This is a genomic window from Coprococcus sp. AF102-57, assembly GCF_027686195.1.
Classification (GTDB): Bacteria; Bacillota; Clostridia; order Lachnospirales; family Lachnospiraceae; genus Allocoprococcus; species Allocoprococcus comes.
Genome location: NZ_JAQCSY010000007.1, coordinates 1 through 115,343, shown reverse-complemented (window position 1 = coordinate 115,343; position 115,343 = coordinate 1). Strand labels below are relative to the sequence as shown.

The 115,343-nt window shown below is 40.7% G+C and carries 109 protein-coding genes and 5 pseudogenes (1 of these 114 running past the window's edge); 7 read left to right on the top strand and 107 right to left on the bottom strand.

Annotation, left to right across the window (positions count from 1 at the left end; all coding sequences use genetic code 11):
* The 13 genes from PGZ10_RS06525 to PGZ10_RS06465 form a co-directional block, all read right to left on the bottom strand.
* Positions 1–337, bottom strand: the 5' end (the start) of a protein-coding gene (locus PGZ10_RS06525; protein WP_227617220.1) for a hypothetical protein. The gene continues 437 nt to the left of window position 1, outside the view; 337 of the gene's 774 nt are visible here — the first part of the coding sequence; its start codon is at positions 335–337; its stop codon lies beyond the left edge, outside the window.
* Complete coding sequence (locus PGZ10_RS06520; protein WP_117638841.1) at positions 327–1,313, bottom strand: DUF3991 domain-containing protein; 987 nt, start codon at positions 1,311–1,313, stop codon at positions 327–329. Before PGZ10_RS06520 ends, PGZ10_RS06525 begins: the two co-directional genes overlap by 11 nt.
* Complete coding sequence (gene metK / locus PGZ10_RS06515; RefSeq protein ID WP_117638875.1) at positions 1,313–2,473, bottom strand: methionine adenosyltransferase; 1,161 nt, start codon at positions 2,471–2,473, stop codon at positions 1,313–1,315. The genes PGZ10_RS06520 and metK (PGZ10_RS06515) overlap by 1 nt, the downstream gene beginning before the upstream one ends.
* A gap of 234 nt (positions 2,474–2,707) precedes the next feature.
* Complete coding sequence (locus PGZ10_RS06510; RefSeq protein WP_015533349.1) at positions 2,708–3,523, bottom strand: class B sortase; 816 nt, start codon at positions 3,521–3,523, stop codon at positions 2,708–2,710.
* Entirely contained in the window at positions 3,520–4,017 is a 498-nt protein-coding gene (locus PGZ10_RS06505; protein WP_025577045.1) for a gamma-glutamylcyclotransferase family protein, read from the bottom strand. The genes PGZ10_RS06510 and PGZ10_RS06505 overlap by 4 nt, the downstream gene beginning before the upstream one ends.
* A gap of 1 nt (position 4,018) precedes the next feature.
* Positions 4,019–10,348, bottom strand: coding sequence for an LPXTG cell wall anchor domain-containing protein (locus PGZ10_RS06500; protein WP_270540966.1), 6,330 nt, complete (start codon positions 10,346–10,348; stop codon positions 4,019–4,021).
* Between the two features lie 85 nt (positions 10,349–10,433).
* Positions 10,434–11,384 carry an amidoligase family protein gene (locus PGZ10_RS06495; protein ID WP_081019500.1) on the bottom strand — a complete coding sequence of 317 codons (951 nt, stop codon included), beginning with the start codon at positions 11,382–11,384 and terminating at the stop codon, positions 10,434–10,436.
* Between the two features lie 5 nt (positions 11,385–11,389).
* The gene (dcm, locus tag PGZ10_RS06490) at positions 11,390–12,691 is read right to left on the bottom strand and encodes a DNA (cytosine-5-)-methyltransferase (RefSeq protein ID WP_179963262.1); all 1,302 of its coding nucleotides are present in this window, start codon (positions 12,689–12,691) and stop codon (positions 11,390–11,392) included.
* A 75-nt stretch (positions 12,692–12,766) separates the two neighbouring features.
* Complete coding sequence (locus tag PGZ10_RS06485; protein WP_055155765.1) at positions 12,767–13,339, bottom strand: hypothetical protein; 573 nt, start codon at positions 13,337–13,339, stop codon at positions 12,767–12,769.
* A gap of 218 nt (positions 13,340–13,557) precedes the next feature.
* Complete coding sequence (locus PGZ10_RS06480; protein WP_006428275.1) at positions 13,558–13,851, bottom strand: hypothetical protein; 294 nt, start codon at positions 13,849–13,851, stop codon at positions 13,558–13,560.
* Complete coding sequence (locus PGZ10_RS06475; RefSeq protein WP_161208660.1) at positions 13,839–14,747, bottom strand: ParM/StbA family protein; 909 nt, start codon at positions 14,745–14,747, stop codon at positions 13,839–13,841. Before PGZ10_RS06475 ends, PGZ10_RS06480 begins: the two co-directional genes overlap by 13 nt.
* 164 nt (positions 14,748–14,911) lie before the next feature.
* Positions 14,912–16,033 (bottom strand): DUF4062 domain-containing protein, encoded by a 1,122-nt coding sequence (locus tag PGZ10_RS06470; protein ID WP_055149049.1) that lies wholly within the window; start codon positions 16,031–16,033, stop codon positions 14,912–14,914.
* 122 nt (positions 16,034–16,155) lie between these two features.
* Positions 16,156–16,500 (bottom strand): hypothetical protein, encoded by a 345-nt coding sequence (locus tag PGZ10_RS06465; protein ID WP_015533346.1) that lies wholly within the window; start codon positions 16,498–16,500, stop codon positions 16,156–16,158.
* Between the two features lie 129 nt (positions 16,501–16,629).
* Here PGZ10_RS06465 and PGZ10_RS06460 point away from each other — a divergent pair, with 129 nt between their 5' ends.
* Positions 16,630–16,881: a helix-turn-helix domain-containing protein gene (locus PGZ10_RS06460; RefSeq protein WP_015513363.1), complete on the top strand. Its 252-nt coding sequence runs from the start codon at positions 16,630–16,632 to the stop codon at positions 16,879–16,881.
* A gap of 54 nt (positions 16,882–16,935) precedes the next feature.
* On the opposite strand, the gene PGZ10_RS06455 is transcribed toward PGZ10_RS06460, so the two are convergent.
* The 47 genes and pseudogenes from PGZ10_RS06455 to PGZ10_RS06225 form a co-directional block, all read right to left on the bottom strand.
* A complete protein-coding gene (locus PGZ10_RS06455) occupies positions 16,936–17,544 on the bottom strand; it encodes a DUF6664 family protein (RefSeq protein WP_055147690.1) in 609 nt (202 codons plus the stop codon).
* A gap of 296 nt (positions 17,545–17,840) precedes the next feature.
* Positions 17,841–18,338 (bottom strand): annotated as a pseudogene (locus PGZ10_RS06450) (carboxymuconolactone decarboxylase family protein); the annotation flags it as partial.
* Positions 18,339–18,366: 28 nt separating this feature from the next.
* A pseudogene (locus tag PGZ10_RS06445) lies at positions 18,367–18,591 on the bottom strand (flavodoxin); the annotation flags it as partial.
* Between the two features lie 81 nt (positions 18,592–18,672).
* Entirely contained in the window at positions 18,673–19,416 is a 744-nt protein-coding gene (locus PGZ10_RS06440; RefSeq protein ID WP_006426953.1) for a hypothetical protein, read from the bottom strand.
* Positions 19,417–19,556: 140 nt separating this feature from the next.
* Positions 19,557–19,940 (bottom strand): DUF6262 family protein, encoded by a 384-nt coding sequence (locus tag PGZ10_RS06435; RefSeq protein ID WP_015513361.1) that lies wholly within the window; start codon positions 19,938–19,940, stop codon positions 19,557–19,559.
* Positions 19,915–21,414 (bottom strand): tyrosine-type recombinase/integrase, encoded by a 1,500-nt coding sequence (locus PGZ10_RS06430; RefSeq protein ID WP_270540965.1) that lies wholly within the window; start codon positions 21,412–21,414, stop codon positions 19,915–19,917. Before PGZ10_RS06430 ends, PGZ10_RS06435 begins: the two co-directional genes overlap by 26 nt.
* A complete protein-coding gene (locus PGZ10_RS06425; protein WP_007886448.1) occupies positions 21,404–23,134 on the bottom strand; it encodes a tyrosine-type recombinase/integrase in 1,731 nt (576 codons plus the stop codon). The genes PGZ10_RS06430 and PGZ10_RS06425 overlap by 11 nt, the downstream gene beginning before the upstream one ends.
* Positions 23,135–23,162: 28 nt before the next feature.
* On the bottom strand, positions 23,163–24,287 hold the full coding sequence (locus PGZ10_RS06420; protein ID WP_006426957.1) for a tyrosine-type recombinase/integrase: 1,125 nt from the start codon (positions 24,285–24,287) through the stop codon (positions 23,163–23,165).
* Positions 24,288–24,442: 155 nt separating this feature from the next.
* Positions 24,443–26,410 (bottom strand): ATP-dependent DNA helicase, encoded by a 1,968-nt coding sequence (locus PGZ10_RS06415; protein WP_173791120.1) that lies wholly within the window; start codon positions 26,408–26,410, stop codon positions 24,443–24,445.
* A 534-nt stretch (positions 26,411–26,944) separates the two neighbouring features.
* Positions 26,945–27,379 (bottom strand): helix-turn-helix transcriptional regulator, encoded by a 435-nt coding sequence (locus tag PGZ10_RS06410; RefSeq protein WP_007886453.1) that lies wholly within the window; start codon positions 27,377–27,379, stop codon positions 26,945–26,947.
* A gap of 327 nt (positions 27,380–27,706) precedes the next feature.
* Positions 27,707–28,333, bottom strand: coding sequence for a hypothetical protein (locus PGZ10_RS06405; protein ID WP_007884654.1), 627 nt, complete (start codon positions 28,331–28,333; stop codon positions 27,707–27,709).
* Positions 28,334–28,350: 17 nt separating this feature from the next.
* Entirely contained in the window at positions 28,351–29,211 is an 861-nt protein-coding gene (locus PGZ10_RS06400) for a contact-dependent growth inhibition system immunity protein (protein WP_007884653.1), read from the bottom strand.
* A 66-nt stretch (positions 29,212–29,277) separates the two neighbouring features.
* Positions 29,278–36,243, bottom strand: a complete 6,966-nt coding sequence (locus PGZ10_RS06395; RefSeq protein ID WP_270540969.1) for an RHS repeat-associated core domain-containing protein — start codon at positions 36,241–36,243, stop codon at positions 29,278–29,280.
* A gap of 9 nt (positions 36,244–36,252) precedes the next feature.
* On the bottom strand, positions 36,253–38,634 hold the full coding sequence (locus PGZ10_RS06390) for a DNRLRE domain-containing protein (RefSeq protein ID WP_270540963.1): 2,382 nt from the start codon (positions 38,632–38,634) through the stop codon (positions 36,253–36,255).
* Positions 38,635–38,825: 191 nt separating this feature from the next.
* The gene (locus tag PGZ10_RS06385) at positions 38,826–40,100 is read right to left on the bottom strand and encodes a sensor histidine kinase (protein WP_055215245.1); all 1,275 of its coding nucleotides are present in this window, start codon (positions 40,098–40,100) and stop codon (positions 38,826–38,828) included.
* On the bottom strand, positions 40,097–40,810 hold the full coding sequence (locus tag PGZ10_RS06380) for a LytR/AlgR family response regulator transcription factor (RefSeq protein ID WP_015513340.1): 714 nt from the start codon (positions 40,808–40,810) through the stop codon (positions 40,097–40,099). The genes PGZ10_RS06385 and PGZ10_RS06380 overlap by 4 nt, the downstream gene beginning before the upstream one ends.
* Positions 40,811–41,213: 403 nt before the next feature.
* A complete protein-coding gene (locus PGZ10_RS06375; RefSeq protein WP_006426967.1) occupies positions 41,214–41,774 on the bottom strand; it encodes a hypothetical protein in 561 nt (186 codons plus the stop codon).
* Positions 41,775–41,854: 80 nt separating this feature from the next.
* Positions 41,855–44,116, bottom strand: coding sequence for a glycoside hydrolase domain-containing protein (locus PGZ10_RS06370; RefSeq protein WP_007884642.1), 2,262 nt, complete (start codon positions 44,114–44,116; stop codon positions 41,855–41,857).
* A gap of 170 nt (positions 44,117–44,286) precedes the next feature.
* Positions 44,287–45,978, bottom strand: coding sequence for a lysozyme family protein (locus PGZ10_RS06365; protein WP_006426969.1), 1,692 nt, complete (start codon positions 45,976–45,978; stop codon positions 44,287–44,289).
* 29 nt (positions 45,979–46,007) lie between these two features.
* Positions 46,008–46,358 (bottom strand): hypothetical protein, encoded by a 351-nt coding sequence (locus PGZ10_RS06360; protein ID WP_006426970.1) that lies wholly within the window; start codon positions 46,356–46,358, stop codon positions 46,008–46,010.
* Positions 46,358–48,688 carry a VirB4-like conjugal transfer ATPase, CD1110 family gene (locus PGZ10_RS06355; protein ID WP_199596345.1) on the bottom strand — a complete coding sequence of 777 codons (2,331 nt, stop codon included), beginning with the start codon at positions 48,686–48,688 and terminating at the stop codon, positions 46,358–46,360. Before PGZ10_RS06355 ends, PGZ10_RS06360 begins: the two co-directional genes overlap by 1 nt.
* Positions 48,681–49,121 carry a PrgI family protein gene (locus tag PGZ10_RS06350; RefSeq protein ID WP_007884640.1) on the bottom strand — a complete coding sequence of 147 codons (441 nt, stop codon included), beginning with the start codon at positions 49,119–49,121 and terminating at the stop codon, positions 48,681–48,683. The genes PGZ10_RS06355 and PGZ10_RS06350 overlap by 8 nt, the downstream gene beginning before the upstream one ends.
* 3 nt (positions 49,122–49,124) lie before the next feature.
* The gene (locus PGZ10_RS06345) at positions 49,125–49,556 is read right to left on the bottom strand and encodes a DUF4313 domain-containing protein (protein WP_007884639.1); all 432 of its coding nucleotides are present in this window, start codon (positions 49,554–49,556) and stop codon (positions 49,125–49,127) included.
* Positions 49,557–49,560: 4 nt separating this feature from the next.
* Positions 49,561–50,403, bottom strand: coding sequence for a hypothetical protein (locus PGZ10_RS06340; RefSeq protein ID WP_172590441.1), 843 nt, complete (start codon positions 50,401–50,403; stop codon positions 49,561–49,563).
* Positions 50,404–50,490: 87 nt separating this feature from the next.
* Positions 50,491–50,808: a glutamyl-tRNA amidotransferase gene (locus PGZ10_RS06335; protein WP_044927371.1), complete on the bottom strand. Its 318-nt coding sequence runs from the start codon at positions 50,806–50,808 to the stop codon at positions 50,491–50,493.
* 87 nt (positions 50,809–50,895) lie between these two features.
* On the bottom strand, positions 50,896–52,620 hold the full coding sequence (locus PGZ10_RS06330) for a VirD4-like conjugal transfer protein, CD1115 family (RefSeq protein WP_154301185.1): 1,725 nt from the start codon (positions 52,618–52,620) through the stop codon (positions 50,896–50,898).
* 23 nt (positions 52,621–52,643) lie between these two features.
* A complete protein-coding gene (locus tag PGZ10_RS06325; RefSeq protein ID WP_080543130.1) occupies positions 52,644–52,898 on the bottom strand; it encodes a DUF4314 domain-containing protein in 255 nt (84 codons plus the stop codon).
* 40 nt (positions 52,899–52,938) lie between these two features.
* Complete coding sequence (locus PGZ10_RS06320; RefSeq protein WP_044927369.1) at positions 52,939–53,250, bottom strand: hypothetical protein; 312 nt, start codon at positions 53,248–53,250, stop codon at positions 52,939–52,941.
* 82 nt (positions 53,251–53,332) lie between these two features.
* Positions 53,333–54,307, bottom strand: coding sequence for an ArdC family protein (locus tag PGZ10_RS06315; RefSeq protein ID WP_044927355.1), 975 nt, complete (start codon positions 54,305–54,307; stop codon positions 53,333–53,335).
* A 5-nt stretch (positions 54,308–54,312) separates the two neighbouring features.
* Complete coding sequence (locus tag PGZ10_RS06310; RefSeq protein WP_007884625.1) at positions 54,313–55,119, bottom strand: PcfB family protein; 807 nt, start codon at positions 55,117–55,119, stop codon at positions 54,313–54,315.
* A 2-nt stretch (positions 55,120–55,121) separates the two neighbouring features.
* The gene (locus PGZ10_RS06305) at positions 55,122–56,411 is read right to left on the bottom strand and encodes a relaxase/mobilization nuclease domain-containing protein (RefSeq protein ID WP_007884624.1); all 1,290 of its coding nucleotides are present in this window, start codon (positions 56,409–56,411) and stop codon (positions 55,122–55,124) included.
* Positions 56,412–56,417: 6 nt separating this feature from the next.
* Complete coding sequence (locus tag PGZ10_RS06300) at positions 56,418–56,726, bottom strand: plasmid mobilization protein (RefSeq protein ID WP_024852688.1); 309 nt, start codon at positions 56,724–56,726, stop codon at positions 56,418–56,420.
* Positions 56,705–56,875, bottom strand: coding sequence for a DUF3789 domain-containing protein (locus PGZ10_RS06295; RefSeq protein ID WP_117482321.1), 171 nt, complete (start codon positions 56,873–56,875; stop codon positions 56,705–56,707). Before PGZ10_RS06295 ends, PGZ10_RS06300 begins: the two co-directional genes overlap by 22 nt.
* A gap of 138 nt (positions 56,876–57,013) precedes the next feature.
* Positions 57,014–57,337, bottom strand: coding sequence for a DUF7768 domain-containing protein (locus PGZ10_RS06290; protein ID WP_015513330.1), 324 nt, complete (start codon positions 57,335–57,337; stop codon positions 57,014–57,016).
* 81 nt (positions 57,338–57,418) lie between these two features.
* Positions 57,419–58,222, bottom strand: coding sequence for a site-specific DNA-methyltransferase (locus PGZ10_RS06285; protein WP_330674238.1), 804 nt, complete (start codon positions 58,220–58,222; stop codon positions 57,419–57,421).
* Positions 58,223–58,242: 20 nt separating this feature from the next.
* Entirely contained in the window at positions 58,243–58,989 is a 747-nt protein-coding gene (locus PGZ10_RS06280; RefSeq protein ID WP_007884619.1) for a hypothetical protein, read from the bottom strand.
* A 6-nt stretch (positions 58,990–58,995) separates the two neighbouring features.
* The gene (locus PGZ10_RS06275) at positions 58,996–59,973 is read right to left on the bottom strand and encodes a DUF3991 and TOPRIM domain-containing protein (protein ID WP_006426986.1); all 978 of its coding nucleotides are present in this window, start codon (positions 59,971–59,973) and stop codon (positions 58,996–58,998) included.
* Positions 59,973–61,133, bottom strand: a complete 1,161-nt coding sequence (gene metK / locus PGZ10_RS06270; protein WP_167528845.1) for a methionine adenosyltransferase — start codon at positions 61,131–61,133, stop codon at positions 59,973–59,975. Before metK (PGZ10_RS06270) ends, PGZ10_RS06275 begins: the two co-directional genes overlap by 1 nt.
* A gap of 88 nt (positions 61,134–61,221) precedes the next feature.
* Positions 61,222–65,598, bottom strand: a complete 4,377-nt coding sequence (locus PGZ10_RS06265) for a SpaA isopeptide-forming pilin-related protein (protein WP_270540961.1) — start codon at positions 65,596–65,598, stop codon at positions 61,222–61,224.
* Between the two features lie 73 nt (positions 65,599–65,671).
* Positions 65,672–66,154, bottom strand: a complete 483-nt coding sequence (locus PGZ10_RS06260) for a gamma-glutamylcyclotransferase family protein (RefSeq protein WP_006426989.1) — start codon at positions 66,152–66,154, stop codon at positions 65,672–65,674.
* A gap of 12 nt (positions 66,155–66,166) precedes the next feature.
* Complete coding sequence (locus tag PGZ10_RS06255) at positions 66,167–67,123, bottom strand: amidoligase family protein (protein WP_006426990.1); 957 nt, start codon at positions 67,121–67,123, stop codon at positions 66,167–66,169.
* 2 nt (positions 67,124–67,125) lie between these two features.
* Positions 67,126–68,421 carry a DNA (cytosine-5-)-methyltransferase gene (dcm, locus tag PGZ10_RS06250; protein WP_055247004.1) on the bottom strand — a complete coding sequence of 432 codons (1,296 nt, stop codon included), beginning with the start codon at positions 68,419–68,421 and terminating at the stop codon, positions 67,126–67,128.
* A 70-nt stretch (positions 68,422–68,491) separates the two neighbouring features.
* Positions 68,492–69,043 (bottom strand): hypothetical protein, encoded by a 552-nt coding sequence (locus tag PGZ10_RS06245; RefSeq protein WP_007884604.1) that lies wholly within the window; start codon positions 69,041–69,043, stop codon positions 68,492–68,494.
* Between the two features lie 154 nt (positions 69,044–69,197).
* Entirely contained in the window at positions 69,198–69,488 is a 291-nt protein-coding gene (locus tag PGZ10_RS06240) for a hypothetical protein (RefSeq protein WP_006426993.1), read from the bottom strand.
* On the bottom strand, positions 69,485–70,393 hold the full coding sequence (locus PGZ10_RS06235; RefSeq protein WP_044912250.1) for a ParM/StbA family protein: 909 nt from the start codon (positions 70,391–70,393) through the stop codon (positions 69,485–69,487). The genes PGZ10_RS06240 and PGZ10_RS06235 overlap by 4 nt, the downstream gene beginning before the upstream one ends.
* A 187-nt stretch (positions 70,394–70,580) precedes the next feature.
* Positions 70,581–70,913, bottom strand: a complete 333-nt coding sequence (locus PGZ10_RS06230) for a DUF5720 family protein (RefSeq protein WP_005341391.1) — start codon at positions 70,911–70,913, stop codon at positions 70,581–70,583.
* Between the two features lie 40 nt (positions 70,914–70,953).
* The gene (locus tag PGZ10_RS06225) at positions 70,954–71,250 is read right to left on the bottom strand and encodes a hypothetical protein (protein ID WP_227084812.1); all 297 of its coding nucleotides are present in this window, start codon (positions 71,248–71,250) and stop codon (positions 70,954–70,956) included.
* Positions 71,251–71,475: 225 nt separating this feature from the next.
* Between PGZ10_RS06225 and PGZ10_RS06220 the strand changes: the two genes are divergently transcribed.
* On the top strand, positions 71,476–71,712 hold the full coding sequence (locus PGZ10_RS06220; RefSeq protein ID WP_173791116.1) for a helix-turn-helix domain-containing protein: 237 nt from the start codon (positions 71,476–71,478) through the stop codon (positions 71,710–71,712).
* Between the two features lie 328 nt (positions 71,713–72,040).
* Here the strand turns inward: PGZ10_RS06220 and PGZ10_RS06215 are convergent.
* The 5 genes and pseudogenes from PGZ10_RS06215 to PGZ10_RS06195 form a co-directional block, all read right to left on the bottom strand.
* Positions 72,041–72,292: pseudogene (locus PGZ10_RS06215) on the bottom strand (flavodoxin); the annotation flags it as partial.
* Between the two features lie 126 nt (positions 72,293–72,418).
* Entirely contained in the window at positions 72,419–73,297 is an 879-nt protein-coding gene (locus PGZ10_RS06210; RefSeq protein ID WP_270540960.1) for a LysR family transcriptional regulator, read from the bottom strand.
* Between the two features lie 76 nt (positions 73,298–73,373).
* Positions 73,374–73,544, bottom strand: coding sequence for a hypothetical protein (locus PGZ10_RS06205; RefSeq protein ID WP_270540959.1), 171 nt, complete (start codon positions 73,542–73,544; stop codon positions 73,374–73,376).
* 74 nt (positions 73,545–73,618) lie between these two features.
* Complete coding sequence (locus tag PGZ10_RS06200) at positions 73,619–74,653, bottom strand: alcohol dehydrogenase (RefSeq protein ID WP_044998576.1); 1,035 nt, start codon at positions 74,651–74,653, stop codon at positions 73,619–73,621.
* Positions 74,654–74,708: 55 nt separating this feature from the next.
* Positions 74,709–75,452 carry a TraX family protein gene (locus tag PGZ10_RS06195; protein ID WP_270540958.1) on the bottom strand — a complete coding sequence of 248 codons (744 nt, stop codon included), beginning with the start codon at positions 75,450–75,452 and terminating at the stop codon, positions 74,709–74,711.
* Positions 75,453–75,666: 214 nt separating this feature from the next.
* Here PGZ10_RS06195 and PGZ10_RS06190 point away from each other — a divergent pair, with 214 nt between their 5' ends.
* The gene (locus tag PGZ10_RS06190) at positions 75,667–76,362 is read left to right on the top strand and encodes a helix-turn-helix domain-containing protein (RefSeq protein ID WP_117558445.1); all 696 of its coding nucleotides are present in this window, start codon (positions 75,667–75,669) and stop codon (positions 76,360–76,362) included.
* An 8-nt stretch (positions 76,363–76,370) separates the two neighbouring features.
* Here the strand turns inward: PGZ10_RS06190 and PGZ10_RS06185 are convergent, their stop codons facing one another.
* From PGZ10_RS06185 to PGZ10_RS06155, 7 genes are all read right to left on the bottom strand, one after another.
* Positions 76,371–77,072 carry a transglutaminase-like domain-containing protein gene (locus PGZ10_RS06185; RefSeq protein ID WP_117834805.1) on the bottom strand — a complete coding sequence of 234 codons (702 nt, stop codon included), beginning with the start codon at positions 77,070–77,072 and terminating at the stop codon, positions 76,371–76,373.
* Entirely contained in the window at positions 77,062–77,730 is a 669-nt protein-coding gene (locus PGZ10_RS06180; RefSeq protein ID WP_270540957.1) for a class I SAM-dependent methyltransferase, read from the bottom strand. Before PGZ10_RS06180 ends, PGZ10_RS06185 begins: the two co-directional genes overlap by 11 nt.
* 13 nt (positions 77,731–77,743) lie before the next feature.
* A complete protein-coding gene (locus PGZ10_RS06175) occupies positions 77,744–78,655 on the bottom strand; it encodes a ketopantoate reductase family protein (RefSeq protein ID WP_270540956.1) in 912 nt (303 codons plus the stop codon).
* 19 nt (positions 78,656–78,674) lie between these two features.
* Positions 78,675–79,457, bottom strand: coding sequence for a ZIP family metal transporter (locus PGZ10_RS06170; protein ID WP_270540955.1), 783 nt, complete (start codon positions 79,455–79,457; stop codon positions 78,675–78,677).
* Between the two features lie 482 nt (positions 79,458–79,939).
* The gene (locus PGZ10_RS06165) at positions 79,940–80,806 is read right to left on the bottom strand and encodes a TrmH family RNA methyltransferase (RefSeq protein WP_055248913.1); all 867 of its coding nucleotides are present in this window, start codon (positions 80,804–80,806) and stop codon (positions 79,940–79,942) included.
* 44 nt (positions 80,807–80,850) lie between these two features.
* Entirely contained in the window at positions 80,851–81,123 is a 273-nt protein-coding gene (locus tag PGZ10_RS06160; protein ID WP_270540954.1) for a hypothetical protein, read from the bottom strand.
* A gap of 28 nt (positions 81,124–81,151) precedes the next feature.
* Complete coding sequence (locus PGZ10_RS06155; protein ID WP_270540953.1) at positions 81,152–81,664, bottom strand: HD domain-containing protein; 513 nt, start codon at positions 81,662–81,664, stop codon at positions 81,152–81,154.
* 170 nt (positions 81,665–81,834) lie between these two features.
* Here PGZ10_RS06155 and PGZ10_RS16935 point away from each other — a divergent pair.
* Positions 81,835–82,056, top strand: a pseudogene (locus PGZ10_RS16935) (LytTR family transcriptional regulator DNA-binding domain-containing protein); the annotation flags it as partial.
* 60 nt (positions 82,057–82,116) lie between these two features.
* Positions 82,117–82,542: a hypothetical protein gene (locus tag PGZ10_RS06150; protein WP_270540952.1), complete on the top strand. Its 426-nt coding sequence runs from the start codon at positions 82,117–82,119 to the stop codon at positions 82,540–82,542.
* Between the two features lie 128 nt (positions 82,543–82,670).
* On the opposite strand, the gene PGZ10_RS06145 is transcribed toward PGZ10_RS06150, so the two are convergent.
* The gene (locus PGZ10_RS06145; protein WP_008369085.1) at positions 82,671–82,808 is read right to left on the bottom strand and encodes a hypothetical protein; all 138 of its coding nucleotides are present in this window, start codon (positions 82,806–82,808) and stop codon (positions 82,671–82,673) included.
* Between the two features lie 225 nt (positions 82,809–83,033).
* Between PGZ10_RS06145 and PGZ10_RS06140 the strand changes: the two genes are divergently transcribed.
* Positions 83,034–83,549: a helix-turn-helix domain-containing protein gene (locus PGZ10_RS06140; RefSeq protein ID WP_044998574.1), complete on the top strand. Its 516-nt coding sequence runs from the start codon at positions 83,034–83,036 to the stop codon at positions 83,547–83,549.
* A 50-nt stretch (positions 83,550–83,599) separates the two neighbouring features.
* Here the strand turns inward: PGZ10_RS06140 and PGZ10_RS06135 are convergent, their stop codons facing one another.
* From PGZ10_RS06135 to PGZ10_RS05980, 32 genes and pseudogenes are all read right to left on the bottom strand, one after another.
* Positions 83,600–84,016, bottom strand: coding sequence for a hypothetical protein (locus PGZ10_RS06135; RefSeq protein WP_008369083.1), 417 nt, complete (start codon positions 84,014–84,016; stop codon positions 83,600–83,602).
* Between the two features lie 22 nt (positions 84,017–84,038).
* Positions 84,039–84,254: a hypothetical protein gene (locus PGZ10_RS06130; RefSeq protein ID WP_055248899.1), complete on the bottom strand. Its 216-nt coding sequence runs from the start codon at positions 84,252–84,254 to the stop codon at positions 84,039–84,041.
* Positions 84,255–84,739: 485 nt separating this feature from the next.
* Complete coding sequence (locus PGZ10_RS06125; RefSeq protein ID WP_270540951.1) at positions 84,740–86,257, bottom strand: hypothetical protein; 1,518 nt, start codon at positions 86,255–86,257, stop codon at positions 84,740–84,742.
* Positions 86,258–86,663: 406 nt separating this feature from the next.
* Entirely contained in the window at positions 86,664–87,236 is a 573-nt protein-coding gene (locus tag PGZ10_RS06120; protein ID WP_270540950.1) for a CDP-alcohol phosphatidyltransferase family protein, read from the bottom strand.
* Positions 87,237–87,242: 6 nt separating this feature from the next.
* Positions 87,243–88,289 (bottom strand): FUSC family protein, encoded by a 1,047-nt coding sequence (locus tag PGZ10_RS06115; protein WP_270540948.1) that lies wholly within the window; start codon positions 88,287–88,289, stop codon positions 87,243–87,245.
* Positions 88,290–88,322: 33 nt separating this feature from the next.
* A complete protein-coding gene (locus tag PGZ10_RS06110) occupies positions 88,323–89,366 on the bottom strand; it encodes a sensor histidine kinase (RefSeq protein WP_270540946.1) in 1,044 nt (347 codons plus the stop codon).
* Positions 89,366–90,076 (bottom strand): response regulator transcription factor, encoded by a 711-nt coding sequence (locus PGZ10_RS06105; protein ID WP_044024695.1) that lies wholly within the window; start codon positions 90,074–90,076, stop codon positions 89,366–89,368. Before PGZ10_RS06105 ends, PGZ10_RS06110 begins: the two co-directional genes overlap by 1 nt.
* Positions 90,055–91,488, bottom strand: a complete 1,434-nt coding sequence (locus PGZ10_RS06100; RefSeq protein ID WP_270540944.1) for a phospholipase D family protein — start codon at positions 91,486–91,488, stop codon at positions 90,055–90,057. The genes PGZ10_RS06105 and PGZ10_RS06100 overlap by 22 nt, the downstream gene beginning before the upstream one ends.
* 198 nt (positions 91,489–91,686) lie before the next feature.
* Positions 91,687–93,246, bottom strand: coding sequence for a cardiolipin synthase (gene cls, locus PGZ10_RS06095; protein WP_118097721.1), 1,560 nt, complete (start codon positions 93,244–93,246; stop codon positions 91,687–91,689).
* A 277-nt stretch (positions 93,247–93,523) separates the two neighbouring features.
* The gene (locus PGZ10_RS16795; protein ID WP_243014418.1) at positions 93,524–93,733 is read right to left on the bottom strand and encodes an integrase DNA-binding domain-containing protein; all 210 of its coding nucleotides are present in this window, start codon (positions 93,731–93,733) and stop codon (positions 93,524–93,526) included.
* A gap of 1 nt (position 93,734) precedes the next feature.
* Positions 93,735–93,911: a hypothetical protein gene (locus tag PGZ10_RS06085; RefSeq protein ID WP_004843915.1), complete on the bottom strand. Its 177-nt coding sequence runs from the start codon at positions 93,909–93,911 to the stop codon at positions 93,735–93,737.
* Positions 93,912–94,000: 89 nt separating this feature from the next.
* The gene (locus tag PGZ10_RS06080; protein WP_330674237.1) at positions 94,001–94,126 is read right to left on the bottom strand and encodes a DUF6462 family protein; all 126 of its coding nucleotides are present in this window, start codon (positions 94,124–94,126) and stop codon (positions 94,001–94,003) included.
* Between the two features lie 121 nt (positions 94,127–94,247).
* A pseudogene (locus PGZ10_RS06075) lies at positions 94,248–94,427 on the bottom strand (zinc-ribbon domain-containing protein); the annotation flags it as partial.
* 154 nt (positions 94,428–94,581) lie between these two features.
* Positions 94,582–95,106: a flavodoxin family protein gene (locus PGZ10_RS06070; protein WP_008119059.1), complete on the bottom strand. Its 525-nt coding sequence runs from the start codon at positions 95,104–95,106 to the stop codon at positions 94,582–94,584.
* 123 nt (positions 95,107–95,229) lie between these two features.
* Positions 95,230–95,373, bottom strand: coding sequence for a hypothetical protein (locus tag PGZ10_RS06065; RefSeq protein ID WP_173690791.1), 144 nt, complete (start codon positions 95,371–95,373; stop codon positions 95,230–95,232).
* Between the two features lie 218 nt (positions 95,374–95,591).
* Positions 95,592–96,968, bottom strand: a complete 1,377-nt coding sequence (locus PGZ10_RS06060; RefSeq protein ID WP_270540942.1) for a sensor histidine kinase — start codon at positions 96,966–96,968, stop codon at positions 95,592–95,594.
* Complete coding sequence (locus tag PGZ10_RS06055) at positions 96,956–97,618, bottom strand: response regulator transcription factor (protein WP_270540941.1); 663 nt, start codon at positions 97,616–97,618, stop codon at positions 96,956–96,958. The genes PGZ10_RS06060 and PGZ10_RS06055 overlap by 13 nt, the downstream gene beginning before the upstream one ends.
* 14 nt (positions 97,619–97,632) lie before the next feature.
* Positions 97,633–98,373 carry a lantibiotic immunity ABC transporter MutG family permease subunit gene (locus PGZ10_RS06050; protein WP_144125840.1) on the bottom strand — a complete coding sequence of 247 codons (741 nt, stop codon included), beginning with the start codon at positions 98,371–98,373 and terminating at the stop codon, positions 97,633–97,635.
* 1 nt (position 98,374) lies between these two features.
* Positions 98,375–99,106 carry a lantibiotic immunity ABC transporter MutE/EpiE family permease subunit gene (locus PGZ10_RS06045; RefSeq protein ID WP_195250042.1) on the bottom strand — a complete coding sequence of 244 codons (732 nt, stop codon included), beginning with the start codon at positions 99,104–99,106 and terminating at the stop codon, positions 98,375–98,377.
* A complete protein-coding gene (locus PGZ10_RS06040; RefSeq protein ID WP_195250043.1) occupies positions 99,099–99,812 on the bottom strand; it encodes a lantibiotic protection ABC transporter ATP-binding protein in 714 nt (237 codons plus the stop codon). The genes PGZ10_RS06045 and PGZ10_RS06040 overlap by 8 nt, the downstream gene beginning before the upstream one ends.
* Positions 99,813–99,890: 78 nt before the next feature.
* Positions 99,891–100,304, bottom strand: coding sequence for a hypothetical protein (locus PGZ10_RS06035; protein WP_243000014.1), 414 nt, complete (start codon positions 100,302–100,304; stop codon positions 99,891–99,893).
* A gap of 379 nt (positions 100,305–100,683) precedes the next feature.
* A complete protein-coding gene (locus tag PGZ10_RS06030; RefSeq protein WP_117835030.1) occupies positions 100,684–101,406 on the bottom strand; it encodes an amino acid ABC transporter ATP-binding protein in 723 nt (240 codons plus the stop codon).
* Complete coding sequence (locus PGZ10_RS06025) at positions 101,399–102,889, bottom strand: ABC transporter permease subunit (protein ID WP_117835032.1); 1,491 nt, start codon at positions 102,887–102,889, stop codon at positions 101,399–101,401. Before PGZ10_RS06025 ends, PGZ10_RS06030 begins: the two co-directional genes overlap by 8 nt.
* A 165-nt stretch (positions 102,890–103,054) precedes the next feature.
* A complete protein-coding gene (locus PGZ10_RS06020; protein ID WP_117835033.1) occupies positions 103,055–103,699 on the bottom strand; it encodes a GDSL-type esterase/lipase family protein in 645 nt (214 codons plus the stop codon).
* Between the two features lie 263 nt (positions 103,700–103,962).
* Complete coding sequence (locus tag PGZ10_RS06015; RefSeq protein WP_117835035.1) at positions 103,963–104,391, bottom strand: secondary thiamine-phosphate synthase enzyme YjbQ; 429 nt, start codon at positions 104,389–104,391, stop codon at positions 103,963–103,965.
* On the bottom strand, positions 104,385–105,245 hold the full coding sequence (locus PGZ10_RS06010) for an amidohydrolase family protein (protein ID WP_117835037.1): 861 nt from the start codon (positions 105,243–105,245) through the stop codon (positions 104,385–104,387). The genes PGZ10_RS06015 and PGZ10_RS06010 overlap by 7 nt, the downstream gene beginning before the upstream one ends.
* A gap of 23 nt (positions 105,246–105,268) precedes the next feature.
* Positions 105,269–106,075, bottom strand: a complete 807-nt coding sequence (gene frlD, locus PGZ10_RS06005; protein WP_117835038.1) for a fructoselysine 6-kinase — start codon at positions 106,073–106,075, stop codon at positions 105,269–105,271.
* A 266-nt stretch (positions 106,076–106,341) separates the two neighbouring features.
* Positions 106,342–107,193, bottom strand: a complete 852-nt coding sequence (locus tag PGZ10_RS06000) for a PfkB family carbohydrate kinase (protein WP_117835040.1) — start codon at positions 107,191–107,193, stop codon at positions 106,342–106,344.
* Between the two features lie 107 nt (positions 107,194–107,300).
* Positions 107,301–108,263, bottom strand: coding sequence for an SIS domain-containing protein (locus PGZ10_RS05995; RefSeq protein ID WP_117835042.1), 963 nt, complete (start codon positions 108,261–108,263; stop codon positions 107,301–107,303).
* 35 nt (positions 108,264–108,298) lie between these two features.
* Positions 108,299–109,714: a YfcC family protein gene (locus tag PGZ10_RS05990; protein WP_117835044.1), complete on the bottom strand. Its 1,416-nt coding sequence runs from the start codon at positions 109,712–109,714 to the stop codon at positions 108,299–108,301.
* A 17-nt stretch (positions 109,715–109,731) separates the two neighbouring features.
* Positions 109,732–110,568: a sugar phosphate isomerase/epimerase family protein gene (locus tag PGZ10_RS05985; RefSeq protein ID WP_117835045.1), complete on the bottom strand. Its 837-nt coding sequence runs from the start codon at positions 110,566–110,568 to the stop codon at positions 109,732–109,734.
* Positions 110,569–110,601: 33 nt separating this feature from the next.
* Entirely contained in the window at positions 110,602–112,155 is a 1,554-nt protein-coding gene (locus PGZ10_RS05980) for an amidohydrolase (RefSeq protein WP_117835047.1), read from the bottom strand.
* Positions 112,156–112,447: 292 nt separating this feature from the next.
* Between PGZ10_RS05980 and PGZ10_RS05975 the strand changes: the two genes are divergently transcribed.
* Positions 112,448–113,182 carry a GntR family transcriptional regulator gene (locus PGZ10_RS05975; protein WP_117835049.1) on the top strand — a complete coding sequence of 245 codons (735 nt, stop codon included), beginning with the start codon at positions 112,448–112,450 and terminating at the stop codon, positions 113,180–113,182.
* Between the two features lie 413 nt (positions 113,183–113,595).
* Here PGZ10_RS05975 and PGZ10_RS05970 read toward each other — a convergent pair whose 3' ends face one another.
* Entirely contained in the window at positions 113,596–113,835 is a 240-nt protein-coding gene (locus tag PGZ10_RS05970; protein WP_330414231.1) for a hypothetical protein, read from the bottom strand.
* Positions 113,819–115,180 carry a zinc-ribbon domain-containing protein gene (locus PGZ10_RS05965; RefSeq protein ID WP_117835053.1) on the bottom strand — a complete coding sequence of 454 codons (1,362 nt, stop codon included), beginning with the start codon at positions 115,178–115,180 and terminating at the stop codon, positions 113,819–113,821. Before PGZ10_RS05965 ends, PGZ10_RS05970 begins: the two co-directional genes overlap by 17 nt.
* Between the last annotated feature and the right edge of the window lie 163 nt (positions 115,181–115,343).

Genomic DNA, 115,343 nt, shown 5'->3' with positions numbered 1-115,343 from the left:
CCACACGGTATTCCTCTGGGGTCAGATTCTCCCGGAGTGTCAGGTTTGCACAGCCATATAAAACACCCTCCTGTTCTTTTACCGCCATTGTAATGCGTTCCACTTTTTCCTTAATGTCCTTGTTTCGGTCAAAATAATCAATCAGGTTGCATGGCTGGTTGTCAGGCATACCGAGCCGGTTGATTTCATCAACCTTTTCTGCTATGGATGTCTGATACTGCACCAGGTCAGGTCCTTCCAATGGCTCCGCATCATCCAGATCCACAATGTCTGAATAGTCCGGAATAAACTCTGCCATCAGAGGTGACAGCATTTCCACTTCTATTTTATCTTTCAAGGCACCACCTCGCTTCTCTGTTCTGCCGTTTCTCTGGTGTACGGGCAGCCATCTTTGCCACGTCTGCCCAGTCTGCCCCTTCGATCTCCGGCAGGTTCTCGATGATCTGATAGTTTCCCTCGTAGGCTTTTCGGATATGTTCACACGCCCACCGTCCGGCAAAGTCATTGTCGGTACACACTTCGATCTCGGTGATCTCCGGGTGCTGGGACAGAAAATGTTCCAATGCCTGCGGCTTTTTCATGCTCCGCTGGCTCTGCCCTTCTTTTGGTGCGCTGATCCCGCCAAGTTCCAGACGGTACTTATCCCGGCTTCCCTGTCTCTGTTCCAATGTCATGTGGGCAAGCACATCCACACAGGCTTCATAAACAGCAACCCGTCTGCATCCTGTTTGTGCCGGAACACAAAAAGCGTATGCCTTTTCGCTTCCGGCCTGTTCCATCTTAAAAGACTTTCCGCTGGCATCGTAAATCCCACGCAGGAAAGCATACCTTGCCACCTGATTTTCGTCCTTGCCTACGAACACAGCATTGTGATAGGGCAGGCTTTCATACAGGATTCCCAGATGAACACACTGCTGTAAGACCTCGCTGCTGATGCCCCGCTCTTTCAGATATCGGAACACCCTGCGGCAGTCCGGGCTGGCTGGCGGCAAGACAAACGGCTTTTGGGGCTTTGTCTCCACAGGCGGAGGGATGTAGGTGGGATACTCACCTTTCAGCATTTGCACTGCCTCCAGAAAGGAACACCCATCTACATGGATCAGGAAATTTAATGCACTGGTTCCCCCGATATCTCTGGATTTCCAGTGCCACTGGCTGGTGAGCTCGTTGATTTTAAAGCTATCGTGGTCTGTCAGCTCCCATTCATTTCTGGCTGAAGATTTTTTCAGGCGGTTCGGCTGGTATTTCTTCAGGTACTCAATGGCGGTGATCTCCCTTGCCCGTTTGATCTCTTCTTCCGGAATCCACGGCATTACATCACGGTATCCCGGAGCTGCTCTGCCTTATCCGTTTTCTCCCACGGGAATTCCTTTCTTCCAAAATGCCCGAACACGGCACTCTGTCGGTAGATCGGCCGCTTCAGGTGCAGGGTGTCACTAATCTGGCTTGGGGTAAGCCCAAACACCAGAGGAATCGCAGCGGCGAGGCAGTCATCCGCACAGATCTTTCCGGTTCCAAAGGTATCCACCTGCACCATGACTGGCTGGGCAACCCCGATGGCATAGGCAAGGGACACCTGGCATCGGCTGGCAAGTCCGGCAGCTACCATGTTTTTGGCGATGTAACGGGCCATGTATGCCCCGGAACGGTCAACTTTGGAACAATCCTTCCCGGAGAATGCACCGCCGCCATGCGGTACCAGGCTGCCGTAGGTATCCACCATTAGTTTCCTTCCGGTCAGTCCGGTGTCTGCATCCAGACCTCCGCACACAAATCTGCCCGATGGGTTAATCAGGATCTTGGTATCCTCATCCGGTGGCAGCATACGGAGTGCCGGGCGTAACACTTTCTCCCGGATCTCATGCTCCAGCTTCCGAAGGGATTTTTCCTTTTCATGCTGGCAGGACACAATGACGGTATCCAGCCGGGCAGGTCTGTCATCTTCATACTCCACGGTCACCTGCGCCTTTCCATCTGGCAAGATTCCCGTGATATATCCGCTTCTACGGCTTGCAGACAGTTCCCTTACAATGCGGTTCGCCAGAACCACTGGCATCGGCATAAGCTGCGGTGTCTCATCGCAGGCGTAGCCAATCATGATGCCCTGATCCCCGGCACCGCTGGCAAGTCCGCTCTGAACAGAAACAGTCCCTGCCCTTCGTTCTCTGGATCTCTCCACTGCCCCGGCGATATCCGGACTCTGTTTGTGGATGAGGGCATCCATGTGGATTTCCTCTGCTTCATAGCCTGCACTCTCCAGCACCTTTTTGATGATTTCAAACACCTGTGGCTCAAATCGGCTGGTGATCTCTCCTGCTACAATGATGTTCCTTTTGGTCGCCAGCACCTCGCAGGCCACTCTGGAATTTTCGTCCTCTTTCAGACACGCGTCCAGAATGCTGTCTGCGATCAGGTCGCAGAGCTTATCCGGATGTCCTTCTGTTACGGATTCTGCTGTATAAAATCGTTTCATAATCGTTACCATCCTTTCCAAGTAAATAATAACGGCAGGAAACGCTCCTTTCTGGAACACTTTCTGCCGGATCTGGGTTATAAGTTGTCTCACATTCTGCACTTTTCTGGTACTTTCAGACACTTTTTTCAACCTAAATACTACCAATGCACACCCTTACATAATCCCCCTGTTTTGAACACATCCCTGCCCGTGCGGTCATTATTTGTCTCATTTTCTGCACTTTTCTGGTACTTACGAACACTTCTGACTCCACACTGCCCCGGAAACCGGCACCGCCAGGACGATGTTCCTGGCACCGCTCCATTCATATGAACACGTGACGAGCGTCAAAACCTTATCGTATATACACTTCAGGTAATCATCCCCGGTTTCGAACACTTCCCTCTGCTTAGCTGCTTTTAAATATTCCTGCACTGCCTCCGCATCTGCGAGTTTCTGCTGGAATGGGAACAAATTCCTGTCTGCTTTCAGCACCGTGACAATTCGGTATTCCTGAATGCTATCCTCTGTCTGAAGATAAGCAAAGGGATGCTCCTGATAGTACGTTTCATCTGCATATAAGTCCAGATTTCCGAACATTGCCCCACTGTTCATGTTGTGACCGTAAATGATAAGGTTCCGACTTTCAGACACTTTACAGTCTGCCTGTAAAAACAGGCTTCCGTTGATGTCATATTCCTTTTTGTAATTCCGTTTCAGGTAAAACTCCCCATTCTCCTGTTCGGACTGAAGCACCGGGTAATCAATCCCGGTATCCGGTATTGTCAGCCATCCCTGCACATCCGGGTATTGTTCCCGAAGAGAAACAAGGTCTACCGCAGCCACCGGGCATTTTCTTCCAGCTGGTTGGTCTTTCTTTTCAGAGCCTGAGGCTCCCGGAGCTTCCGGCTCCGGGAAATTCCCTTTCAGCTCTGCCACCAGCTTTTTGTTCTCCATTGGAAGATATACCATGTGGTAAATCAGAAACCCGGCACTTGTCAGCGTCACTGCAAGGCAGATGATCTTGAAAAACCTCTGTAAGATTCCTGTCTTTGGTTTTTTCTTCATCGTTCCTGTCCGGCTTTTCTCTGCTTCTTTGGCTGACTCTTCTGCGTCTTTCCCGGCACAGGCGGTTTCCTTGCTGCTTTCAGGATCGGCTCTGTCGGGATTTGGTTCTGTCTGCAGCCCTTTAAGATCCCAGTCAGGTACGACCGTCCGGGCGGATTAAAGTTCTGCATGTAATCTTTTGTCATGATATAGACAATGGCTTTGATCTCTCTTCCATCTTTGTTCTTGACAGTGATCTCCTGCTTGTCGTAAAAATCAGGATAGCCTTCATAAAGATCCAGGCTCTTTTCACAGTCCCCGGTCAGTGACCAGAGGACGCCGTCCACATGGCTTCCCTCTTCCGGGAAGATGGTGGCAAGGCCGCTTCCTGCGGCTGCAAAGGTCAGCCGATACCCCTCCAGGCGGACGATTTCTACCACCTCCGCCTTTGGGCACCGATATGCCATCTGGTCCAGATCCATGTTGCTTCCATACGCAAAATATAATTGTTTCAGCCTATCTGCCCCCTTTTTTCTTCTTTCTTCTGGATGCCACACCCATGCCGATCAGACCGCCTGCGGAAAGAATCAGGCACAGGGCCGGAATCCAGAGGTTGGTGTCATCGCCTGTTTTCGGGTTGCTTACAAACGGGGTATCCTCCGGCAGCTTCTCGTTCGTCACTTTCTGGATGACTTCGATCACTGGAGTTTTGTCATCTACATAGGTAAATGTCACCTCATGTTTGGTCTCATCCAGCTGATAGCCCTCCGGTGCTTTGGTCTCAACCAGATAATAGGTGGCTGCCTTATCAAATTTGCCGTCCTTATAAGTTCCGATTGCAAGCAGTCCGCTGGTTGCATGGCCGTTTTCATCAGTGGTCAGGGTTTCTACCACTTTGCCATCCGCATCCCTCAGTTCAAATTCTGCATCTTTCAGTGCTGCTCCGGTATCCTTATCTGTTTTCTCAATGATCAGACGTCCCTTTGCGGTGTCATCTTTCATGGCTACCTTCTGGATCTCTGCGGTATCTGCCACCTCGAAGGTGATCTCCTCTGCAACGACATAACCGTTTGGAGCCTGCTCTTCTTTCAGGGTGTATTTACCAATCGGAAGTTTTTCGATATAATGCGGCTCTTTACCGGAAGTCCAGGTTTCTACGATGTTGCCATTTTCATCTGTGATGGTCAGTTTGGCTCCTTCGATCTCATTATCTCCGGTAATATCCGTTTTGCTGATCTTCACTTTGGTCACGTCATCTTCCATTACCTGTTTCTGGATCTCCGCAGTATTCTCTACGGTGAATGTGATGCTTTCCGCAGTGGCATATCCATCGGCCGGCTTGTTTTCTGTCAGGGTGTAAGATTTTCCTACAACCAGTTCTTTGATGATGTGCGGCTCCTTGGTGGATGTCCATTCCTCAACAACAGCCCCGTTTTCATCCGTCAGCTGTAATCTGGCTCCCGGCAGTTCCTCGCCCGTGGTCAGATCGGTTTTGGAAAGCTCCACGGTTGTCGGCTCATCTTCAAATACAAATTCATAGGATGCTTCTACTTCTTTATCCCCCTGGTACTCAAAAACAAATTCCTGCTCTTCTCCGGTGGTGACAAATCCATCCGGTGCATACAGCTCCTTCACATAATAGGTTCCGTCGATCGGCAGGTCTGCAATAAAGGAAATCTTTCCATCTGCATCTGTTGTTTTTAACTCGATCAGGGTATCTGCTTCCATCAGCACCTTTCCAGATGCGGACAGGATGTCGTTTCTGGTGTACAGTCCAAAGATGCCGCCTTTTAATACACGGTCGGTATCCTTTTCTTTCTTCAGGACGTTCACTTTTACTTTCTGACGGTTGTTCTGCCAGTCCTCATCGTATACGACAACCGGGGTATCCTGGTCACGGTAGGAAAGATCTACATATCGTGGTTCTTCATCCAGCACATAACCATATGCTGTGCCCACCTCTTTGACATAGTATTTTCCAACCGGAAGGTCAGATACTTCTGCAACACCGTTTGCATCAGTAGTCACGGTTGCCACCAGCTCGTCCTTAGCATAATAATCCGGGCTTACACCATCGGCTGCTTTGATATCCTCTGCAGCGTAAATCTCAAAGGTAACGTCTGACAGGCTTCCTGTGATGTACTCAAACAGATGCTCTACAACGCCTTTGACATTGTCCAGCAGGGTGATCTTATCAAGGAATTCACCCTTCTTGTTTACGATCAGCAGGGCTTTCGGCACATCGTCTTTCATTTCCACTTTCTGTACTTTTGCGGTATCCTGAACGGTGAATTCCACATCCGTGGTCTTTAAATAACCAAGCGGTGCAAGAGATTCACGGAGGGTATAAGTTTTTCCAACGGTCAGGTATTTGATCACATGAGGCTCATCCTTTACGGAAGTCCAGCTGTCGATCACATTTCCATCCTTGTCCAGAACAGAAAGGGATGCCCCGTTCAGCTCTACGCCTGTGGTCAGGTCGGATTTTGTCACCTCGATGGTGGTCGGCTGGTTCTTCTTCACAGATTTCAGCTTGATGGTCGGAATGTCCTGCCCCTGATAGGTGGCATCAAATTCCAGTATCTCGTCAGAAGATACAAAACCATCCGGTGCAGAAATTTCTTTCACATAATAAGTTCCAAGCGGCAGGTCCAGGGTGAAGTGTGCCTGTCCTTTTTCATCGCTTGTGATCTCCTGTAATAAGGTATCTGCTTTCACAATAATCTTGTCACCGGATTTGATCTCGTTCTTATTGTAAAGACCGAATGTAGCTCCAGCTACCGTGCTTCCTGTTTCTGCATCCTGTTTTTCCACGGTGATGCTTACTTTCTGGCGTTCATTGGTAAAAGTCACTTCTTCGTCTACGACTGGGGTATCCTGTCCGGCATAGGTAAAAGTTACTTCTTCGCCTTTGGCATTCCAGGTGTAGCCCTCCGGCGTTTTTTTCTCTTCTACACGGTATTTGCCGAGCGGAAGGTTCTCTACTACGGCACTTCCGGTTTCATCGGTTGTCACCGTTGCCACCAGTGTGTCTTTGGCATATTCCAGATAACGGTTGCCGTTCTCATCTTTCTGATGGTCTGCGGTATAGATATCTTCTGCGGCATAAACCTCAAACACGGCTCCTGCAAGGCTGGCTTCCTCATAGGTGAAATCCTTGTCAAAACCTTTGACTACTTCTCCTTCCTTGTGGATGGTCAGTCTGCCTTTTGCCGGGTGGTTCTCGAATTCCACCTCGATGATCAGGTCACCGCTGACCGGATCTTCCTGGTATGCAGTATCGCTGTCTACCTTGATTTCCACGGTATTGGCACTGTGGGTGTATCCATCCGGTGCAGTCACTTCTTCGATGCGGTAATTTCCACAAGCCAGATTCTGTGGCAGGATCAGGTATCCATTCTCATCCGTAAAATAAGATTTATGTACCATAGTAGATGGGTAGGTGGTCACCTGTTCCACATATTTCTTGTTATCCAGATCGTATACTTTAAACTCAGTATTCGGAACCAGGACAGATTTCTTTGTCTCGTCATCTTTTTTGACGATCTTTAATTTTGCTTCAAACTCTTCGTCCAGAAGCACACGCCATACCTGCGGCTGATCCGGATTGTTTTCCGAGATCACAACCTTAAAGTCATCGACTGGTTTGAAGTTGTGCGGTGTGGTGGTCTCCCTTACAATGTAGGTTCCGTATGCAAGCGGAATGGAGCATGCATATCCACGCTCATCCGTGAACATTTCTGTCTGTCCGTCTGCGGTCAGTACAACCGGAGTTGCAGATGCAAAGTCATAGGAACCGTCCTTATTTTTCTTCAGGCTGCTCTCCAGATATGCACTGAATCCCACACCTTTTAACAGATCGGCATCGGTCTTACCATTGTTGGCTGCTTTAATGACCTGGAACGGCTGTTTGATCACATCTTCCAGAGAAGTTGCGGTACGTTCTACCGTCTGAACCAGATCTCCCTCGTCATTACACTCCAGATCATGTTCTTCCGGGTCTGCCAGATATCCAACAGGCGGCGTCAATTCTTTCACGTAATACTTTCCGAGATAGAGGTCTGCGATTTCTGCATTTCCCTCTGTATCCGTAGTCAGGGTTGCAATCTGCGTTCCTGCCGGGTAAAGGACACCTGTCTGTCCATCCGGATGAACGATATCCTCACGGGCATACAGTCCGTAAACCGCACCCTCAAGGGTTGCATCTCCCTGTGCGGTCTTTCCGGTTTCGGAATCCTCTTTTACCAGTTTGATCTTCGCATTGACACGCTCGTTCTGGAACGTGTGGCTGAAAGAAACGGTTGCCTCTTTGTCTGTGGTGTACTGGAACGTAAAAGAGTACACATCCTCACTGTTTCTGGTATATCCGGCCGGTGCAGAAACCTCTTTCATGTAGTAGCTGTTAGCGATCGGCAGGTCTGCCTGATATACGGCTTTTCCGTCTGTTCCGGTCACTACCTTCTCAATGAGGGTATCTTTTTTGACCACAACGGTTCCGTCCGCTGCTTTGATGTCGTTTCCGGCATACAGGCCATAAGTGCCGCCCGGAAGGTATTTCCTGGTTTCCTTATCCTGTTTGTATACGCTTACGCTTGCTTTTTGGCGGTCATTTTTGAATGTCACGCTTCCCATGACCTTCTCCACATTGCTTCCGGCATAGGAAAGGGTGATTTCCTGGCTTTCGCCTGTGCATATCAGATTTTGTGGTGCCTGCATTTCTTTTACCACATATTTTCCCAGATATAGATTATCCAGTGTGACACTTCCGTCATCCCCGGTAGTAAGTCCGGCTTTGACCAGTGCGTCTTTTTTATAAATGACGGTTCCGTCTGCGGATACAATATCCGCTGCGGCATAAACATTGTAAACCGCACTCTTCTGTTTCTGCTCGGTATAAACAAAGGAAACACCATCATCAGTTACCTTTGCTCCGGTCAGGACTTCTCCTAATTTATAAACAGTCAGGCTTGCCATCTGCTCTGCATCGGTAACGGTTTGTTTTACAGTATCTCCGATGACCAGTTTCACATCGTAGGCTTTGGTATCCAGCAGATATCCGTTTGGTACGGAGATCTCTTTCAGGTATACGGTATCCTGTGTTTTGGTGATCGTAACGCTGGAAGCTCCGTTGGCATCTGTGGCCGGCATCTTTGTGATCAAGTTCTTTCCATCCTTGTCACTGTAAACGCCATAAACTGCACCTGCGATGGCTTTGTTGCTCTTGCGGTCCTTCTTTACGATCTCCAGAGTTGCCTGTTTTACCCATGACACTTTAAAATCTACATACTTCTCATCGGTCACGCCCTCGCCAAATACCAGGGCAAGGTCCTGTGTCTCGCTTCCGGTTGTGATCTTGTAAGCGGAATAGTCTTTGATGATGCTTCCCTTCATGGTAACAGACCATTCCCCTTTGACATCCACTGCCTGTGTCAGCGGTGCAGATAAGTAGAATTTGGTACCGCCGCAGATCTCCACGGATGCACCTGCACTGCTTGTTTTTCCCGTTGTCACATTATGCAGTTTGACACCGGAAGGCAGTTTCATGGTGATGGTCTGCAGTTCGGATGCCTTAAAGGTGATCTCTTCTGTTCTCTGGCTGTTGCCGCTGATATATGCGGTAACATCTGCATTGGAGAAACTCATGTCCACTTCCGGTATCTCCGGCTGGCTCATGCAATAATTGTAGAGTTCCATTGCCAGAGCCTGTCCGGTTGCATTCGTACCGGAAAAAGCGTCACTACTGTTATTGGCATAAGACGCAGCCAGATGGACAATGATAAACTGTTTTCCAGCGGAAAAATCAGGATGTTTCTCTGAGAAAAATCCATTTTCGCCGGATGCTTTTGTGCCGTAGTAGCATACTTTTGCCAGTGCTTTGCTGTCACCCAGTTTGGTGATCTTATAAACACCATCCCCAGGTCCTGCTTTTGACGGCTGCACACAGTAGGCAGTTGCAGACACGTTTCCAAATTTTACGGTATATTTATAGGTTACATAAGAACCCAGACCGTAGTCTGCATAATAGTATGCAGTCCCTCTTGTCACATCTACATCCTGTGTTGCTCTTGTACTGGTATTGACTGCGGTGAAAGAAACGGTTTCCCCATCTTCCATTGCCATAAGGTCAATATCCTGTTCCCCTGCCTGCTCCAGAACATCGCTGAGTGTCAGCCCGGATTCTTTATCGGTTGTATTTTCTGTTTCGGCTTCCTCTAATGCGGCATCAAACTCAGATTCAGAAAGTCCACCCTGAAATTCGGGTTCTGTTTCTTCCGGTTCTTCTGTTTCAGATTCAGCTGTCTCCGGCTCAACAATTTCTGTCTCTACAGGCACTGTCTCAGTTTCTTCCTGCGAGGCAGCTTCCTCATCATCAGAACCTGTATCCTCTTCGGTAACTGCCTGTTCTGTCTGCGGTTCACTCTGAGCTGCTGTCACAGGCTCTTTTACGATCAGATTTCTCCCAATCTGATAAACCGGGTGGTTCTGGTTGACTGGCTCCACATAATAAACGGCATGGTAAGTGTCTGCATGGCTGGTGCTGAAGTTCTCCCCGGCGTCATTCTCTGCTTTCTGGAATATCACTTTGACTTTGCTTTCGTCCTTAATTTCCAGATTCGTGCGGTCACTGGAAACATCAAACTCCTGTCCGACTTCCAGCTCCAGATCGTTGGCTTTTACCACTTCCTCTTCATCCAGCAGATCCTTTACGGATTCATAAGCTGGCGGTTCTGCCGTTTTCGGCTCTTCCGAAGCATAAACGGTCAACGGTGAAATGACCGTGGATAAGATGGTGACTGCCGCCATCACCCCTGAAAGGATCCGCCTGAATCGATATTTGCTCTTCATGTTTTCTACCTCTTTCTTATTTTTCTTCATTTCTCATAAGAACAGCCGGATGTTCCCACCCGGCCTGTCTGTTCTCATTATTCTGTTATCTTGCGTCCTCTGTCCGTCCTGGCTTCTGCAGACAGGCATATGTGCTTTTGTCATACCGCCATGCTTTATCGCCGTCGAGGTTAGCAAGCAGATGCTTCCGCACATTTTTGTATTCGTCCCCGATTAGTCCGAGACGGAGCAAAAAGGTACGGAATGTAAATGCCGGGTTATCCCCGATCTCCGTCTTTTTGGCATGGGTACAGGACTGGTTGACCGCCTGTGCGGATATGGCAAGTGCCAGCGTAATGTTTGACCGGACTTTTCCTGCATGGAGGGTGCTTTCAAAACAACGCCATTCCAGTGTTCCCTTGGAAAAAACAGCATGTAGGTTTAAGGCATAATACCTTGTCCAGTTGTAATGCTCGGAGCTTCCGTCATTTCCCTCATACCATGCCCTTTTGAATTTTTCCATCGTGATGGTGCTGTTTGGCATCCGGCGGATCTTCTCCACTACCATAGGACGGACTTTCTGACAATACTCATCTTCCCTTCTCGTCTGTACATTTAAGGCTTTGAACAGAATATCCTCTTTGCAGTACATGATCGTCAGTGCATTTTTCAGACTCCTTGGTGTATGATTGGATGCGTCCACATGGACATGCATGCCACAGGATGAATTGACAAAAGCACCTGCGTTTTTGACACACCGCACCACTTCCTGGAGTTTCCCCATTTCCGAATATTCCAATTTCGGGGATACCATTTCTGTCGAATAATCTCCATCGGCATCTATTACAGTACCATTTGCCAGCCTTTCACAGTCGATACTGCTGTCCCTTGAAAATTTCCACGTTTTTCCATCTGAATCTTTTACACACCAGGAATCGTAAGAACGGATATGATATGGCTCTGTTCCGAACATTCTTCCAATCGCAACAGCCGCATCATAGCGGCTGATACCTGTCATCTCAATCTCTGTACCAAAATACTGGTCTTTTAGGTCGATCTGCTTCACCCACCCTTCGCTTCTGGAACAGGTGAGCCGCTTTGGATCTCTTCATCTACTGCTTTCAAATTTCTGCCTATTGCTTCAATGACATTGACAGTGACACCATTACCGGCCTGCTTGTAAAGCTGGTTATCCGATGTTTCTTTTTCCATCTTGGAAATCTGACCATCCCGGTATCCCTGCAGCCGCAGACACTCCCTTGGCGTCAGCCTGCGGATTCTGCCGTGGTAAATCACTCCATGACGGTCAGTTGCCGTAATGGTGAACATTGGCTCTTCCGGTTCTTTCATCCTTCTTCCATTCTGGCGGACTTTTTCCCTGGCCGGTGTCAGCACTGCCCTTGGCGGTTCTTCCACCAGCACCCCGGAACTTTCGCCCCTGTGGTTATGGATGCTGGAATCCTGTCTGGTATTCAGACATCTTGCAACGTCTGTCACCAGCGGCGGAGGGGAGATATCTACAAAATGCAGTGTTCCCTGCTGGTTTCCGGTCGTCAGGGTATGGGCGATCTCATGCCCGACTCTTCCCCTGCGGCTGTTGATTCCCGGATATCCGAGATCGATGCTGTCCCCCTCGTAGGCCATCTTGTATCCTTTTCGGGTGTTTTCCTTGATTGGGATACCGACTTCGTATAATCCGGTCTTGCCGCCCATACCACCAGCCCCGCTGGTCAGCGTGCAGCTCAGTCCTTCTTCTGCGTAGACTCTTTCTCCCTGTTTGCCAGCATGGACTTGTATAAGAGCTGTTCCATTTGCTTTTGGGAAAGGTAATATTTTTCCGGCACATCTTCCATCAAGATATCCGACAATATACACCCGCTTCCTTGACTGGGGGACTCCGAAATCCTTGCTGTTAAGCACTTTCCATTCGACATGATACCCCAGTTCAGATAGCGTACTGAGGATGGTGTGAAACGTCCGCCCTTTGTCATGCGAAAGCAGACCGGGTACGTTTTCAAGGAGAAAATACGCAGGTCGTTTGTCTGCAACCAGTCTGGCAACTTCAAAGAAAAGGGTTCCTCTTGCATCGGCAAATCCTTCCCTTCGTCCAGCGATTGAGAATGCCTGGCAAGGAAATCCCGCACATAAAAGATCAAAGTCCGGCATTCGTTCTGTTTCAATATTTCTTGCGTCATTGCAGAACCACTCTCCTTCCGTATCAAACAGCACCCGGTAGTTGTGGTCTGCATATGCATCTGCTTCACAGTGTCCGACACAGGTGAAGCCCCCTGCCCTGTGCAGCCCTTCTCGGAATCCTCCGATTCCACTGAACAGGTCAAAAAATCGAATTGTTCCGGCTATCAGCCTCCCTTCGCTGTGAAAAAAACAGTGCAGATTTCTCTGCACCGTTTCCGTCTCTTGGTTTCTGTTTTGTGATGTCTATTCTTCTGATTCCGCTTCCTCTGGCTCAGATTCTTCTGCTTCTTCGGTTTCCAGTTCTGTTGGCTCTGCTTCCGCTGGCTCTTCGTTTTCTGGCTCTGTCGGCTCTTCATCTGCTTCAGCTTCGTCCGGTTCTGTCATTTCTCCGTCTGTTTCAGCTTCCAGTGCTTCTGTCTCAGGCTCTTCTGCTTCAGGTTCTGCTGACTCTTCATCCGGTTCTGATTTCGCAGTCTCAGGATCTTCCATTTCTGTTTCTTCGGCTTCCTCTGACTCTGCTTTCCATTTGGCTTCTTCTTTTTCGATTGCATCTTCGATAAGCCCGATTAAGAAGTCTTTCTGTTTCATGCCATTCCTGGCGAGGACTGCTTTCAGTCTGGAAAATAAATCCTCGGTTACCTGTACTGCTACTGTTCTTAAATCTGCCATGTTCGTCTTTTCTCCTTTTCTTGTCATGTGTTCTTCGATTACCATTTCAAGGTATTTTGGTATGCTGATTCCTAACTCTTCGACTTCCAGTTTTAGCTTTTCATGCAGCTCTACCGGAATTTTTCCGCATATGTTTTTCATCTCCATTGTGTTCGTTCTCCTTTCTTTTTTCTACATACAACATACCCTAAAACATGACAGAAAGCTATTCACAATACCCAACGAATATGAGGCTCTCAAAAGCTCCCAAAGGATGCAGATCCAATAACATTCAATAGGCATCACCCCTTTCAAAAATCCGTGATTTATACTAATTTGACTGCTTGAAATTTGGCTATTTTATCACCAGGAAAGACTTGACTTTTTCAGAATGCATCCTCAAGCCCGGAGAGAAAATCCAGCATCTGGGACGGGATTTCTTCCTTTTTTGAAACACTCTCCCCGGAGCCAGAAATGGAAACACCTGCCAGTTCTTCCCGGATTGCCTGCCGGATGCTTTTCTCCAGCTGGTTGTTTTCCTGATCTTTTAAGATCACCTGAACCAGATAGCTGCTCTTCTGTCCATCTGGAACACTTTGCAGGATCTCCCATGCCTTTTTGTGATCTGGGTTATCAAGGTTCAGGCGGAACGAGAAAACGGGTCTCTTTACTTCGCGCACATCTGCCCCACAATCCGCTCATAGCCGGAAGCATTGGCGTGTACGTCTGTCAGGTAAATCTGCCGACACAGCCCGTCCTGCGGTGTCACGTGCCGTTTCAGAATGCTGGCTCCGCCGCCCATGATCACGGACGGAATTGCCTTCAGATCGAACCCGGCTTCCATAATTGCAGACAGTATTTTCTCCGTGTAGAGCCTTCCCTGCCGGACAATGATTTCTTTTGCGGCCGGGTCCATGCTGCAGCTCTGGCCGTTCAGAACACGTTCGATCTGAATATCCGTTACAGACAGTCCGGTATTTCTGCGTACCTGCTCGGTGATCTCATCCACACACCGGATCACACCAAGTTCCAGGCTGCGGCAGGTAGCGGCATTTGGAACACTGTTGTCCAGCCGCATCAGGTCTACGGTCCAGCCACCGATATCTGCGAGAAGAACAGAAGGCTCGTCCCGAACACATTCCGGGTGGAGAGCCAGGGCTGAGTATCCCTGTGGGAACAGTTTTACATCCTGAATCCGGATCTCATAGCTCTCATCCTCGTACCGGAAACGCAGAGGCTGCTCTTTCCGAAACAGATATTCCCGGAAACCTTTTTTCTCCCTGCCAAAACTTGCCAGTGGGAGGCCGGCTGCCAGAACCACATCTGTTTTCCTCTCTCCCCGGCGGTAGCGGATCTCCTGTGCAATGGCTGCCATTGTCAAAAGATAATAATTGTCATTGGAAGTCTTGCTTCTCACCAGCGTCTGCCGCCCAGTTCCACACACATAAAATTTCCCATTGTACTGCAGGACATTTTGCATGGTATACGGCTCATAATCGTACCCGGTCAGTCCAGTCGGGAAACACACATGGGGAGTTTTGATGGCATAATATCCATGATCGATTCCTATAATAATAAGTCACCACATCCTTTCAGGTTTTTCTTGTTCTTTTCCAGCAGGTGGTCTTTTGGTCTGGAAAAAGAAAAAGGGCAGAACCCCGAAGAGCCCTGCCCGTAATAAAAAATACAGCCATGTATATTTGCAAATAAATACGCATAACTGTATTAGTTTAATTCTTATTAATCTTCAAACTCTTTTAACTCGTCAAGCGGTTCTTTTGAAGTATCTATTGCCATATTGTTCTTTAACCAATCAGCTTTGCTATAACCTGTTCCGGTCAATTCAAATATTTCACCTTTATACCCTACAGCTTTAACCCAGCCCCATTCTATAAGTCTGTCTAAAGCCTCTTCCCATCTCGCAGATTCTCTTTTTGAATTATCAGCCATAAACTGCTTACCTGATGTAAAAATCTGAGTAGGTGAACCAAGTGTCCGTATCTTTAGTATTTGCCCATCACCATCAGCCGCATATACTAATAAAAAGGCAGAGTCCACTGGAATGTTCCCAACATCATCTAGCCCTACAACTGATTTATTTTCTTCTGGATTTCCAATAATTAACGTATTATCTTCAACCTGGAACAATTTTTTGATATCTTCACTTGTTGCTGTAGGAATTTCTTTCAAGGTTAACTGGTTATTTTCTAGGTCAGTGAGTCTACTATAGAATTGAGAAAACATCTCTTTCATGTCATCTAGCATCTTCTGCTGATGTTCTCCAAGTTCAGTATTTGCTTTATTTCGTCCTTCTGCCTCTTCATTAATTATATCCACTATATCTCGATATCGAACCCATCCAGCGTTATCATCAACATAGTTAACGGCGTTCCTAAATGTCGGTGATGCCACATACTTTAAACTGTTTAAATCTGTGAAAAAATCAACTGTATTTTTATCATTTTTGACTTTTTCTCTAAACTCATCCAGTTTCTTCATTTTATCATACTTATCATTTCCGGTATCCTTTTCACTTTCAGAAATAGCCGAAGGTTGTTTAATCAATACAAGTACTGGTAATCCTTTAGTTTTTGCATAATTGTATTCTTTCTCTGTGTAACTTATACCAGTTTCTTCATCAATTGACCCATACCTAGCACCAATAACAAGAAGATAAAAATCACACTCATCAATCATTTTTGTTATAACATTCCATTGACTTGTAGGTGCAGCATGAAATTGCTCCATTCCTACCGGAATAAAATTATTCTCTAGTGCCACACCTACCAATGCCTGTCTTTCCTTTTTAAGATCTTCATAGGTAGAACTTATAAAAATAGAAAACTTTCGTCTATTCTTCATATCAATATGCTCCTTTTATACTTATCTCTTATCACTCCAGGTTTCCGCAAAATCAAATTTCACAAACTCTACTAATAATGATACCACAAAAATGAGTTAGGGTATATTTTTATTTACATTTCTTAAGCTAATTCTCGAAGCCATTCTCTGATTTCCATTGGTGTATTTTTGCAAAAATCCCTAATCCACATTTCATGCAATCTGGACTCTGATTCTGTATTTTCTATGCTCACAGCACATCCACCTGTTTCCTGAAGTGCTTCCAAACAATCCCATTCTTTTTTAAAGTCTCCTGCAAATTCCATCCAAACTTTTATGTGATATTCCTTAAAACCAAGATGATAAATCAGATAAGTCAACCTGTCGAAATCAGCTAACTGCATTTTTTCTTTCTTAAATAATAGCCTTTTATCATGCTCGCTGCATAAATATAAAAATGCAAACTGTTCTATTTTTACCTGCTCCATATATTTCTCCCTCTTCTGTTCTTGTCTCACTTTTACAACCGATTCTACCTTGTCCAATCGTTAAAATCAATACAGATGGTGCAAAAAGTGAGACAAGCCATCCTTTTACCAGAGAGGAAGAGATTTAAGATGCCAAAGCCAAGGACACAGTCTGGTGAGAAGAATCTGATTAGCCAGCGATTGATTGAACTTCGCAAGACCCACAATATGTCTCAGCGTGATCTTGCCTATAAACTCCAGTTAGCTGGTTACGATATGGATAAAAATGTAATCACCAGAATCGAAACAAACAAGCGTTATGTCACTGATCTTGAATTAAAAGCCATTGCTGAAATCTTTCAGGTTTCATACATATTTCTCATTGATGGCAAAGATGAATAGAAGTGACAAATGGGGAAGTTCCTTTCGTGCTTCCCCATTTTATCCGTCCCTTTTTTACAAATTTAATAGTTCCAGAATTTTCTGCATGCCAGCCTGATATAAAGATTCCGCATATAATATCCATCTCTCACTAACTTCAGTAACGTATTTGTCTATTGTTTTTCGCTTTTCTTTTGATAATCCCATTGTCTGAACCTGTTCTTCATATTTCGATATTTTTTCAAGCATTCCCTGGTACACTGTATTTTCTTTCAGCTGATCTTCAACCTCATCAATCCAGGTATCCAGCAGCAACTCCAGCAGTTTCTTTGTGTCACCGTCATCATTTCCCAATATTGCTTTTTTAATTTTTCCAAGCATTGCTCCATAGGAGATCATTTGAGCCTGTCCCATATAAAAATGGTACTGTTCTTCTATCATTTCCTTTTCGCTTTCCAGTCGGAAATATTGATGCACTGCCTTATGCTCTTCTGTCGTTAGACTGATTGCCTGATTCGACTCCATAAATGTTTCTATTACTGGATACCTCTCTGTAAGTTCCAGTATTTTATTTTGCAGTCTCTGGTATTCCGCATCATGCTTTTTCAGATAGGTGCAAACCTGTTCTCCTATCCGTATCCCCAAGCATTGCTCATTCCAGATGATATCTGGCTGTGCTGTCATATCGGTGTCTCCCTTCTGTGTAGTTTTCCTGTTCCAAGCACAAGACTATACCACACTTCTGGGAGAAAGCTATTCACCAAACCTACTGAAATCTCCTGGCAGATCCTGTGCAACCTATCCCTTTTTCCACAAAAAAACTGGTATGAAAGACTCCTTGTTCTCTCATACCAGCTATCTATTTCTTATTTAACTGAATACACATTCTTTTCTATTCTCTGTGTATCCTGTACTTATTTATGGCAAAAATCAGACTACAGACACGCTATACACTCTTATGCTACATAATCCAGTTTACTGCATCCTGGTTCGAATGTCACATTGAAAATTCCAACCTGAGAAGTAGAAATCGGTGCAAGAAAACTTCTGCCCGAAAAATACTGTGCAAAGCCATCGTTTGGTGTACCAATTGGAAATACCATCTTTTTTGCATGCGCCCGCATCGCTTCCTCTTCGTATGACAAATCTCCTTCGCCTGTTTCCCACACTTCCTTTGCAAGATTGAAAACAGCCCATGCTTTTGGCCAACCTGCATAGAATGCGGCATGCGTGATCACTGCAGCAATCTCTTTTTGTGTCACACCATGATTTTTTGCATTTTGAAGATGATATTTTAAAGAAGAATCCGTAATTCCGGAAGCCATCAGAGCAACCACTGTAATAATGCTTCTTGTTTTTACGTCGATGTCCTGGTTATTCCAGTTTTCGCCGAAAAGTACATCATCGTTAAAATGTGCAAATTCCGGTGCGAATTCACCAAGTGTATTTCTCCCTGCTGTCTGTACTATTTTTCCCATATTCTGTATACCTCCATAACGCTGTTATTTATAAAGAGTTTACCCATTCAGCGATTTCCTGTTTCGTTCCACAATTTAACAGTCTGCCTTCTGTAATAACTGCGTCTGATGCAGATGACTGCAATTCTTTCACAGTGTTCCCAAATCCACTTCCTCCGGATGTTGCAAAAAGCACAATCTTTTTACCACTGAAATCGTAAGCTTCTAAAAATGTATTGATGATTGTCGGAGCCACATACCACCAGATTGGGAATTAAAATGTAGCCAGTTCCCCTCATGCGTTGATTTTACTGGGTTTAACTGTATACAAAACTGTGTTTACTGTTACTATCTTTCATTCTTTTCCAAAATAGCTTTGAAGCATAGGCCACATTATTTTCATATATGACACAAAGCTCAGCTCTACTTGTGCTTCATTAAACCATCCAACCATAAAGCTATTTATCTCTTCAAATAATACTTTTGAAAGTTTCTGAATAATAATTGTGTTATCCACTTCTTCAGTATAATCTTTCGCATACATTTTACATATAGAACGCACTCCAAAATAATTATATAGCACACCTACCGTTGTTTTTAATGCTTCAATATCTCTTGGAAAATCTGTTCTATTCATCATATTCACTACTAATTGATGTCTTGAGTTTAGGTAATTCCTAACTGTACTATTACCTATTTCAACATCAACTGTAAATGAAAAATCTTGAGTTTGTATACTATCTGCTCCTAACATTATCATCAATTCAACTTGTGCTGCATGATATTCTGTATAACCAGACAAAGCCATATATTTCCAAGAATCTTGCTTTGCATACATTTCCGTATCTAAAATATGCGTAAATTCATGAAACACAATATACCTTGGTATTTCCGAACTTTTGCATATCCTTAATATATGTTCATCTGTTTTCGTATTATAGTAAGCTTGGGCGGCTGAAGCGAATCCTGCTGCATCGCTTTCCTCAACATTAATTTCAAAAAAATCTATCTTATACTGTGGTAATTTCTCAATTTCCATAAACTCAATATATTCTTTTTCATATTCTTTAATTAAATTTTTAATTTGTATTTCTGTCATATTGTTTTATACCTCATATCAAAGTTAGCATTTCACTTTTAGTATACCATAAAACAATCCCATTCTCATTCTATATATTTTATCCTCAACGATGAAAAGATGTGTCTGCACACATCTCTTCCATCTTATTATTTTCAATGTTATAAGTTCTTAATAAAATTCAAATCCTGTTTCCGTAATGCCTTCTGTAACTTTTCGTTCTTTCTCTTCAGTTCCTTATTTTCTCTGCTCAGAGCTGCCACCTTCTGGTTCAACAGTTCAATCTGTTTTTCCATCGCCATGTTCAGAATTTCTCTTCTTGGATCTATCATTCCGGCCTGTTGCTCTACTGCTTGGTTCAATGTATCCCGGACGGTTGGATTTTTATAAAAGAATCCTCTCGACAATCCAGTTTTCTTCATCAGCTTTGGAACGCTGATACGTTCTTTATTTGCCAGCATATCTTGTATTGCTTGCAATGCCAGTTCAATTTTCTCTTTACTTTTTCTCTGATTTTCCTCAATCATCTTGTCGTATTTGCTCATATTCTTCACCCCATCTTGCCAGACTCATATATATGATGTCACTCATCCTCTGTCTTACTTCTCTGGTTTCGTCTGCCATTCTTTGATTGCTCATTTTCCGGTAATGCTGTACATTATTCAGTCTTTTATGCCCCAATAGTCTCGCTATCGTCCAGTCATCCAGATGCATTTCTGTAAGTTTGACGCCATAGTAGTGCCGGAACATGTGCGTTCCAAACCCGAATAATTCGCCATGATCATCTTTCAACTGCTTTTCCTGTATCATGGACATGACTTTTGTTTTTATAGCCATATACTGCATCGGGCGGTCAGGTTCTTTTTCATTAACAAATATGTATTCTGTATCACCGAACTTTTCCTGTGTATATTCAATAGAACTCTGTAACAGTTTTGCAAGTTCTTTACTGATCGGTTTTTTATATCTTTTAGTTTTAACTTGATATATTTCAATCATATCTTGGCCATTTTCTCTCGTCAGACAATCTGGTCTCAGTGTAAGGGTATCTGATATCCTAGTTCCAAGCATCTGATGTATCAGAAGACATCTTGCAATCTGTACATCCATCTGTGTAATTTCCGCATTCAGTCGTTTCATTTCATCATCAGAATACACTCTAAATTCTGCATTTACTTCCGGTGGAATATCCGTATTAATAAATAAATGCTCCAATCTTTCATAGCTGTAAATTTTTCCGATTGTCTCTAACTGTCGTCTTAATGAAATTACATAAGAACTATTCGCACTATGGGAAGTATCTTTTGTTGACAGATGTATCAAAAATTCTTCCAACACTTCTCTGTCTATTTCACTGCAGCTTTTTATTTTGGAATACTCTTTTTGGAGATATTCTGAGAATATCCTCATTATTGTCAATTCTCCCTGTACAGTTCCTATTGCTTCATACTGCAGATTCATATAAACAGCTTTCTTACATTCTTCCCTGATATCTGGCTGATATATTTTTCTGAAATCCAGTGTTTTTACATTATAAATTGGATTGGATCTGATTTTAATATCCAGATTTTTTAGTTCCCAAACATCTTTTTCTATCTCATCCCGTAAATCTTCTGGCCCTAAAAATTTCAGTACGTTTCTGAAATATAATATCGTCACTGCTTCGCCATAGCTTACTGTACCATACACACTCTTCTTTTCTTTTACAATAGTTATTCCCTGTTCTAACATCCAGCCTTTTAAAAGTGATATCCATTTTTCTGGATTTCTATCTCCAAGGCTTTTGATTCTCCGATTTATTCTGATGTTCAAAAACTTTGCAATATGATTATAAGCTGTTCGATCCTGAATCAATGCTCTAAACGTTCCGTTTTTGCAGCGATACATAATATAACCTCGAAACTCTTCCTTTAATTCTTGCGTTGGAAGCAACGTTAAATCAAATTTTCCATTATCCTTACGTGTCCCTGTTTCTTGTAAATTGGGGAAATCGCTGAAGTATATAATATCATTTTCCATCTTTTTCCTCTTTCTTTAGCCATGATGCTAAACTACTTCCTTGCATTTCAAAGAACTCATCATTTGCTTTTGCAATCCTTTGCGGCATATAATCAATATACTGTCTTGTCATCTCTTCATAAGTATGTCCAAGATAATCCCTGATACTTTGCAGTGATACATGACTGTCATAAAACATAGTTGCTACTGTATGTCGATAATCGTGTGATTGAAATAAATATTCTCCATTTGCAATCTTATTTTCCCGGCACGCTTCTATCATCTGAGTTCGGAATGTACCATATAGACAAGCACCACCTCTGCTGTTTTTAAAAATGAATTCTTCAGGCTGAATTTCATGTTTTTTCAAGTATACTTTCATAATCTGATAAAGTGCCTGTGGGATTGGAATCCTTTTATAATTCTTCATTTTGACCTGATACACCTGAATCCAATAATCCTCGCCCTGCTGATAATAAGCATTTCCTTTCAATGTACACACTTCACTCGCCCGTAATCCTAGACACCACAGATGTAGGAACATACATCGTAATCGCTCTGGAAAAAGATATAATTTTTTCAAAATTTCCATATATACTGTTTCCTCAACGCTACGATCATGATGTACTATTACTTCTTTTTGTTGGAAATATTCAATTCGGAATGGCATTCTTGTAATATACTGTTTAACTTCCATGAATTTATAAAAATGACCGATACCGAAAATTCTTTCATTAAATCCCTTTGCCTGTATTCCCCGTTCTCGCAAGCCGTCTGCATACTTTTTTACTTCTGCGACAGTTGCATGAATCGCCAGTATCTTTTCTTGTTCCAGCAGTTCAATAAAATTTCTAATACATACAAATCTTCGTACAATCGTGCTGACTGCCTGTCCAGTAATTCCCAGTTCATATTTCATGTATGCCTGTAAAATTTCTCGATTCTGTATTTCCTTGACTTCCATAAAAGAAATGCTAATTAAGGATTTACTTTCGTCTATCCGATGTTTTCCAAGATGTAATCGTTCCAGATACCATACATTTGCTTCCCATTGGATCTGTTCCTGCTGCATAAACGCATCTCTTCTGCATTCACCTAAAATACTTCGTTGACTCGTTTCGGGAAAATTCTTTAAAATAGTTTCCACTTGTTCCATTTCCAGCAATCCAATATCCGTAATATTTAACTGAACACAAGAATCATAAAGAAGTTTTAAGGATTTTAACCTGACATTTCTATAAGCCTTAGACATTGAAGTATTGGCAATGATACGACTCAACGTATAAAAAATTTGTTTCTTTAAAACTTCTGAACAATTTTGTGTAAAATCCCACACCAATAGGTTTGTTTTATAAGAAGTTTCAAAGGTCTCAGCTATTTCCTTTTCCGGATAATACTTCAGAAAATAAATTTTATTTTGATATTTCCATTCATATATCCGCTTTCCATTTAGCGTCTGCATTTGTTGATAGATATGTTGTTGTTTTACCGTATCATATATTTTCAAATAGAAAGATACAATTTGTGATCGTATCTGTCCTCTTAAATATTGTTCATACGAATTTCGCAAAGGATAATCCATTTCTTCCAGATGCCAGATTTTTCTATCTGCCAAGAACTTTTTCAATTTGTTAATTCTTGAATCGCTTTTTATTCCAAGTGCATCAATTTCTGAATATAGTTCCTGCTTTTTCTTCTCAATATCTACTTCAGATTCTGTTATGTGTTCTGCCTGTTGCAATAAATATATAGGTATTTCTCACACCTCCCTACTCCAGCAGACGTTCCGCCCCATAAATAGCAGTGTGTTGTGCATAAAACTCATTACTTGCTTCTATCAGTTCATCATCCAGCCAGTCCAGATACTTTATAGTCGTATCCAAATGTTTATGCCCCAATGCCTGACTGATCATTTCCAGTTCCCATCCTGCCTGCTTTCGCATATTTGCAAAATAGTGACGTAACATGTGGGGTGTGATTTTAACTCCGGTTTTCTTTTCCATTCGGTCCAACATATCATATACACTGTCCACTCTTAATGGCTTTCCAATGTTCTCACCCATGATATTCACAAACAGGTAATCCTGATGTTGCAGGATTTTCCGATATTTTGCCAGATAATCCATGAGAAATTCAAACGTATCATTACTTATCTTGGCACTTCTGTATTCCGCATTTTTGGCTCTCGCTTCATTTTCATTATCTTCCCGGAAGCATACCCTTATCATGTGATTCCTATAATCAATATCTTTGACATATTTTACTCCCAGTAGTTCCCCAATTCTGTATCCGGTTTCTGCTAACATAAGTAACAGAAGCTGATCTCTTCGGTTCGTACAGGCCTGTAAAATTGTAATAATCTGATTTTCTTTTGCTGTTCTCCCACGATGTTCCTCTTCCTTCAGATAGGCTTTAAAAGAATGATTCCGCAGTACCTTTTTTACTCCCACCTGATTAACCGCTATAATCTGGTTATACGATAAGGTTTTGAGACTTCCGTACTGTTCATATTCTGCCTCTATAAATAAATAGAACCTGAACACATCTTTTAAGTATGCGTTGCAGGTTCCTTCATTCGGACACTTCTTTTCTCCAGCCGTTTGCTCTGTATGGTTTCCGGCTTTAAGCCAGTATAAAAATTCCACAAAGTGTTCTGTCTGTTTTTCATAATCTAACTGATAGACTTCTGTGAGTTCCATTTCTTTCTCTGCCATATATTTCATATAATAGCAGATTGAAAATGCTGTGCGTTTCACTGTATTTGGTGAACGTTTACATTTAATCTTATGCATTAGATATTTACTTGGCAGTTCTTCAATACTCATTGTTTCCAGATTTCTGATGAAAAAATATTTTTCTGTTCCATCTTTTATCGTTTCCACCTTGTATATCATAAGCTGCCTCCTTTCCTCTAACGCTATACACAGTATACCCACTTCATGCCGAAATAGCTATTCATCAATACCAACAATCCCACCGAAAACGCCCTTGAAATACCACCAAACTTTTCGTGCAAAATCTGCTTTTTCTGTAGCAGAACCACGAACGGTTACAGGTAGTATTCCACGCCTTTCCGGTTTCGAATAAAGTGCTGGACATCCTTGATATCTTTTGCCATCTTGCAGCTCGGAAGCGCACACATTACTTCCTCATGATACCTGCCACCTTCTCCTGCACGCTCGTCTAAAATGGACACGACACAAGTATCTGTCTCGGTGCGGAGAGCACGTCCGAATCCCTGTCTTAGTTTTTTCTGCATGTCTGGAACAATCACTGCCTGAATATAATCTTTCAGGCTGGCATATTCCTTCTTCTGTGCTTCACTGATGGGATCAGGAACAGCAAAGGGCAGTTTTACTATAATCAGCGAAGATACCATATCTCCAGGGAAGTCTACTCCTTCCCAACAGGAGCCGGCTGCAAAAAGGACAGCATTGTCCATCTGTTTAAATCTTGTGATCTCTTCCGGTGAATGTCTCCACACCTCTATCATCGGGAACGGAATTTCATCCCTTAACATCTGGTAAACGTTTCCCATCAAATGATAAGATGTAAACAGCACTAGCGTATGCCCGTAAGTCGAACAGATCAGTGAATGGATATGGCCTGCTATCATCTCTGCCTCTTCCTGACTTTCTCTTCTGCATGTCTTCAAATTCTTTGGCAGATATAACAGACAGTTCTTCTGATATTCAAACGGGGAGTCTGCCACATATTCCCGGACTCTCCGCACTCTCTGTAATCCTGTCATTTTCCGAATGTGGGAAAATCCCTGTCCGGTTTTTAAAGTTCCGCTTGTCAGAATCGCTCCCATTCCTCTGCTCCATAATATCTGGTCCAGATACTGTGGAATCCGTCTGCTGGATGCACACAATATAATCCGGTGGTCATGGTCCTGCTTCAGATGCAGCACATACTTCTTATCCTGATGGAAAAAGCATTCCAGCACACTTTTGGTTTCTTCCAGCTTGTTTCTGATCCACTTTGGAATCTTCTTTTCTAATTTTTCTATGATCTTATTCATGGTCTGTATCCCCTCATATAAATACATTGCACACTCTTCTGTCATGTGGAATTCTTCTTTTATCCCATATCTGGTTCTGTGGTTTTCTCCTATGATGTCCAGCACCATCCGGATCGTCCCGGACAGTTTTCTTATCTCCGGGCCTTGGTACTCATTCCCAAGATAAAAGCAGATTTCTCGGATATCGTCATAACAGAGGCTCTTCCCAAACATCTGCTTTGCCGCATCCGGCAGCTTATGTGCTTCATCGACAATCAATGCTCGGTAGTCTTTTAATAACGGGCGGTAATCCTGCAGCCTGTGATAACCATCAGCCAGCAGATAATTGTGATTACAGATCTGAATGAACATTTCATGATCTCTGGAACGCTCCAGATACTGCTGATACCTGCATGAGCCTCTTTTCGGGCAGTCTCCCGAACAGAACTTCGGTACACTCACCATCCTTCTGTCAAACCCACTTAAGTTGGACACTTCGTCCATATCATAATGTTCTTTCAACGACAGCAGAGCTTCTTTCTGCAACGCATTTTTGTTTTTTTCTTCGATTGCAACGATTCGGTGCTCCAACCTCTCATCGCAGACAAAATGCTCTTTCCCTTTTCGTATCACAGCTTTAATAGGGGCCTGAATCGTCCCGTTCTCCTGAAGAATCCGGGAGAGAAAAGGGATATATTCTGTAAGAATTGCTTTCTGGAGTGCAATGCTGGAAGTGGATATCACGACCGGACGCTGCTCATAAGGGGAACATCCTTCTGCAAGGAGGGAATATTTTCTCATCAGAACACAGGCCACCAGATAGGCATACGTCTTGCCGATACCGACACCCGCGTCACACAGTGCTATGTTTCTTCCCAGCAGGTTATCCAGCATTTTGTGGCATAACATAATCTGTTCTTCCCTTACTGCCATTCCATGTTCCGGGAACAGCACTCGGAAAATAGTATCAATTTCTCGATGCGCTCTATTGAGATATTCTCTTGTGTAATACATAATTTGTTACCTGATATGCGTGCTGATATCACATCAATACGGCTGTAAAGGATTTCTCCCTACAGCCGTATGTATCTGATATCAACGACACATTCTTCCTTGATTTCTTATACTTTTGATTTTTGGCGTTGTATTTGTCCTCGACTCCCCCATTGCCTTACGGGAACATTACAGGCGGATGCTTGGCATTGCACCGCTCACGGATTTTCTAAAAGTCTTGCTGATTACAACCCAAAGTCCATCCTCTGCTCACTGGCAGTTCCTATGTATCATTATCCCCTCGTAAGTGATCCTCGCAAAAGACCGCCACGGTCCTGTTTCAGTTAAAGATGATTCGCTCGAAACGAAAACGCCACAAAAGAACTCTGCCTCTCACTTTCTGGTCTAATTTCTTCCATGCCCTTTTCATCTGTCCTCGCGTCTTCCTGCCACGCTTCTACTTACGGGAACGTACCTGTAATGCTGGTATGAGGTTGTCAAAGTACACTGGCAAAATTTACCTGCCTATTAAATAGCCGACGAAAAACGCCATAATTATTCAATTTTTGATAAATTTTTTAATTTTTTTCTCAAACGGTTTCTTTTGGTATAAATCGTCTGTTCTGCCATTCCCATAATCTTAGCAACTTCTCTTCCAGAATATCCCCATGTACTGAGTAAGAGGATTTCCAGTGTCTGATGCTCCGTTTCTTTCAATAGTTCATAGATTCGCTTATCACCTATGTGATCCAGAAGCTCCTTTACATCCCTTGCAAACAGCTCGCTGTCCTTTTCTTTTATGGAATCCATATCCTGCATCGTTTCATCCAGATGTTCCCGGTATCTGCGCTCTTCCAGAAAGTCTTCCCTGTCCATCTGGCGCAGCTTTTGGATCTTCTCTTCTTCCATTCCCAGTTCACGCAATTTCTTTTCTTCCTGTTCTTTCCAATAATTCCACTTTCGTTCTTCACTTGTCTTGTTATAAGCCATTTATCTTTCCTCCGATCTGATTTTTGATATAGAAATCAAATCGGAGCATGGCGGTGACCGGATAGGTACGTTATAATGTTCGAAAAATGTCGAAGAAAAAAATGCTGCAACCTCTTCGATTACAGCACTTTTTTCCATCTTACGTGAATATTTCTTGTTGGTTCATAGGAGATTCCTTCTTTTTCTCATAATGAATAAAAGACTCTTGTCATCCATTATTTATTATAATTTTTCTACTATTACAATAGCTTTTTTAACAAGTTTTCTTGTCTTGGAGTTTAAAAGAAAGCTACCAGTTTTTTTCCTCTGATAGCTTTCCATTCATTCTTATTCTGTTGGGAACATCGCTGCTTCCAACTTATTCATCTCTGTATCCAAAAGACCATATTTTCCTGAGTTATCTTTTTCCACGGATACGTTTACAGTAACAGCTTTTCCATATCTGTTCTTTTCAAGACTCTTCTGGACACTTTCTGTTAATACAGCTGCAAAGACTTCCGGATCATTTCCATCCAATCCCTGCTTTATTTTTTCATTGCTTACCTCTGTAGAGCTTTGTTGCAATGTCTGAAATACATTGGATGGTTCAACTTGTACACTTACTGTATAGACTCCATCCTCTTCTTTCACATCTTGTACTTTGTATTTTGCCAGTTTCTTTACTTCTGTCAGTTTTTCCGCATAATCAGCAATTCCTTTATCCGTAATGTTATCGGAATCATCAAATTGCTGTTGGATACTCTCATTAAAATCCTCTTCGATTTCTTTCTTGGCATCTTTTTCCGAGATTTCTAACAGATTCGCATAGTCCTTATATTCTCCATGATAGTGTGCATCAAGAGAACTTTGGACGTAGGATTTGGCATCAAAGTCTGGTTGTCTGGAGCAAGCTGATAACAATATACATACTATAATTCCTATACTTATGCACAAAACACAATTCTTCTTTTGCATATTCTCTCCTTCACGCTTTATTTATCTTCAATTTTTATCGAAAATAACATTTTTAAATACTGTTCTATTGACTCCTTTTGAACTTTTCTTTCAATATTATATGGAATGCACATAAAAAACTCCACATAACCATTATCAATAAAACTCAGCAATACTTCTCCATTTTCTGTTAAAAAATGTACATATTTTTTATTACATTTACTTTCAAATTTAATATTCGACATTTGCTTGTATATTTTTTTGTAATGATTTTTTATGCTTACTTCATCTGTACAATCAGTTCCATCACCTATCAAAAAAGAAATATACAACTTATCATAATCTTCATTTCTATATGTCATATAAGAATCTGTATGACCATCACCAATATTTTTATAATGCTCATTTGGAATCGAATAACTAATTATTTTCCCCTCTAATGTTTCAAATCTTTCTGTTTCATCAATTCTAATTTCACATGGTTCAAACATTTTTTTTATAAACAAGCCCAATTCATAATCCGACATTTCTATAAAATTAATATAATCTTTTTCTTCCGTTTTTCGCGAATATCCCCCTCTATTATTCCGTTCCCATCTTCTAATTTCTAATTCATCTCCATTTTGTTTCAAATCAATTCTTTGATAATTCTTGGAAAATGTTGGAAAACTTTTATATTTTGTTTGTTTCCAAAAATTGTTTAATTGAGATTCGTCTACTTTTGGGGAACTTTCTGCAATTTTTATTCCTTTTCTAATTGCACAGCCTATCTTATCTATTGTTTCTTCAGCCATAATTTCAATTGTAGGTTCGATAGAAATATAACATCCCATAAACCTTTCAATGGCATTAGGCACAATTAAGAAACCATATTTTTGATTATAATATACAGAAATCATATCCGTTTTCTCCTCTCTATTACTTAAGGGGAATAAAATATTCCCCTTAAGCTATTTACTTTGCTATTATTTTCCTACTGTAATAATGAGTTTAACACCTTTATCAATACCATGTTTTGTAGCATTATTAACTGCATTTATCTGAGCTTCGCTTAATGTTACATTTGGAACAACTACTTGTAATTGTCTACCCACTATTTCTTCCGCATTAACAAATTTACCATTAAATGTTTCTCCTATAAATCCTGAAACTTTATTAATGTCCTTGACAATTACCTTTTCCAATTTATTACCATTTTGATAAGTCTTTGCACCTAAGTCTCGGCTTTTAACACTAGTCACAACACCATTTTCTACTTTATCTATGATCGGGAAATTGTGTCCCAAGTTATTTCCCATAGCTTTGTCAATAATATCTCCTCGCTCTAATGGTGGTTTTTCCCAAGTGCCTTCTGGCAATTTTGTTTCGGTTACTTCTGCAACTAATTTTTTAAACGATTTATCAATCCCATCATTATGGGTACTTCCTGCACTCCTTACTACATTCAAAAGTTTCCCAGCCCCATAACTAAGGCCACCCATAACGCCACCTGTCACTGCTCCTGCAATACCACCGACTAACGTATCTTTTGCTACTTGTTTCAGACTATTTCCAGACAAACCTGAATTCACTGCACTATATGAAGCTCCACCAATAGCTCCAATAACTGCTCCTGAAACCATCGCCGTTCCTAAGCCACCCATTGCTGGCAATGCTGCCAGAACTGCTCCTGCAGCCAAACCGCCTGTTGCAGCAACTACAAGACCAGAAACTGTAACCGCAGTTATACCAATGGCTACTTTTTTCACCGCATTCCAGTCTACTTTTCCAAGCTTATCTGTAATACGATTTGTTGTCGTACACATATGTCGTACCACTTCTGAGCGGATTTCTGCCGTTCTTTCTGAAACATAGGATTTGAAAGATGTATAAGTTTTTCCAATTTTCTGTACCCCATTGCTTACAGAACGAATAAACTGACTTCCTCTGGATGTGATCTTTTGATATGTACTGCTACTGGTTACACGATTTTTCACAGATTGATATGTCTGTTTTGCATGTTTAGCTGCATTTTTGGCAGTTTTTGCTACCCCCTTCACTGTGTTAACAATAGTTTTTGCTGCTTTCTTAGCTGTATTTACTACTGTTTTGACTACCTTTTTCGCAGTATTAACGATTTTCTTGCCGACACTCTTGACTGCTTTCGCTGCTTTTTTAGCTGTACTCTTAATCCTGCTCCACAATGAATGTCCTGTCGGATCACTGTAATTCAGCGGATTATTGGTCGTATAATCGTAGCGGTTTCTGGTCAATGGATTTTCTGTCGTTCCAAGGTCACTATCTTCAGTTGTAAAGGTTCCGTTCTCTGCGTTATAGTATCTTGCCCGCAGATACTGAAGTCCTGTTTTTACATTTGTGGACTCCCCATTGTAACCGTAGTAATTGACACCGTCTGCTGTTCCTGATGTAAGGTTACCGTATGAATCATACTGATAACTGTTCGTCAGATTAGCTGTTTCGGTCAGGATTCCGGTCACGCTGTTTCTTCCGTCATATAAATAATAACTGCTTTCTTCCGATTTATCAACGCTTACCCGTTCTCCGATTCCACTTTCTCCATAAGTATAAGCCTGACGTACTTTCTCGTCTGCTCCATACTCTGCAAGGACTTCTGTATTCTCGCGATTGATATCGTTGATATACTCTGTCAGTGTGTATCCTTTGGCATTGGAACCGCCTTTTACCAGAGAGGCAAGCTGCTCTTTCGGGCTGTTTCCATCTTCGGTACGCTGGTTCGCCGGGATCAGGACTTCATCGCCATAGCAGTCTTCCCATTTATAGGTGTTATCAAGTTCGAATACCCGGTTGTTATCTCCATCGTACATGGCTGCCATCAGGACTGTTCCACCCTGTTTTACTACTGCCAAACGATTCTCTGCTGTGTATTCATAAGTAACCGGATCTGCACTGTTTGTCTTATCACATTCCTGGATCAGATTGCCATCTTTATCATAGCTGTAGGTTGTTCCCGGATCGCCCCAGATCTTTGCATTGGTGCGTTTGATGAGCTGGTTGGAATCGTTGTACTTATAGTTATATTTTGCTTTGCTGACACCATCCTCGATCTTCTCGTAAGAGGTCCGGTTTCCAATCTTGTCATAAGTATAATTATGGACTGTCTTTTTACCGCCCTCTGCTTTTTCTGTACAGCGTGTCAGTTCCCAGTTGTCATCGTATTCATAGGTACGTGTCGTCTGGATCTCTTTTTCCTGATGCTCACAGTCTGCTTTGTCTGTCTCTTTCTGTGTATCGCCCCAGTTGTACCAGTCTTCCCAGCTTGGCGTCTTTCTTGTTCCAGCTTCCAGTTCCGTAGCTGTTTCTCCAACTACATATCCCTGATCATTGTACTTGTACTCATAAGTACTGATTACTTTGCCGCAGGAACCACAGGTATTCACAATCTTTGTGATATGATCTTCTGCATCGTAAGATACTTCCGTCTTTGTTCCATTACTTCTAGTAACTTCTGTCACACGGTTCAGTGCATCATGCTTGTAAGTGGTTACTTTTCTATTACGGTCTGTCAGTTTTACCAGATTATCATTTAAGTCGTATTCATAGCTGATCTTTGTCCCATCCGGGTATACGATTGCCTGCAGATTATCTGCGTCATCATAAACGTAGCTGACATCCTTTTTCGAACCGCTTGTCACTTTGGTGATTCTTCCAAGTGCATCGTATTCGTAGCTGCTCTTGCCTGTCTGATCCTTCATGGATACCCGTTCCCCGGCACTGTTATATGCGTAGGTCACGTCCTTTTCGGATGTCTCGCCTTTTGCGTCCTGATAAGATTTCTCCAACAGGTCATTCAGTTTGTCGTAATCATACGTGGTTTTCTTGCCGCTTGCCTGTGTATGTCCGGTCAGTCTGCCTTTTTCATCATAGTCGAATTTCTCCGTTCTTCCTGCCGGATCTTTGATGGATGTCAGGTTGCCTTCTAAGTCATAAGTATAATTCGTTGTCTTATTTGCTGCATTGGTGAAGGTCACCAGGTTATCCATGTTGTCGTAACCATAAGTTGTTACACCGCCAAGGGCATCAGTTACTTTGGTCAGGTTGTCATTCTTGTCATATTCCAGATGGCTCTTTAATCCGGTCTTATCTGTAACAACCTGAATATTCCCATGTGCATCGTAATCAAATCCCGTTGTGAATCCACGCTTGTCTGTAATAGAAGTTACCCTGCTGTCCTTATCATAGGTATAGGATTCCTTCTGCCCCAGTGCATCGGTCTCTTCTGTTACACGGTTGTCTTTATCGTAGACTGTCTTTGCAACATAGCCCATCGGATCTGTTACAGATGTAACATTATAATTCTTATCATATCCATAGCTGGTCTTTCTTCCACCCGGTTTGGTGATCTCAGTAATATTTCCTGCCGGGTCGTAAGTGTAAGCAGTTATCTTACCAAGCGGATCAGCTGCAGAAGTCATCTGACCTGCCAGGTCATAACTGTAGGTATTGCTCCGTCCAAGCGGATCTGTCTCCTTCACCAGATTGCCATACTTATCATAAGAAAAGCTGGTTGTTCCATCCAGTGCATTGGTAGAAGACTTCATCTTATGGAGCTTATCGTAAGTATAAGTAGTGGTACTCTTTAAGCTGTCGCTTTCTTTTACCACGTTGTCCACTTTATCATAAGAGAAATTTTTAGTATAACCCAGTGGACTGGTCATACTCTTCAGACGTCCGGCTTTATCATAACTATAGGTATACTCTCCACCATTCGCCTGTGTCATCTTTGTGACATTGTCATTCAGGTCAACACTGTACTGTGTCTCATTTCCCTTTGCATCCGTTACAGAAATGACATTGCCATGCTTGTCGTAATCATATTTGGTAACTGCTCCCTTTGGAGAAATCTGTTCCGTCATGTTACTCAGGCTGTCATATTTGTATTCGGTAATGAGTCCCATCGGATCTTTTGATTTGGTAAGATTTCCAATGGCATCATAACGGTATTCATTTGTTTCTTTTAACGGAGAAGTCTCACCGATCTTGCGGTCCAGTTCATCATACTGGTAGGTTGTCGTATTTCCATTTCCGTCTGTCTGGGATACGAGATTGTCATTTTTATCGTAAGCATACTTGGTAACCGTACCGTTTTCATCGACAGATTCCGTCACATTATCATTTCCGTCATACTTAAAGGTGCTGGATGCTCCCAGTGGATTTGTCTGAGAAATAACCCGGTCTTTCTTATCGTAAGCGTATTTATATGTGGCTTCCTCTTCTTCTGTCATGGATAACTGGTTGCCGACTTTATCGTAGGTAAAGGTTGTTTTATGACCTTCCGCATCCGTTACCGCTGTAATGCGGTCCATAACATCATATTCATAAGATGTGATACTTCCGTCTGCTTCAGTAAGTTTCAGGAGTCTGCCGTACTGATCGTACTTGTATGTTGCTGTCCTGCCAAGTTCATCGGTCTGTGTCAGTACATTTCCGGCACCATCATAAGTATAATCCATACTGTTTCCACCATTGTCGGAGGAATGGATCAGGTTGCCTGCTCCGTCATATTGATAGGTAATTACGAGTCCCTGTGCATCCGTACATTTTACAAGCTGTCCGATGGCATCGTACTCCATCAGCACCTTGTCCCCTGTCGGCAGTATTATGGATGTGTTATTTCCCTCTTTATCATACACATAACTATACGCATTGCCGAGGGCATCTGTCATCTTTGTGCTGTTGCCCTGTGAATCGTATTCGTAAGTGGTCTTTCCTTTCAGGGCATCCACCGTCTGTTCCAGATTGTCGGTGGAATCATATTTCATTGCTGTAATGTTGCCCTTTGCATCGCTTACCGATGTCATGTTTCCATTACCATCGTAAGTCATGGTACTGGTATTTCCATTTTCATCGGTAGAGGATACCAGATTTCCATTTAAGTCATACTTCATGGATACGGTATATCCAAGGGCATCTTTGGATGTAGTCAGATTTCCTGCCTTGTCGTAAGCATAAGTATCTGTTCTTCCCTCTTCATCGGTAGAAGATACCAGATTTCCTGCTTTATCATAAGTATATGTGGTAGTTCCACCTTCTGGGTTGGTTTCACTTAAGCGGTTTCCTGTATTATCGTAGGTATAAGTCCAGGTTCTTCCACTGTCATCTGATTTTGATACCAGATTGTCTGCCGCATCATAAGTATAAGTGGTAACTGCACCTAATTCATCTGTCTCTTTAGCGAGTCTTCCGCAGTTATCATATTCCTTGGAATGGCTGCTTCCATCTCCATAAGTAATCTTGGTTTCATTTCCTAATGCGTCATATTCATATTTGGTTATATTACCAACTGCATCTTTGGACTGAAGCACCTGTCCAAGAGAATCAAACTTGGATACGGTTGCATTTCCATTTCCATCGGTATATTTTTTCAGATTTCCTGCTTTGTCATATTCATAGAGCTTTGTTCCAAAATCTTTATTACTCTCTTCTATGACACGTCCCATGCTGTCATACTTATAAGTAATTGTATTTCCTTTTGCATCGGTTGCTTTGACCTGCTGATAATTCTTATCATAAACGTAGCTGATCTGATTTCCTTTCGGATCTGTACCACTGGTCATGTTGTACATCTTATCATAAGTATAAGTGGTGGTATTCCCCAGTGCGTCAGTACTTGCTGTAATATTTCCCACACCATCCAGCGTATAAGCGGTCACACCGCCATCGGCTGCTGTCTTGGAAGTCAGATTGCCATTCGCATCGTAACTGTTCGAGGTTACATTTCCAAGTGGATCTGTCATGGTAACTGCACGATTCATCGCGTCATACGTGAATCCCCATGCTGCTCCATTTCCATCCACATATCCGGTCATGTTCGGTCCGTCATACGAATACGTTGTTGTGACACCTCTGCCGTCTGTCTGGGATACCATACGATGTTTGTCATCGTAAGTATAGGTAATGGCTGTTCCATCCGGTTTTGTAGATGTGACCATATTTCCATTACCGTCATAACTGTAAGTAACCGTTGCTCCGTTATATCCAGTTGCACTGGTCAGCTTATTCTGCTCATTATAAGTATAAGAGGCTGTCTTTCCATCCTCTCTTGTCTCCGTTGCTACATTGCCAAATGTATCATAAGTGTAAGTTTTTGTTCCGGCTGCTGTCGTTTCGGAAGCAAGCTGATTCTCTGCATTATAAGTCTTTTCACAGGTTGTTCCATCCGGATATTCAATGGATGTTGTGCGGTACTGATCATCATAATGATAAACGGTCTTATTTCCTTCGTTATCCGTTGTTGTAGTAGAACTCTTTCCGTACTTGAAAGTTGCCGTTCCTTTTTCTGCATCAGTCTGCTCTACAACTCTTCCTTCTTTATCGTAAGTATTCTTTACAACCGTATTGCCATTCTCATCTTTCCAGCTTGTCATACGGCTGTCATCATCATATTTGTACTCTTTTGTTGTTCCATTCGGATCTGTTACAGATATCAGATTTCCCTGCTCATCATATTTGTAAGAAACTTTTCCACCATCTGGAAGAGACAGTTCCTTGATATGCCCGAATTTATCCTGTTTTACCCCGAATGTTTTTCCGGATGGTGTTGTAATCTTACTCAGATTATAATCATCGTCATAATCTAATACTGTCTTAAATCCATTCACATCCGTTACATAACGTAAAATTCCATATTTATCAAATGACCAGACGCTCTGATCCGCATCTGTCAGTTCCCATCCGATGTAGTCATGGTCTGTATCTTTATAGCTGACTGCTTTTAAATCATATACATAACCATCCGGAGTAGTGTAGCTTCCATCTTCATTCTTATCAAAGATCAGATAACTTCCGTCCCCTCTCATATACAGAAGACTTCCGTCCTCCATTTGAGAAAGTGACTGGTCATAGTTAAAGCTCCATCCACGTCCGAACATGGAATGCTGGTCTGTTCCTTTGGAATTGTAGCTTCTTGTAATGGAGAATTCTCAATTCAGTTCATTCATCGTCGCATCGGACTGATCCATGTAGAAGTTACCAGTATTTAAGTTGACTGGTTCAAATCCAAATTCACAGTGCAGGCCTCTTCCCATCAATGCTCCGTCAATCCGCATCTTATCCTGATCGGTAAGCGGTGCAGGACTATATGGAACATTTGTCTGTGGGTTACGGATAAAGATCGTGTTATTTGCGACTACCAGTGCGTCCATAACCTGATTGTCTTTCATAATGTTCTTAAGCGGAACACCATAATATTTTGCAATCTTCGGGAATGTATCAAACTGCTTCACTTCATAGATCACAAAGCTGTCACTGGTCACTTCTTTTCCTGTTTCCAGCTTTCCATCAATCTCTTTCGATGCTTTTGCTTTGATCTTATAAAGCTTGTCCTTCGTCAGCCCTGAATACAGTGCACTCTGCCAGTTGGAATCTTTGCTGTAATACTTATTCGCCTCCGGGAACTGCTTATTGTATTCAGTACTGTCTGGATAGGAATACAATGGTTTTGCATCTGTTTCGTGATGTTCTTCATTTTCCTCATCTGGAAGCAGATAATATTCTACTGTAGATTTGCTCTTTGCAATTCCGTCTGCAAATACGGCATCAAACTTCAGCTTTCCATTTGTATTCTTTTCTGTCATCGGGCGAAGCAGGATCGTTGTTTCATCCAGTGACATATCTCGCAGATATGGATCTTCAGCCGGTGACCACTGGATGCTGAGTTTCGGTCCATAAACGGATGCCCTGTTATTCAGTACCTCACACTGCATAGAAGCTCCAAGGTTATTTGCCTCGGCAATGGCTACCAGTGCAAATCCGTTATTCGCATGAGTTCCCTGCACCCAGTCATTGACCAGATCTTTGACGTCATAATTGATATAGCTGTTCCTGCTGGTACTTGCATTCTGTACATCCTGAAACGTAAGATTTACTGGTTTTGTTTTCCATGTGATGGAGGTGTTCCACGACTGATCTACACGATAAAGTCCAAACTGGGATGCACCACCACTGTATGCAGTTTTCTGACTGACTGCAAATGTTGCACTGTCAATTTTGGAATCTTTCGGAATCTGACTAAAATTTGAATTTACTTTGATATAAGTCCGGCAGTTCTGGTGTGCAGTACCAAATCCTGCAAGGTTCCCAGACTTAATACCATCATCAAATCCGACATACGGATAATTGTTGTCACCAATCTGACTGGTAGGACTTCCCTCTTCCACACCGATCATGTTAAAGGAACTCTTCTGAATCTCTACTGGTGTCGGATCGATCCTGACCGGATACTGACGTTCTTCTGCCGAAAGCCAATCCCTATCTGGTTTTACGGTCAGGATTGTTTTTCCATCTTCTTCCCGAAGTTCCAATGTGATCAGGAAACTGATTTCCCCGGCAGCATCTTCCATTGATGGCGTCTCCAGAAGATACTTCGCATCTTTGATTGTCTTCCCTTCCGGATAGATATAGACCTGATTGTCTTTTACTTCTGCCTGATACCCCGGAATCTGCAGCTCGTATTCATAGACTTCCCTGTCTGTTGGCTGCTGAAGTACGATATCTTCCTTAATGCTGGAATCCAGTACTGTATACTGAACATCTGCGCCCTCGTAAACTTCATTATAAAGGATCGCATTGTCTTTAATAACGGAATGTGTATAATCTCCATCTACCGGAATGATCCCGATTCTGGTCTTTCCATTTTCAATCGTTACACCATTCTCTTCTGACATCTGTTCCGGAAGAAGGATAGCATAATCGTTTGCCTTGTTCTGATAAACTTCTGTTTTCTCTTCCTTTTCTTCAGTTGCCACTACACTGCTGGCTTCCTGTGCTTCTTCGGATGCCGGAGTATCTGCTTCTTCTGGTTTTACAAGTGTATTATCAACCAGCTCGGTATCTCCATCCTCATTCTTATAAGTTCCGACATAACCTCCATAAACGGTTGTATACTGCTTGTCCCCTGTCTTATAAGTCTTGGAAATGGCATCATAATCAATCAGTTCACCTTCCGGTTCTTCTGGAATCGGATAGTAATCCTGTGGTTCTTTCAACTCCACTTCTTTTTCCTGCGGATTTTCTTCTGTTTCTTCCGCTGGAGTTGTCTGTTCTTCCTGCGTCTCTGTATCTTCTGATGGCGTCGTTTCATTTTGTACGTCCGCATCAGACTGCTGACTCTTATCTTGTTCTCCAGATGTGGAATCTGTAATCCCTGCTTCCTCTTCCGTCAAAGCCTCTGGTCTGGAGAAATCTGCATTCTTCTGTACATCCTCAATGGCCTCTTTTGCCTGTACAAAAATAGGCTCTGTTCCCTGTAGTGCCATCAGGAGTGCAAGTACTAAGGCTATAGCCGACTTTCGAAATCTCTTCATAGTCTCTTTCTCCCTCTTGTAATCTTTTTCTATAATTCCTTTACAAAATAACCGCTACCCTCCTTTTTTCTGACTTTGGCACTACTATAATCTAAAAAATCACAAAATTTTCATAAATGGTAAAAATGCCCCTTGAGGTGGCAAAAATAGACGAAATCGGTCGAAAAAAATAGTAAGACACCATCGCCTTACTATTTTTCATCTAATTTCATATATAATAATATTTTCACTTGAAAGGATTTCTCCGTATGGCAGATCTCCATCTGACCATGATATTTTTCTACTACGAGTTTCACATTTTGTAATCCTATTCCATGTCCTTCTTTCCTGCTTTTCGTTGTCAGATAAATTCCATTCCGCACTTTTGGTGTATCTTTTATGCTATTCTCAATCTGGATATTCATGATTCCTTTTCCATAATACATCTGAAACGATAATCTCCTTTCATCTGAAGCTGCTGTCCCACGAATAGCATTATCCATAAGATTTCCCACTATTATACTTATATCAAATAATTCTTCCCCTATATGATTCGGTATTTCTACAGAAATCTCCGGATTTTCAATTACTGATTTCGAATCTTCCAAAATATAATTCAGCAGATTATTCATATTACGGTTTTCTGTATATAAATGATGACATAAGGCTGTTCCGGCTATATTCTCCATTTGTTTCAGATACGATAGAATCTCTTCATTTCCTCCCGTTTTTGCCATTGCCCCTATTGTTGTAAGATGGTGCTTGTAATCATGATGTATCTTATTCAGCCTGTCCTGTGATTTCATCATCATCTCCAGTTCTTTTGCATACTGGCTCATCTGAATTTTCATCTCTTCCTGTTTTGCTGTTTCAATATAACTTTTCTGAACCTCATCGTGCAGATAGAAAATAAACACATTGATAAACAGTAAGAATAATACAATCGTAGACCGCACACCTCTTCTGTCTGGCAGCAATATCCTGATACAGACTATAATGCTGATCACCGGGACAGAAAGCATAGCAAGCCAATGACGGTTCTTTATATAATAACTTCTCTTTACACCTACTTTTCTTTCAATAATGACTTCCAGTAAAAAGAATATAAAATTTCCCATTACAATAGTTCCCGGTCCCATGTGATGATGCACCGGATTTCTTGCTACCGCATACCGTTGAAAGAACACGATTGGAATCCCATCACATAAAATTCCCATAATATATACCATAAGTGTATTCCAGACATGATGTTGCCAGTCTGCCTGATATGCCACTGTTATAATTAACAGAGCTATCAGCTCAAAGATCAGATCTCCGTACATCGTTCCCCACTGCATGCTTCCCCAGCATGAAAGCAGATATGCACAAAAATATGCAAATAGCTTTTGTGTATCCTCATTTTTTGGATACAGTATGGTATTGTAACGGAACACAGTATAAATCCAGAATAATTTACTTGTCAGATAAGTGATCAAATGGATATTCATAATCTTTTCTTCTCCGTTTGTAATAGTCTTTCCCTGACCTTCTTGCGATTTGCTTTACTGATACTGAGACGTGTCTTGTCTTTCATAACCACGTTGTCATATTCGTAATGCTCCACGTGTTCCATATTGATGAGATAGGACTTGTGAATCAGTAAGAAATATTCTTCTGTTACATCCGCTACATCCTTTAATTTTCCTCGATATTCATATTCTTTTTCCGATGTCACGATATGTACTCTTTTTCCCAGACTATAAAAATACAGGATCTTGTCATAAGAAATCTTGTGGATTCCTTTTGTATCCGTATATTCAAATATTTTCTTCCGTTCTTTTAACAGTTCCCGTAATTCACCTATCACCCGGAAAAGTTCTTCCTCTCGGATTGGCTTTACAAGAAAATCAAATGGATGAATACGGAATAATTTCATAGCATATTCCTGATATGTTGAAATATAGGTAATCCGCAGTTCTTTTCCATAATTTTTCTTTCGTATCTCCGTTCCGATATCAATTCCATTCTCATGTTCCAGACAAATATCAAGGAATAACATATCGTAGGATTCTTCTTCCAGCCTGTTAAGAAGCTGCTCCGCAGAATAGTATATTTCTATAGATATCTGACAGTCATTCGCTTTCCCATAATGGAGCAGCTTCTGTTCTAACCAATTACATAGGATGATGTCATCATCACAGATTGCAAGTTCTAGCATATTTTCTTACCCTCAGTCTTTCGTAACACGACAAATGGGGAAAAGAATCCCCTTCAATTCTTTTCCCGAATGGACATCACTAATTTTGTGTCATTTTTCCGATGCAACAGCACCACTTCCTTTGCTGTCTTATTTTGTCCTCTATATAATAAACACTTGAACAAGAAAAAACTGTCGCCATTTTATAATTTATTTATATTTTTTATGTTTTATTTATATTTTATCCAAATATTACAGCGATAACTAATAATGTCACCCCCTGCATTATTCTTTTTATTTTTAGCGTCATTTGATAAAACATCAACGTTTTTGATGGCAAAAAGGGAACCTGCAAAACCAGATTCCCTTTAAAATACATGCTCTTCTCTAAAAGGATGATAAATCCACCATCCTCTGCTTATTTTTAAAAACTTTTTCCTTTTTTACAATACTTATAAATATTAAATGGTTTTTCTTTTTTTTCAAATAAAATCCCTGTTGTTTTAATAATTTTTATAAGTTCATCCGACTCCATATCTGTCGTTTTAAATATAAATATTTTCTTTTCATTTGTTATGAAAAAAAAGAAGTTTTTATATAAGAACATTCTATCAATATTTTTAAATTCATAAATTTGATCTTCATCTATTTTAATTGCGTTTTCATCGATATCCACCGTTTCATATCCTGATCTACCCCAGACAAATTCATGAACATTTTTTTCAAAATTTTTACCAATCATTTGATACCAAATAATCCAAGCCACACAAGCCACACAAGTTCCAATCCCTATTCCAAACATCAAATAACTTTCCGACAGATAACAATTAATCGACAGTAAAAATTCTACAGGTGTAAAAATATAGATAATCATTCTACTTTTCTGTCTTGTTTTAAATAATTGATTAGGAATTATAAACCCAAGCGAAAGCATTCTTTCTAATTCTTCCCTATCCTCATCTGACACAATTGATTTAATATGCATTCTTCTTAATCCCCCTTTTGCCAGAGGTCCTCTTTATAAAATCGAACCTCTGGCCATTGTCTCTTTTATTCTTTTACAATTTACAGCGCTTGAATCAACAAACCAAAAACAGTACCTGCTCCAGCTGAAAATAAAGCAATAATTGACGGAATTGCATTTACAACTAATGCACCCGCAAGAACTAATATTACGGCTCCTGCCAGTATATTACTATGCTCTTTTGTGAATTCTACAACATTAAATTCAAGACCACTATTAGAATTTAATGTCATTGTAAAAATCAAAGCAACCGATATTGTCCACTCTTTTTCCTCTTCTGGCAGCAAATCTGATGTACTAAATACAATGGAAAACTCTACACTATTGGCAAAAACATTATTTATTTCAAAAGCAATATTACCAGATTTAACCGATAAAGCAATTTTTTCTATCGTATTTCCAAAGTTATCTGCTCCCTCTATACCTGTATCTGATAAATTTGATGAAATCTCCATAATTTGATTTTTGCAAGTTTGTGTCAATTCTCCATCATTTCCTATATCCACTTTTATATTATAAATTTTACCAGTTGAACTTTCAAGCGATGTGGATATTTTAGTAGAAATATCAATTGCTCCTTGAGGACTCATCATTGTTCCCAGTGAAATTTCCTTATCATACTCCACACCCACATCCATAATTTTATTCAGATAACCAAGCGGCTCCATTACATTATAGACATATTGATTTCGTGCTATTTTTACCTTTGCCCGAAGATTTTCTTGCGCTATTTCCTCATCTGTTTTTGTCGATACGGCATCGAACTTTTTAAATCCAGTATCTCTCCCTGAATATGCATCTTTATCCAGTGGGAACGAAGGTGATGAAGAAAATGAGTTCAACTCACAAAATTGATCAAATGCCCAGTTCTTCGGCATCGAATATCCCAAATTACAGCTAAATCCAGTTGACATATCTGCCACAAATGATTTACTTGCCAATCCTGCTTCATAAACTTTAGTACATACATATCTTGGTGCATAAATGCCGACTTTATAATTTTTATCATTTGTCGAACTGAAAAAGATCATGTGAATCTGTTCAAAATAAGGTATAATAAATGTATCAATCTGATATGAATAACAATCAAAATCCACTGCAAAGTATATAGTCGTTCCACTTGGTATACCGATTCTCTCGGCTGCTAAAATTGCTGTCTGTGCATCAACACTTCCCTGGGACGGATCCTTAAAATAGTTTAATTCATATCCTCCATCCTGATATATCGGGAATACCGATAATCCTGCATTTTCAATGTTTTTCACTTCTGTTGATGTCAAATATTTCGGTGTATGTTCTTTTCCAACAGAACCTGTCAGATAACGTCCTACATGAGTATACCCTGCATTTTTTATATCTAATGCCTGTTGTTTATTTAATACTGTTGCACAGTCACACGCTTTTGCTGCCCTGTTTGTATCGCCTTTACTCGTAAGCAATGATTTCATAGTAGAAACATTTACTTTTCCTTTTGTTACAAGTCCAATTCCTGTCAGACCATAAAACTCCTGAAATTCTGACACCTTTGACTCTGTAGTCGAATCAAACACGCCATCGAATCTTCCCGGATTATATCCGTTAAAATATAGTCCGTATTGAGCAATCTTATTAAATGGAACATATTTCGTCGAGTTCTGTCCGTTCTGTAATGTACCCGGAAACGCATTTGTTGTTGCATCGCCAAAATTAACTGAATTCAAATCTGTAATTAATTCAGTTGTAACTCCTTCAGCCGCCTGCAATGCACCAACTAAAGACAAAATTGTCTGTCTTGAGGCAATTCCATCACAAGGTCCAACACCAATAACATCTGACCAGTCACTATTTAATTGCTGTTGAATAAGAACAATATTGGAATCCCCACCAGAAACCTTTGTAAACCAGTTTAGGGATAACAATCCAGACCAAACTTTCCAATCAATTTTGCCCGTAACTTCCAGTCCTGCATTTTCCTGCATCTTTTTAACTGCATTTACTCCTGATGTATAATAAATTCCAGTAATTCCTCCAGCAGCATATCCTTTGCAAAACAGAGCACACTGAATCAAGCATACATTAACCTGCGGAGTATCATTCGGATCCATTTTTGTAATAATGGCTAACTTCTTCATGGTATTAATAGTAAGTGGTCCAACCGTTCCTGTAATCGTTGAGATTCCATTCTGAATCTGAAATGCACGAATGATTCCCTGCATCACGGCTGTTCCGGTCTTTCCATCTTCATCCAGTTTTACCCAATCCTTATGTCCACCAAACATCGCATTTAAATATTTTTGTGCTGCTTTTACATTCTGATCACTCATATTCACTACCTCCTAATTCAAGTCAATTATAAAGATTTCTAACTCTTTATATGTCTATCACTAAAAGTTACAATAACAATTTATCAATCAACTGTGACTATTTTGTGACTATTTTCCAAAGGATTCATTAACTCCCTTATAAAATCCTTAACAAATTATGAAAGAAACCATCAATTTATCACCCCATATCCCATTATAGAACTGTAATCTACTGCATAATTTCTCTGCCGTACCTGATCACTGGAATTTCCCTCAATCGTGTAAACTCTTCCACCTTCACACTTTTCTACTATTCCTACATGATCCGATGTTCCATCATGATCCCAGTCAAAAAAGATGATCATTCCAGCTGTCGGAGTTGTTCCGCCACTCTGCCACTTATTCTTTCCCTGAAACCAGGACACTCCATCACTGCACAATGAGAATTTAGGAACATTCCCACTTGCAATCAGACCGCTCTGATCCGCACACCAGCTTACAAAACAGGCACACCATTCTACCCGACTGTCAAATCCGTACCAGCTCCAGAACTTCTGACCGCCACTGTTTCCAAGCTGCCCCATTGCAACCGACACAATCTGCTGATTACCAAACAAACCAGCAAACAGGCTGCCACCGGAATAATACCGCATCACATGGGGAACGTATTGGGGATCTCCGTAACTGCTCCATCCATGCGAAGCTGCCTGTTCCTGTGAAAACTGCAATGCATTGGCTTCTGTATAACCGCCTCTTTGCAATGCCCATCCTATGTAGCCATTTCCATAGTTATATCCCTGCCATGCAAGTTTCAGCTTGTCCAGATCCTGTGGACTGCTGCATCCTGCCTGTCTGATACAGTCTGCAAAGGTCTGTACTCCAACCTCTATCGAATAATCCGGATCAGTAATAGAACCAGGAGTGTGTGGGAATCTTGTATTATATGGACTTTCCGAACACTGCATCGGGTCTGTTCCCCTGCCTCCAGATTCCTGCATCATGATGGCCTGTATCGCAGACACATATTCCGGAATGCCGTATTGGGATGCATACTGCTGTATCACAGAAGTATACGCAAGCACTTCTTCACTTAGGGATTCGGAGCTTTCCGAATTACTGCTGAAAGCTGCTCCTGCAATGATTCCCACAATCAGAATAAATACCAGAAGAAATGCACTACCTCCGGCAGCAATCCATTTTCCCATTTTTTCAAGAGCTACTACCCCTTTTTGAATCGCTGCTGTAATTCCCTGTACGGATAACTTTGAACCCTTTCCAGTTACCTGAAGGACTGCTTTTCCACTTTCTGCCGATGCCTGTGCTGACTTTCTTGCCATCTGGGCTGCTCTTGCTTTCTGCATCGCCTGAAGACTTTTTTCCATCTGCTGTTTCTGCATGGATGCCTGTGTCTTTATTTTTTCTTGAGACAGACCGGATACTTTTACCACTCTCGGTGCTGCTTTCACCTGCCGTTTACCATTCTCCTTGGCAAGTGCTGCCTGCTCCGGTTTCAACTTGATTAATTTCTTTCCGCTTTCTGCCCCCTGCTCCATTGCTTCTTCGGCAGCTTTCGCTTCTTCCTGTCTGCTTTTTCTTTCCTTTATCTTCCTGTAGGTCACTCCAGCAAGTTTTTTTCCACCTTGATATGTGGTTTTCCCTATACTTTTTCCTGCCACACTCGCCGCTCTGTACTGTACGGATTCTATTTTTTCAGTTCCATACTGTGTTGGGGATTCTGACTGCCCACTGCTTTTTTCATGTAGTTCCCTTGGCTTTTCTTTTGCTTCCAGAACCGCTGAGCGAACCAGTTCTTTCGGAAGTCGGGCAGCCGGATTTCGAATCTTCGGATTCTTATCCCTTACCCGTTCCTTGATATCTTTCATCCGGTCACCCTCTTTCCGTATCTCTTATCTCATCGGGCAACATCCCGATGTTTCTTTTTTTCCTGCTGTTTCTGCAACTGCTCCACCTGTCTGATTGCCTCATTTACCAGTGGATGTTCGTTGTAATATGGCACAAGTTCCAAGTCTCCCCTGTCTTTTGATGACAACGGTAATGGATATTCCATGTCTGAATAAATTGATTCTGGATCATGAATAGAAAACTCAATAGCCGGACACATATTGGCAGATGTTCTACAATATTTCTGGTACTTTTTATATGCCTCTTCCAGCGTTCTGCATTTTGTATATTCTCCTAAATCATGGAACTCACCGCACTCTGCAGCATAAAAAGTTATCGTTACTTCTTCTTTTTTCTTCATTATGATTCTCCCGGTTTTGTTGTCATTAGTTTATAAAGGTCTGTATTCTTTGGGAACGTATTCTCAAATGGTACGATATTCCCAGAGCAACGGATTAGGCCACTGCCAACCGATACATTTGTAATATAGGACAGTTGGTTTTCGGAAATATTCAAAAGAGCTGCCAATTCTTCCCTGTCTGTACTTGCCTGATTCAAAAGAATCAAAAACTCACTGTTTGCCAACATCAGTCTTGCAGTGTCCGATTTCAGAAGTTCCTCAACATTTTGGGTTAAACCTGTCACGAATCCATTGTATTTTCTGATTCTCTTGTACAGTCGGTAGAAGAAATTTGCACTGTATTCATAGCGGAATAACAGATAGAACTCATCGGCAAATATCCATGTCGTTTTTCCTTCTTTCCAGTTCTGAATTACCCTGTTGAAAATACTGTCTAAGGTAACCAGCATTCCCAGTGGCATAAGCTGTTCCCCCAGTTCCCGGATATCATAATCCATGATCCTGTTCTTCTTATTCACATTGGTCGGCTGTGCAAAGGTGTTCAGGCTTCCATTGATAAAAAGTTCGGATGACAGTGCAAGTCCCCTTGCCTCTTCTTCCGGCTGTAACATCAACTGTCGGTACATATCTTTCAATGTCGGAACTTCTCCGGTATAACCACTTCGGATATAATCCCGGTACACATCTGCAGCACAGCGGTCCAGGATTGACTTTTCTTTTGCTGACAGGTTTCCTGCTCCAACCAACTGTTCAAATACAGACAGAATAAACTCCGATTTTTCAATCAGTGGATTCTTTTCATTGCCGTAGGCTGCGTCCATATCCATTGCATTCAGGTGATTGTCTGATGTCGCAGATACTTTTACAACCTGTCCACCCAGAGCCTCTACTAATTTTGTGAATTCGGACTCCGGATCAAGAATCAGGATATCGTCATCGGTACTCAATGCCAGATGCACAATCTCTTCTTTTGCCGAAAAGCTCTTTCCTGATCCACTGACGCCCAACCGGAAACTGTTTCCATTCATCAGTTTCTTCCGGTCGGCTACCAGAAGGTTCTTGCTGACTGCATTCTGCCCATAATAGATACCGCCCGGCTGCAGGATTTCCTGTGTATGGAACGGGATTAAAACAGCCGTTGATTCCGTTGTCAATGTACGCAGGGCATTGATCTTTCGCAGTCCGTAAGGAAGCACTGTATTGAGTCCGTCCACTTGCTGCCACTTTAATGTTGCCATCTGGCACAGATGCTTTCTTGCTATCGACAATAATAATTCCGTATCGGAATCCAACTGTTTTTTACTGTCTGCCAGATGTACCATTGTCAAAATTCCGAACATCATACGCTGGTCTCTGGTTGTCAGATCATCGAGCATTTCCTTGGTTTCTTTTCTCTGAAGTTCCATATCGTATGGTACGATTGCCGAGAAGTTATTATTAGCGTTCTGCCTTCTCTGCCAGTTGGTCACGTTGGTTTCCACACCAAGCAGTCGGTTCTGGATTTCCCTTACCGCTTCATCCGTAGGGACTGGCAGGATATCAATCGACAATATCAGATTCCGGCTGAAGTCACACAGTTCTGAAATCATGTCATCTTTAACATAACTTGCATAATCCTGCATATACAGGACTCTTCCGTACCTGTCACCGATTTTAAAATGGTCACGTTCAAATTCCATAGAATCCGGACACATCCAGTCCTTGAAACTTGTTCCCTTCTTGGCAAATTGTTTCAGATCAAACGGAAATGCCTGTGGGACATCTCCCTTGAAGAAGTCCCTGAAAATCTGGAGCCGGCTCTCTGCGTCCAGTCCTTCTGCTGTGGACGATAACTTTGCCAGATGTGTTACGATGTCTGTTCCGATACGTGCAAAATAGGTTCTTGCATCGTCAATCGATCTTTTATGTACACTGACAGTCAGATACCGTTCCTGATAGATGCTGTTGTTTGTTCCTGTAATCTTAGACAGGAGCATTTCGTTGTATTCTTCCCGATAGTGGTCCAGTCCATCTTCCTTCATTGGAAGCAGGATTGATTTTTCAAATTCTTCTTTATTGATTCTCCGGTTATTGATGGTAATTTTGGCAGAAATGCCGGAATCCAGTGAATTTAAGAGTTCGGAATAATCCAGAAACATTTCTGTCTTATTGTCCTTACTCGCAATATAATAGTTGATATCTGTAAAACGATATGTTTTTGAGAATTTCGTTCCCTGTTGAAAAATTCCATCCGGCCAGATTCGCTGGATGGGAATTGCCTGTTGGACTGATTTCGGAACTTTGAAGCGTTCCTTATCCATCCGAAGTGCCTGACTTAAGGTTTTAATCAAAGGCATCACTCCTTCCCTTGCGTTTCTTTCTCTGTTTTGCTTCTGCTCTTTGCTCCCGCTCTTTTATGATTTCCGCTCCATCCTTTTGATTCTTTTCTCCCAGCGAGATGGTCTCCTGCATGCAGGAGTAGTGGATATCTTCCGACTGAAACACCAGTTTCTTCGGATACAGCAATTCGGATTTGATCACTGCCCATAAAAACTGTTCGGCTGTCATACCATGATATTTGAAAAAGCCACAGGCAGCAAATGGAGTAGCACCAAGCACACACAGCCATCCGGTTATTTCCTGTCCGGTAATTTCACGCATTCCAAAGTAAATTCCGATTGCTGTAAGAATCGCAAGAACAGAACACACACATTGTCTCAGGTCCAGTCCCATAAACATGGATTCCTGATAGTCCCGGATTTCTTTATTCATCTTGACTTCCATAACTTATCGCTCCTTTCCTCTGCTTTGTTTCTTCGTTTTCTGTGGTTTTTCTTTCGGTACTTCTATCCCGGCAAATCTACAGTGTTCTGCAACGCCTTCCGGATCAAATTCCGCAAGTCTTGCTAGATCAAACGCTACCTTCTGATAGGTTGCATATCCTGATCTTCCTGTTTCATTCAACACTTTTCCTAGTTTATGTTCCTTGATAAAATGAAGCATATCCTTGGTAAAATCTCCTGTTATAAAAGCCTCATTTGGCTCTAAGAACTGATAGGGCAGATTAATGGTTACATCTCCAAAATCTTCCCATTCTCTCCCTTCCTTATGGCAGAGTCCTACATATAAATTTCCATTGTTCCGATAAGAGCTCACTCGTATTGCTACTGTCTCACGTCCAAATTCCCAGTTATATCTTAATGTTTTCTTTATATCCATATTTTTAACCTCCAAGTCCCATCATTTCTCTGACAATACGGTCAGATGCCTTAATTGCTCCAACCAGCACCAGTAAATTAAATACCAGTTCTCCGACATAGTTCCACACGATTGTAACTGCACTCAACTCCGTATCTCCGACAGCCGGAGGGCTTGCTGCATAAGCAGAAAAGATAATACATGCCAGTGCAATAATTGCCCCTTCCAGACATACGCCTACATAAGAACGGATAAAGTTCTTTCCAATGGACTGCGTGGGTTCTCCTGCAAATGAGGAAATCGGAATCGGGGCGATTGCCGTATACATATAGATTTTGAACATTCTGCCATACACTGTCAGGATCATTACAAATGACAATACAGTGATCAGCAGACTGCCAAGCAGTGTAACAATCCACAACGGAATGGATTCCAGCATTCCCACGCTCTCAATCTTATCTACAATCTCCGTTGGCAGTTCCGTCACGCTTCCTGCCATACTGGAGCCACTCATTACGGTTGTCACGATTCCCTGCACAATGGAAAACAGTGCCTGCATAAGTTCCATCCCGTATGTAATTGCTCCCTGAGCAAGTGCAAACCGGATAAATGCTTTTAGCACATGTTCCGGCTTTTTCAGATCTGTAAAACTGCCACACGTTTTAATGATTCCGGCTGCGAAAAATAATACCAGTAATCCATAAGCAATGGCTGTCAGTGCATCATTAATATTTACCATAATCCGCCAGATGCCGCCGCCCTTAAAAGTTGCCGGATTTTCGGTCAGCAGAGTCCACAGTTCTGCCATCTTTTCACTCCATGTGGATAGTGCTGAGTTTAGATTCTGTACAATCCAGTTATCACTCAAAAACTCTCACCTCCTTAAACATATTTTTGAATACAGGAGTACCTTCCGGCACTCCTGCTGTTTCCTGATATATTTTTTCAAAGAGGCTTACGCCATAATCAAATCGAGGATTTCTTTGGCGAACGTAATAATTACCCCTCCGGCCAGTGTCAGAAATCCATTTGCCCTCTGGCTTGGATCATGGCTTTTTAAAGACAGACCAACCTGCACAACACCAAATCCAAGCAAAATCAAACCGATCGCACGAATCAGAGAAAAAATAAAGGTAGACAGGTTATTGATAACGGACAACGGATCTCCGGCTGCGAATGCGGTCGTTGCTCCAACCGTTACGGTCAGTACCAGTGCCATATAAAGGCTCATCCACTTTTTCTGTTTTCTCCCCATCGGCATCGGGGTTATCATTTTTTCAGTTGTATTCTTTTTTGTTCTATTTTTTTCTCCTGTGAGAAGTTTCTTCAATACACATCACTCCAATCCATCAAAAAACTGCTATTCACCAAGGATGTCCTCGGTAGACAGCAGTTCGTAATCGTCTAATCTGTTAATGTCAATCTTTAGGTCGTCGTGAGCCAGTGGTGTTTTCGCATAATCATAAGGCGATGCACCACCGTCCTCTGTGTATCTGAAATTCACATGCTTTTTTAAATCATATTTATCGTCCATGATCGGACGCTCCCCACGAATAAACAAAATCGCTTTGCGGTTATCTAAAAGCCGTATTTCATCCGGTGTTAAAAGTTCCCTTCCTGTCTGCTGATAATTCACCGAATAGCTGCCGCTACGCCCTTTTGTCTGTCCGTAGGTATTGGTATCCAATGTCTCTTTTCCCAATAATTCCGAGACATACTTATGTCCTTCTTTTTCATTTCCACCCAGATATAAAAATTCATCGCAGTTGCCGATCAGACTCTCATACGAGTCTTTAAATAAGGCTTTCATCTGTGCAATGTTCTGGATGATGATACTGCAGGAAATCCCTCTGGAACGCATGGTTGCCAGAATCTTGTCAAAATCATCCGGCAAGGCTACGTTTGGCCATTCATCCATAATGCAGTGTACCGGAATCGGAAGCCTTCCTCCGTACTTCCGATCTGCCACATAATACAGTGTCTGAAACAGATTACTGTAAATCATGCCGACCAGATAATTCATGCTGGTGTCTGCATCCGGAATACAGCAAAACAGTGCTACTTTTTTCTCCCCAATACTGTATAAGTCCAGTTCGTCCGTACAGGTCAGGTTGGCGATTTGTTTCAGATTGAACGCTGCCAGACGGACACCAACCGATATCAAAATAGACTTTGCGGTCTTTCCGGCCGCCTGCTTATAAATGGCATACTGCTTGACCGCAATACTCTCTGGGTCCCGCATTTCCAGTCTTTCAAACAAAATGTCCAATGGTGACTGGTAATCCTCATCATCTTCTTTGACCTGTGCGCTTCCAAGCATTTCCATAATCATCGGGAAGTTCTGTTCTTCCGGTGGAGCTTCATGCAGTAAATACAGCATAAGTGCCTGTAAAAGTGCAGTCTCTGACTTTTCCCAGAACGGGTCCGAGCTTTGTGCACCTTTCGGTGTCGTGTTGCGGATCAGGTTGTTAATTAGTTTCAGCACATCCTTGTCATCCCGGACATACGCAAACGGATTATAACACCAGGAAGTCTCCGGATTGATCAAATCAAAAACCCGGACTTCATATCCATTCCGTTCCAGAACACCTCCTGTTTTGCGCAGAAGTTCCGCTTTCGGATCTGTGATCACCATCGAGCAGTTGCACTGCATGATGTTCGGAATCGCATAGGTCCGGCTCTTTCCTGCCCCGGAACCTCCGACTACCAGCACATTTAAATTTCGTTTATGCTTATATCCATCCAGTCCCATGCGGAAATGCTGTGTCAGAAGCAGATTATTCGTGTACTGCTTTTCGCAGTAACGTCTGCAGATTTCGGACACGTTGCCCCATTTTGCGGAACCATGTTCCACGCCTCTTCTATAATTTCTTTTTTGGGATTCATAAATACCAATGCCTAAGAAATAGGCTGCTGTGAATATCAGAATACATTTGAACGTATACGGTGTATACGTGATAAAAAACGGCTGTTCGAGTTTTTCGCTCAGCGTTTCTAAGATTTGAATAAAATTCTTATCCGGTGTAATGGCACAAGCGGTAATCGCTGCCGCCCACCAGACAAATGGCAGAAAGACAAGATACAGAACCCAGTCCTGCTTTTTTGTACTTATCTCTGCAAGTCAGATTCTCTTTTCTTGCGTGGCTTTTCTTCTGGATGTCCCTGTCCTTCTTTCTTATGAAAGGAATCCACTCCCGGTATCAGTGAGAGACTTCTGCCGTTGTCCCACTTAACACCAAGCTGGCCTGCATCATCCACATACTGCACAGTTCCTTCCAGTCCCTGCGGCATACCCGCTTCTCCATCCATCGAATTCAGACAGATTCTTGTTCCTGCCGGATACTGTTCTCTAAGTCTTGCCACTTTTTCTCTTGAATAAATGACCAATCAACCACTCCTTTCTCTACCAGAACATGTGTCTGCTAGTATTCGGTTTTGCAACCTGAATAATAACTTTATCTATTCCATCACTGTATCTTCCGGCTGCAAGATATTTACTTCTGAGTCTGTTCAGTGCCTTACGGATCTGCCTTTGTTCCCCGGCTGTAATCTGCAGTCGTTTCTGAGCGAGGTCGTATTCACTTACTTTTTTCAGAAGAGCTTTCGTTTCTTCCAAACATTCATCCTGCTCACTCTGCGCCTGTAGCTCATCATTCAGTGCCACCACGAACATATTTTTCATAATGTTATCCATCTTCAAATAGTATTTTGTCATCTGGCTGACCTCCTTTTTTGTTACACCAACCATATCACAAGACCTCCGTAATAGCTACTCCAACCGTCCAACTTTTTCACTTTTATCGTTCCGGCTGGTTCTTTGCTTTTTTCTCTTTTCCAGATGCTTTTTCATCCTTGGTTTCCGGTGTTTTTACAGGGTCTCCGATTGCGAACTCATCGGTTACATACTCCTGTTCCTTTGCACCAAAATTCCGTTCGATATGGTTTCGGATACTATAGGAAGCCTGACGGACATCATTTAAAAAGTCTCTCAGTTCCTGTGGATCTTTCTTTCCACATTCATTTCTCTGTGCAATATACTCCAGATTGAATCCGGTAACATCCACACCATAACGTTTCGCAATCACATAGGCTGCACAATAAGCCTGTGCACTGACTTTCTGTCGGCTGTAGGTTCCGGTATGCTGGTCCAGTGCTGCACACGCCAGTTCTCTGTTCAGTGCATGGAATGTCGTTACTTCACTCATTCCGTTGCGGATATAAATGGTACGGTATCTCGGATTGTACTGGGCCTGCACTTTGTCTGGCAGATCATCCTCAATCTGCACACGTACCGACTGGTCTTTTAAGACAGTTCCTATCAGTTCTGTCAGACTTCGCTGAGGGCGTTCTTCCAATGGCTTTCCAGACATCTGACTGATGTCAAATCCTTTTCCAATCGTATACCCTCTCCGCATTTCTCCGTCTTTTTCGTATTCAGTGGAAATCATATAAGTAATGCCATGTTCCCCGACTTTGACCGAACGGTGTTCTTCTCTCCAGCGTTCATAAGACCTTACCACCTTAAAATCTGGATGCTGTCCGTAAATCAAAAGCAGATTCGGTGTTCTCTGGGTATTACACTCTGCCATAAAGTCCAGAAAGCCTTTCAGTTTTTCTCCATCCTGAAAAACTCCCTGTGCCTGTGAATCTACTTCAGCCCATACCTCTTCTCTTTCCTGCTGTTTTTTGGCTGCATATTCTTCTTTCGTCAATTTCTGTTCAGGAACCTGCTGTTCTTCCGTTCCCCCTGAAATCATATCTGTTAAATCCATATACATTACCTGCCTTTCGTTTTCATATTCTTACGTTTCTTCCGGCTCTCTCTGGCATTTTTCCGTCTGTCCGGCCTCTTACGTTTCTCTTCCTGTTCCTTGCGGATATCTCCGAGTTCTTTCCGCACAGATGGTTTTTCATTCTTTTCTTTCCAGCTAATTTCCCGATCGGAAGAAGTATTTCTGTTGCGCGAGAAAGGTTCGGATGGATTCTTTTCTTCCCCCTCCTGCGCCTGTGTAAAATTTCCTTCCGGGAAAGCCTCATCCCCGATCTGGAACATTTCTTCCGCATCGTCCAGTTCAAATTCTATCTTGCCTTCCGGCAGGACAACGGTCTCTGTCCGTACATTCTCCCCGGTTTCTTTTTCCATCTGGTTTTCTGCCTTTTCCGGTGCAGTCTCTTTTTCCACTGCTTCCGTAACCATAGAGCCTGATTCTGCTTTTACAAAATCCAGATTCATCCGGTCTAATACCCGATTCATCTTCGCTGCATCATCTGCAAATACCATGACCTCTGTCTGGTCCGGATTCACCTTATCTTTGATGACTACATATAAGATACCTCTCGCCTTGGCTTCTTTTGCAAATTCTTTTAAACGGTCACCCGGAACGGTAAAAAATTTCATCGGGCGCTGTTCCTTTAACATTCTGGTAAGTCTTGTTTTCCCTCTTGTCTTTTTCTGGTCCTTCAAGGCGGCAGCAATAAAGACTGCCACATGCTTTGCTACATTCCCGGTGATCTTCAGCGAATACTCCATCCCTTCCAGACTGTACCGTACCACCTGATCTGCCGGTTCTGCTCCGTAATTCATACTTATCTCACCTCCTGACTTTTCTGCATTCTTTCTTTATCTTCCACACGTTTTTCATTCTGGCTCTGTTCTTCCGCTTCCTGAAGTCTCGCTTCGATTTCCAAGGAATGTTTCTCAATCTGAACGGTCATACGAACTTCCTTACGGAGTCGCTTCAATTCCTCATTGATTTCGGACAATCGTTCTTCCCCAGTCTCCCTGCCCCCATTCCGATACAATCTTCTGCGTTCTTTCATAAGTTCCGCAATCTGCTTTTGCAATGGCTCTCGGTACGCGGCAAGCTGCTCTCTGGTTATGATGTCATGTTTCAGTAGAAATTCAATCTGTTCAATCCTGCGGTCCAGTTTCCGGATATCCTCTCTGACAGCGTATGGACTCCTTTTCGGTCTTTTTGGCAGTACCCCCATTTGATATAAATAGGAATAATACAGTGCCTGAATCCCGGTCAGTTTCTTTTTGGGATGAATCTGTACTGCCTTTTGATAGACTCGTTTCACCTTTGGCTGTAGTATCTGCCCACGTATTTCCTCTTCGGAATAGTTTTTTCCGAGAGAACGCAGACGGATATACCGCTCCATTCCCGGAGCTTTTAAAGAAATGTATTTCCTGTTCAGTTTCCATGTATAACCCCGCTTTTCCATCTCTTTTAGGAATTGTAACCAGGAGTAGCTTTCCTGTACCGATTCCCTGATATCCAAACGGATCGCCATTCTCCATGTCGGTTTTCCTTCCTGTTCTGCTTTCCACTGTACATAAGGGATTGATTTTTTCTGATTGGATTCAATGATAGACAGACCATATTTTCTGCACAGGTCATCGGAAATCTTACGGATCTCCGTATAATAACTCTTAGCATTACTATGGTACTTATGTCCGTCCACCATGCTTACAGAATTCCAGACAATATGATTATGATAGTGTCTGGTATTAAGATGTGTTGTTATGACTACTTCAAACTGTCCTTTTAAGAGCCGGTCTGCCAGTTCCTGCCCGATGAGATGTGCCAGTTCCGGTGTCACCTCACCTTCTGCAAAACTCTGTACCAGATGGTATCCTTCCACACCGCCCATCTTATGGAATCTCTTTTTCGTTGTCAGCATATCTTCATACGCATTTTCATTGGTGCATCCGATGGTATCTTCGAAGACCGCTTGTTCCGTCTTTGTCCGGTTCATGGCATAATCAATGGCAGCCTCCAGAGAGTCTGCTTTCTGTGTGGTTTTTTCTTTGTCTTTCACATATTCGATGGAACGGTCCAGGCGGTGGACGGGGATAACACTTGTATAAGCCATCTGTCATTACCACTCTTCCTTTACCAGATGCCATGTCTCTTTGGTAAGCCGGAGCATTTCCTGTACACTCTGCTCACTTGCCATTCCCGAAGCATTCGCAACATGGGCAAGCTGGTTCGCATTATTGCACAGACCCGCTATCTTCCTAAGCAGTTCCGGGTGATGTTCACAAGGTTTTGCGTGTACCTGTGCTCCTAAGATCAGCGAACGCATAAACTCTTCCCGACTCAGTCCGCTTTTTTCCACCTGTTCCTCCAATTCCCTGAGTTCCCTTGCATTTAACCGCACCGGGATCACATGGTTTCGTTTTCGCATTGCATCACCGTCCCTTCTCTTTTCTCTTTCATCATATCGCCAAGCTCCTCATCGGATTTTTTCGCTGCAACCATGCAACAGGTCACTATCACTCCTATAAATCCTCCGCTCATCAATGCGATTACAATCATTACTCCATTTCTTAACATGACTTGATCCTTCCTTTCCATTTCCGTCTGTGTCCGGGGGATTGGGGTTCTCCCCAAAGTGCGTTTGGATATCCAAACGCTATGCTTGCAAAACGAGTACCGCCAGTTTCTGTAGCACCGGATTGACTCGATTCTGATTTATTTTGATTCTTTTATCTGTACCAGTCCATCAAGTGTCGTACAAATGATATGGAGTCTGTCTGCCATACTGATTTCGGTATTCATTGTTCCTGTCACTTCTTTCCCACATACGACTACCATCCGGCATCTCCGTAAAAGGATATGGGACATTCTTCCATATCCCTGCATATCTTCTGCATCAGACTCTTCCAAGAATGGTGAGAATACAAATCTCGGACAGATTGGTACATACCCAAGTTCATAGATTTTTCTGCAATATTTCTGCACTTTTACCCGGCTTTCTTCTGCTGAACAGCACACATAAGCCAGCGCCTGTTCCATACGCTCCATCTCCTTCCTGCATCCAGTTGGATGCCACTCATTTTCTCTATAAAAAACAAGATGTCCAATTGGACATCCCGGCTACTTTTCATCCTCTTTCTGCTCTGCTTCTAATGCAATTTTCACTCTGTCACTTCCCAGTTTGTAGTAGGCATCTGTTACCTCAATTCCCACTGCACGATAACCTGTCATAACCGCTGCAAGGACAGTTGTTCCTGCTCCGGCAAACGGGTCCAGGATCAGCCCTCTCGGTTCACAAATCTGGATAACATCTTTCATAAGCTGCAACGGTTTCTCTGTCACATGAATCCGGTTCTGCGGATTGCCATATCGGAAGACGCCCGGCAGACAAGATACCGGACGGTTGATCGGCATCGGTCCGTTACTGCCCCACACAATATATTCAGCCTGCTGGCGGAAACGGCCTTTCTGTGGACGGGAGTTTCCCTTATCCCACACCGCTGTTCCTCGCCAGATCCATCCTGCCCACTGCAATGCATCGGTAATCGATGGATACTGACGCCAGTCAATGAACAGACAGATCGGAGCACCTTTCTTGCAGGCTTTCCGCACATCATAGAGCCATTCAGCCATCCAGTGCGTCCAAGATCTCTGGTCTTTGTTATCCCCATCGAAATCCGGAAGTGCATTGGCAGCACTCATACTGCTGTATTTCTGATTTGTAGTACGATTTCTTTCATTCTGTTTTGTTCCACCGGATGCATACGGCGGATCGGTAATAACTGCATCAAAGATTCCCGGCTGGAATGCTTTGACCAGTTTTAATGTATCTCCATGTAATATTTTCCAGTTTTCCCCTTCAGTATATTCCTCCGGGTATGTTCCCTCTTTCATAAGTTCTTCCAAACTCAGGCCATTTGTCATAGGCATCATCCTTTCTTTTCTCAGCGTTCCGGCTGATTTTTCTTCTTTGTCTTTTTATTTTCTTTGGGCGGCGGACTCAACTCAGTTTCTACATATTCGCTGATAATCAAAAGTGCTTTGTAATAGTCCCCACTTTCCAATACCCTTTTACGCATTTCTTTTGCTTCTGCTGTCTGTTTATTCTTTTTCAAAAGAGTTGAGGCATCGCCCATAATGGAAAAAATATTCCCATCATGTCCAAGGAGCTGTAACTTGGGACGTTGTTTCTCAGGCTTTGTCGGAATCTGCTCTGTTTTCTTTTCATACATTTTCGGCTGTTCCATATTAGGATGCCAAAAATGCACATTCATCGTTCCACCATCTACCTTGATATCCCTCTGTTCAAATCCTTCACCCCACCCGTCACTGTACTGCCCTGTAATGTATTCGGTGAATTCCTGTAGTTCTTCCTGACTTAAAAATTCATTTAATTCCAGTTTGGTACAGCCGTACAGGATTCCGTCTTTGTTTTCTATCGTAACAACTGCACTTTGTATCTTTTCCTGAATGGACTCACTTCCGTCAAAATACTGCATGAGATCATCTTCCCCATAGCGTTCCAGTTCTTCTCGGATGACTTCTTCATAATCGGCAAGTTCTGTTCCATCTAATGGCATTCCATATTCATCACTCTCCGACCACTCTTCTTCCCATTCGGATTCTTCTGAATAAAGATTTCCAGTCAGCTCCGTCAACAGATGTACGTGCATCGTTCCTTTTTCTTCCATTCTCTATCACCTTCTTTCTAATGGTCTGTCCCTGCATTTATTTGTCTGCTTTTTTTCTTTCGCAAGGTCTGCATAATCTGCCCCTTCTTTTTCCGGCAGATTGCAAATAATCTGATACGTTCCCTCGTAATGTTTTTTCATCTGTTCTTTCGCCCATCTCCCGGCAAAGTCATTATCGGTGCAGATTTCAATTTCTTTGATTTCCGGATGGTTCTTCAGAAACTCTTCCAGTGCATCCGGCAGCTTTTTAAAACGTTCACTCTGTATCTGTGTGTTTTCTTTCGGAGCAGCGATTCCTCCAAGGGAAAGACGATATTTATCCCTCTTTCCTTCTTCCAGTGTCATGTGGGCCAGTGCATCAATACACGCTTCATATACGACAACTCGTTTTGTTTCTCTTTCAGGTGGAATACAAAAGCTGTACTTTTTTTCACTCCCGGTCTGCTCCATCTTGAATCCTTTCCCGTTTTTTTCATAGATTCCTCGCAGGAATGCATATCTTGCTTTTCCGGATTCATCTTTTCCAACAAAAACAGCGTTATGGTACGGGACACTTTCATAAAGGATTTCATGCGAAATGCAATACGTGATCACTTCATCGCTGATTCCTCTGTGGTTTAAATAAGCCCTGATTCGTCTGCAATTACAATATCTCTCCGGCAGCTTAAAGGGTGGTTTTTCCTTTTTCGCAGACTGTGTCGGAATAAAAGACGGACTCTCTTCGCACAACAGTTTTACGGCATCTGTAAATTTCATTCCATCTACTTCAATCAGGAACCGCAGTGCGGACACGCCACCGATATCTCTGGATTTCCAATGCCATTTGCTGGACAGTTCATTGATTTTAAAACTGTCATGGTCCGTCAACTGCCATTCATTTCTGGTTCTTGTCTTTTGCAACCGCTGTGCCTGATGCGTCCGCAAATACTCATACGCAGTCATATTTTTTGCTGCCTGAATCTCTTCTTCCGTTACCCAGGGCATTACAGAATTGCATCCTGAAGATCCAGTACCTTATCCGTCCGCTCCCAAGGAAACTCCTTTCTTCCAAAATGACCAAAAACTGCCGTCTGCCGGAAAATCGGACGGTTCAGTCGAAGGGATTCCATGATCTGAACAGGTGTCACTCCAAACACCAGTGGGATTGCTGCCGCCAGACAATCATCCGCACACACTTTCCCTGTATCAAAGGTATCCACCTCAATCATAACCGGCTCTGCTACTCCGATTGCATAAGCCAGAGACACCTGACACTTGCTTGCAAACTCAGCAGCTACTATATTTTTTGCGATATACCTTGCCATATAAGCTGCCGAACGGTCTACTTTCGAACAGTCCTTTCCTGAAAATGCACCGCCGCCATGCGGAACCATACTTCCATAAGTATCCACCATCAGCTTTCTTCCGGTCAGTCCGGTATCTGCATCAAACCCTCCACACACAAATTTTCCTGACGGATTGATCAGAATCTTCGTATCCTCATCCGGCGGCAGTAATCTGAGTGCTGAGCGAAGCACTTTCTCTCTGATTTCGGCATCTAACTTCTTCAGGCTCTTTTCTGCACCATGCTGGCAGGAAACAACAACACTTTCCAGTCTCACTGGCTTTCCATCTTCATATTCTACGGTTACCTGTGCTTTTCCATCCGAAAAGATATCTTTGATATATCCGCTTCTTCTGCAAGCCGAAAGTTCACGTGTGATCCGGTGTGCCAGAACAGTCGGCATTGGCATAAGCTGCGGAGTATCATCACACGCATATCCGACCATAACACCCTGATCTCCAGCTCCCCTGCTTCTATCTCTTAATTTTGCGCCGATATTATCCCGAAATTCTTTCGACACACTCACTGCTTTCGCAATATCTGGACTCTGCTGGTGTACAAACGTATCCATTTCTATCCCATCTGTACAATATCCACACTCTTCTAAAACTTTTCGGATCACATCAAACACTGGTGGTTCATATCCGCTGGTGATTTCTCCTGCTACAAACACATTTCCTCTTGTAGCAAGGACTTCACACGCCACTCTCGAAGATGGATCGTAACGCAGACATTCATCTAAGATTGCATCTGCTATCTGATCGCATACTTTGTCTGGGTGTCCTTCTGTTACTGATTCTGCTGTATAAAAACGTCTCATCATTCTTCTCCTTATATACAGACAGGGCAGAAGCTGCTTTATGCACATCTCCTGCCCTGTCAGATTGGTTTATCCTGTAATTCTTATTTTATTTTTCTTCTGTTTCTTTTTTGTTGTCTGTCATTTTTGACTTCTTTCTGCGGTATACAGTCACTCCTGTAGCTGTTCCAGCAGATGCCAGTGCAAGCAGAACAAACGCCCATATTTTCTGGTTATCACCTGTTTTTGGTGCATTTGTTTTTTCTGTTGTTTTCTCCGGTGTTCTGGCATCTTTCATTTCTACTTTCTGGACTTCCATTGTATCTTTCAATGTAAATGTGACATCTTCCGCAATCTCGTAACCATCCGGTGCTGTGATCTCACGCAGAGTAAGTTCTTCATTGACTGGGAGTTTTTCAACGGAATGTGGTTTTCCATCTGTAATCCACTCTTCCAGAACAGTTCCGTCTTTGCGGATAATCTGAAGCTTTGCCCCTTCCAGTTCTTTTCCGGTTGTAAGGTCTGTTTTTGAAATTTCCACTTTGGAATATTCATCTTTCATCTCAACCTTTGTCACACTGCCATCTTCTTTGACTTCAAACATCACATCGCTGGCAGACACATAGCCATCTTCATAAGGAGCCAGTTCCTCATGTAAGGTATAACTTCCTTCCGGCAGTCCGTAAATGACATGTTCTTCCTTACTGCTTACCCATTCTTCCACAACATTTCCGTCTTTATCAATGACCTGCAGTTTGGCTCCTTCCAGCTCATTTCCGGTAGTTGCATCTGTTTTTGTAATGCGTGTTTCTGTCGGCTGATTCTCAACTTCTTTGTTCAGTTCAATCTTTGCAAGATTCTGATTTTCGTAAGTTGCATCTACATTCCATACTTCCTCATTTGGAAGATATCCAGCTTTTCTGACTTCCTCTTTGACATAGTATTTTCCATGTGGAAGATCACTGTCGAAAGTAAGTGTTCCCTTTGCATCCGTTGCTTTCTTTTCCAGCAAGGTATCTTTCTCTACGAGAACCTCTCCCTGATTAGAAAGAATATCTTCTGCAGCATACAGTCCAAAAATAACACCTTCCAGCTTTTCGCCTGTGACAGAATCTTTCTTTTCTACTGATACGAAAACTTTCTGTCTTTCATTTTTATAGGTAACGCCTTCATAAACAACTGCCTGTGTATCATCCTCTGCTGTCAGGGTAAATTCTTTCTGTTCTGTATTTAGGACAAAATTCTCTCCTGCTACAACTTCTTTCAGATAATACGTTCCCAGTGGCAGATTGTTGATAACTGCTGTTCCATTTTCATCTGTAGTCAGTTTGGCTACCAGGTCATCTTTCTCATATCGGACAACTGGATTTCCTGCTTCGTCCTTTGCTCCGTCCGGTGAATAGATGGTATCTTTGGCATATATTTCGAATTCAGCGCCTTCTACTCCGGTTTCTTCATATTTAAAGCCTTTATAAATACCTGTTTCTTCTTTTCCAGATACGGCATTTCTTACTTTTGAAACCAGTGCTTTTACTTTTGCCAGAACAGAATCTCCGGTTACTTCGGTAAGCTGTTCTCCCTTTTTCGTCAGGAGCAGGCTTCCTACCTGTTCATCGTTTTTCTGTTCTACCTCTACAATCGCAGCTCCTGTATCTGGATCAATCTGATGTGCAGTGTTTGAGGATACTGTAATTACAATACCACTCTGTGGATTTTCTTTATATGTTCCTTTTGTAGTCTGTTCTAATGGTGAAAAAATCGTTGTTCCATCATACAGGGACTCCTCGCTTCCCTGTCTTACAAATCCTTCCGGTGCTTTCACTTCTTCGATTCGGTAGGTAGAGCACTTCAGTTCCTGCGGTGTGATCAGATATCCTTCCTCGTTTGTTTCGAATACACTGATCTTTTCTTTCTTCGGATACTGAACAACCTGTTCCACATATTTCTTATTTGTCACATCGTAAATCTTATAAGAAGCACCAGCCTTTAAAACAGTATTTCCAGTCTGTGCATCCTTCTTTACAATTTTCAGCAAAAATTCAAACGGGCGGTCATCAAATACTCTCCACTGCATTGGCTCTCTGCTGTCATTTTCCACATTTACAACAAATGGATCAATGGTTTTCAAATTCTCAGGGGTAGTACTTTCCACTACAACATAACTTCCATACGGCAGTTCCGGGCTGACTGCATATCCTTTTGTATCAGTGATCAGTTCTGGTACTGGTACGGCTGTTCCATTCTCGTAAGTAACTGCAACCTGCTCTTTGCTGAAGTCATAATTTTTGAAATCGCTTGCTGTATAGCTTTCTCCATTGGCTGGCTTCAGTTTTCCATTTTTTACCTGTGTCAGGTCGCTGATCAGATATACCTTAAATCCTGCTCCTGCAACCAGGTCTGTTTCTGTCTGCTCTCCATCTTCACTGATTTTGATTAACTGGAATGCCTGTTTCTTTACCTGCTCTTTTACCGTAAGGTCTCTTGTCACTTCGGCAACATCCTGACCTTCATAAGTTACTGATACCTCGTATTTGGTAGTATCCAGTGTATATCCTTCCGGTGGAGTGATCTCTTTTACATACATTTCTCCAAGGTATAATTCTGAAAATTCCAGTGTTCCGTCATCTCCGATGACTCCCTGTGCAATCAGGCTGTCCTGTTTATACAGAACCCCTGTTGTGCCATCCGGATGCACGATGTCCTCTTTTGCATACAGACCATACACAGCACCACGAAGAACACTGTCCCCCTGCGCTTTAAATGCAAGTGTTTTTTTATCGATCTTTGCGATTTTCACCTTTCCGGTGACTCTCTCATCTGTTGCTGTTACAGTCATTGTCTTTCCGGCAGTAACAGCCACTTTATATACTTCTGTATTCAGTTTGTATCCTGTCGGAGCAGTGATCTCTTTCACGTACACTGTTTTCAGTGCAGAATCAAAATAATCGCTGACTGCTTTTCCGTCTGTTCCGGTTGCTGACATTGTCATCAGCAGATTTTCACACTTCTTATCAGTATAAATACCATAAACTGCTCCTGACAGTGGATTCTGTGTATTGACATCTTTCTTCATAAGTTCAATGCGTGTCATATTCAGCCACTGTACACTGAAGCTTACCGGCGCTGCTGTTTCGCTTTCAAATACACCGATATCCTGCTTGGAATCTCCGGTTGTCAACACCAGTGTTCTCCATGTCTTTCCGACAGAACCATATAAGTTGCCGGAAGCATAACTGCCTGTCAGTAATAAATCTGCGGACAGATAGAATGTATCTCCACCATAAATCTGGATTTTTCCATTTGTAACACTTGTTCCTTTGGAAAGATTATGTGCTGTCACATTTTCTGGTACACTCAGTGTCACATAGTTTCTGTGATCTCCAGACAGTGTGATATTTGGTGTTTTCTGGATGTTTCCATCCCGTACTGCATTCAGCTTTGTGCTTGAAAGGCTCAGTTCACCTTTTGGCGGTTCTTCCTGTCCAAACAGATAATTGATATATGCGATAACCCCTGCATTTACAAGGTCATTATAATTACACCCTGTAAATCCGGCTTCTCCTGCATAAGCATAGCTGGCTGCAATGTGTGTATACACATACTTTTCATCTTCCGTTTTTCCAGACAGATAACTTCCTGTCAGATTTCCTGCCCCGCCATAACCATAATAAAGGACTTTCTGCAGATTTTTATTGCTGTCCAGTACCTGTGCTACATAACTTCCACTCGGTGGGGATGCTTTCTGGGACTGAAGGCAGTATGCAATTTTTCCATTGACTGTAAACAGGCAAGTAAGATAATTTCCAATATAACTTGGATAATAAATAGTTCTCCCCTTTGTCAATGTAACTGTGGAACCGCTGCTTGTAGCTCTTTCAGCCGCAGACAATACCATCACATTTCCCTCTTCGATGTCCTCTTTCAGTTCTTTGATTGCCTGTGCAGATGCATCTTCTTCGGATGTTTCAATTTCTACATCTGTGTAGTTCTGCACAGGCGAATCCGAATCATCTTCAGATTCTGTATCTGACTTCTGTTTCTCTCCACCATTTTCTTCGGAATGTGCCTGTCCTTCGGTATCCGTCAGAGTCACTTTACGGGTGATGGTATAGCTGTCACTCTTATCTTTTGGAACGACCATATAAGTGGCAATATATGTTCCTGCTTTGTCTGAATGATACTCTCCACCATTCTCATCTTTGATACTTACAAGCGTAACATCTTCTTTTTCTGCATCATAATGGATTCCTTCCATACTGGTTTCCACTGCAAATGTATCATCTGAAACTGCTTTTGTGATATCATCTGCTGTAACTGATGTATCTTTCTGGCTTGTTACCGCCTGTTCAGATGCCTGTACTTCCGTCTGCTGTTCCGAGCCTGTCTGTTCGGCCGCAAACGCATTCGCACTGCTCAAGGTACTGATGCCCATCAGGACAGCCAGTCCAAAAGCAGCAATTCTGGTCTTTAATTTTCTAACCTTCATGTGCTTTTCCTTCCTATTATAAATAGATTTTTTCAGTAAAATACCGCAGAAGATGTTTCCTCTGCGGTACGTTTTATCTTGCATATCGATTTTTTTCTTTTTTTACTTCCTGTCTGGTACGTTTTACCGCTTCCATGACAGACTCCGTTGGAATCTGGTTATCCTTACATCCTTCCAGAATTCCATCCAGATAAAATTTCGATGGCTTTGCCGGAACATCTTTGTGCGGAGCGTTCATCATATATACAAACACTTCTTTCTCCACACCATCCTGATTTTTTACCCGAATCGATTCTTTCCCATAAAAACTTGGGAATCCTTCATAAAAATCCAGACTCTTCTCACACGCTTCTGTGATTTTCCATAAGACTCCTTCGACATAGCTTCCTTTTTCCGGCAGAACCGTTGCTACCCCATTGCCCGGAGCCCTTCCCCGAAATGCCAGCCGATAATTTTCAAGCCGGACGTTTTCCACAACTTCCGCAGCCGGACACCTGTACTTCATCTGCTCCAGATTCATGTTGCTGCCATAAGCGAAGTAATATCTATCTTTCATTTTTTCTCACCTCTATCTGACTCCTTCTGTCCTTTGATTTTTCTTCAGACACTCATACGTGCTTTTATCATATCTCCACGCAAGATCACCATCCAGATTTGCCAGCAGATGTTTTCGAACATTTTTATATTCGTCTCCAATTAACCCAAGTCTCAATAAAAATGTACGAAATGTAAATGCCGGGTTTTCTGATATCAGTGTCTTTTTCATCTGTGTCGATCTCTGATTGATTGCCTGTGCGGAAATGGCTAATGCCAGTGTAATATTTGCTCTCACCTTTCCTGCATGTAGTGTGCTTTCAAAACAACGCCATTCCAAAGTTCCCTTGGAAAACACAGCATGAAGATTCAGAGCATAATAACGGGTATGATCATAATGGGTATGACTTCCATCCCTGCCTCCATACCAGACATTTCTTACTCGGTCCATTGTGATTGATTTATTTGGTATTTTTCGGATTTTCTCCAATACCTCCGGTCGCACCCTCTGACAATAACTATTTGCTCTTCTCTCCTGCACTTTCAGTGCTTTGAACAGGATATCTTCCTTTGCATACATAATTGTCAGTGCATTTTTCAGACTCTGCGGTGTATGATTCGATGCATCTACATGAACATGCTGACCACAGGACTCATTTACAAAACCTCCATGCTGTCGCAGACATCGTACTACTTCCTGTAACTTTCCCATTTCATCATAGGATAATTTCGGTGATACCATTTCTGTTGAATATTCTCCACCTGCGTCTACAATTCGACCGTATACTTTCCGTTGTGTATAAATGCTCCCATCAGACATAAATTTCCACTTTTTTCCTTCCAGATCTATCACTGACCAGACTCCATAAGTAGTGCCGTCATAATATGCTTCTGTTCCAAACATTTCAGCAACAACTTCTGCAGCACGTTGTCTGGTAATCCCTGTCATTTCGATTTCTGTGCCAAAGTATTGGTCTTTTATTCCGATCATGCCTAATGGATTCCTTTCTCAGACACTTTCTGTGTGTTAAGTTCGGAGTCTGCCTTTTGTAACAATCTGCCAATTGCCTCGATAACATTGACAGTTACTCCGTTTCCAGCCTGTTTATAAAGCTGTGCGTCAGAAGTGCTGTCTATGATCTTATCAATCTGCCAGTCGTAATAACCCTGCAGTCGCAGACATTCCCTCGGAACTAACCTTCTTATTCTGCCGTGATACAAGATGCCATGACGATCGGTTGCAGTAATTGTAAACATCGGTTCTTCGGGTTCTTTCATACGTCTGCCGTTCTGACGAACATTCTCTTTTGCTGGTGTTAAGACTGCTCTTGCTCCATCCTCTGCTAATACACCAGAACATTCTCCTTTGTATTTGTGGACACCGCATTGTCTGGTATTCAGGCTTCTGCATTCTTCCGTTACCACCGGCGGAGGTGAAAGATCGACAAAGTGCAGCGTTCCCTGTTGAACACCTGTTGTCAGGGTATGTGCGATCTGGTGTCCGACTCTTCCTCTCCTGCTGTTGAGATTCGCATAACCCAGATCGATGCTGTCCCCTTCTCTTGCAAGTTTGTAGCCGAGCTTTGTATTCTCTTTGATTGGAACACCTACATCATATAATCCTGTCTTGCCGCCCATTCCACCTGCCTGTGATGTCAGGGTACAGCTTAGTCCTTTGGGACTGTAGACTCTTTTCCCCTGACTTCCTGCCCGGACTTGAACAAGAGCTGCTCCATTTGTTTCTGGTTCAGGTAATACTTTTCCGGCACATCGGAAATCAAAATATCCGACAATATACACCCGTTTTCTTGCTTGGGGGACTCCGAAATCCTTGCTGTTAAGCACTTTCCATTCGACATGGTACCCCAGTTCAGAAAGCGTACTGAGGATGGTGCAAAACGTCCGGCCTTTGTCATGCGATAACAAACCGGGAACATTTTCAAGGATAAAATACGAGGGTCTTTTAGCTTCAAGAATCCGGGCAATTTCAAAAAAGAGAGTTCCTCTTGCATCTGCAAATCCTTCTCGCTTTCCGGCGATAGAGAATGCCTGGCAAGGAAATCCTGCACAGAGTAAATCAAAATCTGGCATTCGTTCTGGTTCGATTGTTCTTGCGTCATTACAATACCACTCCCCTTCCGTATCAAACAGCAATCGGTAGTTCTTATCCGCATAAGTATCCACCTCGCAATGTCCGACACAGACAAAGTTTCCTGCCCGTCTTAAGCCTTCACGAAATCCCCCGATTCCGCTAAAGAGATCAAAAAATTGAATGGTTGCGGCTATCAACCTCCTTTTTGCTGATAAAAACAGGCGGCATGATCTCTCATACCGCCCTTCGTTATTCTGTATCAATTGGTTACCATTCTGTTGGTTCTTCTGCTTTGGATTCTTCCGGATCAGTCTCTCCTTCTGGTTCAGTTTCCTCTTCCGGTTCACTTTCCCCTTCTGGTTTGTTTTCCTCTTTCGGTTCACTTTCTCCATCCGGTTCGGCTTCCTCTTCTGGTTCACTTTCCCTTTCCGGCTCAGTTCTTTCTTCCGGTTGAGTTTCTTCTGTTCCCAATTCTCCAGTTGTCTGTTCGGATTCTTCAGGCTGCTCTTTGCTTTGCCATTCGACCTCTACCTTTTCCAGTGCTTCTTCTATAATCTGAATTAAGAAGTCTTTCTGTTTCATGTGTTTCTTTCCGATGACTACTTTTAATCTCTGGAATAATTCCTCTGATACCTGTACTGCTACTGTTCTTACTGCTCCCATGCTTATTTCTCCTTTTCCTTCCACTCTGTTGAAATGTTCTTCAATGACCTGTTGTAAAAATTTTTGTGTGCTGCTTTCTGTGAGTTCAATCTCTTCTCTTACTTTCTCATGTAAGTCCATCGGGATCTTTCCGCAGATATTTTTCATCTCTGCCATAACCTTTCTCCTTTCACTTTTGCTACACACAACATACTCCAAAGCCGCATGGAAAGCTATTCACAATACCCACCAAAGATATCGATGCATTTCTTGCCTTACCCCTAGCAGATCCAACAATGTATGTATCGTGCAATCATAGGCCTCACCCCCTTTACAAATTTTCCATTTGAGATAGAAAATCCATCATCTGATCTGGTATTTCTTCCGATGATGGTTTCGTTTTCAATTGTTCCGTAGTGCCACATATTCCTAATTCCCGAACACTTTCTTTTATCGTCTTTTGAATGACTTCTTCCATCCATTTCCGATCCTCTTTTTCCAGAATTGCCTGAACCAGATACTGGCTTTTCTGCCCTTCTGGAACACTTTGAAATTTCTCCCATGCCCTCTGGTGTTCTGGATTTTTCAGGTTCGGGCGGAACGAATATACCGGGCGTGTCATCTCGTCCACATCTGCTCTACAATCCGTTCATACCCTGTTGCGTTGGCATGGACGTCCTCTATAAAAACGGGGCGGCAAATCGCGTCCTGTGCGGTCACGTGGCGTTTTAAAATTGCGGAGCCTCCCCCCATAAATACGGTGGGTACTGCCCGGAGATCAAACCCGGATTCTGTCACCGCAGACAGTATTCTTTCTATATATTTCCGTCCGTTTTCCTGTATGATCCGTCTGGCCTCCTCTGCCATACTGCAAGATTCCCTCCGAAGCACACGCTCAATTTGAGTTTCTGTCACAGACAGTCCGGTATTTCTACGCACTTGTTCTGCTGTCTCATCAATACATCGGATTACTCCAAGTTCCAGACTTCTGCACGTTGCTGCATTCGGAACAGCATTGTCCAGCCTCATAAGGTCAACGGTCCAGCCACCAATATCAACAAGCAGAACAGACGGTTCATTCTTCAGATACTCTGGATGCAGAGCAAGCGCAGAGTATCCCTGTGGGAACAGTTTCACATCTTTTATTGTTATCTCATATAACTCACTTTCATATAAAAATCGCACTGGCTGCTCTTTCCGCAACAGATACTCCCTGAATCCCTGTTTCTCTCTTCCAAAACTTGAAAGCGGAAGTCCAACAGCCAGAATTACCTCTGTCTTTCGTTCCGCTTTCCGATGCTTGATTTCTTCTGCAATGGCTGCCAACGTCAGCAGATAATAATTATCATTGGACGTTTTATTTTTTACCAGCGTCTGTCTTCCCGTACCGCAGACATAATACTTTCCTTGATATTGCAGAACATTCTGCATGGTATACGGCTCGTAATCATACCCAATAATTCCACTTGGGAAAGACACTTGTCTTGTTTTAATGGCATAATAGCCATGATCAATTCCTATGATTATCGCAATCACATCCTTTCATTTTTTCTGTTTAACGTAAGATCAAAAATGTTGTCACTGCTGCAACGGATCGTTGCAAAAGTGCCATTCGTGAACACTTTTCTATGTTCCAGCGTCCCAAAACCTGCGGAAAATCTGGTTTTTTTATACCACTATCGCCAGAGGAACACTACTGTTCCTTCCCAGCCGGTTATAAAAGATCCCTCTCCCGGCGGCGGTCCAGCCTGTCCGGGGGAGGGATATATCGCAAGTTTCCTTTTTGAACAATTGCCTGTCTTTTTATTTTTATGAGATGTTTTTCCTGCTTTTGTAAAATGGGAAGATACTCCGGTTCTGTCAAAAACTTCCGTATATAATTGCCCTTTTTTCCCAGCTTGTTATCATTTTTCAGCAGTTCTATTTCTACCATGTAATGGGTATCTGGATGAAATCTCTTCTCACACAAAATGCTGTCCCCTTTTATATAATCAGATTTAGCCGATTCTCTTGCTGCCGCCAAGAGTTCATAAATACTTACTTCCACCTCTTATCACCTCCCAAAAGACCAGAAAAAAGCAGACCTCTTAATCGAAGTCTGCTCCTGTCGGATATGGTAATCCTCTTTCTTCATATTTTTTATCGATATAATTTCGAATCCATTCCCTGTATTCTTCCGTTAATGCCAGTTCCTGAAATTCTAACAACCACTTTTCCCCTTTTGCTTCGTCATCAAGCCATCGATCTTCTATGCACTCCGGCTCATCTAACATTTTCATCATCGCTTCAAATGGCTCTTTTACATCATCACCAAATTCTTTCCATAAGGCGATTCCATAGTTCTCCAGTTCAAAAAATTCTGTCAGATATGTCAATCGTTCCATATCCCCCAATGTCATTCTTTTTTCACCTGACAATAATGCTCGATCTCTTTTGCCACATAGATTTAAAAATTTTCTCTTTTCCATCTCCACATCCATTATACTTTTACCTCTTCCTGTTAAAAATAATTCCTTATTACGAAACATTATAAAATTTAAATTCTTTAGAATCAATATATATATTTCTGTATTACGAATCTTTTTATTTTATAAGGGGAGTTCATCATTATGCAAAAGATTAGACCAGATATGGATATTGGTAAAAATATCCAATCAATTCGATATAAAAACAATATGACTCAAGACCAAGTAGTTGCAAAATTAAATCTTATGGGTATCTCCATCACCAAAAGTACCTATGCCAAACTGGAAACAAATCGCATGAACATTAAGGCATCTGAATTAGTTGCACTTGCAAAACTCTTTCATACCGATATCAATGCTTTCTTTTCCGGCTTGCTATAGTTCGACATTCCCCGACTCCCTGTGTATATAATAGCATATTAAAAATAAGAACCAGTCTATATTCTTATCGGATATAAACCAGTTCTTTTTTCTTATCAAATAATATAAAAGTGACAGGGAATTCAGATTCTTATCTTCTGTCACTCATGTAATTATTATTCTATTTTAAATTTAATGAATTTACCCATTCTTGAATTTCTTTTTCAATGTTATTTTCTATATAAACGTCATACACATTTTTCCACATTATCTGTGTATACTGTTATTTTCAACCCCATAATTATAACTTGGTACACGCTATACACTACTATAAACTGTACTCCATTTTAGGGAATCCCAGAAGGATCTCGTCATAAGAACTCATATCCATCTCTTTTTTCATAATCGCCGGTCTATATTTTTTATCACTCATTTCCACACTGCTTCTGGATTTTTTATTCATCCAGTCAAGATCAAGCTTTGTATATGGAACTTTCGGCTCAATCTCAAACAAATCCGCTTTTGCTTCCTCTGCGATCATCTGTGCTACTTTTTTTGTTGTTCCGCTTGCACTGAAAAATGCCACTAATTTTTTACTCATAATAAAAAGCCCCTTTCTATACGTATTTTTCACAAAAAAATAGATGTATAAGATTTACATTCATCTTACACATCTATTTTAAGCTCTATCGCTTCATTATGTCTAATGCTTATATTGAATTTTGTTTTATGCCTGAAAAGCATTAATCTCCTCGATCATTTTACGGACTGCCAAAGAATATGGGATATTCCGTCGCCAGGCAATCACCGTACTGGTCGTGATTTCAGGAGAAATTCTTCGCTGTACAAGAATATCCTCTCGCCAATACTTTGCAGCACCCTCAATTGAAATTGGATACCCCAGTCCATTTGCCGCCATAACTCCGGCATTCGTTCCAAGATTACTCGTAAAAGCAATCTGTAATTTTGAAAAGTCTTTCCCAAACCAGTTGGCAAGTTCACTTTGAACGTTCATTCTTTCCGGCAGGATCAAGGGTTTTCCAATAAGATCTTCTTTTTTTATAAACTCTTTTTCTGCCAGCGGATCATCCGGCCGCATTCCGACACACCAGTGATCGCAATCTGTGATCCGGATATAATCCAGACCTTCGGTGTCCACCGGCTCCATGAATAATGCAATATCTACAAGTCCTTTGTTCATCATCTCATACACTGCATCTGCTGTTGCAGTATGCAATACAATCTGAACCAGCGGATATTTTTCTTTATATGTTTTACATATCTTCGCCAATGTCTCCACTGCTGCAAATTCACCGCATCCAATGGTTATCGTGCCCTCTACAACCTCTTCTTTTCCTTTCAGTTCCTCAAGCGTCCTTTCCTCAAGATTAAGAATCTCCAAGGCACGCCTTTTTAATAAAATTCCTTCATCAGTGAGCGATATTTTCTTCCCGTTTCGAATAAATAATGTTATTCCCAGATTCTCTTCAAATGCCGCCATTTGTCTGGATAGCGTTGGCTGGGTAATATGCAATTGTTCTGCTGCTTTTGTAAAGCTCTGTTCTTTTGCTACTGTTAAAAAATAGCGTAATAATCTTAATTCCATATCTTTATATTCCTACAAATTTTTCTTGTAACCATTCTATCATATTGCGTCCCAGACATCATCTATATCTTTACCTTTAATAATAAATCGCACACAAATCAATTATATCAAGAAGTAAATTATACTGCTTCTTTGCTGTATCGTTCATTTCATGATTCATCGGTGCGTTCTGTGAATACACCGTTGCTTCCGAAAGCTTTAGTGGTGCTGAATGATATAACATCAAGTCTTCTACATGAATTTTCATTCTATTTCTGATATATCAAATTCAACCGCTTTCATTAAAATCTTACTCTGTGGCATCTTTTATTTCTATTATATTTAACATTCTACCGCCACCTTGATCACGCCGTTCCTCTTATTTTCAAAAAGTTCATAGGCTTCTTCGATTCTGCTAAGTGGATAGGTGTGTGTGATCAGTGGTTCCGTGTTGATCTTACCTTCCGCGATCAGTCTCAGCGTTTCTTCACAATCACAACCGTCTACTCCTCCTGTTTTAAAAGTCAGATTCTTTCCATACATATCCGGCAGAGGTAACGTCTGGGCTTTATCGTAAAGTGCCACCACCGTCACGATTGCATTTGGCCTTGCGCATTCCCATGCAAGACGGAAAGTAGATTCTGCTCCTGCAACTTCAAGAACAACATCCGCTCCACCATGCTCGCTGTTTGCCTGAACAAAATCAAAACATTCTTCCGGCGAAACTGTAAGAACTTCCGGATAATGTTCCCTGATAAAATGCATACGCTTTTCGTCTTTTTCACACATGATGATCCGCTTCGGATTTTTCAGCATAACAGACAGTAAGGTACAGATACCTGTAGGACCGGCTCCAATGATCAGCACCGTGTCATCCTCAGTGATCTCGGAAATACGTGCTGCCCAGTAACCGGTGGCAAGTACATCTCCTACAAATAACGCCTGTCTGTCCGTAACTTTATCCGGAATCTTATTCAGCCCCTGATCTGCAAATGGTACACGGACATATTCTGCCTGACCGCCATCGATACGGCATCCAAGAGCCCAGCCGCCATTTTCATCGGTACAGTTATTCACATAACCTTTCTTGCAGAAAAAACATTCTCCACAAAAAGTTTCTACATTTACCGTCACCCGGTCTCCTGGCTTCACATTCTTCACAGCAGTTCCGACTTCTTCCACAATTCCAACCATCTCATGACCGACTGTAATCCCCGGCACTGCCCGTGGAACGCTTCCATGCTTAATGTGCAGGTCACTGGAACAAATGCTGGCAAGTGTCACCTTTACAATGGCATCTCTTTCATGCATCAGCACAGGCTTTGGCTTTTCCATTAATTCAAATTTTCCTTTTGAAACATAAGTATAAGTCTGCATTCTTTTCCCCATCACTTTCTATAATAATTTATCAAGAATTTCCGCTGCTGATCTATTACCGAATACGCCATTGCCAAATAACAACCAAGATAAGAAGGTGCACCGGATAAAACGCATAACAGAAATACTTGAACCACTTGCTATGGTACCCCTGCTCTCCATGATATAACCAGATTGGAATCAGTGCCAGCAGTGCAAAGCTCTGCTGTGCAATCTCAAAATGATGTTCCAGAATCGTTACCGGATAATACAGATTTCCCAGCATAACTACATTCAAATAATACAGCCCGACAAGCTGTGCCGCAAAAGAAATCCAGGTTTTCTTGCGAAAAAAATAAAAAAGCAATACCGTCAGTATTCCTGCAGCATTGTAATCTACCATGGTTATGGTTCCAAGCAGAAAATCCATCAAAAGCACGAGGCAAACCACAAAAAACGATATCCATTTCTTTTGTTTCTTCTTTGCCTTTTCAATGATCTGTATCGATAACACCCCTAATAAAAAGGTCCATAGTACATTTTGATGAAACGGGTAAAATACAGAACTTCCCATAATCAGGTTAAATGGTATTTCTGAAATTATGGCAAATAGAAAAAGACGCAGCATGTATTTTTTCACATTCGAAGTATAATAGCATCCTTCTGCGATCATAAATGCGAAAATCGGAAAAGCAAGTCTTCCTACGCATGTCATCCATTCCTGTGCTGGAAATAGTGTCGCCCACAAATGATCACATAACATAAACAGCATTGCCAGAATATGTAGTGTAAACGAATCAATTCCTCTTTTTTTCTCCATAGGTTCTTCTCCATCTATCCAGGCATAGATATCTGCCTTTTATTCTTTTCTTTTCATTATATTATGGAGCATTATCCAACGTCAATCAACTCTTGCGTCCTAATCTATCACTAATTCAGCCAGAACTCAAATACTCAACGCATTCTACTCATAAGGGGTGTTCATTTCTTATAATTTATATTATGCTTAGATTAAACAGAAGGGAGTGAATTATATGGATTTAATCAAAATCGGAAAATATATTGCAGAAAAAAGAAAAGCTCTTGGACTGACGCAGAAGCAATTGGCAGAAAAACTGAATATGAGTGACAAATCGGTTTCTAAATGGGAACGAGGCATATGCCTGCCGGACGTGTCAATTTATATGGAATTGTGCAGCATACTTAGAATCAGCATTAATGAATTTCTTGCAGGTGAAGATATCGGTGCTGAAAATGTAATTGAAAAATCAGACAGCAATCTTATTCAGATTACAAAAGAGAGTAAAAAGAAACAAAAAAATTTAAAAACAATTCTTGCTGTAGTAACTGTTTTTGCAGTAATTGTCTCTGCGATCCTTGGCACTTTATTCTTTCACAAACTGATACAGCCAAAAAATTATATTACCGCAGTTGATCAGACAAGTACTGAGATGAAAACAGCAGAATTATTATCCGGAACAGACGGCGCATATCTTTTTCATTATTTTACAAAAGATGAATTTAAAACACTCACCATTTATGTATCTGAATATCAGTCTGGGACACTGATCAGTAAAAGTAAAGTGGCTGATTTGGACTATGACGGAATCGATTCCCCTTCCAGAGGCGTCATTGCTGTTGTGCCGGATTTTGAATCTTTTAAGGTAAAATTAATTGTAGCAGATGATTATGCAAAATATTCTACGGATTTTCCTATTTTAGGACAATAAGCTTAAAACTATCGTTCTCTAATCTTCCTGACATTACGATTCATTAGGTGTCTTCCAATATGTCTATAAACAAATGCTTTAAAGGCTGAAATTTCTTGATGATGTTCCTTCAACAGTTCATCTGGACAATCATAAACACCAAAATCCTGATTGATTCCCTCGCTCTGAATATAAGTATTGTTCCTATCAAACTCAATAATGAGATTTCTGAAATCTTTGACTGCTACTCCATAACCGCAAAATGCACCTGTACATTCCGAATTTTGTTCCTGTAACTTCTTTATGTAGGTTTTATCCAAAATGAAAGCTTCCAGTTCGTACCACTGATTTTCGAAATTAATTTCTACCCAGCTATGGAAAATACTTTTTGGAGCATTACGGTAAACAAACCCGGTCATAGCCCCTTTCTGCAATCTTTTATCAATCGTAAAACCATGTACTCTGCATGGAATATTGCAGGCACGTAAAAGTGCCATAAACAAAGTTCCTTTTGTATTACATTGTCCATAACCATCTGCAAGTACTTTTGAAGCTGAAATTCCGTCATCAATATTATATCCAAATAAAACATCATCTCTTACATAGTTGTAAATTGCCTTAATCCTTTCAAATTCACCCATTTCCTTCCATTTCATATTTTGAATAAGTTTTTGAATTGCCGGATTAGAAAAATCAACCATTCGTGTTTCCCTAAGATACTTATCTTTCATTTCCTATCGCCTTTCCCATAGGTTTTCTCACAACACAATGCATTCGCATACCTTTACGAATTTCAAATTTTTCTACTTTTAATCCTGCTTTTTTGCAACATTTTATGACCACATCTCTTGTTGGCACCTGGACATCTCCATGTCCGCATATATTTGCCAACGGCATTTCCAATGTATTCATTAGCCATACCAATACTTTATTGTCACTGGTCACATCTCTCAGTATCAATCTTCCATTTGGGCGAAGACATCTTTTCACACTGTCAAAAAATGCCTGTGGATCTGGATAATGATGGAAGCTCATAGAACAAATAATTGCATCAAATGAATCCTTTTCAAAAGGAAAGTTCTCACAGTCTCCTACAACAAATGTTGCATTTGAAATATTTTTCTTTTTTGCCTGTTCAATCATGGCAGGAGTCAGATCCAGTCCTGTATAATGTCGGTCTGGATATTTTTCTACTAATAAAGAAATCATCGGAGCAGGTCCGCAGCCTGCATCCAATAAATCTCTAAATGGCTCCTTCTCTAATTCTTCCAGAATATCCGGATAATCTTTCTTGCACATTTCGTAAATACCAGCATGGCTACTTTCATATCTTCCTGCTGCTTTTGTAAATTCTTTAATTGACAATTTTTTATATTCTTCATTTTTCATGCTTTTTCTCCAATCACAGTACCTTTTTCGTCTTGCATCCGCATTTCTTCATTCTTTTAATATAAGCATAAAACTGCTTATGTAATTCCCTCATTTCATCTGGTGCCTTCATAGCATGTTGATACATAAATTTATCTCCAAAACTACTTCCAAATGTAACTGCCAGCATAATCGTCAGAAATGACAATGGCAAAAAGCAAAAAATATTCATTTTCCATGGTGACAGTTTACCCTTTTGTTTTCGCAAAAAATTAAAATTTCTTTTCAGCCTTTCTGCTGTTTTCCTCATGATTTTCCATTCTTTTTCTACTTTCTCCGGATCGTCTGATTCATAATACGCATCCGCAATCGGTACCACCATAGCAAGATGACAAAGCTGCCATAGATGCATATCCATTACTTTCTTGTATGGTATATGAGCATGCCTTAATATCTCTGAAAACTGCTTAGTTCTTTCGGATTTATTTCCTGATATTTCTGCAAATGTTGTCGGCTGAATCAACCTTGGAGTAAGTGCTGCATCAAGGATTCCATCATCATTTATACTTCCGCCTGCTCCTGGAAAAGCTGGTAATATTCTTCCTTTTCCGACAATGTCTTCCCATTTATTGTAACTGTCCAGTGAATTTATCATTGTAACAATCGTATTACTTTTATTATTTTTCAATTCAGTAAGTGCTTCATACAGTTGGTTTTCCCGGACAGTAAGCAAGACAAAATCATAAATATCATCGTTTGGTAGTTCTCCAAGAATCCTAATTTCTGCCTTTATTACTTCCTGATTTTTCTTATATAGCAATCCATTATTTCTTAAAGCCTCAAATCTTTTTCCTCTGGCATAAATACTTGTATCATAACCGGCTTCTGCAAATAAAGCTGCATACAAGGAGCCGATCACACCCGCACCATAAATCAATATTCTCATAAGAATCATTCCTCTCCTCTTACCCCAGTGCCACATCCAAGATCATCATCAAACTAAATCCAAGTGCAAAGAAAAGCGTACCGATATTTGAGTGCTGTCCCTGAGACATTTCCGGAATTAGTTCTTCAACCACGACATATAACATGGCTCCTGCTGCAAAGCTGAGTAAATATGGTAATGCCGGGATTACCAGCTGTGCAGCAAGAATCGTCAGTACTGCTCCAATCGGTTCAACCACTCCTGAAAGTACACCTCCCAGAAATGCCTTTCTCTTACTTTCACCCTCTGCCCTAAGCGGCATGGATATAATCGCTCCTTCCGGGAAATTCTGGATAGCAATTCCAAGTGATAAAGCAAGTGCACTTGTTGCTGTAATCTGTGCATTTTCAGCAAGAAATCCAGCATACATTACACCAACTGCCATACCTTCAGGGATGTTATGTAATGTAACTGCCAACACCATCATCGTAGTACGGCCAAGTTTGCTTTTCGGTCCCTCTGCCTGATCACTTCCAACATGAAGATGCGGAATCAAATGATCAAGTGCGAGTAAAAACAATATACCAATCCAGAACCCAGCAACTGCAGGAACAAACGATAAAGTTCCCATATTCTCAGATTGTTTAATTGCCGGAATCAGAAGACTCCAGATTGAAGCCGCAACCATTATACCTGCTGCAAACCCTGCAAGTGCACGTTGCAGTAACTTGCTAAGTGTTTTTCTCATAAAAAACACGCATGCTGCACCTAACGTTGTTCCAACAAACGGAATCAGTATACCTTCAAAAATATTTATTCGCATTATATTTTCCCTCCATATATGCTCGAAAAAATTCATTGGCAAAAATAATTATCTTCAGCGGTATAGTATTAGTTCTATAGCTTATTGATTATATTGCCTAATACCTAATATATGTTATTCTATAATCTTTCATACTTTCATCATGTTAGTTTTAACTAACCGTCTAGTATAAAGAAAACCGTGTAAAAAGCAAACTGTAATTTTACACGGTTCTCTTATGTTTAAGTATATCACTTACGTAATCATATAACAATATATTTCTTTCAACAATTTACAAAACTGGGCGGTGGAATTTACTCTTTCACACAATAATGTTATGGTTGTATCTCCTTCTGACAGCAGTACTGTAAAAATATCATATCTTCCAAAGGTGTAAATTCTACGTTTTTGCATTCGACTCTACGATTGCTGCATCAATCTTCTGAAAACGTTCTGTCAAATCTCTTTCCTCCTTCGTGTCATCTGATACAATACGGTTACCTTTACAGAATTATTTTCCCAAGCTGCCAGAATGCCACCGCACTCGCCGCTGCCACATTCAGCGAATCAACGCCATGTGTCATCGGAATTTTAACCGTATAATCACATAGCGCTATTGTCTCGTTTTCCAGTCCTTCACCTTCATTTCCAAGAATAACTGCCAACTTTTCTTCCTTCATCAGTTCCGAATCATCGATGCTGACCGAATCATCAGTCAGCGCAAGTGCTGCCGTCTTATAGCCAAGCTTTTTCAATTCTGCAATCACCTGTTTTGGCCAGATTACTTCCCGCTTGCACCGCATTTCATTGCTATCCCGGATAAATGTCCACGGAATCTGAAATACGGTTCCCATACTCACCCTGGAAGCCCGTCTGTAAAGCGGATCACTGCATCCCGGACTCAGAAGTACCGCCTCCATATTAAGAGCCGCTGCAGACCGGAAAATTGCTCCTACATTTGTCGGATTCTGCACATTTTCAAGAATCGCGATTCTGTTTATCCCATCACACAGATCCTGAAATTTTCGAAGCGGTTTCCGTCTCATTGCGCAAAGCATTCCTCTGGTCAGTTTGAAGCCTGTCAATTTAGTCAGCACCTCAAAATCCGCTGTAAAAATCGATACTTTCGTATCATCAAATCTGTTCATAATCTGGCTTGTTTCTTCATTCTCTTCCATCTGCTTCTTTTCAACAAGAACAGACAATGGCTCATAACCTGCATCCAACGCTCTGCCGATCACCTTCGGACTTTCCGCAATGAACATTCCCTCTTCTGGGTGATCTTTATTCAGAAGCCGTGCTTCTGTGCACCTGGCATAAATATCCAATTCCGGCGCATTAAAGTCTTTGATTTCTATTACGTTCAGCATTTCTTTTCCCCTGTTTTCATCCGTATATTTAATCTGATCACCTTTTACAGACCTTCGCGATACACCTTATTGATCGTTGCCTGCGCATGTTCCAATTCTTTTTTCTGGATAATTGCGTTCCGGTCGCTTAGAATTGCCAGCATCTCATCCAACACATCTTCCGGTCGCGGATCTGATATGCGGTACAGATAGCCGAGCATTCTTGTTGCTGTATAATCTGTGTTCATCTGTTTATAAGCAATTTCCCTGCAAAGGCTGTCCGGATAGCCTTTCTGTTGCAGTGCTTTGTATAGTTCATCCTGTTTTGACTGTGCCATAAATTATTCTCCAATATAATGCTTTTTATTATTCTTCTCTTAAAAATATTGATTCCAACAATCTGCATCCCGCTGCCGTCTTAAAAATACGGGATTTCGCATTTTCAATCGACACTTTTGAAAAATTACTCTCACTTGCATTTACAAAAAAATCTGCCTCTATTAAAATCTGATAATCTATCCCATCTATATTGGTGTATGTATGATGATGTGTGACCAGCCAGATAATACGCTCCACTTTCTGTTCTGATACAGGCATTCCTTCAAAAAACTCCTTTACCAGTGGTTCACTTTCAAGTTCCTGATTTTTACCATTTGTGTTTCCATATTTTTCACGGCAAAGTGGACAGGATATATCATGCACCACAGCTGCAAGTTCAAGAATTCCCTGTGTGTTTTCATCCACACTTTCCTGCTCCCCTATCGTCTTTGCATACGCCCATACTTTCAGGAAATGTTCGATATCTCTCAAATTCCCCTGATAAAAATCAATCATTTTTTCAATGGCAACTGCTGTTATTTTAGATTTTTCGTCTTTCATTGCATTCTTCCTCCTGACTTCTTCTGATTTATCTTTTATAACTATAGCACACTTTTCATTCGCAAATCTATTTTTTGTCTTGTAGTTACGAATATCCGCATAAATAGAAAAAGCCCTTTGAAAAAAGAATTTTCTCCTCTCTCAAAAGGCAAGTTAAAAAATTAATATCTATGTGTTATAATGTTCCACTATATTTCGAACGAAAAAATATCAAAATTTCAGATATTTTTTACCTTACCAGACAGAATCCTCACACAATCATTACGCTTTCCTCGGGAGAGAGCTTTGCAACTACAATCCCGATAAAAGAACTTATGCTTTACTTGCCAGAAGAAGATTTTCTAAACATCTCAAAAGGCGTTGTTCTTCGAAAAAATCAAATTGTTCATATATCCGACGAAGGACTTTATACAATGACTGATGGTGCTGTCTTTCAAGGAAGAAAACGTAATTTGAGTCAGCACAAACAAATCCGTAAGGCGCTTGGTTTAAATGTGCAGAACTATTCGGAGATTTCAGAAGACAGCTCACTTCAATTATTTGATAGCTGTAGCTTTCTCAATGATATGCCACTTGCTTTTTGTATTATTGAACTTGTATTTGATGCGGAGGGACATGGTGTAGACTTTGTATTCCGTTACTGTAATGATGAAATGGCTGTTGTTGAGGGCGTTCCCGTTTCAGAAATGTTGAATCATTCCTTTTATGAAGTCTTTGAAAATGGGGATAAAAAATGGCTTGTTACTTATGCGGATGTAGCATTAAACGGCAACAAACATATCCTGCAGGATTATAGTCCGGAAATCGACAAGACTTTGACCATCTACTGTTTTCAACCTGCCAGCGGATATTGTGCATGTGTATTGATTCCGTCTTAGTGTTCTGCTATTTGGCGTATGCGATTACAAAATTATTTTTCTGTAAACAAAAAAGTGCGGAAGTCCTTGATTTTTTAAGGGTTTCCGCATCTTGAATTATCTTTTATTTTCTGAACCAGGCAATTTTTTTATTTTAACAAATCGAGCAGCGTATATTCACCTTTTGGAATCTTAGCTGTTCTATGATACTCTTTTATTGCTTCCACAAGAATCCCGGAATTAGAAAAATAATTAAACACGTAATCATATGATTTTACGTCAGACATTCTAAGATTTTCCTTGCAAAAATCACTTGGTTTTTTCCCTGACTTTTTGAATTCTTTATACTGATTTTCAGCAACCAGTAATCTTTCTGGCTTCCTATCCATTTATAATCTTGTTGTTTACTGATGCTTCAAGTATAATAAAATCTATAAAGGAAATACACGCACAGCATGTGGACTTAATGCCTGATAATCCTCATGTTCGCGATATACAGGGAGGTTATTCTCATGGGGAAACAATCTACGAGAGAAAATAAGACAATTTATCAGATTTGCCGGGAAAAAGCCGGTCTCACCAGATCAGAAGCCAGTGAAAAAATGACTGCTGTTTCTGATTCTAAAATTGAAAAGTTTGAATATGAAATGCAGGAACCCACACCTTACGATATCATCCAGATGGCTGATGCTTACAAGCGCCCGGATCTCTGCAATTATTACTGCTCTCATAAATGCGAAATCGGTCATCGTTATGTCCCGGAGGTCGAAGTTTCTGATTTATCCAATATAATCCTGGAAACCATTGCCAGTCTGAATGAGATTAATCCTCTTACCACACGTCTGATCCAGATTGCCCGTGACGGTAAGATCAGCGATGATGAGATCAAGGATTTTGCTTTTATCAGTAACAAACTGGATGAAATTTCTCTGGCAATAGATTCCCTGAATCTCTGGGTTGATAAAACAGCCGGAGAGCAGGGACTAAACATCGAATTGCTCAGAGAAGAAAAAAAGAAACAGAAATAAGTATGAAAAACAAGGCAGCGAACCTATTTATGATCCACTGCCTCTTTCCTTTACATATACTGTAACTGGTTTATGATGTATTCCGTTCTGCGGATAGCTTCTTCCACCTGATGTCTGGCATTATTGATTCGATCCTGCACCATCCAATCCACAACAAATCCATCAAAAAAATAATCTGCAAAGGATAAGAAATCTCCAGTATTGATGTTCAGATTACAAGCCATGTTCACATCATTTAATTCCCTACTGAAATTACGAAGATCATATTTCGCCTGTTCCATATTTTGTCTGGCCTGATCCATCTTGGAGTGTTTCAACATCGTAGAAAAGAATCCACCGCCAAACATATCCACCAGTCCCCAATTTTTTGCACTGTTCAGGTTTTCTTTTGCTGTCCGAAGACTACTTAACGCTCGTTGTCCTGCTTCAATCGCTTCTCGTTTCTCTTTTTCTATATCATATCCCATAATTTCTTCCCTCCTCGTATTTTTATGAGTTAGATGATATAAGTGCAATGATTCCGCCGATGATCAACAATGGAAATGCAATATAAATCAGTCCACCAACAACCATTCCTATCAAAATCACCGGAAAAAATACAACTGTACAGAGCAACTTTAAGATTCCCCAGGATGCTTTTACACCAAATATAAAAAATTTTCCAATAAACCAGATCATGCATATAGTAAATAGTAACGATAACATATTCTACTCCTTCTGACTCCTGTTATGATTTGAATCATTCATTTTTTTGATTGTTTACTTGATACAAACTCAGATGTATTTCTCACACCGATTTTACTACTGAATTCTGGGTTCTTCTCTATTTTTTCAATCATCCGAATTAACCTTATTCTCTGTGCTGTATCCATCTGCTCACCTCATTCTGACAGTTCTCCCTTTTGATATTGTCAGTATAACCGGATAACTTTTCAAAATATATACCTAATACAAAGAATTGAATATATGTAATTCTCAATTTTCGAGGAATATTTAAAAAGACCCAGAGGGAATTGTTCCCTTCTGAGCCTATTGGTTATATAGCAGTATTTTTCTTTTGTAATTTCTTCTCTGGAAATCTTCGAACCAAGGTGCATTCCTCGTTGCTTACACATATACGCTTTCATTGTTTCTATATCTCATCAGCACTTCCTGACTCAAGTGAGCACATTTGCGAATTGTTTTCCTCATTATTTACATGCCACACTTCCAGAGCAGAAATTTGCATATGTTTTATGCATAACTATTGTTCCATTTGAAAACTTAATATCAATATCATTTGCAGAACCATATCTAACTATTTTAGCTTTCATTCCATTTCTCATTATCTTCTCTGTCCATAACCGTTCATTTTTCAAAGTACGCCTCAGTTGCGGAATCCCAGGTTTACCTATAGCTCCGTGAATAAAATCCTCATATTTTCTATCTTTCACAATAGTGCCATCTTTAAATTTAACGGTGATATGATTTGCATCTTTTACTTCAATAATCTCCGCCTCCTCATTACCTCTGTTTTGAATTTTTTTATCCCCTATATGATTTCTTGCATAACAGGAAGGCACTGCTACACTACCTGTACTAAATCTTTCCCATCTTGTTTTTACTATTTCTCCATTATCAAACTTCACTTTGATATCATTACTCAAATTATATTCAATCACTTCTGCCATCATCCCGTTCTTCATTTGTTTTCGTAAATTTAATCTTTGATTATTTTTTGCCAGACTTGTATCTTTGGGATGTAAAATATTTCCTTTAACAAAACTTTGATAACATTTATGATATACAATTTCTCCATCCTCGAACTGTACAGTGATATTTCGACAACTAGACATTTTAATGATTTCTGCAACCATACCATTATTCATTTTTTTCTTTTCATATAAATGAATCGTTGCACGTTTATTATTTGATACATATTCCTTTATTGTACGTTTATCTTTCTCAAAGTTTATAAACTTATCATCCTTTTTGAGAACATCTCTGACAAAACTTTTCAGGCAACATTCCAATGAAGCTGACATAAATCTACTATCCTCTAAAATATAGTTTCTTCCACTAACACCAGAACATCCCGGTTCTCTAAAACGATAAAGTTTTATTCCCAACTTTTCAACTATTTTATTCTTTCCTTCATCATCTTTATTTTTAGTATGAGAATATTCACCATCATACTCAATCGCTATTTTCAGCTTATCATTATATAAATCAAGCTCTTTCCCTTCTAAACCAACTCTGTCAGAACGCTTTGAACGTTGTGGAATTCGAACAAACCCCAATGACTCTAAATAAAATCTTAATACCAATTCATTTTGTGATACATTTCCTCCAGAAATTGTAGGATGTGCAATACTACCGATACAAAAATCCCGCCAGGATACTCCCGTTCTTTTTCCTCCATCTTCAAACAAAATATCCATATCATGACTCCCCCTGTATTCAATAACCTCAGCAGTCAATCCATTATTCATTACCTTTTTCTCGCCAATTCGCTCTTCTCTATTTCTTGGAGCTTTAAAATGTTTTTCATAGTTGAAGTTTCCCTCAATAAAGTATCTCCAATTTTTTAACTTCATTTCTTTCCCATCACAAAATCTGATTATAAAATTTTCACAAGTACTATAACTTACAACTTGTGCCCTCTTTCCATCCCTGGATGTACTCTCTACCCCTATTCTTTCACTTGCTTTTGTTATGTATTTTCTCATTTACACGCCTGCATTCTAATTTGATAAGTGTTTCTTTCTAAAATCAAAAAATCCTGTTCTGTACACCAAAACATTATTTTTTGACTTCCTTTATTATATTTTTCTATATAAAGAAATTCCCAGAATACTTACTGCTATCACAATAAGAAATTTTCCAAATCCTGATATTGTATATTCTAGACCTCTCATACAAATAATCTGGCTTCTATTAAATTGTCTTCTCTTCATCACCGTACATGATGAATCATTGTCAAATCATTTCTGTTGTCAGATGAAAGTGTTCATAAGCCCTTCTTAAAATATATCCATTGTTGCAGTCAAATGTTCAAATAGTTTGTGTGTTTGACTTACTGTTTATATCTATCTTCTCCTAAATATTTTTCTAGTCATTGCAATATAAAATTGCTTATACAGTCTCTCCCTTAAGAGTCCTGGTATTCTGGATAATATACAGAGCGACCGATATGACCATCATTATAGCGCACAAACCAATCGACAGATCTGATACCATCGGTGTAATGTGGAACCATATAATATGCACCGCTGCAGTTCCATATAATAAAAAGGTTACTATCTTTCCATGCCAGTCTGCACCATGTACTTTTCCTGTCTTTCGTATCACAAGACATCCACTGACTACCATATACAGCTCCTTACCTGCCATTATTACGATTAAAAGAAACACATGCGGAAAACGAGTAAACAGACAGATTAACATCGCTGCCTGTGTCAGCTTATCAGCCACCGGATCAAGTATTTTTCCTAAATTACTAATCCTATGGAATCTTCTTGCGATATATCCATCAGCAAGATCCGTAAGACCAGACAGCAATAAGATTTCACCAGCTAACAGAGGATTTTTCTTTACACAATAACTCCATATAATTACCGGAATCAGACAAAGCCGAAAAAAAGAAAGAAGATTAGGAACCGTAATAATTCTATTCAAATTTTCTTCCTGATTCACTTCACTCTGCATGTACGGTCACCTCACTTTCCTTTTTTTAGACATAAACCAATAAAATATAACACAAAATGCTAAAGCAAACACAACACCAAAAACATTTTGAATCACTCTAAGACTAACCGCTCCTTGTAGTCCATAAGTCTCTGCAGCAATGGCTAAAGCACCAAATGTGTTAAATACTGCCTGCCAGCCATATTGTGCTGAAAGTCCTACACCGATTCCACCAAGAATTCCTATATATGCATAGATTGACGAAGGAAGCAGAAAATATAATACTGTAAAACATATAACACCTGCAATATTTCCGACAATCCTTTTACGGACTCTGTAGTGCATATCTTCCATAAACGGCAAAATCGCGGACATGGCCGCAATACCAGCCCACATTGCACGTGGCATATTACAAAGTTCTGCAATGCAAAGGACAATCGGTACGCATAAAATCTGACATATCTGCCATTTTGTTCTGGAAGAAGTGATATCAAATTCTTGTATCAGATCTTTCAGATTTCTTTTATAATTTCTGTTTTTATGATTTCGATAGAATACGAAGCAGGTAAGTGCTGCACCTAAAGCCATTCCGACTAATCGCATCTGATAGCTTTTTCCCGTAACATCATAACCATATAGCAGCAGATACCCAAGAACCAATGTAGATTGATTAAACATGAATGGATTATGGCATCCGAACAGAATCAACACAGCCAGTGCCGCAATATTTAACAGCATTCCCAATACCGGTGAAAACTGATTTGCTAAATGCGGACATACAGTCATAATTACAAAGAACAAAGCCAAAAGCATCGTAGATTGTCCGGTGTGGATCCCCAGATCCGCATTTCTAAACACCATGAGACATAATAAGACTACTACACCTACAATGCTGTTCTCATTTCCAAATAGGATGCTGAAAATACTAACAAAGAAAAAACAAAATGCCAATGTAACAGCTATCTTCACCAGATATACCCACATATGATATAATTTTTCTTTTAGTGTTTCACTCTTTTTCAACAGGTTTTTAGAACCTGCCTGATTTAACTGCAACTCCTGATAAAATGTCATATAAATTCTCCCATCTTCTAATTTATCTTAAAACTATATAATCTCATCTTTCTGCTTTGGCAGCTCTATAACAAATCTGCATCCACCATATTCACGGTTTTCTGCTTTGATTGTTCCTCCGGCACTATCTACAATCCGTTTTACAAGTGCAAGACCTAGGCCATTTCCTTCTGCTTTATGAGATCCATCTACCTGATAGAACTTGTCAAATATTCTGGATTTTACATCATCCTCTATTCCTGGTCCTTCATCTTCCAGAATGAACTTAACAGAATCCTGTTTTTGTTTCAGAAACATCGTAATTGTCCCCTTTGAAGGGCTGAACTTAATCGCATTATCCAAAAGATTTATCCAGATATGCATAAAAAGTCCTTCATTCCCAGTATATTTAACTTCCTCCAATTCTACCTGAAAACCAATTTCTTTTTCTGTCCATTTTGTTTCCAATGAAAGAAATGCCTGGCGGATCTGTTCATCCAGACGATATTCTGTTTTTTTCATTGGTATATTCTGATTCTCTAACTTGGATAACAGCAAAATATTACCAACCAATCCGGAAAGTCTTTGGGTGTTAAATAAGATTTTTTCTACATATTCCTCTTGATCCGGAGACAGTTCTTCTCCCTGAAGCAGCATTGTATATCCTTCAATGGCATTAATCGGGGTCTTAAACTCATGAGAAACATTAGATACAAAATCCATCTGCAGCACCTCTGTTGCACGAAGTTCTTTTGTCATAACGTTAAAACTTTGATAAGATTCTCCAACTTCTGCTATACGGCTGTTCGTTTCCAAATGCTGTTCAAAATCTCCCTGAGAAACTTCCTTCATTGCTTTACTAAGTCTGGTAATTGGTTCCAGTAACTTTGCATTGATAAAGGAAGTGATCAGCCCTGCAATCAATGTATTGAAAATCAAAAGCCAGCCAAGCACAGATATGCTGCCCGGCAGATTAAAATAATGATTCAAAAAAGCAAATAATAAAGCAGATATGACTGTTGAAAATACAAGTGCCAGCCAGATTGCACCAGTCAGACAGGATCGGATCCGCAATCCTTTTTCTTTCTTTTGTTCCATTATTTTTTCACCACCTTGTATCCAATTCCACGCATTGTTACGATTTCAAAATCAGGGTTATCTTTAAAACGCTCTCTGATTCTTCCTATATGTACCTCTATCGTATGTGGGTCTGCCTCCGTCTCGTATCCCCATACTTCATCCATCAACTGTTGTTTTGTAAATGTTCTGCCTGGCGAAGCTGCAAGCTTATATAAAAGCAAGAATTCTTTTTTAGGCAAAACAAGACTTTCCTTATCAGTTGTAACCGTCATTGCATCATAATCAAACTCTGTTGAACCGATCACAATTTTGTGTTCATTCAGTATCTGTGCACGGCGAAGCAGTGCTCCAACTCTTAAAACCATTTCATTCACATTTACCGGTTTTACCATATAATCGTCACTTCCCGAAAGAAATCCCTGGCGCATATCATCAAAGGAACCTTTCGCAGTGATCATAAGTACCGGTATCTGATATCCTGCTGAACGGAGTTCCGACACCAGTTCATAACCATCCATAACCGGCATCATAATATCGGAAATGATCAGATCAATATACTCTTTATCCAATATTTCTAATGCCAGTGCTCCATCCGATGCACTTTTGACCTGATATCCATTCTTCTCAAGCACTTTTTGGAATAGCTGGCTTAATTCTTTATCATCTTCTACAATCAATATTTGAAACACGTTTTCCTTCCTCCTTATTAAAACAGATACCTTGCCCATCCAAGCAGATGCTGTACCAAAAATATTTTTCTCTGACGTTTCTTTGTTAATTCGATTGGCTCTACATGATATGGATCATTATAAGTTCCGCCTTCTAATATCTGGCGGGACACTTTTTCATATTCCATCATGCCCTCTTCCAACTGTTTATTAATATCTTTACTGCGTATTACAAGCATCAGTTCCGTATCCAGATATGCACTTCTCATGTCCATATTAAAGGAACCGATTACAGACAGATCATCGTCAATCAGAATACTTTTTCCGTGGTATGAATAACCGCCTTCATATTCCCAGATATTAATTCCTGTACTTAAGATTCTATTTCTGTTTTTCGCATAATCGGCAGACCCAAATGGATTCCCATTATTCGCAACTGAATTTGTCATGATAGAAAAATCTGAAACGTTCTCTACAATCTCCTCCCATGTATTATACATCATATCATTACAGATAATATATGGCGTGTGGATCTTCACACGATTTTTTGCATTTTTCATCAATTCTCCCAACTGATACCACACTACTGGTTCCTTGGAACCTGTGTGGATAGGATTTGACACTAATGCAATCTTTTCTGTCTCAAAAGTTTCGTCCGTGTAATCGGTATCGCAGATTCTTTCCTTATTCTCTTCAAAATATTTCTGATAGCCGTTCTGCAGCTCTAAAACTGCGTTCTTTACAGATTTTCTATTTGCCAGTTTTTTATTGTCATGAAAATAACCACTGTCTTCTTGTTCCCATATCGTTTCAAAATACTCTAACAACTGGTTAACTGAATTTTCTTTCTCAGGTTCATCGCAAACCACTAACACGTCTCTGTCATAGTTCTTATGTCCCGGAAAATCACCCAGGAAATAATTGTATGTATTTCTTCCCCCAAGAATATATCTCTTTCCATCTGCAATCAAATATTTATCATGCATTCTACCCATCATTTTCCACGGTTTCAACGGATTGGCCTTATTATACAGTTTAATTTCAACATTCTCATGGGAAGATAATCCATAGAAATACGGATTTCCTTCCATATCAATCCAGCTCTCCATTCCATCTACTAACAGACGAATATGTACACCTCTGTCTGCCGCATCATGCAGTGCTCCTAAAATCAATTTTCCACTTTCATCGGATTGAAATGCAAAAGTAGAAAGAATAATTTCCTTTTTTGCATTCTTGATCAAACGCACTCTTTGTAAAAGCGCTTCTGGATTCTTTTCTATGATTACTGCCCGTTCTGTATTTTCACTGCATTCGTTCCATGACCCATTTTTTGTTTCTTTTTTGGTTGTATTGGACACTTCCGGCTGCTTTTTATATGCAACGCAGATTCCGAGCAATTCATAAAAAGCCACACATAAAAAAATTGCCAGTATAACAAGAAGGATTTTACATATTTTATGCTTTTTCATTGTACATCACCTGATTCCTTTTTATTTCATACTTATACAATACAAAGTCAATCTCAATTTAACCTCAACAAGGTTTGTTTTTTTCATCCATGCAAAATTTTCTTTGTACAACAGACTGTTAGATATAGCAAAAACGGCCTTTCAAAAACAGTTAACTTCTAAATCAACTGTTTTTTGAAAGGTCGTTTCATCAGATTCTTATAGCAATCCAGCAAATAATCTCATAAATAATTGTCCCAGTCGCAAATATGCACTTCGTCCGGTTTGATATTGGTCTGTCACATCACGACATTCTCCCATCGTTCTTATCAGATCATTTTTTATTTCCACAACTGCCTGACAATCTGCCATAAAACAGCCGTTTTCAAAATGGTGATATAAACTTCGATAATCCAGATTAATTGTTCCACAAGTTGCCATACAGTCATCTGCCACACTCATTTTTGCATGACAGAAACCAGGAGTCCACTCATAAACACGAACACCATGTTTAACCAATCCATGATAAAAAGAACGAGTTATATTATAAATGAATTTTTTATCAGGGATACCAGGTGTGATAATTCTTACGTCTACCCCTCGCTTAGCAGCCAGACATAACGCATGCGTCATTTCATCTGTTATGATTAGATATGGAGTCATAAACCAACAATATTTTTCAGCTTTATTTATCATACTGATATAAACTTCTTCTCCTACTTGCTCATTATCCATAGGGCTGTCTGCATAAGGTTGAACAAACCCAGTTTGCTGTGCCGCATAATCATAGTGGAAAAGGTATTTACTAAAATCAGAATCATTAGCATCCTTATCACTTACTGCATTCCACATTTCCAAAAATGTCACCGTAAGCGACTGAACAGCATCTCCTTCTAAACGAATACCTGTATCTTTCCACTGTCCATACGGGTGTGTGTAATTAAAATATTCGTTTGCTAGATTATATCCACCTGTAAATCCGACTTTTCCATCAATAACTGTTATTTTTCTATGATCACGATTGTTCAAAAACAGATTTAAACCTGGCATAAACGGATTGAATACACGGCAATGAATTCCTATTGCCTCCATCTTTTTCACAAAATCTGTGTTAATAAAGCCTATCGAACCCATATCATCGTAGAATACTCTAACTTTCACACCTGCTTTTACTCGCTCTTCCAGAACATCTTGAATCTTATGCCATGCTTCAGCGTCTTCTATCGCATGATATTCCATAAAGATAAACTTCTGTGCTTTCTCCAAATCCTTAAGCTGTGCCTCTAATCCTTTCACTGCTTCATCAAAATACACAATATCCGTATTCTGATAGATTGGATACTGCGAATTTCTTTGTATGTAACTTGCTATATTTCCTGCTTTCGGAATTGTTTCTTTTATTCTGCTCAAACACTCCTGACTGTCCGGAAGCATTGGTAACAATTTGCTATCAATTTCTGCATATCGCTCACGCATTTTATGTGTGCCACCATTCAAACCAATCAACAAATACAGGCCTACACCCATAATTGGGAAAATTAGAATTAAAATGACCCAAGGCATTTTCATAGAGGATGTCTTATTTGATGCGTACAATCCCAAAACCAAGATCCCACTCAAAATCCTTGTAAATAAATTTATGATTTCTGCATATTCATTCAAGCGTGTTACAATAGTAATAATAAAAATCACTTCCAGAAGAATGCAGATTATGGAAAAACACAGTCGTTTTACCCCATTTTTTGTTTTTGCTTTGCCCTCTAAAGTATCTTGTTTCATATATATTCCACCTTCCTACTTGCTCAGTTTTCTCCCTAAATTTCGTGTAATATACCAATTTTGTCTTTTATAAGTAAAGCGGACATTCGCAATCCGCTTTCGCTACTTGCTCATGAACGCAGTCGCTTTGCGACCTGTCTGCACTGTTCTTTCACACTTTCTGGTGCAAGTATCTGTACCTTATAATTCACTTTTGTTGATAGTTTCAAATCATATTTCTGTTCGATAAATCGATCATCTAATTCATTCAGCGTCATCCTGTCAGCTAGCAGCGGATTCAGTCCATCTTCTTTGTCACGGATGATTTTCTTTCTTTTGCTCTGAGTTCAACCAATGTTTTTGCGTAAACGGTTCGTCTATTTTTATCTAAAGCTGTATAAGAATAGCGACCGTCTTTTCTCTGACTCTCACCGGTTCGCAACACATACCCCCCGGCTGTCTTTTCTTGATTTTTCCATCCTCTCACCTCACTAATCGTGAGGAGCATCTTAACTGTGCTTATCCTGTCGGTATAATAGTTCCAATCCTTTCTTAAGCACCTGCCCTTTTGTAAGATCGTACTTTTCAGCATAAGCTTCCAATTGCTTCTGTTCAGCATTGGAGAAACGGATGGTGAAGCGATAGTTCATGGGGTCATCACTCTTTGGTCTTCCCATCTTTGCCATACTATTTCCTCCTTCCTTACAACACTATTATGCTTTATGTCCGACAATAAGTCAACGTGTTTTGCTCCTCATGTATTACATTTTATTTTTTATAATTCATCTCTGAAATTCTCAAGATATTCATCCACAATCTCTGTATTAACCAGAACAACTCTCTTCACATGATAGACTGCTTTTGCATCTTTCGCTAATTCCTGAAATGTATGCCCCCCCATGGGAACCAATAGAAACTTCTGTCGGTTTTATCTTATTCTTTTCCGACCACTGCTTTTCCAGTAGCGGCTCTAATGTTGCCAAATCGTTAATCCCTGCAATCACTCTCGCACCGGAACATATCGGGCATTTCTCTCCATTGGAACGAGCCTTAACGCTTGTCTTCCATTCGTGACCACAAGCACCTTTCCACCATACTTTTTTATTTGAACCGAAAGTAATGTCATCAGGTGTAAGCGGTAAGTTCTTCTCCGACCACTCCGAAACAAGCTCCGGGTGTACTTCTGCTAAACTGTTACTCATATCAAAACCTCCACTTCCTCTGTGATTAGAGTATATGAAGTTTTAGCTTTATCTTGTAGTTTGCGAATATCTGTATAAATAGAAAAAGCCCTTTGAGAAAAGGATTTCTCCTCTCTCAAAGGGCAAGTTGGCAAACTGGAATTTGGAACGTGCTTTATAAATTTTTTCCGATCCCCTCAAGTTCGTTCATGGAATCCTTGTTTTTTTCAAGTTCATCTCTGGCTGTTGCGTAATATGATTTTTTGAAAAGCATATCCCATGAAAGATATTTTGCCATACAGTCAAACTGCTTATCAATCAGCTCATACTGGATACTGTCTACGGGAGAACCGCCTACAACAATCGTGCCAACTTTTTTATTTTTTAACTGCAATCCACGGCAGTAGCACTTATCAATGATAAGTTTCAATTGTGCTGACATTCCCCACCAATAAACTGGTGTAGCAAAAAGAATCATATCTGCGGCAGCAATTTTATCAATTGTAGGATTTGTATCATCCTTATCGACGCATCCCTTAGAGCATTGACAGACACCACATCCCTTGCATGGTGCAATGTTGAGTTTGTCAGGTTCAATGATTTCAATTTCATTCTTTTCTGATGCTCCTTTTATAAATGCATTGATTGCTGTCAGCGTGTTTCCTTTTCTGGCACTTCCATTAATGATTACAATTTTCATGCTTGTATCCTCCAACTTCCGATTTTTATATTAAATCCATTTATCTGCTTATTTTTCTTCACATATTTTATCAATATCTCAAAAGCACTTAATAATAAATCCGCACCCGTTTCTTTCCCGTGATCAGTGTGTCCGTAACAACTGTACTGTGTGTTCTTCTTTTGCATTGACTGCCGACAGAATCCTGTCCCGGTACATGAGCCCTCTCTGGATACTGTAAAATCCAAATCTTCTGCGTATATCATCCACCGCTGAATCCATCTTCATCTGCTTTTCACGTTTCTCCACACTTGAGAACAACTATAATGATAGTTATGTAATAAAGAATAGTACGAGCATTTTTAATTTTATCAGCTATCATAATTCTGTATGCCTCCTTCTTCCATGAGATTACAGCAAACGTAGTAGTAATGTCTATCAAAAGGCTTTTACATATTAGATAAAAGCATGTAAAATTTCTTTTACATAGCTTAATTGCGGTCTATTTAGCTTGTTTCTTGACTACTCAGGAAAAATATTTCTACCCTCGCCCCACCTGTATTTTCAGAATTTGAAAGCTTAATACCTCCACCATATTTTTCAACCACAGTTTTTGCAAAAAATAGTCCCATCCCATAATGGGCTTCGCCATTTCTACTTGTGTCATCCATAAAAAACTGCTCTGTGCCATGCAATAATGCTTCTTTTGTAAATCCTGATCCGCTATCCTCCACAATGAATGTCAGCCGGCCATCCTGCTCCTTTGCGTCAATATAAATGATTCCATTTTCTTTTGTATGCTCCACTGCATTCTGAATCATATTCATTACGGCCCGGAACATTGGATCATAAGCAATCGTTACCTTTTTATCACTTTGTCCCGCCTTCCAATCTATTTTCTGGTGATAGATTTCTACCAGTCCGAGTGCCTGTTCCTTTATATCTGCGAAAAAATCTTCTAACCTCACCGTTGTATAGGTAACATCACTGCAATTCCATGATTTTGTGACATCTATCAACTGTTTTACATAACTTTGTATCTGTGTTGTGCCGTTCAAAACATAAGTGATATTATTCTTCTGTTCTGTGGTCAGTTCAGTCTCTGAAAGTAGTTCTGCATTTCCCCGTACAATCGTAAGAGGCGTTTTAATATCATGCGCCAAAGCAGACATCTGTTGTTTCTTTTCCTGCTCTGTTTTCCACTGCTTTTCTAAAGATTCTCGCAATGCATCTCGCATATCATCGATTGCCGATAAACAGTCATCAAACTCTTTGATACCGGAACAGGATGTCTCATATTCCAGATTTTGATTCTTTATTTGTCCGATTGCGTCTAATACAGGCTGCATCTGCTTTTTGATTCTTTTTCCAAAACGTATGGACGGAATGATGATAATCGCTACCGCTCCAATCACTGACATAATACTCATCACATTCTGTGGTCCTATAAAATGCTCCCTCAAAAAAGCTGAATGATATTGAGGTGTCAGGCGATATTGCAATACAACATATTCATTTTCCCTTACAATTACTTTATAAAAATATTTCCCGGATGCGTTTCCGTACTTTGCAACATTCCATGCTATCTGTTCGTATTGTTCTGACAGATCTCCACCTATTTTCTCTCCATTCTCTGAAAAGATTACATAATCACAAAGTGCAGGAATCATCTCAGCAGTTACTTTATCCGCACGTAAAATCGTATCATATGCTTCATTAATCTTTTGCTCTGCATAATTCGCCGGATAGATACAGCCCACACTAATCAAAAGGTACAGCAGCAGCCAAGCAACAATCACCAAACCTACTAATGATCCAAGCATGACCAGTACATATCTCATAAAAATCCAGCTGAGTGCATTGCTTCTCTTTACTCTTCCCATTTATATCCAATCCCCCAGACTGTTTTTATCGGTGTATAATCATAATCCGCAAATTTTGCTCTTACATTTTTGATATGCGTGATTATAGTACTGTCATTACTCTCATTGTCAAAGCCAAAGACCGCTTCCAATATCTGTTCCTTCGAGAAAACCTGTCCTCTGTTTTTAGCCAGAAATTCACAGATTTCGTACTCCGCTTTCGTAAGAGGAAGTTCCTTATCATCAACCAATAGTTTCTTTTGAGATATTTGAATACAGACCCTCCCCAAAACCATCCGGACAGAATGTTCCCTGTGCTCTCTTCTAAGATGTGCATGAATCCTTGCCCGAAGTTCCATCACTCCAAATGGCTTTGAAATATAATCATCTGCTCCTAAAGAAAGTCCGTTTACCAGACTGTTTTCCTCCGTTTTTGCCGTAAGAAACAAAATCGGACAATCCACAAGTGCCCTGATTCTTTTGCATAATTCGAAGCCGTCAATTCCAGGCATCATAATGTCCAGTAAAATCAGGTCATAACGATGTAATTCTTCCATATTAATTTTTAGTGGATTACTTACTTTGGTAACCAGATGTCCATCCTTATTCAAAATGCTTTCTATCATTTCCAAAATTGCCGGTTCATCATCAACTGCCAGTATTTTTGCCATAGTTTCCCTCGATTCTATTCCGATATTCTATTTCCTTCCCAGTGGTTTACCCACCAAAAATAGTATACCATACTAATCCCTGTAAATATTAAGCAACCTGGTATGAATGACAACCATTCACCTACACTAGTTTCTCCCAATACAGATTGCAGATAAGTATATGGTACTCTACCCGTCCAGCAGACAAATACATATTTCCACACATAATCTCCAAGTCCGGTAAGCATCAATGCACTAATTAGTCCTGATATAATCCCTGCTCCAATGGATACCCCTTTTCCAAACTGAAAAGCCAGAATCAGCTGCCACAGATAAAGTGGAACACTGCTTCCCCACAGCAGCAATGCTGCAAATATACATCCTTTCATGATTTCGATATCGCTTGATGCGATTCTTCCAAATCCAATTCCGAATATGATTGCTGTCAATAGGATAGAGCACAGACACAAAACCAGTAGCATCAACAGTTTCGATAAAAATGCTGCAGGTTTATCCGGTAAAGACAACAGATTTTGAAAATCACCTGCATTTTGTTCCTGTTCCATCACACTTGCTGTAAAAATTCCAATAAGTACCGGAAGTCCTGCTCCTATTGCCTGATAAAATGCAATCACTTTCATATTTTCATTCCATGGTGAAAAAAAGTAATATATTAAAAATATAACGCTGGTTATAATCGGAATCAGTAAGTGTGCCAGAATCACAGATGTTCCTTTCATCTTTCGCAAGTCTGCATTAAAAGATCTTCCAATCATCTTATTTCACCTCTCTTCTCTCAAACCATTTCAAAAACAGAACCGTTACAAAAACAAACCAGATGATTGAGAGACACATTCCCGGAACAATGACTCCCGTATCCAAAAGAGGATTCCCTGCTTCTGCGGCAAGTCCATTTGGTAAAACATGAAGCAACGGGCACATCATTCGCATAGGGATTGCAGAAACAAGTACATACCAGATTCTGGTTTGTGATATTACCACACCGCTGACGGTAATAAATAGGCAGACGAACAGGTTTACAATCATTCCAAATCGTTCACTTAAAAATAAAGCTACCGGAATCTCCCATAACTCAGAAACCGTCAGAAACAATACTGCAATCAACGCTCCTCCAACTGGAACATGTGTCGTTAGAAGAAAGCCTCCAAGCGTTGCTCCTTCAAACACAATCACATTAGAAAACAAAATCATGTACCCAATATAAATAATTTTCCCCAGCAACAATTTTCTTCTGTCTGTGGGAATAGTCATTAAATGATAGTATTTTATCTTTTTCTCCTGCGCCACAGAAAGATAACAAAATAGAGCAATCATCCCCGGCAGCAAAAGTGTATACCACCAGTTCCAAACACTTTCTGCATAAGCATTTGTCATCCCAAGAGTAAATATAAATGCCATGACAAATGTAAGAAGAGGAAATCCCCAGATAAACTTTTTTCGCATGGTTCTTTTGGCTTTTTGATGTTCTGCTTTTATAATATTAACCATGGATTTCACCTGCTTTCTGGTTTTTTCTTACCACATTCATAAACAAATCTTCAAGATTATCTCCCTGCTTTAATGCTCCTTCGTATCCTAAGATTCCACCTGAAATAATCCCGACTTTATCTGCAAGTAACTGTACCTCTGAGAGAATATGACTGGAGAGAATTACATTGATTCCCTGTTCCGGAAAAGACCGGATCAGCTCTCGTAATTCCTCGATGCCTATTGGATCTAATCCATTCGTAGGTTCATCCAATATCAAAAGTTCCGGTTCTCCAAGCAATGCCATTGCAATGCCTAGTCTTTGCTTCATCCCCAAAGAAAACTGTCCTGCTTTCTTCTTTCCGGTGTTTGTAAGTGATACAATCTGCAAGACCTCATCAATTCTGTTTTCATCTGTACCAAGCAATAATTGTCTTACCTTCAAATTCTCTCTGGCGGAAAGATTTTCATAAATAGGCGGATTTTCGATTAACGCTCCTATTTTTGATAAATCTTTCCTATCCAAAAGTTTTCCATCAAAGTAAATCTTTCCTGCAGTTGGTTTCATCATACCGGTCAGCATTTTCAATGTGGTAGATTTACCAGCGCCATTCGGTCCAAGCAGTCCATAAATCTGTCCCTTTTCGATATTAAGTGAAACATTATTTACCGCTTTCTGTTTTCTAAAATATTTACATAGATTTTGTGTCTGTAACATCATTTCCATCTTTACTATCCTTCCTTCTATATTTCATTTCTTACTGAAATATAACCTAACAGAAAAAAATAAAGATTTGATGAAGATTTATTCCCGTATGGAATAAACCATCAATTGAATATCATTATCAGAACTCGGCTTTCCACTGAAATCAGCAAAGCTGTTACAAATACGAAGTCCTAATTTACAGAATATCTCCGTGATTTCATCCAAACTATATAACCTTATAGGATTTCCTTCTTTCATTTCAGGCTTATAAAGTGCTTCTCCATACATATAGTCTACCTGCCCATATATCAGCGTTTTTCTATCCTTCTCCCATTCAAAAGCAGATAATGTAAGTCCCTTTTCTCCTGCATCCCATAACTTGCAAGGGAAATGTGTTTGGGCATAGCTTCCATTCATGATAGCCATACTGTAAAATACGACCAACGAAAAGACGGATTTCATTTCCGGAAATAACCCCATTGGCTGCAAGGTTATTAAAATAATTTTCGTCATACTTATTCATTGTCTGACCGACCTTGAGCGAAATTCCCGGCTCAATACAATAAGCAACATTACCTGAGTATGAGCCAATAGCCTTAAGATTGGTAAAATTGGAACGTCCGGTATCTATCATATTTATCTGCATGAACAAAGCGGACAAGTCCGCTTCAAACTCCCTGAATCCCTCAGTCTTTGAGGGACTTGTTACGCTTTGCGCGCCAGATGCAGTCTGCTTTAGCAGACATATTCCACATGCATCTGGTCGCATCCTCGCGGAGCGTTTTTGCTTTATTGGAACATTACGGAGTAATTTCCTATAAAGCAAAAAAGGACAATTTATCTGAATTTCAGATAAGCCGTCCCTTTTCTATCTACATGTTTTATATTTTTGCTATAATACTTTCGCAAGAAAACTTTTTGTTCTCTCATGTTCCGGCTGTTCAAACAGCTCTTTCGGCGGTCTGTCTTCCACAATCGTTCCATGATCCATAAATATAACACGGTTACTTACATTTTTGGCAAATCCCATCTCATGCGTTACAACAATCATTGTCATTCCCTCTTTTGCAAGAGAACGCATAACTTCCAACACTTCTCCTACCATTTCCGGATCCAAAGCAGAGGTTGGCTCATCAAATAACATCACTTCCGGATTCATTGCCAATGCACGCGCAATTGCCACGCGCTGTTTCTGTCCACCAGATAATTTATTCGGATAGGTATCCGCCTTATCCTCCAGTCCTACCCTTTTCAAAAGCTCTACTGCTTTTTTATCCGCTTCCTCTTTTGTCCATTTCTGGAGACGTACTGGTGCAAGCTTGATATTTTCTTTCACTGTCATGTTCGGAAATAAATTAAAATGCTGAAATACCATGCCAAGATTCGCCCGAAACGCATCTAAATCTAACCCTGGTTTCAATATATCCTTTCCGTTAATAAGAATCTCTCCTGCATCAGGCTGTTCCAGTAAATTAATACACCTCAAAAATGTAGATTTTCCGGAGCCAGAAGGTCCAATGACACAAACACATTCGCCTCTTGTTATTTCAATATTTACACCGTTTAATACATGGTTATTTCCGAACGATTTTTCCAAATTATGAATCTTAATCACTTTCCTTCAGCCTCCTCTCAAATTTTCCAAGCAAAATCGACAATACTTTTACAATCAGATAATACACGATACCTGCTGCCAATAAAGGGATAAACATCTGATAAGTACGTGATGATACATAACTTGCCGCTTTTGTAAGATCAACAATTCCCACATAACCCAAAATGGATGTTTCTTTGATCAACTGGATAAATTCATTTCCCATGGCAGGAAGAATATTTTTTACTGCCTGCGGAATCACAACAAAACGCATTGTATCATTATAACTAAGACCCAGGGAACGTCCCGCCTCAGACTGTCCTTTATCTATTGCCTGAATGCCACCGCGAATCACTTCAGAAACATAAGCACCACTGTTAATTCCAAAACTTACCACTGCAGCAATATATCCCAAACGACTATGGAAAACTGCAAAATATACAATCATCAGCTGTAGTACTGATGGCGTTCCTCGAATCACATCTACATAGAAAGCCGCAACAGAAGAAGCAAGCGTTCTTTTTCCTCTATTGTCGGCATTGATACGTATAATTGCAACCAGCAATCCAAGAATCACACCTATCAATACGGAAAGCAACGATACGATTAATGTCGTACCAAGACCATTTGCATAGTATTTCCATCGATTATCCTGTACAAAAATAAACTTCAGAGTTCCGATAAAGCCATCCTCTTCCTGTGTAGCAATGATCTGTTCGCTCTTTTCTCCTGAAAAATACTTTGCATACAAAGTATCATAGGTTCCATTTTCTTTTACCTTGGCAAGACCATCATTAATCAACTCTGTTATTTCGGTGTTACCTTTTTCAATACAAAATACAGTATCTTCTTCGGTTCCCTTCACCGGGACTGCTTCAATCCCATCGGTCTGTTTGCAAAAAATCTCTGCGATGATCGTATCAATGATCACAGCATCTGCGCCTTTATTCTTTAGTTCCATAATTGCACTGGAGGCATTTTTAAAACGCTTTACTGTCGCATCCTCTACTACACCATAGTCTGTATTTTCACCCGATGCGATCATATCACTTTGGGATCCTTCCAATACAGCAATCGTCCTTCCTTTTATGTCTGAAAAATCAGTATATTTCTCATCTGTCCTATATACAAGGCTCTGGGATCCCGAATAGTATACATCTGAAAAATCTACGCTCTTTGCTCTTTCTTCCGTAGGTGCAATTGAAGCCGCGATCGCCTCAATATCTCCTGCTTCAATAGACCCAAGCAATGAATCAAAAGGTAGATCTACCCACTTCACTTCAAATCCAGCCTCTTTGGCAATAGCATTCATCAGTTCAATATCAAATCCTGTAAGATTTCCGTTGCTGTCAAGATACTCAAATGGTGCATATTCTGCATTTGTTCCGATTGCAACCATTCTCTTTTCGTCTGCATAAGCATGCATCGGTATTTGAATTATGATGATCATCATCAAGAAACATACAATTACTCTGTGCAGCCAGTATTTCCTGTCCATCTTCATGGCACTCCTCCTACCTGTATCTTTCGTTATTTATGAAATGTACTACATCATATTATAACGTTATATTCAATCGTTTTGTGCTTTACTGTTTTACTTTTGTATAATTTTACCAATTTAACGTGTTGCATTTTGTTGAAATGAGCACAATCATTTTTTAATATTGCTTCAGAAACATTCATCTGCTTCTTTATTTTTGATTATTAATGCTATTGCTTCCGCAAGTATTCTATGTCCTTCCTCTGTAAAATGAATTCCATCACAGCCTATGCACTCCGCTCCAAGTACATCTCGTGCACTCAAAAATTCTGCATGATGAAGTGCCGCAATACTTCTATATTCTTCCGTCAGTCCGCCTGCCTTTTGCGCAGACTCTGCTGTAAATTCTATCCAGTCTTTTTTAGGATATAAATCTGCCGGTGCGATAACTATTTTTTCAGGAGTCTGACTTTTTCGTCTGCATGTTTCCTCTATCTTCAGCAGTACTTCATCCAATCCATATCCAATCTCTACTGTATTCACTCCATAGCGTGTCTTTGTATCATTTGTTCCTAACATAACAATGATATAATCCAAAGGAAATTGTGAGATCAAACATGGATACAGATAATCCAAGGCAGCTGTTCCCGGTTCAATTTTATCTGTAAATGCAGTTGTCCTTCCATTCATTCCTTCTTCGATCACTTCATAGTTTTCCCCAAGCATCTGTGCAAGCTTTCCCGTCCAGCGCACATTTTTTTCATATCGTTCCCCACTGCCCGGTATATATCCCCAGGTATTTGAATCTCCAATACAAAGTATTCTTTTTCCCATTCCGCTCATTCCTTCTTCGATAATCCAACTATTTTAATATCATTCTTTGTGTAGCTTTTCTTATTGTTATGCTCCACAGCTATCTGTGAATATAACATTCACGGCTTTTATGAGCACTTTCTCTTAAACCGTTTTATATGTTAATACGTATTATGATATAATCTATCATATTATAACGCTATATTAGATACGATCTGTTCTTATTTTTTAACTTTATGCAGTTTTACCAATTTGATGTGTTAAATTTTGTTTAATGCTACAATTTATTCTCCAATAATCTCCACATATACTCTTCGTGTCTGAGGTCCGTCAAATTCTACAAGATAAATATCCTGTGCACCACCACAGACTATTTTTCCATTAACCACCGGGAACATACAATGATTTCCACATAGCAGACTCTTGATATGACCTGTCGAATTATTTCCTGTTGCACCATAGCTTGGCAGGAAATGGGCATGCATATAATCGGCTTCGAGAGGGACAATTCTTGTAAGGGTATCTGCAATATCCCTTTCTACACAAGGGAGTCCTTCATTCACCATAATTCCGGTTGTTGTATGGGCTGTAAGGACGAGAACCGCTCCGTTTTTTACCGGACTATTTTTAACAATCTCATGTACCTCTTCTGTAATCATATGGAATTCTTCCGGTTTATGGCTCATCCATTCAATTGTATGTAAATCTACCATTCTTCCGTCTCCTCTCCTAAAAAGCGCAATGCATTTTTATAATAGATTCCTTCACGTGCGTAATCTCTCATTGGTATTTTTTCCAGTGCACGAAGAATTTTAAACTGCCGGAACCTCGGACCATTTGACGCAAACATAATCTGTCTGTATAATGCCCGGTCTACCCATAGCGGTCCCATATCCACTGTAAAAAGTCTTGCTATTGACTCCTCCGGAGAATCCAGGTAGAGCACAGAAGTGTCTGTATACACATTTGGATATTTAATCATCAGCATAACCATTTCCCTTACAAATGGCCACGCAAAATGAGCCAGGCACATACGCAGCTGCGGGTATCTGGTTGCTACCCGTTCAAACTTCAGCGGATACGCATATTCTGTAATCGTATTAGGCTCCCAGCTTAACCCTGCATGAAATATGATTGGTCTGTTATATCTGATACATAGTTCATAAATTGGATTCATAATTGGATCATCCGGAAAAAACTTCTGTTTTGCAGGATTTAATTTTAATCCTTTCAGTTCAAGATCCCTAAATGCATGCTCAAGAACTTCCAGTGCATCCTCCCGGTGCGGGTCAACACTCGCAAATCCGATAAAGCGTTCCGGATGGTCTTTTACAAGCACGGCGATCTGATCATTTGTCACAATCTGTCCACCTTCTGTTGTTGTAACGTCTAAAGGCAGCAGCGCCGCTTTGTCCACATGGGCGTAATCCATCTCTGCAAACATTTCATCATATCCGTATGGAGACTGTTTAAATACTCCAAATGCATTTTTCCTGAATTCCAATTCTTCTTTGTCTTTACAGACTGCCTCATAAAAAATTGGATGAATGTGCATATCTATAATCATTGTACATATTCTCCTTTTTGATTTTAATATGGTTCAAATTTTGTAATTACTTCTGAGCTTATCTTTGCTCCAAATTCCTGACATTTGGGGATTTCCCATCCATTCATAATTCCATAGGTAAATCCTGCTATGTATGAATCACCTGCACCAACTGTGTTCACTACTTTCACCGGAACAATTCCATAATGGTAGTATCTTTCGCCATCATAACTTAGACTTCCATTTTCTCCAAGCGTAGCTGTTACAATTTTCGCCCCGAATGACTGGATTCTTTTTATATGTTCCCGAATGTAGTCATCTTCTTTTTCATAAGAAAGAAATGCATAGTCTACATTTTTAAAGTTCTCGTCCGTGTTATACTCCGGATTTCCACTGAAAATCGAAAAATCCATCACTACTTTCACTCCTGCTGCGCGAAGCTCTGGGAGGTCCTTTAATATATTTCCAAAAAGATCTGTGTGAAGATAATCAAATGTTTTTATGTACTCTTTATCCTCCTCCGTCAATGCAAAATCTTTCATGACACCTTCCACCTCTTCAAGATGTACGCGGTCAACCCCATTGATCAGATTCATTTTCATCTGGCATGTATTTCCTTCTTTTTCATGTAAATGTGAGATCTCTATTCCTTCCTGCTGCAGCATTTTGCGCATTGTTTTTCCATATTCATCTGTTCCGGTTACGCTGACCACGCTGACTGAAATTCCCAGTCTCTGAAGATGTACTCCCCAGTCTACCCCATTTCCGGTCGGATAACATCTATTTAATTTTTCATAAACATCCATACAAGAAAAACCTGCTGCAACCGCACGTACTTTTTTTTCGCCCATATTTTCCTCCTTCTCACTGTACAGCCCCTGTATTTCTCCGCAACACTGTCCCTGACGGAGCTGCCGGGGTATTATTTCCATTTCCTAGAAATCAAAAAAGCAGATGCTCGTAAAGCTATTATGAAAGAATTTTCCAGAAACAACAGAACACTTCTGTCATCAGCCCCTGCTGTTTCTGAATCATCCCAAACAATAAAACATCCTCAGAACGCACTTTTTATTGTCCCACTGTGTTTTACAGCTCAAAATATCTCACAGACATCTGCCTATTCATATTTTTTACCATATCCAAAAGCACCATTCATTCCACATACTTTGGAAGCAAATTCAGCTGCTGCTGCCAGACTTTCTCTGATTGCAGTTTCTCCTGTAATTCCCTTTTTCAGGTGATCTGTATAAGCAACCATAAACGATGTGATCAGAGAATCTCCTGCACCCATGGTGTCAACAACTTCCTTGATCGGTACCGCTTTCTGCACATAATATTCCTGTCCATCATATAAAATACAGCCATCTGCACCTCTGGATGCAACAGCAAGCTTTGGTCCATAGGAAACAATCTTTTTCAGATGTTCTCTGGCTTCTTCATCTGTTCCGTCAAAAGAGCAGAATGCATAATCAACAGTTGGTGCTACTTCTGCATAATAGGAATCCTCTGAGTCATCTGAAAAATCAAATGAAATCGGCACACCCGCTTCACGGATTTTTGGAAGTTCTTTCTCCATAAAACAATAATTTCCAGAATGTACAAAATCAAACTGTCTGATATACTCAAGATCAAATCGGTCTAATACATATGGTGTTTTTCCACGGATACCACCTTCATTAGATCCTAAGAACACTCTGTCTCCATCAACCAAAGTTGCTCGCGCACAACCATTTTCTCCTTCTAACTGTTTGCACTTTACTGTCTCAATCCCAATATCATCTAAAGCATACATAACATGTTCTGCTTCAGCATCATTGCCGAAATATCCCATATATGCACTTCTTTTTGCACCAAACATTTTGGCATATACTGCAAAATTTACACAGTTTCCACCCGGATACATTGTTTTAATATGCTCATATTTATCTACAACATTATCACCAAAACCTAATGCGCTTACATCATACATTTTCTCATTCTCCTTTTCGCCTGCCCATAAATTTCAGGTCATTGCGAAATTCCCATTTTCTGATCTCTTATTGCATTTTAGAATTCCGCAATGATCTGTCTCTGTGATTAATATTCAACAACACCCATGTATCTTCTCATGTCAGTTGGATGACATCTCTTATCCTGAAGAGCATTTCTGTATGCAACACTCATTGCATAAAATACCATTGCATTAAAGTACTCTACGCAGCTGTCGTCAATTGCGTCAAGTCCAAGGTCATTTGCATCGATCACTTCATATTTCTTTGCATATTTGTTCAGGAATACTTCTGCTCTCTCATCCATAACGCGGTTTCTTCCGCGGCTCTTTAATAAAATATAAAGATGATCTTCATCTGTTACTTCAAATGGTCCATGGAAGTATTCTGCTGAATTTAAGTAGCAGCAATCCATCCACTGCATCTCCTGAAGTGAGCAAATAGCAAATCCATATGCAGATGCATAAGCTGCTCCTGAACCCATGATATATAAGAACGGTTCTTTTGCATATTTTTCAGCAAAAAGCCATGTTCTGTTTTTTACGCTCTTGACAGCAGCTCTTACGATACCATCTGCTTTTTCAAGTCCGTCTGCCACTGCATCGTATAATTTATAGTCTGGCTCCTGAGCTTTCATTAACTCATTCAAAATGTTTAATACAATACCCTGTGGTTTATCCTTTTCATTTGTATCATCTTCCCAGGAATATACAATTGGATTTAATGAACTGTCATCACAGGCTGATCCAGGTGTATGTGTCATTGCTACAACTGCTGCGCCAAGATCTTTTGCTAAATGTGCTGCTTCTACAGTCTCTTTTGTATTTCCACCATGAGAGCAGATAAATACAAGACTTGTTTTTCCAAGGTGTGTCGGAGGTGTTACAACAAATTCTTTACTTGTGATCCAGTCAGCATGCATTGTCTTGGATTCGGTACGTACGAAATAATATCCTGGATAAAGATCTACCAAAGATCCTCCGCATGCTACAAAATATACATCTTCGATTTTTTCTCTTCCGTTTAAAATTTGGGTTACTAATTCTTTCATTGTCTTATTCTCCTTCTATTATAAAAATTTTATGTTTAAAGCATTGCTGAAATAGTACAGAATACCAATGCCATTGCTGTTACTAAAATAAAGAACTTCCAAATTGTCTTCCACCACTGACCAAAGGTAATCTTACATACAGCAAGTCCTGCAACGGTCATGCCTGCTGTCGGGCTTAACATATTGGTCAGCTGATTTGCAAATTGAAGTACTGTTACACTTGCTTCCGGATTCACACCCTGTAAATCACATAATGGAGCCATAATTGGCATAGTCAAGGATGCCAGTGCAGAAGATGACGGAACAAGGAGTGACAATAATGACTGAACCAGATACATTACTGCAACAAATGCTGCGCTTCCTACACCTGCAAGTGCTCCTGATAAATAATTCAGGATCGTATCAATGATCATTCCGTTTTCTGCAACAACCAGAATACCTCGGCATATACCAATTACAACTGCTGCAAACGCAAGATCTTTTACACCGATCACGAACTGTTCTGCGATCTCTTTCTCAGAAAGTCCGCCAACAATACCCATTAAAATACCCATTGCAAGGAACACGCCGGAAATCTCATCCATATACCATCCATGTGCAAGAATACCGTACACAATAATTCCCATTCCTACTGCAAATACAAGTAATACCAGTTTATCTCTTAAAGTAAATCCTGTATCCTTTTCATCCATCATAAATTCCTGTTTTTTCAGAAGGTCATCCTGATAAGTGATGGATCCGGTTGGATTCTTCTTTACTTTCATTGCATATCGCATAACATAAGCGATGGTAACAGTCATCATAATTGCCCACCAGATATATCTGTATACTAGCTGTGGGTTGCCATGGATTCCAGCAACACCCTGTGCGATCAGAACGTTGAACGGGTTTGTGGTAGATGCTGCATATCCAATCTGTGGTCCTAAGAATACAATCATGAAGGTCGTCATGGAGTCATATCCCATTGCAAAGAAAATAGGGATCAGCATAACATAGAATGGAATAACCTCCTCCGACATACCAAATGTCGTTCCACCAATTCCTAACAGAATCATCAGAATCGGTATCAGTAAAACTTCTTTTCCTTTTAATCTTAAAATAACCTTCCGGATTCCGCGATTCATCGCATTTGTCTTTGTTAAAATCTGGAATGTACCACCGATCAGTAAAACGAATGCAACAACATCTGCAGCTGCCTGAATACCTCTTGTAGGTGCCATTAAAATTTCATGCAGTCCTTGTCTTAAATCACCGGATTCACTCACTTTATCTATCACATGATAGGTTCCGGCTACCGCAACTTCACGTTCTCCTGCTGCTGTATTAATTAATTGTCTGTCAAACTGTCCACTTGGCAAAATCCATGTCAGGATTGCAAATCCTATAATCAATATAAATGCCAGCGTATATACATGCGGCAGTTGAAGTTTAAATTTTTTCTTATTTTCCATTTTCAAATCCCCCGTAATCAGCCTATTAAGTAAGGCTTATAAGCTTCCATATTCCGTTTGTCATGTGATGCCGGATCTTCAAAATAATCAAAATCTGTAATTTCCTGGCCGAAGTATCCTTTGTATCCCCGTCTGACAACCGTATCAATCCATTCTCCAAGTGGATGATTGCCATCTCCCCAGATCAGATGTCCGTATGGATTTCCATCTATGAAATGCATATGAATAATCTCATCGCCAAATGTATCAAACCATTCGTCAATTGTCTCTCCGGCGACTCCCATTGCAGTTGTATCAATCATTACTTTCAAATTCGGATGATTCACTTCATCGTGCATCCTTTTCGCATCTGCAAGCGTTACAACAAGTTGGGACTCCTGTGGTCTTAATGATTCCATCGCCAGATTAATATTGTGTTTTGCTGCCTCATCTGCCAGTCTTGAAAGCATCTCTCTTGAACGCTTCCATGCTTCTTCACGGTCTTCATTCCAATAACCCCAGCCGGAGTTAATTGCCATTGTTTCTATGCCAAGTTCTTCTCCAGCCTTCAATGCATTGGCAAAATATGCAAAGCTTTTTTCATAAAGCTCCGGCTCCTGGGCTGCGAACTGATATTGATAAGTACAGTTTTCCGGTGTCAGTATCTTTACCTGCATTCCTCTTGACTCTACTTCATGCCGTACTTTTGTACAATCCGAGTAAGACATACTGTCCAAAAAGAAATGCGGTGCACCAGCCCATAACTCAATCGTCTTCACACCAAGCTTTTGCTGTGCATCCAGAAAATACGGGAGTGAATAATATAAATAATGAATATTCATTCCTGCAATTCTGTCTCTGTTGATCTGTGCCATGTTTCTTCTCCTTTCTATCATCATAATTTTTTATTATTCTTTTGTATATACCGGTTTTCCATTTACCATTGTCATGGAAACTTTTACATCTCTCATTTCGCTCATCGGTACTTCAAAGACATTCCGATCAAGAACTGCTATATCTGCCAGTTTTCCTGCTTCTAACGTTCCAAGCTTATCTTCCATTCCTATGTTATAAGCTCCACCATACGTCCATGCTTTTAACATTTCAGCGATTGTAATCGTGTTCTGTACATTGTACTGTTCTTTTCCATCTGGGAAATATCCACCACAGCCATGGAAAATTGCTTCCGGAATGTCTGTGATCATCAGTGGCAGATCTGTTGCTCCTGATAATGTCATTCCTCCATCAAGCATACCTCTTCGATTCCAGAAATACTTGCCTCGCTCTGTTCCGATCGTCTCTTCAATCGATTTTTTCACATCATCCGCTGGATCCAATGACATAATCTGGAAATAGATTTCTCCAGTCACACCAATTTCACCCATCTTTTTCAAATCTGCCGGATTGGAAAATTCCATATCTGTCACAGCATGACGGTTCACAAGCTTTCCATCTTTCTTCTGACATTTATCAAAAATACCAGCCACTTTATGTACTGCTCCATCCCCCTGTGCATGCAGTGAATAACGGAATCCATTTTCATCAGCAAGCTGCACTTCTTTTTCAATCATTGGATAATCCACCTGGATACTGCAATGCATGTCCGTTCCTTCATAAGGCTCTAACAGATCACCCTTTGTACTTGCCACCGTTCCGTCTGTCATTCGGTTATATCCAGAGAACCGGATGAAATCACCCTGGAACTTCTCTCTCATTCTTTTTCCATGTTCAATGTTGATTCCTTCACCAACCGGCTGCGACATAAAAAATGTTCGAAGTGACAATTCCTTCTGTTCTTCTTTTTCTTTCAGAAATGAGTCAAATCCATAAAAATCATCAAATCCCATTTCTTTTACCGTTGTAACTCCACGGCTGTTCATCAGCTTCATATAATCTTTAAATTCCGGTTCTATGAATTCCCGATCATTTAAATACTCCGGCATAATCTTGTGATAGGCTTCCGGATAGCATTCTTTCGGATTAAATCCATATGTTTCTTCCGCTTTCCGGTTCATCATGCATGTGCTGCGGTCTGCTGCAAATACGATAACTGCCCGATCCGGATATGCTTCATTCAGCTTTTCTTCCAGACCTTCCGTTTCGAATCCGTTTGAATTCCATCCATGTCCAAATACAGTGGAAGGTTCTTTCTCTTTTTCAACCTGTTCCTTTATCTTCTGTAAAAACTCTTCCTGCGATGTTATGCCAGACATATCAATTCCAATATGGAAAATCGCATAACCCGTAAAAAAAGTATGTACATCAATAAATCCCGGTGTCACCAACTGATCTTCCAATTCCAGAACCTCTGTCTGTTCGTCAATCCAATCACTTCCATCATCCGTTCCAACCGCCAGGATATTCTGTCCGCTTACTGCAACATATCCTGCAAATGGGTTCTCAACAGTAGATGTAAAAATATGATCTGATCTTAACAGATAATCTGCTTTTTGCTTTCCCATGTTCTCCCTCCGTTCTTATTGCTTCATTTGATGATTATGTTATATCATATTATAACGTTATATGCAATCGTTATATAACGTTATATGTTTACTTTCTATGTTTTTACTAAGATCAAACTTTTATTTTTGTATTATATGCACAATATCTTTGTCAGTCATATGATTTATCTTTTACTTTTTTTGTTACGAAATGGATTGATTTTGTTGTTATTTAAGTCTGTTTCCGCTATAATGTATCTGTGAATCGTATATCTATAACTAATATACGTTGTATATTTAAAGGAGAATTATAATGAAACTTGATATGAATGCAGAAACTCCATTATATATGCAGCTAAAAGAAGCAATCAAAGCTGCAATCAAAGATGGCACTTATCCGGACAACGAAAAAATACCTACTGAAATAGAATTAAGCGAACATTACAAAGTCAGCCGCATCACCGTAAGACGTGCTGTTGAAGAATTATGTCAGGAAAATTATCTTGTAAAACGTCAGGGAAAAGGAACTTTTGTAAAATCCCGCAAAATCCAACGCAAAATGGAACATCTTCTTGGCTTTGCTGATGCATGTAAAGCAAATGGATGTATTCCATCCCGCCTTGTGATCAAACGCTCCGTAACCGAGTTATCTGAGGAAGAAGCCAAAACAATGAATGTTCCAACTGGCTCAAAGGCAGTCTTGATCGAACGTGTCGATCTTGCCGATGGTATCCCAATGATTTACGAAAGCAATCTGTTTCCTTATCCCAAATATGAATTTCTTTTAGATGAATCATTAGATGGTTCCCTTTATCAGCTTCTAAAAGATTCCTACCATATTCAGGTTAAGGGCTCCCGTAATTCGTACCTTGAACTGGCACGCGCTTCTGGTTCGCTTGCCAAACATTTACGCGTCACCAATGGAGAACCTTTATTCTATTTATACTCCGAGATTTTTGACACAGACTATAATCTTGTTCATATTTGCCGTGACTATATCCGCGGAGAACAATATCGGTTTTATATGGACGATTATACAAGACCTTAACCTTAATAACCGTTCGCTCTGTAAATATTCTATGCCACAAATAATAAAAGAAGCAGTTGCTTAACGAATTTTCGTGAAGTAACTGCTTCTTTTATTTATAAAGCTATATAGTTTTGGATGTCAAAAAGTCTGATCCATAACTTTTATTATCAAATTGCATATTAGATATTCAATAAATCACTGAATACTTTTAATGCTCCGTCTGTTTCATGTGCAAGCACGCGTTTTATTTCTTAAATGATGATGAACTTGATGACGGTTTTGGAGAAGAAGGTTTTTATATCTTCTAAGCCATCAATCGTCTGCTTAATGTGCCCGCCTCCGTGCGGGCCTTTTTCAATTCAAGAGAGCGCCGTAGGCGGTCTTTCCTATAAAGTAAAAAAGGACGCAGAATCTCTTCCACGTCCTCACATCTATCTGGCTTTATCTTCTCTTACCTTTGATACTTCCTTATGTGCCGCTTCCTGCTTCACATCATCCACTCCTCTAGCCTCAAATGCATCTGCATTATACTGATACTCCTGTGGTTCAGCAACTATCGGTGAATATACAATCTCTGCTTCCACTCGCTCAGCCTCTGCCCTCTCCGGCTCTGTCTGTTCCTGCACCTTCGCATTCTCCATATGCTTTTCCTTATCAAGCTGCACATTCATAGCTAGATTCTTCTGTATCGGAAGATATAAATATATGTACGCTCTGAAATGCTGCTTTGATACGCTGTGCATATTCGGGTTCCGCTTCGTTTGGTTTCATCGGCAACTTAATGAGTTTGATTCCACGTTGTTTACAGAGATGTTCCTTTAGTATGTCTATCTTCTCCGAGTCCGTATTCACTTGAATGGCAATCTGCTCCAGTGGGATATATACATCAAGTGGAATGCCGAATAACCTATCAGAGCCAAGTTCAACTTTCAATCCTTTCAAATTGGCATAATAACTGATTACAAGAGCCGGGAACAACGACAGATACTCCTGCTCACATATTCTGCACCCTTTTCCGAGAACAGTACGCTCGTTTATCTTCATACTCCAAGAATGACCGTATCTGCATTGCCACCATGCTCTCTTTGCCGAATTTCTTGAAACTTCTGTCGGTTTTAACTTGTTTAATTCATAATCCCACTCAACAAGCAATTCTCTATCAGTTGTTGCAAGGCCATTGTATCCGGCAAGCACTTCTCGCTCTGCACAGACAGGGCAAACCGTTCCTTTCACACGGGCATTTATAACTGATTTCCACTCGTTTCCACATTTTCTGCAATGCCACCATACATTTTTCCTCGACTTTGCATTGACTTCATCCGGTTGCAGAGGATAGTTTTTCTCTGACCATTCTTTGGCTATCTGTGGGTGTGTACTTTTCAGGTCATTTTTTCCTTTAATAAATGTATAGCCACTGCAACAGGGGCATTTACTGCCACCAGAACGAGTAGAGATAAGCGTATTCCATTCATAACCGCAGGTTCTGCACTTCCACCAAGCCTTGCTGTTTGCAAACGCCATAACTTCGGTAGGCTTCTTTTCATTCTTATCAGACCATTCGTCTGCAACTTCCGGGAACAGGGTTGCAAGGTCATTAAATCCTGCAAGCACTTTATTATGGGAGCAATACGGACAGCCTGTTTTGTTGATGGTTCTGCTCTTTACAGTGGCTATCCATTCGTGTCCTAATTTACATTTCCATATCACTTTCTTGTGTGAGCCGATAGATACCTCTGTCGGTTTGATTTCATTTTCCTCTGACCACTCTGAAGCTAATTCCGGCTTCAATGTACTTAAATCGTTAATGCCTGCAACTACTCTTGCACCGGAGCATATCGGGCATTTCTCGCCGTTGGAACGAGCCTTTACGCTTGTTTCCCATTCGTGACCGCAAGCACCTTTCCACCATACTTTCTTATTCGAGCCGAAAGTTATACTGTCCGGTGTCAGTGGTAAATTCTTTTCTGACCACTCTGCAATCAATTCTGGATGTACTGCCGCTAAGCTGTTACTCATATCAAAACCTCCACTTCCTCTGTGATTAAAGTATATGAGGTTTCGGCTTTTTCTTGTAGTTTGCGAATATCCGTAAAAATAGAAAAAGCCCTTTGAGAAAAGATTTCTCCTCTCTCAAAGGGCTTGATAAATGGGAATTTTCAAATTAGTCTTTGCAAATAAC

Excerpts from the sequence above, each read along its gene's own strand:
- PGZ10_RS05965 (WP_117835053.1), bottom strand. The coding sequence starts at position 115,180 with ATGAGTAACAGCTTAGCGGCAGTACATCCAGAATTGATTGCAGAGTGG.
- PGZ10_RS06500 (WP_270540966.1), bottom strand. The coding sequence starts at position 10,348 with ATGAAGAGCAAATATCGATTCAGGCGGATCCTTTCAGGGGTGATGGCG.
- PGZ10_RS06000 (WP_117835040.1), bottom strand. The coding sequence starts at position 107,193 with ATGTATGATGTAAGCGCATTAGGTTTTGGTGATAATGTTGTAGATAAA.
- PGZ10_RS06070 (WP_008119059.1), bottom strand. The coding sequence starts at position 95,106 with ATGAAAATTGTAATCATTAATGGAAGTGCCAGAAAAGGAAACACGCTG.
- PGZ10_RS06130 (WP_055248899.1), bottom strand. The coding sequence starts at position 84,254 with ATGTTATCGTTACTATTTACTATATGCATGATCTGGTTTATTGGAAAA.
- PGZ10_RS06035 (WP_243000014.1), bottom strand. The coding sequence starts at position 100,304 with ATGACGAAAATTATTTTAATAACCTTGCAGCCAATGGGGTTATTTCCG.
- PGZ10_RS06140 (WP_044998574.1), top strand. The coding sequence starts at position 83,034 with ATGGGGAAACAATCTACGAGAGAAAATAAGACAATTTATCAGATTTGC.
- PGZ10_RS06180 (WP_270540957.1), bottom strand. The coding sequence starts at position 77,730 with ATGAAAAATGAAGAATATAAAAAATTGTCAATTAAAGAATTTACAAAA.
- PGZ10_RS06360 (WP_006426970.1), bottom strand. The coding sequence starts at position 46,358 with ATGAAGAAAAAAGAAGAAGTAACGATAACTTTTTATGCTGCAGAGTGC.
- frlD (WP_117835038.1), bottom strand. The coding sequence starts at position 106,075 with ATGGGCGAAAAAAAAGTACGTGCGGTTGCAGCAGGTTTTTCTTGTATG.
- PGZ10_RS06145 (WP_008369085.1), bottom strand. The coding sequence starts at position 82,808 with ATGTCTGACGTAAAATCATATGATTACGTGTTTAATTATTTTTCTAAT.
- PGZ10_RS06420 (WP_006426957.1), bottom strand. The coding sequence starts at position 24,287 with ATGATATACAAGGTGGAAACGATAAAAGATGGAACAGAAAAATATTTT.
- cls (WP_118097721.1), bottom strand. The coding sequence starts at position 93,246 with ATGAAACAAGATACTTTAGAGGGCAAAGCAAAAACAAAAAATGGGGTA.
- PGZ10_RS06085 (WP_004843915.1), bottom strand. The coding sequence starts at position 93,911 with ATGGCAAAGATGGGAAGACCAAAGAGTGATGACCCCATGAACTATCGC.
- PGZ10_RS06470 (WP_055149049.1), bottom strand. The coding sequence starts at position 16,033 with ATGAAGAATAGACGAAAGTTTTCTATTTTTATAAGTTCTACCTATGAA.
- PGZ10_RS06040 (WP_195250043.1), bottom strand. The coding sequence starts at position 99,812 with ATGGAAATGATGTTACAGACACAAAATCTATGTAAATATTTTAGAAAA.
- PGZ10_RS06245 (WP_007884604.1), bottom strand. The coding sequence starts at position 69,043 with ATGGCAGAGATGAAAAATATCTGCGGAAAGATCCCGATGGACTTACAT.
- PGZ10_RS06205 (WP_270540959.1), bottom strand. The coding sequence starts at position 73,544 with ATGAAAATTCATGTAGAAGACTTGATGTTATATCATTCAGCACCACTA.
- PGZ10_RS06165 (WP_055248913.1), bottom strand. The coding sequence starts at position 80,806 with ATGCTGAACGTAATAGAAATCAAAGACTTTAATGCGCCGGAATTGGAT.
- PGZ10_RS06280 (WP_007884619.1), bottom strand. The coding sequence starts at position 58,989 with ATGGAAGAAAAAGGAACGATGCACGTACATCTGTTGACGGAGCTGACT.
- PGZ10_RS06520 (WP_117638841.1), bottom strand. The coding sequence starts at position 1,313 with ATGCCGTGGATTCCGGAAGAAGAGATCAAACGGGCAAGGGAGATCACC.
- PGZ10_RS06255 (WP_006426990.1), bottom strand. The coding sequence starts at position 67,123 with ATGATCGGAATAAAAGACCAATACTTTGGCACAGAAATCGAAATGACA.
- PGZ10_RS06260 (WP_006426989.1), bottom strand. The coding sequence starts at position 66,154 with ATGAAAGATAGATATTACTTCGCTTATGGCAGCAACATGAATCTGGAG.
- PGZ10_RS06295 (WP_117482321.1), bottom strand. The coding sequence starts at position 56,875 with ATGTTAAGAAATGGAGTAATGATTGTAATCGCATTGATGAGCGGAGGA.
- PGZ10_RS06015 (WP_117835035.1), bottom strand. The coding sequence starts at position 104,391 with ATGGTAGATTTACATACAATTGAATGGATGAGCCATAAACCGGAAGAA.
- PGZ10_RS06350 (WP_007884640.1), bottom strand. The coding sequence starts at position 49,121 with ATGGAAGTCAAGATGAATAAAGAAATCCGGGACTATCAGGAATCCATG.
- PGZ10_RS16795 (WP_243014418.1), bottom strand. The coding sequence starts at position 93,733 with ATGCTCCTCACGATTAGTGAGGTGAGAGGATGGAAAAATCAAGAAAAG.
- PGZ10_RS06080 (WP_330674237.1), bottom strand. The coding sequence starts at position 94,126 with ATGGGGGGGCATACATTTCAGGAATTAGCGAAAGATGCAAAAGCAGTC.
- PGZ10_RS06455 (WP_055147690.1), bottom strand. The coding sequence starts at position 17,544 with ATGACAGCACAGCCAGATATCATCTGGAATGAGCAATGCTTGGGGATA.
- PGZ10_RS05995 (WP_117835042.1), bottom strand. The coding sequence starts at position 108,263 with ATGAAAGAATTAGTAACCCAAATTTTAAACGGAAGAGAAAAAATCGAA.
- PGZ10_RS06110 (WP_270540946.1), bottom strand. The coding sequence starts at position 89,366 with ATGGAACAAAAGAAAGAAAAAGGATTGCGGATCCGATCCTGTCTGACT.
- PGZ10_RS06115 (WP_270540948.1), bottom strand. The coding sequence starts at position 88,289 with ATGACATTTTATCAGGAGTTGCAGTTAAATCAGGCAGGTTCTAAAAAC.
- PGZ10_RS06190 (WP_117558445.1), top strand. The coding sequence starts at position 75,667 with ATGGATTTAATCAAAATCGGAAAATATATTGCAGAAAAAAGAAAAGCT.
- PGZ10_RS06175 (WP_270540956.1), bottom strand. The coding sequence starts at position 78,655 with ATGAGAATATTGATTTATGGTGCGGGTGTGATCGGCTCCTTGTATGCA.
- PGZ10_RS06210 (WP_270540960.1), bottom strand. The coding sequence starts at position 73,297 with ATGGAATTAAGATTATTACGCTATTTTTTAACAGTAGCAAAAGAACAG.
- PGZ10_RS06300 (WP_024852688.1), bottom strand. The coding sequence starts at position 56,726 with ATGCGAAAACGAAACCATGTGATCCCGGTGCGGTTAAATGCAAGGGAA.
- metK (WP_117638875.1), bottom strand. The coding sequence starts at position 2,473 with ATGAAACGATTTTATACAGCAGAATCCGTAACAGAAGGACATCCGGAT.
- PGZ10_RS06510 (WP_015533349.1), bottom strand. The coding sequence starts at position 3,523 with ATGAAGAAAAAACCAAAGACAGGAATCTTACAGAGGTTTTTCAAGATC.
- PGZ10_RS06105 (WP_044024695.1), bottom strand. The coding sequence starts at position 90,076 with ATGGGCAAGGTATCTGTTTTAATAAGGAGGAAGGAAAACGTGTTTCAA.
- PGZ10_RS06440 (WP_006426953.1), bottom strand. The coding sequence starts at position 19,416 with ATGACAGAAATACAAATTAAAAATTTAATTAAAGAATATGAAAAAGAA.
- PGZ10_RS05980 (WP_117835047.1), bottom strand. The coding sequence starts at position 112,155 with ATGGGAAAGCAAAAAGCAGATTATCTGTTAAGATCAGATCATATTTTT.
- PGZ10_RS06185 (WP_117834805.1), bottom strand. The coding sequence starts at position 77,072 with ATGAAAGATAAGTATCTTAGGGAAACACGAATGGTTGATTTTTCTAAT.
- PGZ10_RS06415 (WP_173791120.1), bottom strand. The coding sequence starts at position 26,410 with ATGTATTACACAAGAGAATATCTCAATAGAGCGCATCGAGAAATTGAT.
- PGZ10_RS06160 (WP_270540954.1), bottom strand. The coding sequence starts at position 81,123 with ATGGCACAGTCAAAACAGGATGAACTATACAAAGCACTGCAACAGAAA.
- PGZ10_RS06315 (WP_044927355.1), bottom strand. The coding sequence starts at position 54,307 with ATGGATTTAACAGATATGATTTCAGGGGGAACGGAAGAACAGCAGGTT.
- PGZ10_RS06335 (WP_044927371.1), bottom strand. The coding sequence starts at position 50,808 with ATGATAACCCCGATGCCGATGGGGAGAAAACAGAAAAAGTGGATGAGC.
- PGZ10_RS06435 (WP_015513361.1), bottom strand. The coding sequence starts at position 19,940 with ATGAGCAAATACGACAAGATGATTGAGGAAAATCAGAGAAAAAGTAAA.
- PGZ10_RS05990 (WP_117835044.1), bottom strand. The coding sequence starts at position 109,714 with ATGGAAAATAAGAAAAAATTTAAACTTCAACTGCCGCATGTATATACG.
- PGZ10_RS06310 (WP_007884625.1), bottom strand. The coding sequence starts at position 55,119 with ATGAATTACGGAGCAGAACCGGCAGATCAGGTGGTACGGTACAGTCTG.
- PGZ10_RS06320 (WP_044927369.1), bottom strand. The coding sequence starts at position 53,250 with ATGACAAAATACTATTTGAAGATGGATAACATTATGAAAAATATGTTC.
- PGZ10_RS06380 (WP_015513340.1), bottom strand. The coding sequence starts at position 40,810 with ATGCTAGAACTTGCAATCTGTGATGATGACATCATCCTATGTAATTGG.
- PGZ10_RS06195 (WP_270540958.1), bottom strand. The coding sequence starts at position 75,452 with ATGGAGAAAAAAAGAGGAATTGATTCGTTTACACTACATATTCTGGCA.
- PGZ10_RS05985 (WP_117835045.1), bottom strand. The coding sequence starts at position 110,568 with ATGGCACAGATCAACAGAGACAGAATTGCAGGAATGAATATTCATTAT.
- PGZ10_RS06020 (WP_117835033.1), bottom strand. The coding sequence starts at position 103,699 with ATGGGAAAAAGAATACTTTGTATTGGAGATTCAAATACCTGGGGATAT.
- PGZ10_RS06060 (WP_270540942.1), bottom strand. The coding sequence starts at position 96,968 with ATGGGAAGAGTAAAGAGAAGCAATGCACTCAGCTGGATTTTTATGAGA.
- PGZ10_RS06045 (WP_195250042.1), bottom strand. The coding sequence starts at position 99,106 with ATGGTTAATATTATAAAAGCAGAACATCAAAAAGCCAAAAGAACCATG.
- PGZ10_RS06460 (WP_015513363.1), top strand. The coding sequence starts at position 16,630 with ATGCCAAAGCCAAGGACACAGTCTGGTGAGAAGAATCTGATTAGCCAG.
- PGZ10_RS06370 (WP_007884642.1), bottom strand. The coding sequence starts at position 44,116 with ATGAGTGATCAGAATGTAAAAGCAGCACAAAAATATTTAAATGCGATG.
- PGZ10_RS06125 (WP_270540951.1), bottom strand. The coding sequence starts at position 86,257 with ATGAGAAAATACATAACAAAAGCAAGTGAAAGAATAGGGGTAGAGAGT.
- PGZ10_RS05970 (WP_330414231.1), bottom strand. The coding sequence starts at position 113,835 with ATGAATGTGCAGCTTGATAAGGAAAAGCATATGGAGAATGCGAAGGTG.
- PGZ10_RS06385 (WP_055215245.1), bottom strand. The coding sequence starts at position 40,100 with ATGAATATCCATTTGATCACTTATCTGACAAGTAAATTATTCTGGATT.
- PGZ10_RS06065 (WP_173690791.1), bottom strand. The coding sequence starts at position 95,373 with ATGAAGATGGATTCAGCGGTGGATGATATACGCAGAAGATTTGGATTT.
- PGZ10_RS06025 (WP_117835032.1), bottom strand. The coding sequence starts at position 102,889 with ATGAAGATGGACAGGAAATACTGGCTGCACAGAGTAATTGTATGTTTC.
- PGZ10_RS06220 (WP_173791116.1), top strand. The coding sequence starts at position 71,476 with ATGCAAAAGATTAGACCAGATATGGATATTGGTAAAAATATCCAATCA.
- PGZ10_RS06050 (WP_144125840.1), bottom strand. The coding sequence starts at position 98,373 with ATGATTGGAAGATCTTTTAATGCAGACTTGCGAAAGATGAAAGGAACA.
- PGZ10_RS06155 (WP_270540953.1), bottom strand. The coding sequence starts at position 81,664 with ATGAAAGACGAAAAATCTAAAATAACAGCAGTTGCCATTGAAAAAATG.
- PGZ10_RS06410 (WP_007886453.1), bottom strand. The coding sequence starts at position 27,379 with ATGGCTTATAACAAGACAAGTGAAGAACGAAAGTGGAATTATTGGAAA.
- PGZ10_RS06120 (WP_270540950.1), bottom strand. The coding sequence starts at position 87,236 with ATGCAGAGTGAAGTGAATCAGGAAGAAAATTTGAATAGAATTATTACG.
- PGZ10_RS06290 (WP_015513330.1), bottom strand. The coding sequence starts at position 57,337 with ATGGAACAGGCGCTGGCTTATGTGTGCTGTTCAGCAGAAGAAAGCCGG.
- PGZ10_RS06200 (WP_044998576.1), bottom strand. The coding sequence starts at position 74,653 with ATGCAGACTTATACTTATGTTTCAAAAGGAAAATTTGAATTAATGGAA.
- PGZ10_RS06430 (WP_270540965.1), bottom strand. The coding sequence starts at position 21,414 with ATGGAAAATGATATTATATACTTCAGCGATTTCCCCAATTTACAAGAA.
- PGZ10_RS06275 (WP_006426986.1), bottom strand. The coding sequence starts at position 59,973 with ATGCCCTGGGTAACGGAAGAAGAGATTCAGGCAGCAAAAAATATGACT.
- PGZ10_RS06100 (WP_270540944.1), bottom strand. The coding sequence starts at position 91,488 with ATGAAAAAGCATAAAATATGTAAAATCCTTCTTGTTATACTGGCAATT.
- metK (WP_167528845.1), bottom strand. The coding sequence starts at position 61,133 with ATGAGACGTTTTTATACAGCAGAATCAGTAACAGAAGGACACCCAGAC.
- PGZ10_RS06365 (WP_006426969.1), bottom strand. The coding sequence starts at position 45,978 with ATGAAAGATATCAAGGAACGGGTAAGGGATAAGAATCCGAAGATTCGA.
- PGZ10_RS06400 (WP_007884653.1), bottom strand. The coding sequence starts at position 29,211 with ATGATTTCTGTATATTATAATCAAAAATATGGTTTCTTAATTGTGCCT.
- PGZ10_RS06485 (WP_055155765.1), bottom strand. The coding sequence starts at position 13,339 with ATGGAGATGAAAAACATATGCGGAAAAATTCCGGTAGAGCTGCATGAA.
- PGZ10_RS06285 (WP_330674238.1), bottom strand. The coding sequence starts at position 58,222 with ATGACAAATGGCCTGAGTTTGGAAGAACTTATGAAAGAGGGAACATAC.
- PGZ10_RS06170 (WP_270540955.1), bottom strand. The coding sequence starts at position 79,457 with ATGCGAATAAATATTTTTGAAGGTATACTGATTCCGTTTGTTGGAACA.
- PGZ10_RS06390 (WP_270540963.1), bottom strand. The coding sequence starts at position 38,634 with ATGAAGAGATTTCGAAAGTCGGCTATAGCCTTAGTACTTGCACTCCTG.
- PGZ10_RS06055 (WP_270540941.1), bottom strand. The coding sequence starts at position 97,618 with ATGGCAAAAATACTGGCAGTTGATGATGAACCGGCAATTTTGGAAATG.
- PGZ10_RS06375 (WP_006426967.1), bottom strand. The coding sequence starts at position 41,774 with ATGCATATTAAATCAATTGTGTCAGATGAGGATAGGGAAGAATTAGAA.
- PGZ10_RS06240 (WP_006426993.1), bottom strand. The coding sequence starts at position 69,488 with ATGACACGCCCGGTATATTCGTTCCGCCCGAACCTGAAAAATCCAGAA.
- PGZ10_RS06465 (WP_015533346.1), bottom strand. The coding sequence starts at position 16,500 with ATGGAGCAGGTAAAAATAGAACAGTTTGCATTTTTATATTTATGCAGC.
- PGZ10_RS06265 (WP_270540961.1), bottom strand. The coding sequence starts at position 65,598 with ATGAAGGTTAGAAAATTAAAGACCAGAATTGCTGCTTTTGGACTGGCT.
- PGZ10_RS06305 (WP_007884624.1), bottom strand. The coding sequence starts at position 56,411 with ATGGCTTATACAAGTGTTATCCCCGTCCACCGCCTGGACCGTTCCATC.
- PGZ10_RS05975 (WP_117835049.1), top strand. The coding sequence starts at position 112,448 with ATGAAACTTGATATGAATGCAGAAACTCCATTATATATGCAGCTAAAA.
- PGZ10_RS06345 (WP_007884639.1), bottom strand. The coding sequence starts at position 49,556 with ATGGATATAAAGAAAACATTAAGATATAACTGGGAATTTGGACGTGAG.
- PGZ10_RS06010 (WP_117835037.1), bottom strand. The coding sequence starts at position 105,245 with ATGATTATAGATATGCACATTCATCCAATTTTTTATGAGGCAGTCTGT.
- PGZ10_RS06135 (WP_008369083.1), bottom strand. The coding sequence starts at position 84,016 with ATGGGATATGATATAGAAAAAGAGAAACGAGAAGCGATTGAAGCAGGA.
- PGZ10_RS06405 (WP_007884654.1), bottom strand. The coding sequence starts at position 28,333 with ATGCAAAAGAAGAATTGTGTTTTGTGCATAAGTATAGGAATTATAGTA.
- PGZ10_RS06225 (WP_227084812.1), bottom strand. The coding sequence starts at position 71,250 with ATGGAACGATTGACATATCTGACAGAATTTTTTGAACTGGAGAACTAT.